The following is an 87,197-nucleotide window of genomic DNA, read 5'->3' on the forward strand; positions in this document are numbered from 1 at the left end:
TGGTTTCTCTGTTTTCACTGGCTTATCTGGCTCTACTGGCTTATCTGGCTCTACTGGTTTGTCTGGCTCTACTGGCTTATCTGGTTCTACTGGCTTATCTGGCTCTACTGGTTTATCTGGTTCTACTGGTTTATCTGGTTCTACTGGTTTATCAGATTTATATTTTACATGTATTACCTCAATTTGTTTTCCGCTTTCATCTAATTTGTGAAATGTAATCCACCCATTACTCCCCTCATTGTTACTTATTTGTTTTATATTATTTGCATTACAATAAGCTAACCATTCTTCTTTATTTGCATCTGTTATTTTATGTTCATTACTTTGTCCTTTATCATGATGTTCACTATCTCCTTCACCTTGCCAACTTTCTATTTGGCAAGTATCATTACCATTTCCTGGTTTGTTTGGCGCGGCATTTGCTACAGTATTAGTTATCATTGCACAAAATATCAATGTTACTGCAAATACTTTTTTCCCATTTCCAACTTTCTTTTTTGTCTTTCCTCTCATTTATATTCCCCCCAACAAATTTTTTCAATTTGTCAAGTTATATGAATATTGATTTTCTCAACTTATAGATAGAATAAAAATTTTATAAATATTAATTACTTAAATTTTATTTATAAAAAACTTAAAGAACATTCCACATTATTAATTATCTTTTCATTAACCCAAAATATTCTTTAACTATTTAATAATTATTAATATTATTTACCCTTATCATTAAATCTCAATTAAATAAGATAAAGAAGAGAAAAAATAGCACAACTAAACTAAAATACAGGTTATATTTACATATAAAAGTAATTTTATGAATAATTAAACCATTTTCATATAAACTTAACAAATTAAATAGAAATAGTCGGTTGCACCACTGTTTCAACACATTCCAGGTACCCACATACAGAATGTATATCAAAAACTCTATTTCACCGGTTAACTTTTTGTTAATATTTACCATTAAATTTTATACTTTTTATTGATTTTTTTCAATAAAATTCCTTTTATTTTTTTAGACATGATATTACAATTTTTATTTTAATAACTTCTATATGAATTCTTAATGTAAATTTAAACGAAAAAAAGACTTTACACTTAAGTAAAGTCTTTAAAAAACACCTAGTAATTTCTTTTTCTTAACTCTTCTTTTACTTGATTCTATAATTTCATCATTAACCAAATGATTTAAATTACTAATTAATTTTTCTCTTATTTTATTATCCCTCTTAATCTTATTATTTAACATATCTTCTGATACATGATTTTTTATTATGAAGCTATATATATTTTTCTCAAGCAACTGCTTAGCTGTATTTTTTATACTTCTTCCGTAATCACCTTCAAGACTTTTTGCATCAAGAATAAAAAGACATCCAGCATCTAAAAATTTATTTATTTCCTCAATATTATTATATATATCAGTTAATTTTTCTGGATACATTATTATAATAATATGTCCAAGCAACTGTAAATCATATATTTCTTTAAAGATATAATCAGAATAATCTTGATCAATAAGTAATACTTTATATCTGTCTGATTTATTCCTGTATTTATTTTCATTTAATAAATTTGCTCCATAAAATTCATTTAAATTTATTGTATAAACTGGTTTTATATCTATAATGCTTGACATTTCATTCTCCTATTTGTAATATTTATATTAATTTTTTGTTAATATATTATTAATTATATACCTTAAAAATATTTTTTCAAATTTTTTCTTTTTAATATAAAACATATCATTTATAAAATTTAATTACTTTTTATAATTATATTATAAAAAATTATTTGGACATTATTTGTCCATTTAAACTTTTTTGTATTTCATTAAATTATTTGTTAAAAACTTGATTAATTGTTTATTTTTTGTTTGAAATAATGATAATATTTAAACTTAAATAAAAGAAACTATAATTAATGAAAAATCATTAATTATAGTTTTCTTTCATTTTATTTACTTCATCTTTAATTTTTAAAACCATTTCCTCTGGTTCAATAACTGTAATTTTTCTACCTTGACTTAAAAACCACATTATTATACCATCACCAAAAACTTCAACATCAACTAAATAAGTATTACTACCATTATCTTTTATTCTAGCTCCTGGCAATCTATCTTTAACTGATTCAATATCTTCACCTTTAAATAAAAATTTAATTCTTTTCTTTATTCCAGAATACATAAATTGCATTTTTTTCTTAAGTTCACTTTCTTGCACTCTAGTTGAATAATTAACTTTATACTTTTCATCAGTTCCCTCAAAGTCAATAACTCTATCAACTCTTAATACTGCATTAGTATCACTATCTTTATATTTACCAATCATATAAAAATAAAATTCTGAAAAAACTATTCCAAATGGAGAAAATTTATCTTTTATAATATTTCCATTATTCTTTTTATATTTTATGAAAATTATTTCTTGTTTATCTATATACTCTGTTAATTCCCATATTTTATTTATTAATTTACTTTTATGCTCAACTTCAAAATAATTATAACGTTCATTACTTATAAGCTTTTTAATTAACTTTTTATTTCTAATACTTACTTTTTCAATAAAAGATTCTAAAATTAAGTCTTTTTCTTCTTTATTAAATGCTCTGCTATTTAACAATATTTTTGATATTAAAAACACGCTCTTATCAAAACTTTCTATTTTTTCATCTTCTAAGACATAATCACATCCTTTTATTTTTAATACAAATCTATCATCATTTTGTAATTTTAAATATTTATTTATATCACTTATATCTCTTCTTATGCTTCTTTCATCAACATTAAATTCTTCAGCTAAACTATCTTTACTTATAATTTCTCCTTTTTGAAGCATGTCATAAATTTTCAGTGTTCTGTTTACCTTACTGTTTGACATAAATGCTTCCCCCTACAATTTAAACAATTTATATATAAATACGAAAAAGAAACCCTACTAACAAAACTTATGTTAATAGAATTTCTTTTATTTTAATTAAAATTTTATTGTAAATTCACTATTGCCATAACATTCTTTTCAAATTCTTTAATCTTTTCTTCTGAATCTTCAAGTGACTTACCAGCAACAGCTAAGTAAATTTTTATTTTTGGTTCAGTTCCTGAAGGTCTTACAACAAACCATGAACCATCTTCAAGTACATACTTAAGTACATTTGATTTTGGAAGTTTAATTTCCTTAACTTCTCTTGTCTTTAAGTTCATTTCTGTTGACTCTTTATAATCAAAGAAAGTTTCAACCATAACTCCATTAACATCCATTACTGGATTTTTTCTTAAGTTATCAAGACATTCTTTAATTTTTTCTTGTCCTTCCTTACCTTTTAAAGTTACTGACACTAAATGCTCTTTATAGAATCCATACTTTTTACAAAGTTCTATAAATGCTTCATAAAGGCTTAACCCTTCTGTCTTATAGTAAAGAGTCATTTCAGCAATAAGTTCTGATGCAACTACAGCATCCTTATCTCTTGCATGATCTCCAAAAAGACATCCATAACTTTCTTCAAATCCAAATAAGAACTTATGACTACCTGTTTTTTCAAAGTTAGTCATCATCTCTCCAATATACTTAAATCCAGTAAGTACATCAAATAATTCTACATTATATTTCTTACAAATATTTCTTACCATTTCTGTAGTAACTATTGTCTTAATTACTGCACCATTTTCAGGTAATTCATTTAAATCTGAATATGATTCAATAATATAGTTTGTAAGTAATACTCCCATTTGATTTCCTGTAAGTATTTTATATTCACCTTTTGAATCTTTAACGATAGCACCAATTCTATCTGCATCTGGATCAGTACCAAATATTATATCTGGATTAATTTCTTTTGCCATTTGAAGTGCAAGTTCAAATACCTTTGGATCTTCTGGATTTGGATATGGAGCTGTTGGGAAGTTTCCATCTGGCTTCTCTTGCTCTTTTACAACATGTAAGTTTTCATATCCAAGCTCATTTAATATTCTAGTAACTGGCATTAAACCTGTACCATGAATTGGAGTATAAATTATTTTTAAATCTTTTGCATGCTTTTTAACTAAATCTTTTCTTATAGTGTAAGATTTTAATTTATCGATGAACTTTCTATCAACTTCTTCACCAATTATATTAAGTAAGCCTGAATTTAAAGCTTCTTCTTTAGAAACTTTCTTTATATCTTTATAATCAACATTATTTATTTCTGTAATAATTGCATTTGCAGCTTCATCTGTAATTTGGCAACCATCATTTCCATAAACTTTATATCCATTATATTCTTTTGGATTGTGTGATGCTGTTAATACAATACCTGCATTTGCTTTAAGTTCTCTTACTGAGAATGATAATTCAGGTGTTGGTCTAAGACTTTCAAAAAGATTTGCCTTTATTCCATGTCCAGCAAGTACAAGAGCAGCTTCTAAGGCAAACTCTGGTGACATATTTCTTGAATCATATGCTATGCATACTGATATATTTTCTTTATACTTACTAACTAAGTATCTTGCAAGCCCTTCTGTAGCTCTACCAACAGTATAGAAGTTTAATCTATTTGAACCAGCGCCAATTACTCCTCTAAGTCCACCAGTACCAAATTCTAAATCTTTATAAAATCTATCCTCAATTTCCTTTTCATCATTTATAGCTTTAAGCTCAGCTTTTGTCTCTTCATCAAAAATTTCTGAAGTTAGCCACTGATTATATTTCTCTTTATAGTTCATTCTTAATCCCCCTCTGAATTCTTTGTATATATTTACACATCCTATTATAACTAATTTTTCCAAATAAAAAAACTCTTAATTTTAGTATCAATATTATAATTCTATTACTTTTCCACTCGTTGTGACAAGTACAGTAAATGCAACTCCATTACCACCTTGCTTCATGAGTTCCTTGGATTTAACTTGAACTAAATAACCTTTTTCTCCATTTACATCTTTTATATTTTCACTACATGAATAAATAGTATCTGAATCTTTACCATATTTTTTTTCACATATACTTATTGCATCCTTTGATGTCATTTTACTTATTGATGTTTTTGATTCTTCTTTCTTCTTAGTTATTTGATTTTCTGATTTAATATTTTTATTTTCTTCTTTAGCTGTAACAACTTTTTTCTCTTCTTCACTTTTGATTTCTTTATTACTTTCTTTACTTGTATCTTTATTTGTATTTATATTTTTAGTTTCTCCATTTTGCTTATCATTATTTGAGTTTTCTTTAACTTTAGTTTCTGTATTCTTTGCTTGTTCACTTGTTTGAGTATCTGTTTGTTTATTTCCACAGCCTACAAAAATATACATTGGTGATAAAATTAAAACACCAGCAACAAATAAACTTAATAAAATATTTTTTTTATTTTTCATCTTACTTCCTCTCTTATAATGAATATTCATACATATTTATAGCATCTTCGTTTTCTCTTATATATCTGTTTGCAACAGCCCTTTGAACTGCCTTTGAGCAATTTGGGAAATGAACTAATCCACCCTCTGAATTTTTACGTCCTCTTTCTTTATATACAGCAGTTATAAAGTCTTCTACATTTTTAATATTTTTAAGAGGCTCTATAATTCTATAAGCTCCATATCCTCCATGTTGTACCGCAGTTGACCAAAGTACATTTCTAACTGCAAAGCTATTTAACATCTTATCAAAGTTTCCATCTTTTTGTAATCTATTTACTAAATCATTATAAAAAGTTATTTTTGTATAACTATGTTGTAAATTATAAAATTCATTATAGTGTTCCTTTGCAATTTTCTTCCAAGCAGCATCAAAGTGCTTTCCACAATTTGATCCATTATCTAATTTTCTTGCATCAGTTAATTCTTTATAAAATCTAGAATTTTGACCTAATAGCCAATTAACAAAACTATCTAAAGAACCTAATTTTGAAGATAATTGCCATGCTCCATAAGACTTACCACCATAATCTCCTTCTCCTGAAGATACACAACCCGGGTCTCCATTTGATTCGTACTTCTCAGACAATACTCCTAAATAATCATTTTCATAATTATCATCATATACTTGTACAGCAGTATCTCCACCTAAATAAATACTTATATATCCATAATATGTTTTTCCACCATCATTATATTTAACATGATAATAAGTAAGGTCTCCCTTTTCTCTACCAAGTATTTCTACATTTGAATTTGGTTTAACTGTTGTTAAAACTTCTGAATCAAGGCTTGGACTCCTTCTAAGATTCATTGTATAATCAGTAAGTTTTCCTTTTCCATATTCCTGATTTTTCATTGAACCATCACTATTAAATTCATAAGATTTATTACCTAAATCTATTCTATCAGTTCTCATATCACCATTTTTATTTAAATAATACCATTTATCATCAAGCTTAAGCCATCCTGTTTGCATCTCGCCATCTTTATTCATATAGTACCATTTATCTCTTACTTTCTTCCAGCCTGTTGCCATATCTCCATCATCATTTAAATAGTACCACTTATCATTAAGTTTAAGCCATCCTGTCTGCCTTTCTCCATCTTTATTCATGTAATACCATTTATTATTTATTTTTTTCCAACCCTTTGCTAAAGTTCCATCTTCATTTTTATAATACCATTTACCATTCTTTTTAATCCATTCAGCTTTTCTTATCTTTAAAGTTCCATCATTATTGAACTCATATTCTTTATTATCTATTTTTATTTTTCCTGTTGCTCTTTCACCTGAAGCTTTTAAATAATACTTTTTATCTCCAAGCTTAAGCCACCCTGTTTGCATTTCTCCATCTGAGTTCATATAATACCACTTATCTTTTATTTGCTTCCAGCCTGTTGCCATATCTCCATTTTCATTTAAGTAGTACCATATTCCTTTTAGCTTTACCCAGCCTTTTTGCATTTCTCCGTCTGAATTCATATAATACCATTTATCTTTTACTTTCTTCCAGCCTGTTGCCATATCTCCATTTTCATTTAAGTAGTACCATATTCCTTTTAATTTTACCCATCCAGTTTGCATCTTTCCCTTATTATCCATGTAGTACCATTTGTTGCTTATCTTCTTCCAACCCTTTACTAAAGAGCCATTGTTATCTTTATAGTACCAAGTACCATTATTTTTTATCCAACCTCTTTCTACACTTCTATTAATTTTTCCAACATTATTTTTATGCACTGTTGCTGCATTACTTTCTAAAGTTGGAGTAAAACTTAATAAAAGACCCGATAATATTAATATTTTTATTAAATTTTCTTTTTTCATTTGTTTTTCATTCCCCCAATATTAATTTTCATTTTTTAGATATTACCCCTATTAAAATTAATAATATCCTATACTTAATATAATAATATTATATCTAAATACTTAATTAAAAAAATATTTAAATTATACTGTTTATATTAAGTTTATATTTAAACAGAAAAATACCTCAAATATATAATCAAAAACTTAACTTGATAATACACTTGAGGTAATAAAGTAATTATTCTTTATCTTGTTCTTTTTCTGCTAAACCTTTTAAGTATTCCATAAATCCATCTTTTAAGTCTTCTCTTCTTAATGCATATTCAACTGTTGCTTCAAGGAATCCTTGCTTATCTCCAACATCATATCTTCTTCCTTCAAAATTATATGCATACATTGCCTCTTCTTTTATAAGATCAAGTAATGCATCTGTAAGTTGGATTTCTCCACCTTTACCTGGCTTTGTCTTTTCTAAAATTTCAAATATTTTAGGTGTAACAATATATCTTCCAAGTATTGCAACATTTGATGGTGCTTCTTCAATGCTTGGCTTTTCAACTAATCCTTTAACTTTACATACTCTATCTTCTATTAATATTCCATCAACTATACCGTATTTATTTACTTTATCTTCTGGTACAGTTTGTACTCCAAGTACTGATGTATTGTATTCATTATAACAATCAATAAGTTGCTTTAAACATGGCTTTTCATCATTATATACAACATCATCTCCAAGTAATATTGCAAATGGTTCATTTCCAACGAAAGTTTTTGCACAACTTATAGCATGACCAAGTCCCTTTGGCTCTTTTTGTCTTATATAATATATATCTGCCATATTTGATATATCTTGAACCATTTCAAGCATTTCTTTCTTACCTGACTTTTCAAGTTCTAACTCAAGTTCTACTGATCTATCAAAATGATCTTCTATACACTTTTTACTTCTTCCTGTTATTATAAGTATTTCTTCTATTCCTGAAGCTATTGCTTCTTCTATAATATACTGAATTGTTGGCTTATCAACTATTGGAAGCATTTCCTTTGGTTGTGCCTTTGTTGCAGGTAAAAATCTTGTTCCAAGTCCTGCTGCTGGTATTATTGCTTTTCTTATCTTTTTATTCATGTAAATATCTCCTTCCATATATTAATTATTAAATTAATATACTTCGTTATGTTAACGTTTATATAAGTTACTAATTGTTCTACAAAAGAATTATATCATATTATAGAGTACAAAATAAAAAACACTTTATAAGCTTTATTTCAAAATACTTTGTTATATCTCATAAAGTGTTTAATTTACTCAATTTTAAGTATTATCATTACTATGTTTTGGTAATGGTTTATCATCATATATATAACTTTGTATTTGATCTAATGTATCGTTTTTATTAAATACTAAATACCATACTCCATCCATCATCTTTCCTTCACAATATCCATTAAGAGGAAATCTTGCTGTTTCAAGCTTACTCTTCATTAATGGCATTGCATCAGTTGCAAGTCCCATCATATCAGTTGAAGACATATTAGTTTTTATATATGGTAAAAATGTATCAATAAGTGATGGATATTCACTCTTTGGAGTGTTATGCATCTTATTAAATATTGCTTCAAGAACAACTCTTTGTCTTTCTGTTCTTTGATAATCTCCACCAGTTGCATGTCTTATTCTTGAATAAGCTAAAGCCTCAGCTCCATTTAATGTTTGAAGTCCAGCATGAGTAATTCCTGGTATATGTTGTACTTCTTCCCTTGTTACATTAATTTTGACTCCACCTAACTTATCAATAATTTCAGGCATTGATGTAAAGTTAACTGCCATAAAATCTTCAATATTAAGCTTAAAATTTTCATTTAATGTTTTTATTGCAAGTTCAGGACCACCATATGCATAAGCATGAGTAAGTTTTGTATTTCCATGACCTGGTACATCAACATAAGAATCTCTCATAATTGAAGTTAATTTAAGTTTATTATGTAATCTATCTATAGTTAAAATCATTACTGCATCAGAACGTCCAACTTGCCCCTTTGGAGCATCAATTCCAAATAAAGCTATATTTTTTATTTCTGACTTTTCTTTATCATCCTCTATACTTTTATCTATTGATAGATTATCTTTATTTATTTCAACCTTTTGAACTTTATTAAGTTTTGAATTTACATATAAAAATCCGCCACCTATTGTTATAATAATTATTCCTATTATAACTAATATAGTAATCTTAAGTTTACTCCTCTTCTTTCCCAAAGTTTATCTTCCTCTCTTAAAATTATATTTTTCATATTTATCCCTTTTATTATACGAAATAATTGGTAAAATTTATACACTTAATATAGATTATGTTTACATTTAGATAAATTTAATAAAAAATATTAGAGCAGTAAAAAGTACTACTCTAATATTTATAACTATAATATTTTTCTTAAATACTTATTATAAATTATATAACCAAAACCAGCTCCAAATGTATTAAGTATTATATCATTAGTTTCAAAAAATCTTCCAACTGAAGGTATAATAATTGACTCTAAATATTGAAGAAATTCTATACTTAATGATACAAAGAAACAAATTATCAATATTCTTTTTAAACTATCAACTTTATCTTTAAAGAAATAAATTAAGAATACTGGTAATGGCATTAGTAATATAAAGTTTCCTGCAATATTATATATAATTCCATACAAAGTATTTGATTTAATTATGTATTTAATACTATCGATAGGATTAATAAAAACTGTTGGATTTACATTTAATCCTTTTACAATTAATATAGGAAAAAATACTAATGATACAACTTTAATAATATATATTCCAAATAATATTAATACTAATTCATTAACTTTATTCCTTTGTTTACTATTAATAATTCTCTTATACATAAAGTATAAATAAAAGATTAATGTTATATAGAAGAATCCTTCTCCAGTTACATTTATATTCATAAAATTACCCTTCTTTATGATAAAGTTTTCATCTTAAAACATTTACATATTAAATAATATTTTTCTATTTATTAATTTTAAGTTTATCTAATTATAAAATTAGTCTTATCTATTCCATGATAAATTATATCCATAATGAATACATTACTTATTTTTTTGATATACTTTTCAATTAATAAATTCTCACAATATGGACGGTCAATTGCATAAGTTTTGCAATCTCCCAATTTCTTTATATATCCATTTAATTTGTTCTCTTTACTCTAATTATTTTTAATTAATCTCATTTAACAAAATTCCTTTATTAATCAAAATAAAGACTTTACTTATATCTTATAAATACTATTATTTTTTAGAAAATAATGAAATTTTAGATTGTGATATAAATAGATTAGAGTATATTAAGAGAATAATACTTGAACATTCTAGTTTTAATTTACTAAAAAATAAAGTTTTATTTATCATTAAACTTCAATAATATCTAAAATACTTGACAACATATATACATTTTAAATTTTGTACACTTCACAAAAAACTCTTATATTTCCTATATAAGTATTAAATCCTCTTACAATAGTATTCAAATTTATTTTTTCTTCAATAAAAAATACCTCCAAAATATTAGTTTTCTTAATTTTACTAATATTTTAGAGATTTATGTGTATGCAGATTCTTTTAATCTAGCAATACTAATAAACTAGTTTGTTTTATATACGCAAATACCATTTTTTATTTAAGCTTTCACAAATAAACATAATTATAGAAAATATCCATGTAAACAATAATGTTGTATCTGAAGCCGCTGGAAACATTATTGTATATATCATAGATACATTGGTAATTATTAATAACAAACTTGAGAAAAAACTTCTTCTTATTTTATAAGCCTTATAAATTTTAGAACTAACAATTCCAATTATAAAAGATATTATTAAGGTAAAAATTTTTCCAAAATCAACGATAAAAAATGAAAATACCGTTTTCCAACCAGCAGGCATTACGCCAATACTTTCCATATATGAACTAACATAATTCATTATATATTCAACAGAATATTTATTCAACCCAATAGAATATAACCTTCTAGCAATAAATGGTGTAGAATACATTCCATAAAAATGTGTTGTTTGTGGAATATCCCAAAACATTGCAAATTCAGGTATTTCATGAGTATAATATACTATCATTTCTGTCACTCCAGCTCTTAATGGATCTGGTAAAGTATTTAACATTGTTTCTGCAACAGGATTTAATTTGTATTTAAAGTAATATTGCAAAACTTGAGTTTTATCGGTTGATATATTCCCATCATTTCTACTATTTGACAATAACAAACCATATGTCATTATTAAACTAATTATCAAACATATTAAAATTTTATACTTTAATGTTTTTTTCCCTTTTTTATTAATTTCTCCACTTATTGTAGCATTATTTTTTTTTATGGCAATTGCTGCTATTATTACTACTATTATCTGAAATGCTGCTTGTCTTCCAGAAGATAAAATTGAAAATAATATAAATAAACACGGTGAAATAATCCATATGCATTTATGTTTAAAATTAATATCTTTCCATAAAATTATGACAGATGAAAGACTAATTAATGAACCAAATGCTAAAATACTAGCTATTTTTGAAAAGCCAGTGGCTTCACTAGTTGAAAATATCTCTCTAGTTTGTGCTGCATTCATAATATTTATATGCTTTATAAATATCATCTCATATGTAAATAATAAACTTGCAATTATTCCTAAAATAGCAACAAAATTTATTAATGAGATTACATTTAAGTTATTCCTGTTCAAATATTTCATTCTCAAATCATATTTCTTTTTATATTTTTCCATTTTATATTTAGATAAAGTAATTTTGTTATCTAAATAAAATCCAGCTAAAATAAGAATAATTGCAAAAAATAAATATATAATCGGAATTAAACTATTTGGTTTTTGTAAATATGTTATTAAATCAGAAAAATACATCAAAAACATAAATCCCCACGGAATTAAAAGATAGTATATCGGAGATGCCAAGTTCCCCCTTGATTTCAAAATAAAAACTATTAGTATGATATATGGTATTATTAGTAATAATTTAAAATAAACAAAACATATTAATAACATTGCAATTATAATTTGTAATACTATTATATTTTTTAAGTTTGTTTTATTATTAATAACCAATACAATCACATCCTAACATAACAAATTCTAACCTATAATTTGATAAACATTTAAAGATATTTGTGATAATAATTTAGCATATATTTTTAATCTTCAATTGATTTTATTATCTTATTTATCTGTTTATTCCAATCAAAACTAATAGCCTTAATTCTGTTTATTTCATAATATTTTTTTAATATTTTATTATAATTATTTATTGCATAATTTATTGTAATGCTTAATTCATTCTCTGAATTTCCACTAAAAATTATATTATCTTTAAATTTCTCATACCCAGGAAATTTTGTAGAAATAATAACTCTTCCTGATGCAATATATTCCATTATTTTAGATGGAAAATTATTTTTATTTTGTGGCATATCCATATTTCTTGGATTAATTAAAATATGTGATTTATTTAATAAATTTAAATACTCATCTCTTTCAATAAATCCTAAATATTTAATTCTTTTATCTTTTTTTTCATATTCTTCTACTAATTGTTGTAATTCACCTTTACCAGTAAACCAAAACTCTATGTTTGACATATCATTTTTTTTAATTGCATTTAATAATCTATCTACACCAGTAACTTGTGATAATAAACCAGAATAAAGTAAAATTATACTTTCATTAGAAACTGGCACTGGTAATACTATATTTTCAAATTCATTAATATTAATTCCACCTTCAATTACAATTGTATTTTTTCCTTCTTTTTTCATTCTAGACGCCATCTTACTAGACAAACATATTATTTCATCAAATTTTTTCATAGAAGTTAACATTAATTTAGCATAAATTTTTTTTATAATATTGTTATATTCTATACTTTCAGTATAATCAGCCAATATAAGATATGCCTTTTTATTAAATAAATGTGCTATTATTGGAATATATATATTTGCATATGAAATATTATATTGAATTGATATATCACAATTTTTAATAAATTTTAATGATGAATGAAAATTTAAATACATTGACTTAAGAAAACCTTTTTGCTTAAAAAAAGAAGTTATTTTTAATTTTTTACATAATTTCTCAATTTGCAAAATTTTAGTTGTTCTATAACCAAGATAACTCAATAACTCTACATTATTATTCTTTTTTAATTGTTCAATAACATTCCATTGAAAATTATTGCCAGCTTCTGAATTATGTTCTATTTGATAACTAATTTCTTTTGGAATCATAGAACCTATAAATAAAATATTCATTTATTCCTCCTTCATTATCTTAAACCAATCAAAATATTAAAATATTTAGTTTTTTTTATATTACTAACCAATTTATTGTAAATACGAATTAAAATTATCATAATTAATAAAATTATTACAAATTTTATTGCCCCAATAAATGGCACATATTTATTAACAATCCTATTTACTATGGATGCTATTGGTAAATGTAATAAATATATAGTAAAAGAATACTTACCAGCATCTTTTAGAATATTAAAAATAAAATTTTTAGAATTTATATACTTTGAAACTATTTTTATTGATACCCATAATGCTATTAAAGATCCCGTCATTTCTATGGGAATAGAAAATATTTTAAAATATGACATCCCTATTCCATCAATTTTTATTCCTAAAAAAATAAATAATATTGCTAAAATTACTATTATTAATATTTTTTTTTCTGTATAATTTTTTATATTTTCTAATTTGTTATTGGCTTTTATCCACATTCCTAGTATAAAAAAACCAATCCAATTTAAAATATTTAAATAAGCATAGTTTTGAACAAAAAATATATTTGAAAAATCAGTGAATAATATAGAAATAATTGTAATAATCAAAATTACCATCACTTTACTTTTTCTTATATTATTTCTATATGGGTAAAGGATGAAAATAAGTAAAATATATATAGTCATATAATAATATATACTTCCTGAACCCAAAATAAACTTTATCCATTTAAATAAATTTAAATTACCCTTATTTCCTCCAAAGATACAACTTATAACAAAAACAATACTACTACAAAAAAACCATGGAATAATAACACTTTTTATTTTTTTTATTGCAAAAATTTTTATATTTTCTTTTTTCCCATAATACAAATATCCACCAATAATTAAAAATAATATAACACCTATTGTCCCTATTTTATCATAAACTTCATTTAAGACTTGTCCACCTATATTAGTATATTTTATTGGTGAATGAGCGATTATAACACTACAAATCGCTAATCCTTTTATTAAAGAAATAATTCTACTATTAATCTCTTCCATTTTTTTCTCCTATGAATTCAGAAAAAATTTCGTAATGTACTTTTGCCATTCTTTCTATTGTATAATATTTAATTTTATCAAGATTTTTCTTCTGAATATCTTTATTTAATACATCATTACATAGAATATTCTCTATTTTCTCTGCTAATACTATTTCATTATCTACTGGTACAATAAAACCATTTTCATTATCTTTTATAAGTTCTATACCTGCAACACACTTATCTGTTGTTATTATTGGTAATCCATAAGCCATAGCTTCATTTATAACCAATCCCCAAATATCTTCTCTAGTTGGCAAAACAAACACATCACTTGCCATATAGTATTCTTTTAATTCATTTTTAGATTTAAACCCTATAAATTTTACATTACTCAAATTTAACTTATCTCTTAATTCTATATATTCCTTAGGTGGATTACCTCCAATTATATATACACCATATTCATTTGAAATTTTAGCACATGATTTAATCAATATATCGAATCCTTTTCTATATATAAATTGACCTATTGCTAAAACAACCTTTTTTTCCTTAATATTAAGTTTATTTTTTAAATTAAGTTTTACTTTCTGAGGGATAATTTTCTCCAATATATCTTGATTTTCTAAAGATGTGAAAGGATATGTAAATATTTTATCTTTTTTAGCTCCATAATAGATTAAATAATCATTAGTTGTTTTTCCTGTGCTTATCCACAATGATGCACTACTAATAAAATGTTTTTTTATCTTGTATTTCAATGTACTATCATTTTTTCTCATACCACCATCTGCATTTAATATAAATGGAATATTTTTAATTTTCAAATATTTTATTGCTAACATCTGTGTGGGTGTTGAATAGACTCCTATTACAATAACGTCATTTTTAAATTTTTTTAAATATTTTATAATATCAAATGAAAAAGATGCGTCTGTTCCTAATTCTTTTCCTTTTAAAAAAATAGATTTAAAATTTAATGTTTTCTTTAATAACCATGAATCTTCTCTATCTTTAGCATTATCTCTTTCAAATATAACAGTTAAATCACAATAATTGCTTAATTCATTAAAAAACTCTACTCTATAAGGTGATGGTATATTAGTTATATATAATACTCTCATATTCACTCCTAAATTTTATTATATAATTTTACATATTCATTTAACTTATTTTTTTCATCAAACATACATCTTACTCTTTCAATACAATTATCACGTTCCAATAAATTTACATTATTTTTAATATTTTTAATTGTATTTAATAACATATTAATATCTTCCTTTTTAACAATAAAACCTGTTTTTTCATCCACGACCTCCACACACGCTGTAGAATCATATACAATTGATGGTGTGCCACATGCTAACGCTTCTGCTATAACCAAACCAAATGTTTCTTCTACAGATGCATTAACAAATATATCAGCTTCTGTATAAATTTCAGCTAATTCTGTTACATTATTTGTTTTTCGTATTCCTATAATATTTTTAGGTAATAAATTTAATTGTTTTTTACTTAATCCAACCAAAACTATTCTCGTATTATCATCTATCATTTTAGATAATTGTAAAAATGTATTAAACCCTTTTCTATTCTCCCAAACATTGGCTACCCCTAGAATAACAAATTTATTATTTAAATTGTATCTTTCTCTAAAGTTACTTTTAGTTTCTTTAAATATATTTAAATCAATTCCATTATTTATAACTTGAATATTATATTCCGAAAAAAAAGATTGTCTTACTAAATCAGCTAACCATTTTGATGGTGTTACAATAGTCATATCTTCTACCCCAGTAAACAATTCTTTTTTCTTTAAATAATTCATTTTTGAATTATCTTTTAAAAATGACTTTGGATATTGATTTTTTTGCTCACAATTATCACATCCTGTTTTCCACTTACCACATCCTATATAATCAAAATATGAACAATGTCCTGTAAATGACCAACAATCATGCAAAGTCCAAATAACTTTTTTCTTACTCTTTTTTAAGTAATCAAATAATATTTCAATATTTATATAATATCCATGAATATTATGCAAATGAATGACATCTGGATTATATTCTTCAACTTTTTTAATAAATTCTTTTGTAGCTTTAACTGAACCAAATCCATGCTCATCAAATAATCTTGTTTTTGCTACATGACTGTAAACATCCAAGTCTGTTCCAATTTTTATCGTCTTTATTCCTTCTGGTGCATTTCCTCTTCCATATGCAATAACACATTTATTTCCGTTTAACTCTAACGCTTTATATAAATCAGTAGCTATTCTTCCTGTGCTTCCAGTTCCACACACTGTATTTATTTGTAATACTTTCAACAATGTCACCTACTTTTTAGCTATATCATAGTTATCCAAAAACCAACTATATGCTAATTCTACACCATCTTTTAAATCAACATTATACTTCCATCCAAGTCCATTTAACTTATCAACATTTGTAAGCTTTCTTGGTGTTCCATCTGGCATATTGGTATTAAATACAAGATATCCTTTAAATCCAACGACCTCTTTTATTGTTTCAGCAAGTTCTCTTATAGAAACTTCAACTCCTGTTCCTATATTTACATGTTGCTCTCCATTATAGTTTTCCATTAAGAATACACAGGCATCTGCCATATCATCTACATATAAAAATTCTCTAAGTGGAGTTCCTGTTCCCCATACTTCAACTGTTTCTACATTATTAATTTTTGCTTCATGAAATTTTCTTATAAGAGCTGGCATTACATGTGAGCTTTGAAGATCAAAATTATCATTTGGTCCATAAAGATTTGTTGGCATACAACTTATAAAATTATCTCTATATTGTCTTTTAAAGAATTTACACATCTCAAGTCCTGCAATTTTAGCTACTGCATAAGCCTCATTAGTTTCTTCTAATGATCCAGTTAAAAGATAATCTTCTTTAATTGGTTGAGGTGCCATCTTTGGATATATACATGTACTTCCTAAAAATAAAAGCTTAGTTACTTTAAAATCATGAGCTGCTTTTATTACATTGTTTTGTATCATTAAATTTTCATATATAAAATCAGCTGGATATACATTGTTTGCATTAATTCCACCAACTTTTGCTGCTGCTAAAAATACGTATTCAGGTCTTTCTGTTTCAAAGAAATTTCTTACTTCATCCTGATTTGTTAAGTCTAATTCTTTATGAGTTCTACAAATTATATTATTAAATCCTTTTTCTTTTAAATTTCTAACTATTGCTGATCCTACAAGTCCTCTATGACCTGCAACATAAATTTTGCTATCCTTTTTCATTATAAATTTCCTTCTTTCAAATCAAATAAGTTTTTTATATTTTTGTTAATCTATGTCTGTTATGTTTTCTCTTTTTCCCATAATTAATTTGCTTTTTATCTTTTTTTATTTATAAACTTTTCTATGTATGAAAACATAAACATTAAATTTTTATCTTTTGTAATAATCATAATTCCTATATATACGCTAACTCCAACCACAACTTGGATAGCAGTTGTGATTATACTAACTTTTAACACTTTCCCAAGTATAAATATTGGTATAAACATAATTAATGATGCTATAAAATATTTCGGTACTGATTTAAATAATTTTTTTATTTTTAGTATATCCTTTGTAAAATATACCATTATAAACATACCTAAAAACTCTGCCGCAACTGATGCTATTGTTGTCCCAATGCCTTGAAATTTTTTTATTAAAATAAAATTTAATATTACATTTAATATAGCTCCAGATACTACAGCTATTGTAAACATTTTTTCTCGTCTTATTGATATTAAAACCTGACTCCCAACTATACTTGACCACGATAAAGTTACCATCAACCATGCACCAATATAAAACATTGGCTTTATTTCTTCAAATCCTGGTCCAAAAAACCATCCTACAAAAGTTTCACTAACACCAATAAGTCCAAAAGCCATTGGTAAAGCTAAAAATGAAACAAAAGAAAATGATTTATATGCATTTTTAGCAAACTCTTCTATATTATCTTTTGCATATAAATTAGCCATCTTAGGTACCGTTACTGTTGCTAATGTCGTAACTATTGTTATTGAAAGTTTTATTATTCTCTGAGAATTATCATATAAGCCAACCTGTGCATCATTAGTCATAAGTCCAAGCATAACCTTGTCTAACATAGTATATACAGTTATTGCAATTTGAGGTATAAATAATCCAATTGAATTTTTTAAATGTTTAATCAAATTTTTATTAATTGGTTTTATAAATTTAATTTCTTTTGGTATATCAAACCACATAATAATTTGTCCAATTAATTGTGTTATTCCTAAAATAAATGCATATAGCACAACTTGATTACTTTTTTTAATAAGTAAAAATATTAAAATTACACCTATTGCTTTTACAACAGTATTTCTTATTGCAACTGTTTTAAAATCTTCTATCCCTACAAATAGCCATGATATATCAAATAAACAACTAAATAATATGGTTGATTGTACTATTAATAATAATCTGTTACTTGTCTTTATTACAAAACAAAACATTATTAAGTATATAACTATTGTAATTCCCATAGTAATAAATCTTAAAATGTTAAGTTCCCAAAAAGTTCTACTTAATTTATTTTTATCATCTCTAACATATGCTATTTCTCTACCACAATACATTGATAAACCTATCATACCAAATAACACAAAATATTGAGCATAAGTGCTAGTCAATGCATATTCACCTAACCCACTTGGTCCCAATATTCTTGATACATATGGTATTGTTATAATAGGCAAAATAATACTTATGATTTGATACATTAAATTATATAAATAATTTTTTACTACCATCTATATCCCCTAACTATTTTCTTATTTAATTAATTTTTACAACTAATACACTTTATTTTAATTAAACATATGTAATATTTTATTTACAATTATTTGATCACAATTATCCGACTCATTTACATCATAACTTGGACTAAACTTTTTTAATCTTTCTAAAGTATCTTTTATATTTAAATTATTACTTTCAATTTTTATTGCTAAATTTCTATTTACTAATTTATCTATTGTATTTTTATCTTCAGCAACACCATCTCTTGAAAGTAATGCTATCTTTTTATTCGCTATTAAACATTCTGCAACTGTTCCCCATCCAGCTTTTGTAATTACATAATCACTTGCTTTTATATACTCATGTGTATTATTTGTTGAAACAGGTAAATAAGTTACATTATCACCTTTTAAATTTATTCCTTCAGTAACTATAAAGTTATAATTTAAACTGCTAACATCAATAACTTTATCTACTTCAACAGACCTTCCAATACTTACAAAAACTATTGGCTTTTTATATTTGCTTTTTATTTCTTTAACTTTTTCTAAATTAAATTTTCTACAAATTAATCCTACTTCATCATAATTTGTAATATATTTTTTCATAGAATCCATATATAAATCATACAAAAAAGTTTTATCAACTAATTCATAACATTCTTTAAACTTGTTACATATTTCTTTATTTAAATATTCCTCATATATATCAACCCAAGTAAAATTTGATATTAATAAACTTTTTATTTTAAGTTCATTTGTAACCTTTAATATCCAAGGAACTATATCACATATTACTGAATTAATATTGTTTTTTATTAAAAACTCTTTTTCTTTCTTCCTCTTATCATCCCATGAATCTATATACTCTGTAACTTTTTTATTTAATTTATATACATCTATATCAAGACTATTTTTTTTTAAAACTAATCCAATATCAACATTAAATAAATCAAATATTACATTATTTGATCTATTTAAATCCATTAATGAATCTTTTATAAATTCACCTTGTTTAATTCCTGTTTTTATATATATTCTTATATCATTTCTTTCTTCAAGAATATACCTAATTATAGGTATATTTCTTGAAGCATGTCCAAATCCATGATCTGAAATGTAAAATGCTATTTTTTTCATATTATTATTTCGTTATAGCCGCTTCTTGATTAGATAAAAATTCATCTATACTTGCACCAGCTATTTCCTTCATATCTTCATCAACCATCATTTTAACTAATCCCTTAAAATCAACTTTTCTCTTCCATCCAAGTTCTTTTTCTGCTTTTGTACAATCTCCCCATAAAAGTTCAACCTCTGCTGGTCTAAAGTATCTTGGATTAACATCTACAAGCACTTTTCCTGTAGCTTTATCAATTCCCTTTTCATCTACTCCTGTTCCTTGCCATTCTATCTCTATTCCAACTTCTGCAAAAGCTAATTCAACAAACTCTCTTACTGTGTGAGTTTCATTTGTTGCTAATACATAATCTTGTGGCTCTTCTTGTTGTAATATTCTCCACATTCCTTCAACATAATCTCCAGCAAATCCCCAGTCTCTCTTTGCATCCATATTTCCAAGAGATAACTTTTCTTGCTTTCCTGCCATTATATTGGCAACTGCCATAGTAATCTTTCTAGTTACAAAAGTTTCTCCTCTTCTTGGTGATTCATGATTAAAAAGAATTCCATTACACGCAAATAAGTTATATGACTCTCTATAGTTTACAGTTATCCAATATGAATAAAGTTTTGCACATCCATAAGGACTCTTTGGATATAATGGTGTTTTTTCTGATTGTGGTGCTGTATCTGGAAGCCCTCCAAAAAGTTCTGATGTTGATGCTTGATAAAACTTACAATTTAATCCTGCTTCTCTTATTGCATCTAATAATCTTAAAGTACCAACTCCTGTTACTTCAGCAGTATATTCTGGAACTTCAAATGATACTGCAACATGACTTTGTGCTGCTAAGTTATATATTTCATTTGGTCTAATTTTTTCTATTAATCTATTTAAATTACTTGAATCTGTTAAATCTCCATAATGTAAGAATAATTTCTTATTTCCTACTTCAGGATTTTCAAATAAATGATCTATTCTACTTGTGCTTATGCTTGAGTGTCTTCTTATTATTCCATGAACTTCATATCCCTTTTCTAATAATAATTCTGTAAGATATGAACCATCTTGTCCTGTTATTCCTGTTATTAATGCTACTTTTTTCATTATATATTCCTCCCAAAACTTATTCTATCTTTATATTTAATACTTTTACAAAACTTCCTTATAATCTCTTAAGTTATCCATATAATCCTTATTTACTATAAATATTGCTTCTTCTGTTTCAACAGTCATAGTATCTTCTATTCCTATCATTACAATTTTCTTTTCATTATTTATAGCCATATTAGATTTTGATTCAATAACTCTAACATTATCAGTTACAATATTATTATCTGTATCTTTTTCTTTATATCTTTCAACTGACTTCCAAGTACCAATATCATCCCAACTTATATCACTTGGAATTACATATATATCATTTGATTTCTCAAGTATTGCATAGTCTACTGAAATTGCTTCAGTACCTCTATAATTTTTATTTATAATTTTTTGAAGATTTTCTTCACTTACAGTCTCTATTTCTTTTAATGCTTCATATGTACTTGAAGTAAATTCTCTTATTTGAGTAAGTATATTATCTACAGTCCATATGAACATTCCACCATTCCAAAGATATGAACCATCACTTAAATATTTTTTCGCAACTTCTAAACTTGGCTTTTCAACAAACTTTTCAACCTTTACTACTTCATTATCATTTACATTAACTCTATTATTAGTAAACTTAATATATCCGTATCCTGTTTCAGGTCTGTTTGGTGTCATACCAAGAGTAAGTATTGCTTTATCATTTTCCTTTAAATACTCTTTACCATCTAATATAATTTCTCTAAACTTATCTTCATTCTTTATCAAATGATCTGACGGTAATACAACCATTGTTGCATCTTTATAATATCTTTTTATAACTAATGCCGATAAAGCTATACAAGGAGCTGTGTTCCTTCCTTCTGGTTCAATTATTATATTTCTTTCTGGAAGATCAGGTAACTGCTCTTTTACTAAATCAACATATCTTTCACCAGTACAAATAAATATCATATCAATTGGTATTATTGGTTTTATTCTATTAATTGTCATTTGTATCATAGTATTATCACCAATAAGATTTAAAAATTGTTTTGGTCTTTCTTCAGTTGATAAAGGCCAAAACCTTGTCCCTTTACCACCTGCCATAATTAAAGCACATAACATTATTTCTCCCCCCTTGAGCAAAAATATAATTTCTAAACATACATAGTTTTATTTTAAGAATTTTTACTATTTATAAAATAATTAAGCTAATATATATTTTGCAAGCTCTATTAAAAACGTATCTATATAATATATTGGACTATATCCATTGTTTTTATATATTTTGCATCTTGTTTTTATACTGTTCATTGTCCTTTTTATATTTTTTTCATTACTCATACCACCAAAATTAAAATTTGATAATATTTCGTTGATTACTACAACTTTTAATTTGTTTTTTCTAATCTTTAACATTAAATCAAGGTCATCATGCATAGATTCAACTTTGTATTTATATTTATTATAAGTTTCATTTGTTATAAATGTTGTAGGATGATTCCAATATCTTGTTGAAACAAATTTTTTAAGTTTAGCTTTTTTTATCATAGTTCCTGTTGGCTTATTTATTCTTAAATCTCCATAGAGCATATCGAAATGAGACTTTTTATACTCATTAGCAACTTTTTCAACTGTATCAACTTCATACCAATCATCACTATTTACATTTCCAATAACTTCACCTGTTGATATATCTATACCTTTATTTATTGCATCATACATTCCATTATCTTTTTGAGATATTATATTAAATTTAATGTTCTTTTTTTCAAAGCTATTTCTGTAGCTTTCCGCAACTTTAACAGTATTATCAGTTGATAAACCATCAATTATTGAGTATTCATATACAGGATATGTTTGATTTAATACTGATTCTATAGTTTTTTTTAGTGTCTTCTCACTATTATATGTTACCGTAATAATGCTGACATTTACTTTATCTATAATAAACACCTCTCATAATAAATTATTCAATTATACTATTTCAGTAGCTTTTACAGCTTCATTTAAACTCTTTACTCTATAATCAATTTTATATTGACTAACACTTTTATCATAAACCAAATTTCCAAAAGCCTTATCTACTGTTCCAGTAAATCTTGCCATAAATTTAAGTACCAGATTAAACATTTTTGTTAACTTAATATTTTTATTATGTGCCTTAGCTATAAGCTTGACTAATTCACTTGTTTTTACATACTCTTTATTTTGTGGAAGGAATATTCCACTTTCACTATTAACAACCATTAATCTAATAAATTCACAAAGATTATCTATATAAAGCATACTTCTTTCATTTTTAATATCTGGAAATACAGGTAAATTTCGAGCGATTTTTGAAAGCTTTTGATAATTTCCTTTTGAGCCTTTCCCAAATATCATTGGTGGTCTTATAACGACTACTTTAAAATTTTTATCTTCAAGTTGAAATATTCCTTCTTCTGCTTCTAACTTACTTTTTCCATAAAAATTACTTGGAGTTGGTATTGTATTTTTATAAATAACACGTTTTTTATTAATATGACTACTATCCCCATAAACTATTATGCTACTCATAAATATAAATTGTTTTACTCCATCTTTTTTTGCTTTTTTTGCAGTTTCTATAGTTAAATCTCTATTTACCTTATAATATAAATCTTCCATTTTAGGGTCAGTTGAAACATGAGCAATTCCAGCAACATGGAATACTGTATCATATTTTGAAAAATCTTTATTTTTCCAAGTTTCATCTATCATATCAACAGTATCAACACTATATTCATCTTTAAAATTTTTCAAGTAACTTTCAAAACTTGTCCCTACATAACTATTAGCACCTGTAATAAGTATGTTTTTCATTTTTTCACCTTCTTTTTAATGCTTTCCTTCTTGAACCCCATCACTTTTTAAAACACTAAATACAGTCATAAATATTATTTTTATATCAAATATAAAATTTTCTTTATCTAAGTATTCTTTATCTAAAGCAACCTTATCCTTTAATTCAAGTTCATCTCTTCCATTTATTTGAGCCCATCCTGTAAGACCTGGTATCAATTTGTGAACACCGACTTCAGTTCTCATATCCTTTAAATCATATTGGTTATAAAGAGCTGGTCTTGGTCCAACAATACTCATATCCCCTTTTATAATATTTATAAGTTGTGGCAATTCATCAAGACTTGTCTTTCTTAAAAACTTACCAATTGATGTTATCCATTGATCTGGATTTTCTAAAAGGTGAGTCGCCACATTTGGTGTATCAATTCTCATTGTTCTAAACTTAAGTATATTAAACTCTTTATTATCTTTTCCAATACGTCTTTGTTTAAAAAACACTGGTCCAGGAGATGTTAATTTTATAATTAAACATATAATCAATATTATTGGTAAAAAAACTATAAATGCTAATAAACTCATTATAAAATCAAATATTCTCTTCATCTTACCTCCTTAAACTACTGTTGATGCTACTTCTTTTTCTGCATTAGCTTCTTCTGGCTCCTTAAATGTTGGAACAACTTCCTTCATCTTTTCCTTTAAAGCTTCCTTATCTTCATTTAATGCAACAAAAAGTAATTCATCAATGTTTTTCTTTACTTCATTTATTTCAAAATCTGAAGGTACTCCAATAAATATTTTATTATTTTCTGTTTCTGTTAAACCTTCTTCATTCATTAAAAGCTCTTCATAAAGTTTTTCTCCAGGTCTAAGTCCTGTAACTTCTATTTTTATATCTTTCTCTGGTTCAAAACCTGATAATTTTATAAGTTTTTTTGCTAAATCATATATCTTAACAGGTTCTCCCATATCAAGAATAAAAATTTCTCCACCTTTTGCAAAAGCTCCTGCCTGTAATACAAGCTGTGCTGCTTCTGGTATAAGCATAAAGTATCTTATTATTTCTTTATGAGTTAATGTAACTGGTCCCCCATTTTTAATTTGATTTTTAAATAATGGAATTACTGAACCATTACTTCCAAGTACATTTCCAAATCTTACTGCAACATAATCTGTTTTACTCTTTTTATTCATAGCTTGTACTATCATTTCACACATTCTCTTTGTAGCACCCATTATATTTGTTGGATTTACTGCCTTATCTGTTGAAATAAGTACAAATTTTTCTGCATTAAATTCATCAGCACATTCTGCAACATTTAAAGTACCAACAACATTATTTTTAATTGCTTCCTCTGAATTATCTTCCATAAGAGGTACATGCTTATGTGCTGCTGCATGGAATACAACATCTGGCTTAAACTCTTTAAATACTTTTCTAAGTCTTCTTTTATCTCTAACTGATGCAATTATTGTAAATTGATCAAGCTCTGGCATATTTCTCTTTAATTCATTTTGTATGTCATAAGCATTATTTTCATAAATATCAAGTATTAAAAGTTTCTTTGGCTTAAATGATGCAATTTGCCTACAAAGTTCTGAACCAATAGAACCTCCTCCACCAGTTACAAGAACTACTTTATCTTTTAAGTAATTTGAAACCCCAACTTTATCAAGTTCAATTTCATCTCTACCAAGTAAGTCTTTAATATCAACATCTCTCATTTTTGTAAGAGATAACTTCCCTTCCATTATTTCATAAACACCAGGGATTATCTTGATTTCAGCATTCGTTTGTTGACATATTTCTATTATTTCTTTTTTCTTTCTTGGACTAATCTTTGAAATTGCTATAATTATTGTATCTATATTAAGATCTTCAACAATATTTGGAATATCATTTCTATTTCCAAGAACCTTTACTCCAAGAAGAAATGTTCCAATTTTATTTTTGTCATCATCAATAACGCCAACTGGAACCATTTTTACATCTTCCTTATTTTTATACATCTCGGAAATAACCATATGTCCACATGATCCAGCACCAACAACAAGAACTCTCTTCTTTTCTGACTTTAAATCAAGTTTTCCATATACAATTATTCTTCTATATATTCTATATGAAAGTCTTATTCCAACTACCATAACATATATAAGTATTCCGCTTAATATAACAATACTATTTGGTAATATTCTTCCATCTATATTGTTATATATAAGACTTATTCCACAACCAATAATACATGCAAATAATCCTTTTATAAATTCATCTATACTTGCATTACTCCATAAACTTTTATACATTTTAAATAAAGCTAATGGAACAATGTATACTAAAAGTATTACTGGAAGCATTTTTATATAATTTTGCATATATTCCCTTGGAATATCAAAATCAAATCTAACAACAAAACTAAATAAATATGCTATATTTATAAAAATTATATCTGCTATTAATAATAACGGTACTCTCCATTTTTTTATTTTATTCATACAATTACTTCCCCTATTTTTTGATAACTTTTAGAAAAAGATAAACCTTTTATTTTTTAATTTATTTCCTCTATATTTTATCTCTTCATTATTAATTAACTTAACTTCATTTTCTAAAAACACACTTTTTAAAAGTATATTTTTATTAAACACTTCTTCTAATTCTTCAACTATTCCAGTATTTCTATTTTGATTATTATGAGCATCACTTCCAATAAAAGAATATGCTCCAGCCTTTGTAAGCTTTTCCGCTGTTTTCTTAACCGTTTTACCAAAATCCCCTCTTATGCTTCCAGCATTAAGCTGTAAAAGGCATCCTTCATCAATAAATTGGTTTAAAACTTCAATATTTTCTATAACATCTGAATATCTTTCAGGATGAGCTATAATAGGAGTAATTCCTCGAAGCTTAAGTTCATACATATAATCTAATGCTTCCTTTGGTATCCTTCTCATTGAAAATTCAACAAGCATGTATTTACCATCATTTATAGTTCCAATTACTCCACTTTCAAAATCATCAATAATTTTTTCTGAAAAATATACTTCCTGTCCTGAAATTATATTAATAGTTAATCCTTCACTTTTTATAAAATCATTTAAATTTTTTACTATTTCTGTAATTTCTGAGTAAGGCATGTCAAAGCAACCCCTCCTAAAATGAGGAGTGGCTACAATGTTCATAATCCCTTCTGCTTCTGCCTTTTTCAGCATCTCAAGTGTCATCTTTATGCTCTTTGATCCATCATCAATTCCTGGTAATATATGTGAATGTATATCAATCATAATAATCACCTAATTATTCTGCATAATAATAGTAGTACTTATCTCTTGTTCTTTCTCCACCATTTAAGACAACACCAATTATATTTGCTTTAACTTTTTGAAGAGATTCCTTTGCAAGCTTTACTGAATCTTTTTTTGTTCTCTCTGCTCTTACTACAAGTATTACACCATCAACCTTTGTTGAAAGTATTTGAGAATCTGTAACAGCTTGTACCGGTGGAGTATCAATAATTATTATGTCATATTCTTTTTGAAGTTCATCAAGTAAATTTCCCATTGCCTTTGAACCTAAAAGTTCTGAAGGATTTGGTGGTATTTTACCTGAAGGCAAAATATCAAGATACTCATTATGCTTATTTATTGCTTTTTTTAGCTTTGAATTATCCATAACAACATCAGAAAGTCCAATATTATTTGATATTCTAAATTGCTTATGAACACTTGGCTTTCTAAGGTCACAATCTATAAGTAATACTTTCTTTTCATCTTGTGAAAAAGCAACAGCTAAGTTTGCTGCTGTTGTTGACTTACCTTCCCCTGGTTCTGCACTTGTTACTAATATTCTTTTTATTTCTTTATCAAAAGATGAATATTGAATATTAGTTCTAAGAGTTCTATAACTCTCTGCTGGTATTGACTTTGGTTGCTTTTCAACTATTAACATATATTCACCTTCCTTTTAATGTTTACCCTTTCTTTTACTTACGTTACCATCACCATCTAGTTCTGGTATTATTCCAATTACAGGTATATCCAAATAATTTTCTACATCTTCTTTTGACTTATATGTATTATCCATAAATTCCAAAAGTAATGCTAATCCAACACTTACAATAAGACCAAGTACAAATGCTATAAGTACATTAAGCTTCTTGTTTGGACTTACTGGTTTTTCTGGAACTTTTGCTTGTTCTATAATTTGAATATTTCCATTTGGAATAAGTTTCTTTGATTCTTTTATAAATACATCTGTTATATCTTTAACTGCAGCAACAGCTTGAAGCTTATCTGTTCCAGTATATGATATTTCAAGAATTTGAGTATCTGCTCTTGGAGTAACTTTAAGACTTTTCTTTACATCTTTAAGCTCAAGATTTAAGTGACCTTTATTTAGTCCTTGTTGAATAAGATCATCTGTTTGAATTATTTCTGCATATGTTGTTAATAATTTTTGATACATCATAACATCATTATTATCATATTGTTCTTTTTGAGACTTATTTGCTTCTTTACCAATGAAAAGTTTTGTTGTAACCTCATACTTTGGTTTAATTACAAAGAAGCTTAAAACAATTGCAATTAGTGTAAATGCTAATGTAATTCCTATAATTAGTTTGTATCTCTTTTTAAGTGCTTCAAATATTTCGCTAATATTAATGTTTTCTTCCTTCATTACTGTCCCCCATATTAAATTCTAAAATATATTATTCCTTCTTTTTACAGCTACTATGTAAGTATACCATAAATGTTAAATTTTCTTCTTTTTTCACACCTGCATTTAATCTTTTTTTTACATTAAATACTTACTTTGTTCATATCTTTTCTTTTTACAATGTATATTGTACTATATTTATTAAATTTTGTTAATAATATTATAACATTCCTATATTATTATTTATTCCTATTTATACCTCTTTTTTAGAGTATTATTTTATAATAATAAAAACTTATATGAAATCACTTCCAAATAAACTATTTTGTAGATAATTTAATAAACTTTCCAAATATTTTTTATTCAAATACTAATTATTAATAATATTATTATGTATAATTAGGTCGAAAAGTTTTTATTAATTCGAATAAACTCTATTGTATAGTTTATTTTCTTTTTCATTAGTTTTATATAAAGTTTTTCATAACTAAAATCTTATATTTTAAAAAAACCTTTATTTCATTAAAAATAAATTTTACTGATTCAAACTATAAAACAAAAAAGTTGATTACAAATTTATACTCAACTTTTCTAAACTTAATTATATATACATTGTTATTAATTACTTATTTTTTAATTTCTTATTATTCTAAGAAAATTATTCATTATTTTTGCAAACTGTTAAGTTAAACTCTAAATTATAATTTCTAAATTTTAATATCCTCTCATAATCTTCTATATAATCAACTTCAGCCCAAAAAGCTCCATTAATGTTTTTAACATAGATGTTTTTTTTATTGATTAATCTATACAATGCATCTTCCCACCATGATGAATGGTTCTGATTTTCTATAATATTCTCTAAACTTTCTTTAAACTCTTTTATAAAGTCTTTATTTATCTTTGCCACACCTATATACTCACCTGTTATATCATCTCCTGATAAATCTTTACCATATTTTTTAAGTATATTATTCTCATAAAAAAGTTTATAATCCCCTTCTTCCTTTCTGCTTTCATCTGCAAATAATACAGGACTTGTTTCCTCCATTATTATATATTGAAGTAATGATCTTTCTATATATACATCCCCATTCATAATTATAATATCATCATCTTTTATAAAATCTTTTGCGAACCAAGCTGATGCTGAACTATTTGTAACATCATAAAACGGATTATAGTAAAATTTCACATCATAATCTTTTAAAATTCTTTTTATTTCTTTATTATTGTATCCAACTATTAATCCAATATCACTTATTCCTGATTCCTTTAGCTTTATTACAGTATTCTCTATAAGACTTATACCACCTATATCAACTGTACATTTTGGGTTTCCTGATAAATATCTACTTATTCTACTCCCCTTTCCTGCTGCCAATATCAAAGCTCTCATTAAAATATCCCCCTTTTATTCATATCATTAAAAGCATTTATCAATTTACTATTATCATCAACTGATATGTTACCTATATGTCCTACTCTAAAAACACTCTCTTTAAAATCACCACCATTTGGACAAACAAAAATATTATAATTATCTTTTAAATATTCAAATATATTATAAGCATTTATATCTTTGCTTACTTTTAATGTTGTAACTGCACTTGATGAGTTTTTATTTAATATTTCAAAAGGTAATTTTTTTATCTTCTTTCTAAAATCTTCTGCTATAATCTTAGTATTATTAATAATGTTTTGAACTCCTATTTTCTCTATCATTTTTAATCTTTTATTTAATTGAAATATTATACTTACTGCTGGTGTAAAGGGAGTTTGTCCTCTTTCTCCATCTTTTAAATAATCATTCAAATTAAAATACATACTTTTAATCGGATTATTTTTTATAGCTTTTATAGCTTTTTTATCTACCATTATTATTGATATTCCTGGAGGTAGGGCTAATGCTTTTTGTGATGATACTATAAGTACATTTATATTGTACTTTTTCATATTAATTTCATCTGCTAAAAAGGAACTTATTGCATCTACTATAAGCATACATTTCTTTAATTTACAAAATTCACTTATTAATTCCATATCATATAAAATTCCAGTTGATGTTTCGTGAACATTTACCAAAAATGCTGTTATATTTTCTTCTTTATAATTTTTTAAATGTTCATAAGTTAATTCCTCTCCAAAGCTTAACTTAACTTCTATATATGGTATTTCATAAATTGAACATAATTTAACAAATCTTTCTCCAAAACTCCCACCGTTTATTATTAATACTTTATCTTTTTTATTTAAAATATTCATTACTGAAGCTTCCATAGCTCCCGTACCTGATGACGTTAATAAAATTGCTCTTGTCTCTTCATCTGCTCTTAACATATTTTTCATTAGCCTTTCGTTTTCTAGCATAACTTTCGAAAACTCTTTCGTTCTAAAATAAGGTATTTGTTGTCGTCCTATTTCTAATATTTCTTGTTCCATAAGTACTGGACCTACAGAGAAGTTAAGAAATTCTTCATTAAAATTATTCATTATCCCCTCCAAAGCGTCTTTTTACTATATTTAATATTTCAGTAAATACTTTATCTTTACTTATATATAAAATTAAAAAATATATTAAAGCATTAATAAATACTGTAATTATTGATATTCTTATAATTCCTGTAACCATACTTTTTATAAATATAGTTATTGGAATAAATACAAGTGATATTATTAAATACTTTGTTTTATCTAAAGAAAATATTTTAAAATTAACTTTAAGTTTCTCTCTAGTATAATAATTTTGTAAAATTATTATTATTATATTTGCAACCATAGTTGTTAATATTGCTGTTACTGGTGTAAGTATATTTAAAAATACAAGAATATAATTACTTATTAAATTAAATATACCTCCAATAATATCTATTCTTACTAAACCTCTTTCTCTACCCTTAACATACATAATCTGATTTGCAAGTATTGATTCATATCCTAATGTAATTACATATATTGAAAATATAGCAAATACCGATGTTGCTCCTAAGTATGCATCTCCACCATAAAGTGCTATTATTTCTTTCGATAAAACAAACATTCCTATACATACTGGAAATAAAAATAAAAAGTATATTCCTGAAACTTTATTTAACAATTCTATATAATTATTCTCTTCATCATTTGATAAGTAATAATTTAATCTTGGGATTGTTACATTTATAAAAGTTTGCATAAGCCCACTTATTATTCTTGTTATTGATTGTGCTACTGAGTAAAAAGCAACAGCCTCCATATTAATATATTTACCAATAACTAGCTTATCAAGCTGAGTATATAAAACAGTTATATTCGATAATATAACTACAAAAAACATTCCTTTCAAATGCTTTTTCACTTCAAAATCTTTAAATTTGAACTTTATACGCCTTTTTACATAAATATAACTTACTATATTATTTAAAAATGTTGTAAAACATAATAAAAGCATATATTCATTTAAATTATCAGATCCCTCTACCATAATAAATAACAGTACTACATATACAATCCTTATTATTATTGTTTTTATGCTTATAAAGTTATAACTCTCTAATGATTCATTTACCCATTCTACGTAAAATATATTTGAGAAAAAATCAAATGACAATATCATACAAGGTACATATAAAATATCATCTGAGTACGCTCCATTTATAAATATCAAATATACTAAAAGTGCTAAAATATTTGTAATTACTGATATTAAAAATATGTTTGTAAACACTTTTCTATATTTTTCATTATCATTTCTATTGTTACTTAATTCTCTAACTCCGTACTGATATACACCAAAACTTGCAAATATAAAGAAATATCCAAATACAGCATTTGAATAATTAAAAACCCCCATATTTTCTGGTCCTAATGTTCTTGCCAAATATGGTCCTACTAATATTGGCACTACTATATTAAAAAGATTTAATATAAATTTATAAACAAAGTTTTTCGCTATTGATTTTTGCATTATAATCTCCTAATTGATATATCTATCTATTTTCTATATTCATAAATATATATTCCCTCATTGTGCCATACTCTATCTTCTTCATTTGGTAATTCCATGTAACTTTCTCCAAAAAATTGTTTTAAGCAATTATGATTATTATTTGGACACTTGACCTTTATATTTTCAAAACTTATTTCTTTTAATGGAAATATATCGTCTATAAATAAATACTCATTAAAGCATATTACTTCTACACCGTAAGTAATCTTATTATCTATTTCCGCTTCATCTATACTATTAACACTCTCTTTTAATTTGTTGTTTAAGTTTTCATAATCTTTATCACCTGTAATAAATCTATATGCTTTACCTAATAATATTTTTGAATTTCTATTTATATTGTTTAAATATGGTTTTGAAAATGCTTTATTTCCATAATCAATCATCTTATATCTTATCCTTAAGTTTTTCTTTTTCTTTATCATTTTATTATTTTTATCATTACAGTAATCATATGGAAATATATCAACAAAAATCCCACCGTGTTCTTCTAATTCTGGATATTCTATAAACACACTATTTTTATGCCTTATTTTGCTCCACTGATAATCTATGTTGCTTTTTTTATACATATTTTCTATTAACAAATCATCTGGAAGTTCCTTCTCTACTATTTTTATGAACTTATTATAATCATCTCTAAGCATACTTATATCAATGTCATCATCCCAGGGTATAAACCCTCCATGCCTTACCGCCCCAAGCAACGTCCCTGACTCTATCCAATAATCTATATTATTTTTTCTGCATATATTATCTATATCTCTTAAAATAGTGGTCATTAAATTTTGTGCTTCTCTTAAACACATAGTTTACCTCCATAAAAACTTACATTGCTTATATTTCTTAATAATTTTTATATAAAATCTTTCTTAAAAACTTTTAAGTATATTTTTAGACTTTGGAGTTAAATAATAAATTAAGTTCAAACTATATGCAATACTCTTATAATGCTACTCCTACCTCACTTAATTAACTTTTTCAAAATAATATATTAAAAAAAGGTTTATAAATTTTATATGGAAATATTCTATTCCAATCTGGTCTAAAATACTGAATACTTAAAGAATATAATAAAAATAGTACAATTATTAATATTATATAAATATATCTCCTCTCCCTAACTTTTATTAAATTTATTACATTTGGTAAATATATTATTGAGAAAATTTGAAAATATTCAGCAACTCTATCAAGAAGATTAAACTTTAAAGAAATTATACTTATTGATATACCTGTTATTAAAAACATAGTCATTATTCTTATATCATTATCTAACTTTACTTTATTTCTTTTTATTAATATAAGTCCAAACAATATAATACTTAATGAAATTAATATATTTATTATGGTTGCAAGTCTTACTTCTCCATTTAAATACACAGAATTTAAGTAATAACTATATTTTGCCATTTTGGATAATAAGCTTTTAAATATTGGTACAAATAATGTATATACTAATACAGTCATAGCCATAAAGCATACTATAACTTTTAAATTTACTTTTAACTTTGAAACTGGATATGCTATTAAAAATATTATGGCTGTATTGTGGAAAAGTGATGCCATAATAACTACAAGTATAAATTTCATAAATTTATTTTCTCTTATGTATTTATAAGAGAAAAACAATATTACTATTGCAAGTTGATGTCTTAATGTATTCATACTTGATCCAAAATACCCCAATAAGAAAAATAATATAGTACTTACATACACATTTTTTGAATACATTTTTATAAATCTACTGTAAGATGAAAGTATTATAATACTTGTGGTTACAAGTATACTTTGAGGATTTTTCGAAAATATTCCCACAAACTTATTTAAAAATAAGTATCCTATTTCGTATCTATCAGAATAATATTCTAATTTTATATTTTGAAGTTCAGTAAATAAATTCATATATACATGAGTATCATTCCCTATTGTTTTATCCCTAAGAGAAGCTAGTATAATTAATATGCTAAATACCATAAATAAATATATACCCTTTTTGTTTTTTAAGTTTATACTGTTTAAAAGTATAGCTATCGCAATAATATATACTATCAATGTGTAATATAGCCACATAACTTTCTATTCTCCCATTCTATATATTAAAGATTAATATAAAACTCTTCCAACTTTTTTACCTCATTATCTATGTTATATCCTTTTTTAGTTATTTCCTTGAAATTATCCTTTCTAATATATCCTTCTCCAAAATCCACCACTTCTTTTGCCCATACTTTTGCATTTTCATTTAAGCTAATATATTTACAATTTCCTAAGTTTAATTCTTCTGTAACTTCGTTAGATACAACACAAGGAAGTGCTGCTCCTTGAGCTTCTACTCCAGATACAGGCAATCCTTCATATAATGAAGGTAATAAAAATATATCTATTCCTTGCAACAATTCATGTACATCTTTTCTATTATTTAAAAACTTAACATCATTCTCTAAAGATAATTTACTTACTTTTTCTTTAATCTTATCTTTTAATTCTCCATTACCAATTAAAATCAATACTGAATTTTCTTTTATCTTCTTTATTTCTAAGAATATATCTATTAAGAAACTATGATTTTTTTGCTCAGTAAATCTACCTATATGTCCAACAACAAATTTATCATTTAAATTGAGGTTATTTCTTATTTCCCTTCTTAAGATTTTATTAAACCTAAACTTATTGCAGTCAATTGCATTATTCATAATGTATACTTTGCTATTATCTCCATAAAGAAACTTAGCAGCTGCATTTGAACAAGCAAAGTATACGTTAGCTTGTTTCTTTAATGGCATACATAAAATTTTATTTCTTATTGCCTTTAATTTATTATCTGAATACATAGTTGTATGACTATGAGCTATAATATTTTTTACATTATTCTCTCTGGCAATTGGCCCTACAATTAAATTAAGATAAACTTCATGAAGATGAATAGCCTTATATTCATTTTCATAAAGCAATTTACTTAATTCTCTATTAAATTTACTTATATTTAATACTGTTGGCTTTATGACTTTATACAAAGTCCCACCATTTTTTATTATTTCTTCTTTATATGTCTCTTTTTCTGTATACTCATAAAAATAAAGGAAGTCAAACTGTACTTTTAATTTATCAATTTTTCTGTACATATTCATAATTGTTGCCATTACTCCAGCTCCTGTACTTAAACTGGATACTATATGCAATATTCTAATACTCATATTCAACTCCATTCACCTTAACTTTTGAAGGATTATGATTTACTCTATTCTCCTCTTTTGGAACTTTCATATAATCACCATATAAACTACTTAAATACCAATGATAGTCTCTTGGGACACATACATAAATATTTTCAAATTTTCTATTTTCTAAAGTATTTATCCACTCTTTTTTCGTTATTTCATTTTCAGCAATAAAGCCTACTGTCTTTGTTTCAATGTCGTTATATCTTTTTACCTCTTTATCTAACTTATTAAATATTGTATTCTTATCTACATTTCTTAAAAGGAAATTTAATAACTTTCTAAAATTCCTTTTAAATTTACTTACAAAGTCATTTTTATTGGAGTTTATATTTACTAATGTTTTTGATATAAATAGATTATTTAAAAATTTTATCTTTATATAATGTATATTTCTTAATATTTTATTGTCTGGGATATTATCATAAGGAAATATATCAATAAATATTCCATGATTTATTGTTAAATCACTACAATATGGCTCTATAAATTCTGTGTCTTTATCTCGTACTTTTGTAAAATAAAAAGGTGTATCTTCTTCAGTTGAAAAATGCTGAAAAAATAAATTATTAGGTAGTTCAGTTTTTGCTATTTTAATAAATTTATTATAGTTTTCCCTAGTCATTCCTATATCAATATCATCATCCCACGGTATAAAACCTCTATGTCTTATAGCACCTAATGCTGTTCCCCCAATAGCAAAGTATTTTATGTCATACTTTTTACATAACTCAACTACTTCCTTTAAAATCTTAAGCTGAATATTATGAATATCATTTAGCTCTTCGCCGTAGAACAATGAAGATCACTTCCTTTTATATTATTAATATTTATATTCAATTCCTTCTATAATTACTTTACATGGCTTATGACACCTTATATCTTCTTCTTTTGGTGGCTTCATATAGTCTCCAAACCTATTAGTTAAATACTTATGATAATCTCCTGGTATATTTATTTTCAACCCTTCAAACTCTAATTGTTTAAACGGATATATATATTTACGTCTTATTACCTCATTTTCATTTACGCGGCCAATTCTTTTAGTTGATTTATTATTATATTTAGTGAACTCTTTTTCTAACATATAAAAAATTTTATTTTTATCAATATTTTTTAAAACCTTATTCATTGATCTTCGTATTAATCTTTTTACTTTGGATTTAACATTGTTATCATTTGAATTTATATCAGATATTGTTGCTGCAATAAATATATTGCTTATAAACTTTGATTTTGCATACTGTATTTTTTCTAAAATTTTATTATCAGGAATATTATCTATTGGAAATATATCTATAAAAATACCTTTATTTATATTCAAAGCATCATAATATTTCTCTACAAATTCAGTATTTTTTGCTCTAACTTTTGAATAGTAAAATGGTGTATCATACTCAGTATGAAAATTTTGAAGAAAGAACTTCTTAGGTAATTTTATTTTTGCTATTTCAATAAATTTATTATAATCTTCTCTAGTCATTCCTATATCAATATCATCATCCCAAGGTATAAACCCTTTATACTTTACAGCTCCTAATGCAGTCCCTACAATTGCAAAATACTCTAAATCATGCTTATCACATAATTCAATAAAGCTTTCAAGTATTTCTGTAGCAATATTATGAATATTTCTTAACTCATTCCCGTAAAACATTTGAAATCTCCTTATTATTTTTAAGCCAGAACGGCAAATTTATTATTCCAGTCACTGTGCCAAATCCGTAACTTAAATGTAATAATAATAAAATAAACGGAAGTAATATGACTTGCCAATAAAATTTATTATCTATTATTACTTTTACTGTTATCAATAGCATTACTGATATATAAGGAATCATTAAGCTCAAAAGTAATCTATTACTAAAATTTATACTTACTATAATTACTGCTATTAATGACAAAACAAAAATTAATGGAACAAAATGATATAATGAAAAACATTTTGGTTGTACACCTATAGTTAGTCCTATCCAGTAACCATTTAAAAATTTTTGTTTGCACATTTTTGAAAGCTTATTTCTTGCATTATGGTATGATATTACACTTGGATCTAACAAAAATTTATAACCAGCTTTTTTCATTCTGTAATGTATTTCATTATCTTCTGTTCTAGCTAATCTCTCATCATAATTACCTACAGTATCAAATACTTCTCTTGAATATGCTGCATGTGCTAGTGTGTTTACATATTCACTTTTTCTTTTTCTTCTATATTTAGCAATACCACTACCAAATATAGATGTCTCAGCTTGTAATAATAATCTTTGCCAATTACTTTTTTCATCTATTATACTAATCCTTTGTCCTCCAACTATTTTCTCCCCAACCTTTATGTTAATTACGTTTTTCTCTATAAAATCTTTTGGTAATCTTGAATGTGCATCAACTCTTAATATAATATCTCCTGTAGCTTCCTTTAAAGCAATATTCCAACCACAAGGCAATATTTTCTTATAATTATCTAATATTTTTATATTTTTAAATGTATTGTTTGAATGTAAAAATTTATTCATTATCTCTTTTGTATTATCTGTGGAATTGCTATCTACAAGTAAAATTTCTATCTTTTTATGAGGATAACTTTGATTTTTTAAATCTTCTAATAAAAAACTTAAGTTTTCTCCTCCATTATAAGTAACAATTATAAATGAAACCTTCACTTTTCCTCCCTTATTTAACAATCCATTTTATACTATTCCCTTATTACCTCTATTTACAAAAATTGATAGTGTCTTTATTATTATTTTTATATCATTAATGAATGTGAAATTTTCTATATACTTCAAATTATATTTCATCTTTAATGGCAATATCTCCTCTACATATACCTTGTCTACATTCTCACTATTTGAGAGAAGTTTTTCCTCATCCTTAAATTTTATACTTGCTAATGATGTTACGCCCCCTGGCATTAAAAGTGTTATTAACATTTCTTTTGTATACTTTTCTACATACTTTGGAACTTCTGGTCTTGTCCCAACAAAACTTAAATCTCCTCTAACTATATTTAATATTTGTGGAAGTTCATCAAGTCTATATTTTCTCAATATTTTCCCAACTCTAGTTATCCTTGGATCATTTTCTGTTGTAACTTGACTTCCAAATTTTTCTGCATCTATTATCATTGTTCTAAATTTATATATAAAAAATTTTTCACCATATTTTGTGATCCTAACTTGTTTAAATATACATGGTCCTTTTGAATCCATTTTTATTATTAAAGCTATTAAAATCATTATTGGTAATAATACTACTAGCCCAATTATTCCAATTATTAAATCAAATGCTCTTTTTATTATTAAGCTTTTTCTCTTTTTTAATAATTGATCATAAGCTATATTAACCTCTTTGCAATTCATAAATTGTGGAATATTACCTCTATTGCTACTTTCCATCCTCCATTTCCCCTATAAAATTGCTCATTTACACATAAACTTAACTATTTATATTTCTAACCCTTTATCGACATTTACTATAATTTCTTTTAAATTTTTAGCTACATATATAGCCTCTTCTTCTGTTATTATCGTATTTAACGGCAATGTTATTTCATTTTTATACATTTCATACGAATTTGGGTAATCTTCTATCTTAAAACCTAACCTCTTATAAGCTGTTAGCATAGGAAGCGGTTTGTAATGAACATTGGTTGCTATATCTTTCTCTGCCAAACTCTTTATTATTTCATTTCTGAATTTTTCATCTTTTTTATCTAGCCTCACCATATATAGATGACCACTCGACTTACCATATTCGGTAAAATGACTAAGTGTTTTAATACCACTTTCCATTAAACATTCATTATATACATTTATAATTTTTTCTCTATATTTTAAAATTTCATCATATCGGTTAAGTTGAGCTAAACCTATTGCAGCCATTATATCTGTCATATTATACTTATATCCTGGATAAACTATGTCATATTCCCAACTACCTTTTTTGTTTTTTACTAATGCGTCCTTTGTTTGTCCATGTAGTGATAGTTCATTGATTATTTTATACAGTTTTTCATTTTTAAGTTTATCTTTTGTAGTCCATGTTACTGCTCCACCTTCTGCTGTAGTTAAATTTTTTACTGCATGAAATGAAAAACTTGTAAAATCTGCTATATTACCTGATTTTTTTCCTTTATATGTTGCTCCAAAAGAATGAGCTGCATCTGCAATTATAGAAATTCTACCTATTTTTTTTTGAATATTATTTTTTGCATTAAATAAATTTCTTTTTCTTTTAACAATCTCAAATATTTTGTCATAATCACATATAACTCCAGCTAGGTCAACAGCTATAATCGCCTTAGTCCTTTCTGTTATTGCTTCTTCTAACTTTCTATAATCCATTTCATAACTATCTTTTTCTGTATCAATCAGTTCTATATTTGCTCCAACATGATGTATTACACTGGCCGATGCTGTATAAGTATATGCTGAAGTTATTACTTCATCCCCTTTTCCTATACCAAGCATTCTTAAAATAATTTCCATCCCAGCTGTCGCAGAATTTAAGCATATAGCTTTTTCTGTACCACAATACTCAGCAATTTTTTTTTCAAACTCCTTAGTTTTTGGTCCTGTAGTTATCCATCCTGATTTTAATACTTCAATAACATTATCTATTTCATCATCTCTTATATCTGGTGGTGAAAATGGTATTATCATAAAACCTCCATACTTTATAAGTTATACTTTTTATTTTTTGTAATTATATTAATTAATTTCTTTATTATTACTATTATTTTTTAGTAATTTATTCTTATATTTTCATCTTTGACTGTTTAGTTATATAAGTGGGTACAACTTCCATCATCTTTCGATCTAAAATTTCTTTATCCTCTCTACCTGCTATAAAAACAAGCTCACTTATATACTTTTTTATATCTTCTATATTAAAATTTCCTGGTTTTGCTACGAATATTTTTTTATTATTAGTTTCTCTTAAACCTTCTTCCTCCATTAATAACTCCTCATATAATTTTTCTCCAGGTCTTAATCCTATTTCTTTTATTTCAATATCTTTATTAGAATCAAACCCTGAAAGTTTTACAAGTTTTAATGCCAAATCATATATCTTTACAGGTTCTCCCATATCAAGCACAAATATTTCTCCTCCTTTTCCATAAGCTCCTGCTTGGATAACAAGTCTTACAGCTTCTGGAATTAACATAAAATATCTTGTTATTTTTTTATGAGTTAACGTTACTGGACCACCATTTTTTATTTGTTCCTTAAATAAAGGTATTACTGATCCATTGCTCCCTAATACATTTCCAAATCTCACCGCAACAAATTCTGTTTCTGAAATTTTATCCATAGCTTGAATAATCATCTCACAAAGCCTTTTACTAGCTCCCATTATATTTGTTGGGTTAACAGCTTTATCTGTTGATATAAGTACAAATTTATCTACTTTATAAAAACTTGATGCTTCTGCTACATTTAAAGTTCCAACAACATTATTATTAATTGCTTCTCCTGGATTAGTTTCCATTAAAGGAACATGTTTATGAGCTGCAGCATGAAACACCACATCTGGTTTATATTTCTTAAATATTTTATCTATTCTATCTCTATCTCTAACAGAAGCTATTATTGTTTTATGATTAAAATTTTTAAAGTTTCTTTTTAGTTCATTTTCTAAATCATAAGCATTATTCTCGTATATATCTAATATTAAAAGTTGCTTTGGTGAGAACTTAATTATTTGTCTACAAAGTTCTGAACCGATTGAGCCCCCTCCTCCTGTTACTAGTACAATCTTATTTTTTATATAACCTTCAACCCCCTCTTTATCTAGTTTTATTTCATCCCTTTCAAGTAAATCCTTAAGATCCACATCCCTCATTCTTTTTAAAGATATCTTTCCTCCAATAATTTCATATATACCTGGTACTATCTTTATACTTGCGGAAGTTTTTTGGCATATTTCAATTATTTCTTTTTTATCCTTTGCAGATATTTTTGAAATTGCAATAAGTATAGTATCTATATTTAAATTTTTTACTAATTCTTCTATATTTTCTCTTCCACCTAAAACTTTAATACCAGCAACTAAAGTACCTTTTTTTCTTTTATTATCATCAATTATTCCAATAGGCTTCATATTTATATTTTGATTTTTATACATTTCATCAATTACAATACGACCACATGACCCTGCCCCTATTACTAATACTCTATTCATTTCCCTTCCTGTTTTAAACTTACCATATGAAGCCATTCTCCTAAATATCCTATATGAAAGCCTAATACAAACTGTTCCCATGAATATCAATATAGAACTAGATATAATTAAACTATTTGGTATTAAAATATTTATTATGTTATTTAAAATTAAGGTTATACACCCAGCTGTAATACAAGCCATAAGTCCTCTTATAAGTTCATCAATACTTGCATTTTCCCAAATACTTTTATATATTTTAAATATTATAAATATGCCTATATAAATCACAATTATTACTGGAATAACCTTTATATAATTCTTTATATATATAGCTGGTATACTTATATCAAACCGTAAAATAAAGCTAAAAAAATATGAAAGATTAATAACTATAATATCTAAAAATATTAGTACTATCCCTTTATACTTAATAAATTTATGCAACTTAACCACCTCCCCCTATCTTTCTTTTACTAAGCTTTCTAAATATTTTGCTAAATTGCTTTCTGTACTCAATAATATCTCTTCTATAATAGGAAATACACCCAAATAATATAGAGCCTTTTTATAATTTTTCTCTATTGTTTTTAATATCTTTTTTATAATTCCCACATACATATATTTCATTTATCAATTTATTTTCACTTAATTTTTTCAATTAAATATTAGATAATTTTTACTATTTATTAAATAAAATTTTATTTCTAATTATAAATACTTCTTTTATGAAATTTACATAATAAAATATAACGTAACTTAATCATTAACTTTTTTTCTTCTAAATCATTATATTATACAAAAATAAAATTTATTCCATAATAAATATCCACTGACTAAGCCTTATGGATCTTCATAAAAAATAAAAAAGAGTCATGAAACTTTTAATTTCATAACTCTTTTTATACTTTATTTAAATTTATCTATATACTGAATTTATAATATTGGTTTTAATTATTTTTCTTTGAATGCAAAAAACTTCATACATATAAATGTAACTGGAACCCCTATTATTGCAGCCAATGCATAAGCAATGAGTTTATCAAATCCCATCATATTAAATACAATTAAAACTATAATATTTTGAATAATAAAGTTTGGTATATAAGATATTGCAAATTTTATAAACTTTTTAAATTCAAGTCTTTCTCTAAATGTAACATAACTATTTAGTATATATGAAATAACAAGTGAAGATATATAGCCAACTACAAATGCTACATTCTCATTTAAAAAGCTTGAATATATGTATGAAAATACAACTCCATTAAAAGTATTTATTACTCCTATTATTACAAATAATATAAATTCCTTATTAAAAAATATGTTTTTTATTTTTTTTATCAACGTTCCCATAATCATCCCCCTAAGCTTTATATATCTTTGATATTTTCTCTTTTCCCATCAATTAATGTATCTTTTATAATGAATCTTGGTCTTCTCTTTGTTTCCGTATAAATCTTTCCTATATATTCACCAATTACTCCAAGAGATAAAAGCTGGATACCACCAATCATCCATATTGAAGCAGTAAGTGAAGTCCAACCAGCCTGAGCATTCCCCATAAACTTCGAAACAAGTGAATATATTATTGCAATAAAACTTATTAAAAATATAAAGAATCCTAAGCTTGTTATTATTCTAATTGGTTTTACACTAAATGATGTAATTCCATCCCATGCAAATGTAAGCATTTTCTTTAAAGGATATTTTGATTCTCCTGCAAATCTCTCATGTCTTTCATATTCTACAACTGAAAATTTATATCCTATAAGGGGTACTATACCTCTTAAGAAAAGATTTGCTTCTTTAAATTCGCTAAGACCTTCAAGAGCTCTCTTGCTCATAAGTCTATAATCAGCATGATTATAAACTACATCAACGCCAAGTACATTCATAAATTTATAAAATCCAAGGGCTGTTGTTCTCTTAAAAAATGTATCTGTTTCTCTTGATGAACGAACACCATAAACTACATCTGAACCACTATAATATTCTTCAACAAACTTATCTATAACATCTATATCATCTTGAAGATCTGCATCTAATGATATAGTCATATCTGCATATTCTTTTGCAGTCATAAGTCCTGCAAGAAGTGCATTTTGGTGTCCTTTATTTCTTGAAAGATTAACTCCTGAAAACATATCATTCTGATTATTTAACTCTTCAATAATGCTCCAGGTCTTATCCCTTGAACCATCATTTACAAATAATATTTTACTTTCCTTATGTATTAATCCTTTTTCAATCATTGTATTCATTTTTGTTAATAGTCTACTGCTAGTTTCATGAAGAACTTCTTCTTCATTGTAACAAGGAATCACTAAATACAATTTATCCATTTATATTCCTCCGTATCTTAGTTTAATTATTTAAATCTTTTTTCCTAAATAATAAGTATTTATTTATTTTCCCCTCAAAAAATTGTTCCTTTTGTGATATTAACTCATATTTATCCCAAATATACTTTGATTTAATATCTTTTAATGTTTTGTTATGATTTATCTTAATTAAAACATAATCAGTTATACCTTCTTTTATATAACGATTTTGTTCATTTATATTTTCCGGGAATTTTTTGTATGGTATATTTTGAATTTCAAAATACTTAATATTAGGAGTTATTCCAGTAGTTAAATATAACCCATTATCCAAATTCCCATAATTTAACAATGTAGCATTAGGAGTTTCATTTATGATTTCTGCAAACTTATATTGAAATAAATCATTTTTATTCATTTTTAACATATAAGTATTATGGTTATATTTTAAAGTTATTGGAATTAATATAATAGTTAAAACTATTCCAATAAATATACACTTATATTTAGTCATATCTTTAATAAATGTTCTATTTAATAAACTTATACTGACTAGTATACCAAATATAACAAATGGAGCAAAAATAAAGAAATAATATTTATATCCTCTTCCCCCAATGTATACAAACACAATTGTAGTAAATATTATAACAACAAATGAAACTTTTCCTATTATACTTTTTATTAACTTATTTGAAATTAAAGTATATAGTCCTCCTATTATTGTTAATATACTATAAATAGGATTTTGAACCACTCCTTTGTATATACTTTTTAAAATAAACTTTATTTTTTTTAATAATCCATAATTCACTGTATAAGAATCTAAATTTATAAATATGTAAGCGTTAATCCAATCTCTTATCGCTCCATTTATTCCAAAGTATATAACCCATGGAATTGTTGCTAAAAACATTCCAATCAAAAATATAAAACATCCTTTTATACCCTCTATAAATTTCTTATTAATTATAGACGATATAAAAATCATCATCATCCATCCAAACCCAAACCCTAACAATGAATATTTTATCCAAAGTACACATCCAGCTAAAAATCCATTTAACAATATAATTTTACTATTCATTGGATTTGGATAATCATATTTAAAATATTTAAGTAAATAATATAAACTTATAATAATCATTGGAATAACAAATTCCTCTGCACTATCCCCATGCGAAAAATTTATCAAATTTAATACTATTGCTGATATTATAGGTAATACTATATATGAATATTTTTTATCATAATAAAGATTAATTATTTTGCTACAAAAAAATAAAAATATAGTGAAAAATATAACTTCAAATATATATACACCTAAAAATGTATCATTTGATATTAAATAAGCTAAACCATGTATAAAATATAAAAGCGGTCCTTTTTGCTCAAATAAATCTCTATATAACACTTTTCCATTCATCATACCTTTACCCATAGTAAAAAAAGCATTTGAATCTACCCAATCATTAATAGGATAAAGAGGGGATGATTTTGTACATATAAATAAAAATATAGCTGCTATACATAAACTATAAATAACCATAAATTTATTTTCATTTGTTTTACTCATTTAAGAATCTCCTTAACTTTATATACTTTATTTATTTATATATTGCCCATTTTTATCAAAATAAAGCATATTTTAGTTAATTATTCTTAGAATAAATTAAAACATGTTTTTATAATAGTTTAAAAATGATATGAGATACCATTTATCTCATATCATTTTTTGTACTTTATATTAAGTTACTTAGAAAAATGATTACTTATTATATCTAATATTTTTATACATGCCTTTCCATCTCCATATGGATTCTCTGCATGTGCCATTTCCTTGTAAGCTTCTTCATCAAGTAAAAGCTTCTTAGCTTCTTCATAAATTTTTTCTGTTTCGATTCCTGCAAGCTTAATTGTTCCTGCTTCAACGGCTTCTGGTCTTTCTGTTTCTGTTCTAAGAACCATTACTGGTTTACCAAGTGTTGGTGCTTCTTCTTGAATTCCACCTGAATCTGTCATTATAAGCTTAACTCTTGACATAAGATTTGCAAATTCAACATATTCAAGAGGTTCTATTAAGAATACTCTTCCTGCATATTTATCAAAATATTTATGAGCTAATTCCCTTATTGCAGGATTCTTATGCATTGGGAATATAACTTCTACTCTTTCATCTTCTTCAATAAGCTTAATCATTGCTTTGAAGATGTTCTCCATTGGCTCTCCCCAGTTTTCTCTTCTGTGAGTTGTAAGTAATATTACATTTTTATTTTTATAATCTATATCATTTAATATTTGTTGTTCAAACATTAATGTATCATCAATTACACTAAGTAATGCATCAATTACCGTATTTCCTGTAATGAATATTTTTTCCTCTGATACACCTTCTCTTAAAAGATTAGCTTTATTTGTCTTTGTTGGTGCAAAGTGAAGTGTTGTTATTGCACCTGTAAGCTTTCTGTTTGCTTCTTCTGGAAATGGTGAATATATGTCATATGTTCTAAGTCCAGCTTCTACGTGTCCTACTGGAACTTGATTGTAAAATGCAGCAAGTGCTCCATTTAAAGTTGTTGAAGTATCTCCGTGAACCAATACTATATCTGGCTGACATTTTTTAATTACTTCATCTACTCCTTTTAAAACTTTACTTGATATATCAACTATTGTTTGTCCATGCGCCATTATATCAAGATCATAATCTTGATGAACATCAAATATTTCAAGTACTGTATCAAGCATTTCTCTATGCTGCGCTGTTACACATACTATTGACTCAAATCTATCATCTTTTTCAAGTGCCTTAACTAATGGACACATTTTTATTCCTTCAGGTCTAGTTCCAAAAACTGATAATACCTTTATTTTTCTCATATTAACATACCATCCTTTAAAATGTAGCCTAAACTATTAATTAATATTAAAATTAATGCTTAAAATTGCTATTCTTCTCATTTATATTTTTAAAATTATATTTATTTAAATCATTTTTACTTTTCTTAATTATATTTATGTAACTTATAATTTATCTTTAGCTAATATGCTTAACTTAAGTATTTAAATATAAATCTCTAAGCTAAGCATTTACTTTTTAATTATTACCAACATTAAAAATTTCTAGTCTACTAATACCAACTATCAATTTCCAATAATAAACTACTATTTATCACTTACAATACATTATTGATTATTATATTACTAAATAAAATATTTTAATACGATTCTAATATTTCATTATTTATAAAGCAATATTTTAATTAAGTGCTTTTACTCCACTAAGTGAAACGAGCTTCAATCCTTTATAAAATATTATTTAATAAATAATAGAATTACTTACAATCCTGTATTCAAACTTCATCAAGTTAAATTTAGATTATATTTAAATTTTGCACTTAATAATATTTGAATGAAAAACTAATATTTCATCGTTTCTGTAATAAATATCAATAAAAATCTAAGATGCCGTAAATAAAACAAAATACGACTATTTTATTCAAAATCATACAATCACTTTACTATTTGAGCCTCAATCTTTGTCTACTATTTTATATATTAGTGAGATTATATATTCTTAAATTAGAATATTTCAATGAGATTCCATTCAAACTTACACTCTCACTCCGGTATTCGAGCCTAACCAAATTAAACTTAGATTATTTAGATTATATTTAAATTTTGCACTTAATAATATTTGAATGAAAAACTAGAATTTCATTGTTTCTGTAATAAATATTAATAAAAATCTAAGATGTCTGAGTGAAACGAGTTTCGAATATTTTATTAATATTTATGTAGGAAACAATAGAAATTCTATTTGATATTCAACGTTATTATAGCAAAATTTAAAATATAATCTTTTAAACTTCTAATTTAATACTATTCCTCAGATTTTCCTACATCAGATAGTACCACCCCAGGATTGTGCTCTAATGCCCAACTAATTCCCCAAGTGTTTTGGAATATAAGTAAGTTTCTATCTTTTAAGTCTTTTACTTTCTTTGTATCTGATGTTAAGTTTAACTTATCAACATCTATGTTAGCATCACTTTCAATCCATCTAACAAATCTGTATGGTAATCTTTCCATCTTTATATCAACATTATATTCATTCTTAAGTCTATATTCTAATACTTCAAATTGAAGCACACCAACAACCCCAACTATTATCTCTTCCATACCAATGTGAAGTTCTTTAAATACTTGGATTGCTCCTTCTTGTGCTATTTGAGTAACCCCTTTAATGAATTGCTTTCTCTTCATTGTATCAACTGGTCTAACTCTAGCATAATGTTCTGGTGCGAAAGCTGGTATTCCTTCAAATTTAAATTTCTTTGATGGGGTACAGATAGTATCTCCAATTGAGAACATACCTGGATCAAATACCCCTATAATATCTCCTGCATAAGCTTCTTCAACTATTTCTCTGTCTTGAGCCATAAATTGTTGTGGTTGAGTAAGTTTAATCTTTTTATTTTGTTGCATATGGAAATAATCTTTTCCTGCTTCAAACTTACCTGAACATATTCTCATAAATGCAATTCTATCTCTATGAGCTTTATTCATATTTGCTTGTATTTTAAATACGAAAGCTGAGAATTTATCATCAAATGGATCTACATCTCCAATACTTGATTTTCTTCCAATTGGTGATGTTGTCATTTCTAAGAAATGTTCTAAGAAAGGTTCAACCCCAAAGTTTGTAAGAGCTGATCCAAAAAATACTGGAGTAAGTTCTCCAGCTCTTACTTTCTCTACATCAAATTCATCTCCTGCTATATCAAGAAGCTCTATATCTTCCATTAGTTTTTCATGAAGTGCTTCTCCTAATATTTCTTTAAATTTAGGATCATCAACATCTCCATCTATTGCTTCAACTTCCTTTTGTCCGTGAGCTCCACCTGTAAATGCTATAATTCTCTTATTATCTCTTTCGTATACACCTTTAAATTCTTTACCTGAACCTATTGGCCAGTTCATTGGATATGTTTTAATTCCAAGTTCATTTTCAATGTCTTCTAATAATTGGAATGGATCTTGCGCTTCTCTATCCATCTTATTTACAAAAGTGAATATTGGCATTTCTCTTAATGCACAAACATGGAATAATTTTTTTGTTTGATCCTCTACCCCTTTAGCTGCGTCAACAACCATTACTGCTGAATCTGCTGCCATAAGAGTTCTATATGTATCCTCTGAGAAGTCTTGGTGACCTGGAGTATCTAATATGTTTATACAGTGTCCACCATAGTTAAATTGCATAACTGATGATGTTACAGAGATACCTCTTTGTTTTTCAATTTCCATCCAGTCAGATACTGCGTGTTTTGAAGCTTTTCTTGCTTTTACTGAACCTGCAAGTCTTATAGCTCCTCCGTATAATAAGAATTTTTCTGTTAATGTTGTCTTACCTGCATCTGGGTGAGAAATTATTGCAAAGGTTCTTCTTTTTTCTATTTCTTTTCTAAAATCAGCCAAGATATTTCCTCCTTATATATTAATAGTACTTTTTTATTTCTATATTAAAATTTATGTTATCTATATTATTACAATCTACCCTCGATTATAACATAGTTACAGGCTCAATGTACATAACTTAAAAACCCTTATTTAATTTTAATTTTTTCTCTAATTTATTGTAAATATACCAATTCTTTTAATTTTCCAATCTTTCATTTCTTTCATTAACAATTTTATTTATATGTTCCCTATTTAAACTAATTTTTATTTTTTTGAATTTAATGCAAGCTAATCAGTAATAAGTATTCTATTCTTATTTAAAATAATATCTTTAATACACTTTTTCTTAAAACTTAATGCATTTAAAAATCTACCATTTATAATTACTAATCTTGTAATCATAATAATGTCCTATTAATCATAATATTTATGGAATATATTATTGATTGGATGTGAATATTTTGTATTGTAAAAACTGTGGAGAAAAAATTGAAAATGAAAAAGCTGTAATTTGTGTAAAATGTGGAACAAAAGTTGGTGATTGCAAAAATTTTTGTGGTAACTGTGGAGAATCCGTATCTAGCGAAACACAAGAAGTTTGCTTAAAGTGTGGTTGTTCATTAAAAGATCCATTTACAAAAAAATTAAAAGATATGGCAAATGATACTGTTAATGGTCAAGGAAAATCTAAACTTGCTGCTGCCTTACTTGCATTTTTTCTTGGTAATCTTGGAATTCATAGATTTTATCTTGGATATACAACTTATGGAATTATATTTTTAGTATTATTTTTCTTAGGATTTTTTACTTTTGGAATTACAACCTTTGTAGTTTTTATATGGGCACTTATTGACTTTATAAGAATATTAGTTGGTAACCTAGAACCAGTTAATGGATTCTATTGTTAATGATTTTATAATTAATTTTTTAAGATTTAAATACTTAAAAACATATTTTTAAAACATAAAAGAGGCTTAAATTTTAAGCCCCTTTTATTGTTTATTTATTTTTTATTTTTAATTTAAGTATTATATATTTTTACTTTTCCTTTATAACTATTACAAGTAATAAATAAAATTTATTCTGTGTATAAACTTATGTCTGCTGCTGATGCAAATCCATTAACACCATTTACTACTTCTAATTTTACATATTTTGCTTTTGTTTGTTTAAAGTCTGCAAATTTAACTTCTCTATTTGATTGCCATGACCCTGATTTAACCTTTGTATAGTTTTCTCCATCTAAGCTTGTGTATATATTGTACTCTAATATATTTCCATTATAGTTTCCTGATTGTCTTGGCATATATGATAATTTTGTTATATCATATGCTTTATTAAGTTCTATTGTTATAAATGGTGTTTTATCACTTCTATCCCATTTTGTATGCCAAATAGTATTTTCATTGCCATCTATAGCCATATTAGCTGATTGGTCTGAATTATTTTGCTCACTTGAAAAAGCTTTTACTTTCATATTTTTATGTAATATTAATCCTTTTGGTGCTTCTTTATCTGTAAATTTAACTGTTGCTATACCACCACTTAATGTATCTCCAGTTGCTTTTTTACGAATTAATAATGTTACATTTTTACTTAAATCTCCTAAGTTAGTTCCATCATATTGAGTCCAAGTTTCTCCTTCATCTTTTGAGAACTCCATAGTTTTATCTAAACCAAATATTAAATTTTCATCATCATTAATTGATATATTTATATTTGATCCTTTTTTTATTTGAATTATGTTTGGAGTTTCTGTTCCTTTTACTCTTACTAATATACCATTTTCAGAAGTTAAACTACTTATCTCTTCTTTAGTTAACTTTTGTGAATCTTCATTAGCTAACTTATAAGTTTTTCCTCCATCAATACTATATTCATCAATGCCTTTCTTTAATCCAACAAGTTTTCCTGCATTATCACCATCAAAGTTAAATGTTGCTAAATATAATCCCTTTTGTTCCATTTCACTTAAGAGTTTATTTGCATATGGTTTTTCTCTGTAATCTGAAGCTTGTCTAAGTGCAGGTTCATATTCATTTACATAAGCTTGTACTTCTTTTCTATCACCATTTAACACTTTTTCTCTAATTTTAATAAGTAAGTTTTCCATAACTTGAGGATACTTTTTAAAGTTATTTATTATTTGTTTATTTAATTCTCTGTATTGTTCTAATGTTGTATTTTCATCTTTTAACATATTATTTATTTTATCTTCAAAAGCCATATAGTTTATTGGTTCAATTCTTATTGCTTCATTTAATAAGCTTTCTGCTTTTTCTTTAGAATTAGCATTTTTTGCTATCATTCTAAGTTGTTCTGATTTTATATATGAATCTTGATTTGCACTTAAATTTAACTCTTCATTTATTAACATATATGGAATTGCAGTATAATATCCACCTGATTTTTCCCATCCAAATACGTCATATCCTAATTGCCAATTATTTTTTGAATTTAAATGAAGAAATGCACAGTGTCCTGGTTGTCCTATAGGATATGCAGGTACCCCAAATACTTGACATGCAGCTGTACTAAATTTTGATATAGCACCACAAACTCCACCATATTCAACTACCTTTGAAATATTTGGATTTTCATCATAAAATCCTGAACCAAATACACTTTTACCATCTGGATTTTTCATTGTATATTGTAGTGTTGAACATATATTTGCTATTTTATCTTGGCTTAATAAATCTGGATTATGAACATGCTCATGTTGCCATTTAAATTTAGCATCTTCTTTTCCTACAGTTAAGTCTTTTACATATTGTCTAAGCCATATTATATCTTCATCTGTTATTTTTGCATTAACTACATTTCTTAAATCCTTTATACTTAAATCTTTAAAGCAAGGGAATAGTAATCCTTCTTTATTTGCATCTTTAAAGCTATTGTATCTTGAAATTGGATCTAATGGTTTATCTGTAAGCCATGTATTTACTGGACTTGCAAATTCTAATGCTGTTGCTATAGCAATCTTTAAGTTCATTCCATCTTTTGATTCATTATCTGAATTCCAAATTTTTGACCAAACTTCTAATGCACTTATTTCTTTTTCTTTATTTACCTTTGAATTATTATCATAGTGGTAAGCTCCCATTGAACCTTGAGTTGTTGTTGATGGTAGACCACCAGTTAAATAATATTCCATAGCTTCATTATTATTTAAAAGCCAATTAATAAAGTTCTTATGTGCTGCATCAATGTTTTTAAATCCATTTAAACTATCTATTCCTATTCTTGATATAAATTCTTTTTTGTTTACGTTTTTACTTAAATCTTCGTTGCTTAATACATTATTTATATCTGTTTTATTTATTTCTTCATTTATAGATGCATCTAACTTCTTTTCCTCATCTACCTTTAAAGTTACTTTTACTTGTCCACTAAACTTTCCTTGTAATAAATTTTGTGAGAACTTGTACGCTTCACTACTTTTATCTAAAGTTGTATTCCAATTTATAGTATTAGTATCTTCTTTATAAACACCTTTATTTGATATATGTGATATTATAATACTTTTATCACTTAATCCTTTAACTTTATTTTCAACTGAAAAATTATTATTAGAACCAGTTATATCTTCTAAAGCTACTGTTTGATTTTCTAATTTTATTGTCTTTAAATCTTTTAAATTATTTAGTACACTTATATCTTTAATGTTATTGTTATTTCCAATAATTGATTGTAATTTTGTTAATCCACTAATTGCACTTATATCTTTAACTTTTGCATTATTAAAACTTAAAAAATCTAAATTAGTTAATCCATTTACAGAATTTAAATCTTCTATATTTGTGTTATCAAAATCAAGCCAGTTTAAATTACTTAAATCTTTTAATTCACTTAAACTTGATACTTTATTATTTGCAATATTTAGCCACTTTAAATTTTTCAATCCTTTAAGCGGTGATAAGTCTGAAATATTATTACCATTTAAATCTATTTTATTTACATTAGTACAATATTGAAGCCCATCTATATCAGTTATATTTTTATAATATAACTCCAAACTTCCTTCTAATTTTGAAAGCTGTGATTTTGTTATAGGAGCATCTAAATCTTCTTCTCCTAATTTTTTATTTAATTCATGTTTTAAATTTATATCTTTTATTTTCACTTCATCTTTTATTTTTAATTTTCCATTACTATTAAAGCTATAATACACCCCATCTATTGGAATCCAATTATCAGTTGCCATAGCTCCAACAGGAGTTCCTGACCATTTTGCTTTTTGATTAGCTTCCCAGAAATAGTATCTGCCATCACCAATATTTTGCCATCCTGTTCTTAATCTACCGTCTTCTCCGAAATAAAATTTAGCATGTCCTATTGTTTGCAACCCTGTCTTTTTATTTCCTTCATTGTCAATGTAATATGTATAGTCTCCTATTTTATTCCAACCAGGTTTGTATATAATTTCTTTTTCATCTACAGTTTTCTTATCAACCTCACTTTTATTAATTGGATTTTCAGTGCTTGTATTATCTTTTTGCTTTGTAGTACTTTCCTTTGATTCATTATCCTTTAAATCAGTGCTAGATGTAGTTTTACTTTCACTTGTATCTTCAGCCACCGTTTTAGGATTTGATTTGTTACCTAATTCATCTGCAAATGCACTTGTTGCCGGCATAACTAAATTAACAGTCATTGCACTAGCTATAATGATTGCTTGAATCTTTTTATTTTTCATATTTTTTCCCCCTATAAAGCACAAAATCTACATTTAAGATATTGAAATCCTAAATGTAGATTTAATGTAATTGATTTCTATTAAATAATACAATCCTATCCAATTTGAGTAAATAATATATAATCTTTTTTAACTATTTATTAAACAATTATTCAATTTTTATCATTATATATGCAAAATGTTCAATTTTATAGTTATTAATTAACTTTTTATTTAACTGCTGCCTTTTTAACTTCTTCAGCAACTTTTATTTGTACATCTCTATCAAATGCTCTTGGCATAATATACTCTTCACATAACTCTTCATCTTTAACTGAATCTGCAATTGCATAAGCTGCTGCAAGTTTCATCTCTTCTGTTATCTTCTTTGCTCCTGCATCTAAAGCTCCCCTAAACATTCCTGGAAAAGCTAATACATTATTAATTTGGTTATTAAAGTCTGAACGTCCTGTTCCAACAATTCTTGCTCCACCTTTTATTGCATCTTCTGGAAATATTTCAGGAACTGGATTTGCCATTGCAAATACTATAGCATCTTTATTCATTGTTTCAACCATTTCAGTTGTTAATACATTTGGTGCTGAAACTCCTATAAATACATCTGCTCCTTTTATTACATCTTTAAGATGTCCTTTTTCGTTATATTTATTTGTAACTTCTGAAAGCTCTCTATGGATTTCACTTTCATGCTCCATATCTCTATGAATAACTCCATTAATATTAACCATAACAATATTTCCTGCTCCCCATGATAAAAGAAGTTTTGTTATAGCACAACCTGCTGCCCCTGCACCATTTACAATAATCTTTATATCTTTTTTATCTTTCTTAATAACTTTAAGTGCATTTATAAGAGCTGATAATACAACTATTGCTGTACCGTGCTGATCATCATGAAATACTGGAATATCAAGTTTTTCTTGAAGTCTTTTTTCTATTTCAAAACATCTTGGACCTGATATATCTTCTAAATTTATTCCTCCAAATGTTGGTGATATTCTAACTATTGTATCAACTATTTCATCAACATCTTTAGTATTTAAAACTATTGGAATTGCATCAACATCTGCAAATTCTTTAAATAATACACTTTTCCCTTCCATTACAGGAAGTGCTGCCTCTGGTCCAATATCCCCAAGACCTAAAACTGCTGTTCCATCAGAAACTACAGCTACTGTGTTCCACTTTCTTGTGTATGTATTTACTAACTCTTTATTTTCATGAATTTTTCTACAAGGCTCAGCAACACCTGGTGTATATGCTAAGCTTAAATCCTCTTTACTTTCAACTTTAACCCTTGATTTAATTTCAAGCTTTCCTCTAAGCTCTCCATGAAATTTTAATGCCTCTTCATATATGTTCATTTCTCTATCCCCTTTCAATTTATAAACTATATTTTTCAAATTATATTTTAAATGATCAACAATATTTCAAAACATAACTTTGGCTATTATAAAATAATAATATCACATTGTAATTAAAGTTCTATTATTGAGATTAAATTATTAATTCAATATAATTATTTAATTTTAAGGTTCTGCTTTATATAATTGTTGATTTTATCTAGTTTAAAGTAGAACCTAAATTAAGAAAATTTCTTAACCAACATCAACTAATACAGTAAAAACAAAAATTATCCACAGACTAAATTAATTAGTCACAGCTTTTGATAACATTTACATACTTTTTGTTTATAACTTTTCATAATTAATTTTTCTAAAAGTAATTTAACTCTCATTATAATTTCTTAATCTAATTTTGTTGGAATTATATAATTTCTAAGTATAATTTTAAAAATATATATTAGTATTTCATCTCTTTTATCAATTATCAATTACCCCAACAAATAATTTATGCTATTATATTACTACTATTTAGCTAAATTATATAAAGCATTGGTGAATATTTCTGTATTTAATAAAAGATCACTTATATCCATATACTCATCTTTATTGTGTGCTATTCCTTTCTGACCTGGAAATGATGGTCCAAATGCTACTATATTAGGAAATACTTTTGCATAAGTTCCTCCTGTTGTTGTAACTGGAGTTCCATCTTCTCCTGTAACATCTTCATATGCTTTTTGTAATTCTTTAAGAAGTATATGATCTTTATCAAAACATACGGAATCCATTCTTCTATTAATTTCAATTTCATACCCATCATTTTTTATACTATTTATAATTTCAATAATATCTTCGTATTTATAAGTTATTGGATACCTAAATACTACAGATAATCCAAGTCTTTCTCCTTTTTTACTTATACTATATGGATTTATAACAAGCTTTCCTGATATTTTATCTTCACATTTTATTCCTGATTTTTCTAATGAATGATTTTCATGAAAATTATTATGGACAAACTTAAAGAAGTCCCCAAGTTCACCTTTAAAGCTTCCAATTCCATTTAATGTTTTGCATAAAGTTGTAACTGCATTTACCCCAACTTCTGGTGCATTTCCTGGAGCTTGCTTACCTTTTGCACTTACTTTTTCTATTATATCTGTTTCCCAACTTGTACTTTCACCTTTTAAAAACTCATGCCTTTTAATATTTATTCCAGCAAAGTCTGGAACCATATTATTTCTAAAATCACCTATAATCTCTTCTACTTCATAATTTTTTATTTCATTACTCCATATTGTTACATCAAGTATCCCTCTTTCACCATATACAGCTGGATATTTACAATCTGGAGTAAACCCCATTACTGGTGGTTTTTCTGAATTTAAATAATAAGGTATATCTTTAAAACCTGTTTCTTCATTAGTTCCAAAAATAACTCTTATTTTCTTTGATAAATGTATATTTAAATCTTTTAATATTTTTGCACCATAAAGAACTGACATTATTGGTCCTTTATTATCTAATACTCCTCTACCATATATTTTGCCATTTAATTCTGTTACATCAAGAGGATTATAAGACCAACCTTCCCCTACTGGAACTATATCAACATGTCCAATTACACCAATATAATCATCACTACAATTTTCTCCTACACTTAATTCTGCATAGCCAATAGCATTATTTATATTTTTTGTTTCAAACCCTAATTCTTCTGCTATTTTTAAAGCTTCTCGTAATGCCATTTTAGGATTTTCACCAAATGGAGCATCTTCTCTTTCTTCCCCTTCAATACTATTTATTTTAACTAATCTTCTTATACTTTCTATAAGTTCATCTTTATAACTTAAAACTTTTTCTTTTATTTCTAAATTAACTCTCCCTTTAACCTCTTTCATAATCCAATCTCCTTTTAATATCTCTTATACTAAACAACAAAGATAAGTATTTATAATATTTTCTTATATATTATCCTTTGAATATATAGTTTTCCATATTCTAATATATACTCTCCATTTATATTTACTATATAAATTATTTATTTTACATACTAAACATAGTTAAAATTACATTTTAAAATAATTTTAACTATATTATTTAAGGTAGCTAATAATTAGCTACCTTAAAATATTATTAATCAAATGTTATTGGTGAATGTATTCTATCAAGATAAGCTTGTAACCACTCTTCTGAAGCCTTTTCATAAGTTGTTTTTCCGTCCTCTTGCTTATTACAAACATATACTGTTGGCTCTTCATCTTCTGAAACTACAGAAAATGAAAATCCTGCTATATTAGTAGCAACTCCCCATTCACCTTTATTATTAAGTGCAACTAATGAAAGATCTCCTGATTTTCCACGTTTTCTTGCTAACTTATCATTTAATTCCTGAACTGCTTTATCACAAGCTTCTTGTGGATGCATTCCTTCTTTCATTAATCTAACTATTTCATATGAAATACAACCCTTCATTAAATCTTCTCCAAGACCTGTAGCTGACGCTCCCCCAACTTCACTATCACAGTAGAAACCTGAACCTGATACTGGTGAATCTCCAACTCTTCCCTTTTTCTTCATAAAAAGTCCACTTGTTGAAGTTCCAGCTACCATTTTCCCTTCCTTATCTACAGCTATCATACCAACTGTATCATGACCGTCATATGGGCTTAAGCCTTTTTCTAGAGTTTCTTTTACTTTCTTCTTATAATGCTGTTTTGCTCTATCAGTTAACATATTTTTTCTTTCAAAACCTTCTTTGTGTGCATATTCTTCTGCACCAGCTCCAACTAAGAAACAATTAAATCTTTCTTGACTTAGTTTTCTTGCTATACTTATTGGATTGCTGTAGTCTTTCATTCCACCTACTGCTCCTATTGAAAGTGTATCTCCATCCATGTAAGCTGCATCAAGTTCTACTTCACAATGCTCATTTGGAAGTCCACCGTATCCAACTGATTTATAATAAGGAAAGTTCTCAACTGCCTTTATTGCTTTTTCTATTGCATCACCTGCAAATCCTCCATTTTTAAGATCCTCTGATGCTTCTGTAATCCCCTCAACTGCCATTCTCCATGTTGCTATCATAGCCCATTTCATAATTTTTCTCCTCCTTTTACCCCTACTACTCATTTAATCGTTTCATAGCTTCATCGCATATAATTTTTATAAATTCATCTAAATTAATCTCTCTTTTATTAGGTGTTCTAAATATAAATTTACTGTCATCAAAATATTCAAGAACTGGATTATCTGATGATATAACAGCAAAAGCTGGAATTTTAACAATACTATTAATTTTTTCTGCAATTCCAATAGCCATTTTACCAAAATCAAGATAATGTAAAGCTGGTCCACATATAACCATATCAGCTTCTAATTTTTCTACCATAGAAATAAATTTATTTTCTGCTTCAAGCTTATTCTCTAAGTAATATCTATCCCCACAATATAAAGTTGCAATTATTTTTGCTCCAATTTTTTTTAAATATGGTTCAAATAATTTACCTGGACCTATAACATCATCTCTTCCAGTTGGAGGTAAATCATCATTTTCTCTATTGCCTAACCCAGCTTGCGCATTATTCAATACTAAAACCACTCTTTTCATATTTGCTCCTTCCTTAAGCTAAGTACTATTTAAATAAAGCAATTATTATGCCAAACTTTTATAACATCTACTATTCCCCTTTTTTAGTACCTTTTTAAAAGCTATATTTTTATTTTCAATTGCTTTTAATATAAGTGTGCTTTAGAATAATACATAATAATATATTTTTTTACTTTTTTTACACACTAAAATAATCTTAAATAAATACTTTATACATGAAGAAATCAAAGAATATACATTAATCGGGGGATTGAGAATGGGAAAAATGAAACGAATTGATTTAATTTATGATACAGTAAAAAAATTAGATAAAGGAAATGGGGTTACAACTAACCAATTGTGTGAAGTTTTAAATATAGAACGCTCCAATATAAGTAAAAACCTTAATTTATTAATTAAAAATGGAGAATTGTTTAAAAACTCTAGCAGACCAGTTAAATATTATATAAAAGATACTTCTAATATTGATTTTACATATAAATCACCTCTTGATAATTTATCTTATTTATATCCATCACTTACAGAGGCAACTAAGTTAGCAAAAACAGCTATACTTTATCCACCAAATGGTATGAACTCATTAATTATAGGTGAAACAGGCTCCGGTAAATCAATGCTTGCAAAACTTATGCATGAATATGCAGTATCTTTCTTTAATAATAAAGATATTCCATTTATCCATTTTAATTGTTCTGATTATGCAAATAATGTCCAGCTTCTAAGCTCACATCTTTTTGGTGTTAAGAAAGGTACATTTACAGGTGCTAGTGAAGACAGGGCAGGACTTATTGAAAAAGCAAATGGTGGAATACTATTTTTAGATGAAATTCACAACCTTCCTAATGAAGGTCAAGAAATGCTATTTTTATTTATGGATACTGGATATTTTAGAAGATTTGGTGAAGTTTCAAAAAAAATCAAATCTGATGTTAGAATAATTTGTGCAACTAATGAAGATATAAATCAAAAATTACTTAGTACTTTCTTAAGACGTATATCTATAAAAATAAAAATACCAACTTTACGAGAAAGAAGCTTAGAAGAAAGACTTACTTTAATTGAAACCTTTTTAAAAGAAGAAAGTGCGAATTTAGATAAACCTGTTTATATTTCTTATAATGCAATGCTTTGTTTTTTATCATATGATTGTCCATATAATGTTGGACAACTTAGAAACGATGTTAAACTCGCAGTTGCAAATGCATATACTGAATACTTTATAAATAATAAAAAGCAAATTAAAATAAATAGCCCTGACTTACCAAAAGATATGCTTAAAAATATATCAAACCCTTTAGTAAAAGAGAATTCATTATTAAATAAGTTAAACTCAACAAACAGATATTTCGTATATGATAAAAATACAACTATTACTAGTTATTCTTATCAAAGGCAAAAACATTCTATGTTTTCATCTTATAAAAATTTATTAAATCAGGCTGAAATTATTGCATCAAATAAAAATTCATCAATTGAAGACTTTAATAAAATTTTATTTGATTATTTAGATTCAATACAAGATAATTGTGCTGATTATAAACATAATTTTTCATACTCAACATTTGATGAAATAAATTCTGAACTGTGTAATTTTAATAAATCAATTGAAAAACTATTTAAATATAAAATGTATGAATCATTATTCAATATTCATATAGATTTAATTTATGATAGAATGACATTTATAACTTTAGATACTATATCACTTCAAAATAAACTAAAATCTTTATTTCAAAGTGAATATAATCTAGCCTCAGAATATTTAGATATAATTGAAAACAACCTAAACTTATATTTATCTAATTCTGAATTTATTTTAATAATACTTATCTGTATTTATATTATGAACTAACAAAAGTCTACATCTTAATGATGTAGACTTTTATTTATAATTATCTATTTTTTATAATATTTAATAACTCTTTATCTAATCTTTTACAAAATTCTGCTATTGTTTTAACCGTTTGAACATAGTCTTTTCTGTGTATTACTAATCTGTGTGAATGCATATATCTAGTAGGAATAGATAATGTCATACTAATTATTCCATCCAATGATTTATGTATATTACCAGCATCTGTACCACCAGCAATCATACAATCATAATTTATATCTAAACCACATTCTCTACATATTTCTTCAATTTTATTTATAAGAATTTTATTTCCAATAGTAGATGCATCTAAAATACTTAATACAGCTCCACATCCAAGAGGTAATCCATCTTTATCCATAGGTGTATCTTTTGCTGTTGTAACATCTAATGCAAAAGCTATATCAGGTTTTATTTTGTGTGTTGCTGTTCTAGCTCCTCTTATTCCAACTTCTTCTTGAACAGTACCAACAGAATATATATTTGCTTCATGATCTACACCATTAAGTTCCTTAAGCACATCTATAGCAACAGCTACCCCTATTCTATCATCCCAAGCTTTTCCTAATAAATAATTTTCATTATTCATAACTTCAAACTTAGTATCTGGTGTAATCATATCACCAATTTTAACTCCAAGTTCAATAACCTCTTCTCTATTTTCTACTCCTAAATCTAAAAATAAATCCATAGGTTTTATTACTTTTTCCTTTTCAACAGCTGGCATTCCATGAGGAGCACGACTTCCAACGACTCCTTTTATTTTTTTACCATCCTTAGTTGTTATTCTCATAGTTTGTGATGGTAAAACATGTCCCCACCAACCACCAACAGGTAATAATTTAATATATCCTTGTTCATCTATAGCTCTAACAACGAATCCGACTTCATCCATATGTCCAGCTATCATAATTTTCGGTCCATCAATTTTTCCTTTTTTTAATCCTATAATTGATCCCAAATTATCATAAGAAACTTCATCAGCATATATATCAAAATATTTTTTTACAACTCTACTAACTTCTTTTTCAGCTCCTGAAATACCATCTGCTTCACTTAATTCCTTAAGCATTTTAATATCTACATCCCCATACGCAGCTTTATTAACCATAACTCTTCCTCCTAAGAAATTTAAATATCTTATCTATTTTCAGCTTTAAACATGTCTACTTTTTCTGAATTTAATGATTTTATAATTTCTAATACGGCACTCTTAGCTGCTAGATAATCATTTGAATCTATTATAGAACTATTTGTTTTCATATTTCTAGCACATATACATGCTTTCAATGTAGGACACCCTTCTAATAACTTATGTATCCATCCACCATCACCATCATCCATTGAGTAATAATGTTGATATTTTATACTATTTTCTTCGCAAATATCTATTAAATAATTAAGCAATAATCTATTTGGCATCATTGATTTATCATAAAAACTTGCTAAAATACCTTCTCCTAATTTTCCAGTATTCTCTTCATTACCATTTACATCATTTGAATATAAGCAATCCAATACTATTGCTAAATCTGGTTTTATTAGATTTGTTGATGTTATACATCCCCTTAAGCCTACTTCATTTTGCACAGTACAACCAACATATAAATCCACATCAAGTTCTACATCTTTTAGTGATTCTAATATTTCAATTCCAAGAATACATCCATATCTATCATCCCATGACTTTGAAGCTAATCTTTTGCCATTTAAAAGAGACTCAAATTTACCATCTACTACAATTGAATCTCCAATTCTTATTCCATTTTCAAATACTTCTTCTTTTGATTCAGCTCCTATATCTACTAATAATTTATCAAACTTTATATCCATTTTCTTTTCATCATTACTTAATGCTAATTGAGACTTTGAAACTATAACCCCAACTATTTCTTTTTCCTTTGAATTTAATATCCTAACTCTTTGACCTATAAGAGACTTTGAAAAAATATTTCCTATTGGTAATATTTTTATTAATCCATTTTCTTTTATTTCATGAACTATAAACCCAACTTCATCCATATGTGCACATATCATAATTTTTCTTGCATTTTCTTTTTTACTCTTCTTAAGTGCAAATACTGAACCTAAATTATCAAATACTATATCATCTGTATATTTTTTATAATGATTTTGTAAAGCAATAGAAATATTTTTTTCATATCCTGAAACACCTATTATTTGTGTTATTTCTTTCATTAAATTTAATGTGTTATCATTTAATACCATAAAATTCCCTCTCTTCTTATGAAACATATTTTTAGAAAAGGCAGCCTAATGTTTTAGGCTACCTTATTTTTAATAACAAACTTTTTTCTTGAATTCACTTAAATCTGCTGAATTATCAACTTTTTTCTTAGCTAATATACAAATATTATTTAAAGCTTCACTTAAACCTGTTCCACCTTTTTTAGGCATAATTACTATATCAACTATATCCTTAAATTTATTGATTGTTTCTTCATTTTCTTTTGACATAGCTGCTACAGTTGGTATTGATGATTTTTTTTCTATTTCATTTGCTAATTCTGCACACATCATTGCATATCCAGCATAATTATAAGCTGGTCCACAAACAACAACGTCTGGCTTTATTTTATTAACCATCGCAACCATTTTTGCTTTGACCATTGCTTCATTTTTTCTAAAGAATCCGTCTCCACAATAAAGGCATGCAACTATTTTACCATCAACTACTTTCATATCTTTTTCTAGCATGCTAGCTGAACCTATAGGCATAGTCTTTCCGCCTAATGCAAGGTCAGGGTTTTCTTTTCCTCCAAGGCCTGCTTGAACTTGATCAAATATCATTAAAACTTTCACTATTTAACCTCCTCAAACTCATCAACTTCTAAGTCATCAAATGATAAATCATCGAATGATAAATCATCTAGTGAATCTTCGTTTGATGCTGCTTCTTCATCTTTTAAGTATTGTTTATCTAACATTTTTATAAATGGATAGTATATTATACATCCTAATACTAATAATCCTATTTGCCATAATGATGCCATAAAGCTTCCAGTTGATAAATATCCTGAGAATCCTATTGGTGTAGTCCATGGTAATGATACACCAGTAGTATATGGTATTATCCCGGCCTTAGTAGCAAAGGTTGATAACACTAAATTCATTAAAGGAACACCTATAAATGGTACTATTAATATTGGATTTAATACTATTGGTAAACCAAATATAATTGGTTCATTTATTCCAAAAAATCCTGGAACTATTGATAATTTACCTAATTGTTTAATTCTCTTTGATTTACAGAATAATATCATAACTATAACTAGTGAAAGAGTACTTCCACCTCCACCATAGTTTGTAAAGAAATTTGAGAATGGATCTGTAAATATATTTGGTAATGGTAATCCAGCTTGGAATGCTTCTAAGTTTTCCATTGTTAATATTTTTGTAATTGGTGAAAAAACTGAGTTTGCAACAGCTGGTCCGTTAATACCAAAGAACCAGAAAGTTGTACATGCTAAACTATAAATAATTTGAGCAAATAAAGTATTTCCTACCCCTTGAAGTGGTGTTTGTAATACTTTGTATATGAAATTATGTGCTGTTTCAAATGGAGTAAATTCAAATCCTATACGTACAAAGAAGAATAATAATATAACTATTGCACTTGGAACTAATGCTGCAAATGAATCTGCAACTGCTGGTGGCACACCATTTGGCATTTTTATTGTCCACCCTTTTTTATAAACCCATGTAAATAATTTAACTGATAATAATGATATTATAAGTGCTAAGAATATACCATTAGATCCAACATATTCAAATGATATTCCACTCATTAAAGATGGACCTTCTGCACCTTCAAACGGAATTCTTGTTGGCATTAATATAAAGAAAGAAACTAAAGCAACCGCTGCTCCTTGTATTTTATCTCCCTTTAATTCTCTTGCATATGCATATCCTGTACCAACACAAGTAAGTAACGCAATTATATTAAATGTTGCTCTTGATACATTTGTAAACCATGTTGCCCAATTTGGTCCTAATATATTAGTCCAAAAATCTTCCCATCCTGGTATTGGGAAATTTGCAATAAGTAAGAATATTGATCCTACGATAAGTAATGGAGTTGTTATTAAGAATCCATCACGTATAGCTACTAATATTTTGTTACTACCTAATTTATCTGCTATAGGCATTAACACTTTTTCCATTTTTGAAAACATTCGTGCTCCCCCTCATTTACCCTTTATTTTTGTTTTTTTATTTTTTATTCTTTTTTATTAGCATTACTGCATATTTTAAAACTCTCTCACCATTCATCATTCCATAATCCTCTGAACTTATAACAGCAATTGGAGTATTTAAATCTTCAAGTTTTGTAACCGTCTCATTGTAAAGATATTTTACTTGAGGCCCTAATAATATACAATCTGGATGCTCTTCTCTAGCTATTTGCTCTATCTTTCCATGTGGAAAAGCCTTTACAACTACAGGTAACTTATGTTGGTTAGCTACATCCTGCATTTTACTTGCTAATAAACTTGTTGACATACCTTGGCTACAAAATAAATAAATTTTTTTCATAATTTCTCTCCCCTTATTACAGTTTTATTTATTTTATGAATTAATTTCTAAATCTTTTATTAGACTAATGAAATCAATTTCATTTTTAACTATATTTAATTTAAGCTTTTGAAAATTCTATAACTTTTGTCTTAGCTATATAATCATGTATCATTCTATTATCTTTACTTCTAAATAATAATATAATTGATACTCCAGTAACTATCGTTGCTATTAAAGATAATACAGAATAAACATTTATATTAGATAATAGTGCTAACATTTGTCTTATATACTCGCTACTACAAATAATTCCACCTTCAATTATTATTGCTCCTAATATTTCTCTGCTACATAAATTTTTTATGTTAACATTGCTTCCATCAATATTAGTTACCTTTATACCAACTAACCTCTTTCCTAATGTTTGTCCATTTTTCCAATAAATTGGAACTAAAACATAGTATGCTATTCCTAATAAAACAGCTAACACCCCTGAAATCAATCCCCATTTTAATGACATATACGATAATGATTTAGCTATATTAGGATCTCCACTCTCTATACTATATATTAGTAATACAGGTATACCTGCAATTACTGATGCCAAGTACCAATCCACTAAAGCTGCTATAAATCTTTTTAATTTTATTGAACTTTTTTTATCATTTTGTACTTTTCTTTTTTTACTTATCTTTTTCATAATACACCTACCTAAAAACCCCTATCATTCTATAATATGTAAGCTGAATTATATCATGTATTTTGTAGTTTTTACAACTATTTTGTAAATTTTGTAACTATTTTATTAATAATTAAATGTGAATGTACTTTTTTATTTTCTTGATATTATTTATAGCAACTATCATGCCAAATATATAAAACGTTGATTTTAAAGCATTTCTTATTTATATATGAATTAACTTATATTAAAAATTCATAATTTCTACTTAATATTACAGTATTTTTATACACTAACCACTAAATAACTTATAAATTATCACACAATATATTTTTTTATTTTTAAAATACACATTAATCATCTACACATTTATACAAATTTAGCCTTCTTATTATTAATTCTGATATAATTCTTGATGAATAATTAATAAAAAAAATAAGGAGCTTAAATGCTCCTTATTTTTCATCAAATTACAAAGTTAAAACTAAATAATTTAACCACTAATTCTAACCATTTTATCTATATTAAGTGTTTTCATTATTTCATCATCACTAAGTCCTAGTTCCTCTTTAATTACTTCTCTCACACTCTTATTAAGCTTAAGAGCTTTCTTTGCTATATCTGCTGATTTTTCATATCCTAAAGAAGGAGCTAAAGCTGTAACTATTCCTATACTCTTTTCAACTAAATCCTTACATCTAGTTTCATTTGCTTCAATTCCTTTTACACAATTTTCAGTAAATGTATGAACACCATTTTTTAAAATTCTAATTGATTGAAACACATTCAAAAGTATAATTGGATAAAAAGCATTAAGTTCTAATTGACCTGATTGAGTAGCCAAAGTTACTGTTGTATCATTACCCATAATTTGAAATGATATTTGTTTAAGTAACTCTGGCATTACAGGATTAACTTTTCCAGGCATTATTGATGAACCATTTTGCTTTGCTGGAAGATTAATTTCTGAAAATCCAGTTCTTGGCCCTGATGACATTAATATTAAATCACCAGCAATTTTACTTAAATTAATAGCGCAAACTTTTAAATCTGAAGAAAGTGCTGCTATTGTATCCGCATTCTGTGTACTATCTACTAGGTCTTCTGATTGTCTTATATTTAATCCACTTAATTTATTTAAATTTATACATACTTCTTTTATATAATTTTGATTAGCATTAATTCCTGTTCCTATAGCTGTTCCACCAAGATTAACTACTAAAAGTTCATCAAGCCTCTTTTCTAATCTCTTTATATCTCTATTTACAGCTCTTCCATATGCAGTAAACTCTGAACCTAAACTAATTGGTACTGCATCTTGCATTTCTGTTCTTCCCATTTTTATTACATGTTCAAATTCTTGTCCCTTTATTAAAAGTGCATTTTTAAACTCTTTTAATTCGTCTAAACATTCTTTTAATAATATATGGCAATTTATTAATCCCGTTGTTGGTATAGCATCATTTGTTGACTGTCCCATATTTACATGATCATTTGGATGTACTGGATACTGTAGCCCCTTATCGTAACCTAAATATTCATTTGCTATATTTGCTATAACTTCATTCATATTCATATTAGTTGAAGTTCCAGCTCCACCTTGAATTGGATCTAATATAAATTGATCTAAATATTTTCCTTCTAATAAATCATCACAAGCTTTTACTATAGCATCTTTTAAGTTATCCTTTAATTCCCCTACTTCACAGTTTGTAATAGCACAAGCTTTTTTTACTAAAGCCAAGCTTTTTATGAAAGATTCTTCTAAAGATAGTCCACTAATTCTAAAGTTCTCGTGCCCCCTTAAACTTTGTACCCCATAGTAAACATCTTTTGGCACCTTTTTACTTCCTATTGAATCTTTCTCAATTCTGAATTCCATCACTAAACCCTCCAATATGACTAATAATTATATGTACTTTTTGTACTTAAAATTCTTTATTATCATTTCTATGTTATATAATTTCAGCAACTATCGTGCCAAACTCTGTGTGAAATTCATAATTAAAGCTTTTATCTATATTATTTATATATTCCTTTTATATTTTTAAAATTCTTATACAGTATCCTTAAATTTCCACTTACATATACACACTTCTTTTATACCTGCTACCACACTAAAGTAATTATTTGAAAAAATATACTGTAATAATCACTAAATACTTTTTATTTGTATACTATAAAAATTTTTATTATCTACAAATTTCTGCTTTTATATTAAATAAAAAAAACTTATTGAAGTCATTTAACTAAATAACTTCAATAAGCTCTTATAAATTTATTATTTTTGTGGCATAGCAGCCTTTATTTCTATATCTTTTATTCCAACTATATCTAAAATCTTTTCTGATCTTTCTTTTGTTGAACCTGTTATAACTTCAAAATTAACATTTTCTGCTTCTAAGAAACTTAATATTGCTTTATCTATTGCACTTGCTAAATCTTCATCTTGCCATCTTACACCATCTTGTGTATAACCAAACTCTCTTGGCACAAAGAATATATGATCGTACTTTGGTAAGTCTCTTAAAGCTAGTATATATAAATCTTTTAATATTTCTATTTCTTTTTTTGTTCTCTTTTTATCCCCTAACATAAATCTTCCATATATATACGGAACAAATGTAGCATAATCTGTTATTGCATAATCAAACTCATTTAAACTTTCTTCTAATTGAGCTTGTCCTAAATATATACCATACTGTTCTGATATTGTTTCTATCATACCTTTATCTCTTAAGTAGTCAGTGCTATATTCTGTTGCAACCCCAACATTTAAATCTCTTATTTTTAAATCAACATATAGTTGCTGTATTAATGTTGTCTTTCCACATCTTGGACCACCTAGGATGGCTATTCTTACAGGCATATAATCTCTCTCCTTTAAATAATCACATTTTTATTTAAATTTCATCTAAATTTAACGAAAACATAATTATTATATCAGTTTAACTTATAAGTTTCAATTATTAAATAAATTTAACTTATAAGTTAACCTAAAAAAAATAAATATTTTTATTTTCAAATTATTTATTATGGAAAGAATTATATATTATTTATCTTGTACTTTTTTCTTATCTTTTATTGTAAAAAATACTATAACTAATCCTATAAAACTAAGTACTGCTGATACTGCAAAAGCAACATTCATACCATGAATAGTTGCAAGTTCTTTATTATGTATTCCTGAATTTGCTGTTGCATTACTCATTACTGTTACAAGTACAGCAGTTCCTATTGAACCTGCTACTTGTCTTAATGTATTATTAATAGCAGTACCATGTGCTAATTCTTTATTTTCTAATGAATTTAAGCCTAAAGTTGTAACTGGCATCATAAACATTGCCATACCAAATAAACGTATTGTATATAATATTGTTATATATTCTGGCTTTGTAGTTGATGTTAAAAATGCTAATCCTAATGTACCAATTCCTAAAAGAGTTACACCACTTAGTGCTAACTTTCTTGCTCCATATTTATCAAATATTTTACCTGTTATAGGACTTAAAATTCCCATTGTAATTGCACCTGGCATTAACATAAGCCCTGAATCAAAGGCTGAATACCCTCTTGCCATTTGTATATACATTGGAATTATAAGCTCTGCTGATACAAGACCTGCATAAACAATCATTACCACTATTGTTGAGTATGTAAATACTTTGCTTTTAAATACATTTAAATTAAGCATAGGATATTTACCTTTAAATTGTCTAATAGTAAATATACATAAACATAAAATCCCAGCCAAAATAGGCACAATTGTTCTATAATCTACCCATCCATAGTTTCCAGCATTACTAAATCCTAATAATAACCCACCAAATCCTACTGTTGATGTAATAAGTGATATAAAATCAAGTTTTTCATCTTTTCCACCAGTAACATTTTTAAGCACAAAAAATGCAAATATTAAATCAATAATACAAATTGGTGTTATAAAGTGAAATAAATATCTCCAAGGATAATTATCCACTACAAATCCTGCAAGAGTAGGTCCAATAGCTGGTGCAAATGCTACTATTATACCAACAACCCCCATTGCAACACCCCTTTTATTCTTAGGGAATATTATTAAATATACAGTTTGCATAAGTGGCATAATAATTCCAGCTCCAATTGCTTGTATTATTCTTGCAGCAAGTAACATTTCAAAACTAGTTGAAAATCCTGCAAGAATTGTCCCTATAGTAAAAAGTCCCATAGATCCAAAAAATAATTTTCTTGTTGAAAACTTATCTATTAAAAACGCTGTACATGGAATAACAATTCCTGTTACTAACATAAATGCTGTAGTAAGCCATTGACCTGTTACTGGATCTATTTTTAAATCCCTCATTATAGTTGGGAGTGCTGTTGTTATTAATGTTCCATTTAAAAAAGAAACAAATCCTCCAACTACAAATACAGCTGCTATTAGTATAGGATTAAATTTTTTTTGTAAAATTTTATCTTCCTCAGCCATTTTTTAACCTTCTTTCTTATATATCATCATAGTACTTTTAAACTATAACAATTATTTTTAATTTTTCTTTTAATTTAATTCGAGTAATTATAAGTGTTTTCAATTATTTTTTTATTAATTATAATTGATTTTTTAAAATAGATTATATTTTCAGATTATATTCTTAGAGATTATACTTAAAACTGAGATAGCTATGTATTTTTATTAGAAAATTTTAATAAAATATTTTAATAAAATATTTTTCTATATTTGTACTTAAATACTATTAATAATTCAAACAATTGCTTTAGTTTTTAAATAAATAAAACTACATAGTTTATTTTTAACCATGTAGTTTTATCATACAAATTATATTCTTCTTAATTTATAGAGTCAATTCTATATAGACATAATTAAAACTTAATTCATAAAGTTAATTTATAATTTAATCTAAAACTCTGCTAAGTTTACTTTTTCAATTGCATCTATAGCTTTTTTAAATTGTGGTAAATATTTTTTGTGTGCAATTAACATATCATTCAATATTTTTCTTCCTTTTATATCATCTGAAACTAAAGGATTTGTAACCATTGCAAGAAGCGCAGTATTATAATCTCCTGTATATGCTGCTTCTGCTGCTAATCTTTCAAATGCTTTTATTTGTGATGTTAATCCTTGAGCGGCCATTGGTAAATCTGTTACTGTTTCAACTGGTACTGGACCATCTTTTGTTATATAACAGCTTATTTCTACTGCTGAATTATTATCAAATTGCTTAAGCTTTCCATTATTTTTTGTATTTACAGCAACTATATTATGCTTATTATTATAGATACCATTTATTACATTACATGCTACATCTGAATAGTGTGCTCCACCTCTTTTTGAAAGTTCCTCTGGCTTAACATCTAAGTTTACATCTTTATAAAGTTCAAACAATTTTTCTTCAAGTTTCATTACTACTTCTGCTCTTGTCTTTCCTTCTGCAAATTCTCTTAATTCGTTGTCTAGCATATCTTTTTTCTTATAATAATATCTATGATATGGACAAGTTATTACTCCAAATGCTTTTATAAATGCTGGATCCCATCCTAAAGATACTATATTAGCAACTCCTTGAATTCCTTCTCCATGTATCATCTTATTTATAACTTCATCTGTAATATCTTTGCCATCTAAATAAACTCTTTCTCCATAAACCATATGGTTTAATCCTGCAAAATCAATTGTTACTCTATCTTTTTCTACTCCTAAAAGTTCAGCTATTCCAAATTCCATTCCTATTGGAACATTACAAACACCAATTACTTTCTTATGAACTCCATATCTTAAAAGTGCTTCCGTTACTATTCCTGCTGGATTTGTAAAATTAATAAGCCATGCATTAGGACAAAGTTCACTTATATCTTTTGCTATATCAAGAATAACTGGAACTGTTCTAAGTGCTTTAAAAAGACCACCTGCTCCATTTGTTTCTTGTCCTAAGTAGCCATAACTTAATGGAATTCTTTCATCTTTAGCTCTTGCCTTTAAAAGTCCTACTCTTAATTGAGTTGTAACAAAATCTGCATCTTTTAATGCTTCTCTTCTATCTAGAGTTAAATGTATTTCCATTGGAACTCCAGCTTTTTCAACCATTCTTTTTGCAAGATTTCCTACTATTTCAAGTTTTTCTTTTCCTTCTTCAATATCAACTAGCCAATATTCTGAAACTGGCATTTCATCATATCTTTTTATAATACCTTCAACTAATTCTGGAGTATAACTTGATCCTCCCCCTATAGTAACTATCTTTAATCCTTTTTTACTCATAATAAAACCTCCCAAAGTTTAACCTTAATAAATTTATATTAATTTTTATAATTCTTCCCCATTTGTTTCTATAACATTTTTATACCAATAAAAACTATCTTTCTTGTATCTTTTCAATTCTTTTTCATTATCTTCTTCTCTATCTACATAAACAAATCCATATCTCTTTTGATAACCATTAAGCCAACTTAAAAGATCAGTAAATGACCATGTACAATATCCTATTAATTCAACTCCATCATTTATTGCTTCTTTACATGCTTTTATATGTTTACTTAAATAATCTATTCTGTATTTATCATGGATTTTTCCGCTTTCTAATTTATCGAATTCACCAAGTCCATTTTCTGTTATAAGTATAGGTAAATCATATCTACTTGTTATTCTTCTCATTCCAATTCTTAATCCTTCTGGATCTATAGTCCAATCCCAGTTTGTTGCTTCAAGATTTGGATTTTTTACAGTTTTATATGCACCAGGTACTCCAGTAGATTTTGCTGTTCCCTTTTTACCTGTTGTATTAAACTCTCCATTTTCTGTAACTCCATTCAATGGATTCATTTCAACTGTTGTTGTTTGATAATAATTAACTCCTATAAAGTCAGGCTTACCTTCTTTTAAAAGTCCAATATCACCCTCCTCTATAATTGGTTCTACTCCAAGTCTTTCGAAATGTCTAAATGCTATCTTTTGATATTCTCCCTTGCAATAAACATCAAGCCACCAATTAACATTCATTTCTTCTGCATTTTCCATAGCAAGAACATCTTCAGGTTTACTTGTATAAGCATAATTAGGTGATAATGCAAAGCTTGGACCTATTTTTCCATTTGGAACATACTTTCTAAATGACTTTATTGCCTTTGCATTTGCAAGATTTGCTATATGATTTGCTTGAAGCATTCTTTTTAAATTACTTACCTTTGGTGGATGAAGAGCTAATTTATATCCAAGTCCTATAAATATATTTTGTTCATTTAGTGTAACCCAATACTTAACTCTATCTCCGAATCTTTTATACAAAGTAATGCAATAATTATTAAAATCATCAATTATTTCTCTTGATTCCCACCCTTTATATAAAGCTTGTAATTCTTGAGGTAAATCCCAATGATATATTGTAACTATAGGTTCTATGTTATGTTTTATTAATTCATTTATTAAATTATCATAAAACTCTAATCCTTTTTCATTTACTTCTCCTTTGCCTTTTGGAAAAATTCTACTCCATGCTATTGAAAATCTATAAGCTTTAAGTCCCATTTCTGACATAAGCTTAACATCTTCTTTATATCTATTGTAATGATCAACTGCTACATTTCCATTTGTATTTTTAAATGTATTACCAGGAATTTTAACATATTCATCCCATATTGAAGGTCCTTTACCATCCTTATCATGTGCTCCTTCAACTTGATATGCTGCTGATGCTGACCCCCATAAAAAATCATCTTTAAATCCATCTAACTTCTCATAAATCATATTATTCTCTCCTTGAGCAATACTTTTTTTAATTAACTTATTTTTATACTTTTTTCTCTCTTGCCCTAATTATATTTACTTTAAAATATTTGGTAAATAGATTTAACATAATAAAAAACAGCTACCACCTTTAAGTAATTTGTTATATAAAAAAAACATCTTGTTATAAGATGTTTTTTAACTTTATATTCATATTAAATAGATGAAAATATTATGTTAACCATAAAATTTATTTTTAATAATAACTAAACACTATAATGTATTCATCCTTTTTCCCAAATCTTCCACTATATAAAGTACTGGTATTTGTGTTGTTGCTTCGTTTGTTCCACGCTTCTCTTGTGGTACATAATAAGCAAGTTTTATATCTGCTAAGTTAGCCATAGTACAATTTTTACTATTTGTTATTGATATAATTTTTCCACCTGCACTTTTCATTCTATTTGTATGTGTTATTGATGCATTTGATTCACCTGATACTGAAAAAGCAAGTGTTACGCTACCTTCCACATAAACACTTTCTGTTGGATAATATGGGTCTGTTATTGGTAATGAAAATTTTCCAAGACCTGCAAAATATCTTGAGGCATAGTTTGCCATGGCACCTGAACTACCAAATCCTATGCAAAATATATACTTAGCCTCTTTAAGTGCTATTGCCGCCTTTTCTAAATCTTTTTTGAAATTATCCCCATCTGCCCTATTTAAAAATTCAACTATAATACTTTTATCATTTTTCATATCAAAATTTTCTTCATTTTCCAAATACATTTTTAATTTAATTTTAAATTCTGAAAAACCGTCACAACCAAGCTTTTTGCAAAATCTTAGAACTGTAGTTGTTGATACATGTGCTTCATCTGCAAGTTCTCTTATTCTCATATATACTACTGTATTTTTATTTTTCATCACATAATCATAAACACTAAATTCCAAATCATTAAAACTTTTAATAGCTTCTAAATCAAACATATTCTCATCCCCACTTTATCTCAAATCTATCCAATATTTCAAATAAACTTTTTCTATAATATACTCTCTTTAATAATAAAACTTTTAAATTATATTATTAATACTACTATAATAAAACTATAAAACTAATATACTTAAATATTATTAGTCTTTTAATGCTATTCTTCGTATTTTTATCTATATATTTAAATCCACAATATTTTAAAATCATAATCTTATTTTAACCTAAACTTTTCCATAAACTTAGCCTTAATCCTTCTTTAATTAATACTTTATCACATAAAATATAACTATTACTAGAATTTAATATATTCAGTTTAATTTTCATATTAAAAATTTTTATAAAATTTTGAAAATCATACCTATAAATAACCTTAATATATTTTTTCTTTATGGAGAAACTAACTAAGAGGAGGGATTAATTATGAAAAAAAATAATTCAAACAACATTGAAAACAAAACTAAAAGTTATGATTATTTGCCCAAAGAAAGAGATTACTATTATGAAAGTAATGAAAAGATATCAAGTGAAGCTCCAAATGGTGATGTTACTATGATTCCAAATCCAGCAACAGACCCTATAGTAACAAATAACATAGCTTGGATGGAATTTGATTACACAGATAGTATGGCAGACAGATTAAATGAATATGAAGAGATTGAACATATAAATAAAAACCTTACAAAACATAAAAAATAATAAATATAAACTAAAATAACCAAAAGATTTTGCGTCAAAAAAGAGATATTCAATTATTTGAATATCTCTTTTTTATGTATGTCTATTATTATGTTTTTAATTAATATTATCTTGTTTCTAAGAATGCTACTAAGTTATTTACTGTAGCCATATCTGATCTTTCTAAATCAGTTGGTTGTAACTTAATTCCAAGCTTTTCTTCAATTTGTAATAATACTTCTATTATTGCAAGTGAATCTAAAAGACCAGCTTCAAATAAATCTAATTCTAAATCATCTCTTATTTCATCACAACCTGTTACTTCTTCAAAAATCTCTATTACTTTTTCTTGCATGTTTAAATTCCCCTTTGCTTTTAAATTTCTTTTTATAAAATTTTATTTTACTAGGTCTACTAACCTTTAAAACTTCCTTTTTAACATATAACCTTATTTTAATACTAAATTATATATTTCTCTATTAATTTTATATTAAGTTTATATAAAAATTAATTAATTTTTATTTTACTATTGCAAAATAACCTGAGAATATTAATAAACCAAATCCTGCTATATGCCATGTAATGAATATTTGTAAATATTGAAACCACTTTTCTTTTTTATGAGCTTTATAAAATTTTGATTTCTTTTGATATATATCTGTAAGAACTAAAACTAATCCTTCATATATACCGTAAACTATATAATACCAAGTTAATCCATGCCAAAATCCCATTGTTATCATTGTTATCATTTGTGCAACATGAGATGCTGTAGCTCTTTTTTTAAATCTTTTTTTTCTCATAGAACTTATTACAAATCTTGAGAATATATAATCTCCAAACCATCTTGAAAGAGATATATGCCATCTTGTCCAGAATTCTTTCATATCTTTACTAATAAATGGTTTGTTAAAGTTATCTGGTGCTTTTATACCAAATATATAACTTGTACCTATAGCAAATAAACTATATCCTGCAAAGTCAAAAAATAGGTATAAAGTATAAGCTATCATATATTGATATGCATGCCCAAATGCTAAATGATTTGTTGGTATTTTTGTAAACCACATTGTATTTATTAAAAATGCTATTACAAATTTATATAAAACACCAAAAAATATTTTTGTTATACCAGGTACTAAATAATCATTTATATACTCTGATTTTGAAATTTCTTTATCTAAATCTTTTTCAAATCTTCTTGATCTATCTATTGGTCCTGAACTTAATGTTGGGAAGAATAAAACAAAGTATAAAAATGTAGATAATTTAACTTCTTTTATTGCCCCGTCATATATTTCAACAACCATTTGTATAACCCTAAAGTTTAAGTATGATATACCTATAAACCCTATTATTGTTATTTTTGCGTTTGGAACTATTAAATCAAAATGTGGTGAAATCTTATTAAGTATTACAGGTAACATTGAGGCAAATAAGAAAATTCTATATACTATAGCACTTTCTGTTTTTTTCCTAACAAATAAATACCCATATACTATTATTAGTTCCCATATTATAAATGCACATAAAAATTCAAACTGCACATTTAATCCAACTATAATAAATATCATAAATATAGTTACAATCATTCCATATATTTTTATCTTTTTACCACATAAACCTAAAACTATAGCAGGAATGGCAGTTAACAATAATATGTATAGATATAAATAATCTCCATATTGTGAAAAAGTCATTACATTGCCTCCATAAGTTTCTTTCTATCTATTTTTCCATTTGTATTTATTGGGAATTCCTCAACTATTTTTATACTTCTTGGAACCATATATGATTGTATTAATTTTTCCAATTCCTTTTTAATCATCATTCCATTTTTTAAATTGCTTAAGTTATTCTTTTCTTTTAATTCAACAACACCTTGAAGATATGCAATTTTTTCATCTTTATATACAGGTAATACTACTGCATTTCTTACATTAGGAACCTTACAAAGATTGTTTTCAATATCCTCTATTTCTATTCTGAATCCATTAAGCTTTATTTGGAAATCTTTTCTACCACAATAATATATTTTACCATCTATTCTATATCCTATATCTCCAGCTCTATAAGCTCTTTGCTTTTCGCCATTAACATCTTCATAGTAGAAAACTTCTTTTGTTTTTTCTTCATTCTTGAAATAACCTTTTGATACTGATTTTCCAATCATTATTATTTCGCCTTTTTCTCCATCAGCTACTTCTTTTCCATCCTTATCAATGATTCTAATCTCTATTCCATCCATAGCATATCCTATTGGAATACTTTTATCATCATTTATTATTTCATCAGTAACATCTATAGCTGTTACTGCAACAGTTGCTTCTGTAGGACCATATCCATTCATTAATCTAAGATTCGGAAATCTCTCTAAAACTTCTTTTGATAAATTCTTTGATAAAACTTCACCAAGAACTATCATTGAATTAAGCTTTGGCATCATCTTACTATTAAAGCTATCTTCATTTAAACAGATTCCGACAAATGATGGTGTTGATACCCAAAGATTTATATTTGATTCTGCAAATTGTTTAAATAACTCTTTATAATTTCCCATAGTCTTCTTTGATAGTGAAAATAATGTTGCACCATTTATAAGTCCTCCATATAAAGCTATAACTGATACATCAAATGAATATGAAACCTGGTTCATAATTACCATTCCACTATTATCTATTTTTAAATAATCAATAATCCACTTAGTAAAATTATCTAAGTTATTACTACTTATTTGTACTCCCTTTGGTTTTCCAGTACTTCCTGAAGTAAATAGCATATATGCATTTTCATCTTCTTTTACCCATGCTTTTTCATCAATAACCTCATCTCTATAATCTTCCAAGATTCTATTTATATCTTCTTTATCTAATACTGTAACCTTTGAACCAAATTCTTCTTTTGGTGATTCAGTAAAGTTAAATACTATCTTAGGCTCTACTTCTTCTGCTACTGTTAAAACTCTTTCTACAGGAAATGTTACATCTAGTGGTATATAAGCTCTTCCTGATTTTAATGCTCCTATCATACAAGGAACTATTAAATTATCTTTATTACCATATATTATAATTGGTGTGTCATCATTATGTATTTCCCTTAAATAAGCTCCTATACTTTCTGAAAATCTATCTAAATCTTTATATGATAATTCTTCACCATCACATTTTAAAGCTATTCTATCTGTATTCGCATATTTTTTAATCCCTTTGATTATCTCCATATTAATATCCTCCTTAGATTAAAACTCATTATAAATAAATGGTATTTGTTTAAATGGTGTAAATGTTACTATTAATATAGCTGCTATTATAATTAATGTAATTATTATACTAATTATTAAATACTTGCTCTTCATTGTATTGTTCGTAGAGTTTTTTGCTGACATCTAACCATCCTCTCGTTCCTAAATGCATAACATCTCTTAAATAATAATCTTCTTTTTCTTTATCTCTTAAATCCATAACTTTAAATCCATCTTTTTTAGCTAAGTTGCCAATAACATCATAGAATTCAAATCTTTCCTTTTGAGATACACCTGCATAGTCATAATACCAAGGATAACATGGCATTAATACTACAGTTAAATCTACACCCATTTCTTTACATACACTTAAGAAATATTTATAATCATCCATTTCTTTAGATTTTAATAAGTTGACATTTGCATATTTATTCTTTAATTTACTTAAATGTGGTTTTAAAGTTTTATAATAATAATCTTTATCTAGCTTCTGTGGAGCATTTCCAACTCTTTTCTTAGCATCCTTAATAGCTAGAGCTTCTTCTGATTTCCAATTGAAAGGCTTTCCTAATTCTTCATCTTTTTCTGTTTTATTTTTAAGTGTTTTTAACTTTTTATATAAAAGCCCTTTTTCTTTTAAAGTAACTTCTTTTTCTCTTAATTTAAAATAAGGATATAATAATACTTTTTCAACTTTACCTATAAATGAATTATCATCATATAAAATTGAATAAAGTCTTTCACTTTTATATTCATCATTACCCTTTAAAAGTCTTGCTGTCTTTTTTGTTAATTCAATTTTATTTTCCTTAGAAATCTTAGGATTATTTAAAAAAGTATAAAATTGAACTGGTGAAAATCTTCCTTGGAAGTCTTGAGGTGCAACTCCCTTTGGATGAACAAACCATTGTAAAGATTCAAGCAATACTACCTTTTTACCTTTTATATTTGGATCTGTACTTCCTAATGTAATTGCATCTTGTAATTCTTGAGTAAAAGGTCTACCTATTGTAAAAACCTTATTTTTACTTCTATTAGTATTAAAATAACGTGTTGGATGCTGTCTTGTTGCATGTCTTAAATCTGAAGCACCAAGCATCATTATTGCATCTTGATTCAAGAATTCATTATTTATAATTACACCTTTTCCTTTTATATCTGTTGCATATTCTCCCATAAGAGGTACTAAATTTTTTTCTTGCATTAATTTATTATTTGCATTATCTAAAAGCTTGTCTAATCCAAAAGCAAATAATACCCCTATTATTAATGGTATTATAAAATATAATAATTTTTTCATACCTTGCTCCTCTCTTAAAGTTACATAAAGTCTCTGAAATAAATAAATTCCATTTGAAATATTATTACTATTTTTAATAATATTCAATTACATTAATTTAATTGTTTTTAACAAATTGTAAACAGTACCTTAAGTACTTCTTAAGGTACATTTATACAATAATAAAAATCCACCTTACAATGCCATTTTACAGCGTTCTTATATGTGTTTAAGTTATGCTATTTTACCAAATAATTAACTAACTATTCATTTTTAATATAGCACTTTATTTACAATTTTTTCAATTAAAATACTTTTATCTACTTTCCCTAATAATTATAAAATGTATAAATTTTATATACAATTACAAAACAAAGTCAAAATTATTACAATAATTAATAATGTAATTCACAAATTAAGGGCAATCTGAACTTTATTTCAAATTCAAATTGCCCTTAAGAGGTACGTTGTGTGATTAAATTTTATTTTTAATAAGCTATAATAGCTTCTTACCTACACAGCTTCTATGTTTCTACTAGCAACTACGTCTACACCTGTTCCTAGTACATCCTTAATAACTATATCTCCCATTTTCACTGGAGCCTTTATTGTTGTTTCATTTATAACCTTCATACATTCAAAATTTAAAGGTTTTGGAATTGCTCCATTTGTTTTTACTGGTATTACTGGAAGTTCTCCACCTTCTACCTTTACTGTTGAAGTTACAACTCTAACTGGATTTGTAACTTCATTTAATCCATATATTTCACCACGTTTACAAGTATTACCTGTAACTGTTTTTTTATCTGTATCTACTTTTAAATGACATCCCATTGGACAACTTATGCAAATTAATTCCCTAATCATCGATTTTCACCGTCCTATAATTTACTCTATTTTATTAATTCTCTTTAAACAATTAAATTTCCGTATCTTTCTGTACTTATTTATAAAGGTTGTTTTTCACTACTAATTTGGTTGTTTTTCATTGTACTTAAATTTTTAACATGTAACTTTTTTATTTTTAGGTTGTGATTTTTTATGAAAACTTTATCTAGAAGGAGATTTAAAAGCTCCCTCTAAATATACTTTTATACTATTCTAATGATATTGTAATATCACCTTTTACTCCTTCAAGAAGCTTCTTTGGTAATATTATTTTTTCCATTTCTGATGGAGCTAGATGTTTTCTCTTAAAGCTTGCTATTTCTCTATCTCCTTCTCTTACAACTAATGCTTTATCATGGTATATGTTATTTACTCTCATAAATACAGTCATACTTCCATCTATAGCGTCAGCATTAAATCTTTGAGGTACTGTATAATTTACATTTTGACCATTTATTATATTTATTGTTTCGCCTTTATTTAACTGATCTTTAATATATTTTGCAGCTGATTTACCTGCATGTTTTGATTCTTGAGTAACAAAATCAACTAAGTCATGAACGTGAACTACGTTACCACAAGCAAAGATTCCATCTATTGATGTTTCCATACTTTCTGATACTATAAGTCCATTTGTTCTCATATCTTTTGTAATACCTGCTTTTGTAGATAATTCATTTTCAGGAATTAATCCAACTGATAAAAGTAAAGTATCTACATCAAATTCTTTTTCTGTTCCTTTGATTGGTCTTCTATTTTTATCAACTTCAGCTATTATTACTTTTTCTAATCTTTCTTTACCAACAATATCAACAACAGTATGTGATAAGTATAGTGGTATATCATAGTCTTCTAAACATTGTACTATATTTCTGTTTAATCCATTTGAATATGGCATAAGTTCTACAACACCATAAACCTTAGCTCCTTCAAGAGTCATTCTTCTTGCCATTATAAGTCCAATATCACCTGATCCTAATATTAAAACTTTCTTTCCTGGCATATATCCTTCCATATTGATATATCTTTGAGCTGCTCCTGCAGTAAATACTCCAGATGGTCTATCTCCAGGTATATTTATAGCACCTCTAGTTCTCTCTCTACATCCCATTGCAAGAATTATAGCTTTTGCACTTAGTACTATATAACCTTCTTCTTCGTTTATAGCATGAACATTTTTATTTTCATCTATATCAAGAACCATTGTACCAAGCTTAACTTCAACATTTGTATCTTCTAGCATGTTTATAAATTTTTGTGCATATTCAGGGCCAGTTAATTCTTCTTTAAATGTATGAAGTCCAAAACCATTGTGTATACATTGATTTAATATTCCTCCAAGTTCTTTGTCTCTTTCTATAATTAAAATCTTCTTTACTCCATCATTGTATGCTTCATAAGCTGCTGCAAGTCCTGCAGGGCCTCCTCCAACTACTATTAAATCGTACATAACTACCCCTCCTATTTTGTTTTTCCTACTAATATATATGAACCATCTTTTTCTAGATTAATATCTTCTAATGCAATACCTAATTCTCTAGCTATAATTTCTTGAACTCTTGGTCCACAGAAACCACCTTGACATCTTCCCATTCCTGGTCTACATCTTCTCTTAACGCCATCTAATGTCATATTTTTATCAAAACATCTGTGTATAGCATCAACTATTTCACCTTCTGTTATGCTTTCACATCTACAAACTATTTTTCCGTATCTTGGATCTTTCTTAATTATTTCTGCTTTTTCTTCTGGTGATAATTCCATGAATCTTATTTCTTTTCTAACACCATTGAAATTTTTATTTTCTTCTAATTCTAATCCACAACCTTCTAATATTTTAACAACATCTTCAGCAATTGCTGGCGCTGATGAAAGTCCTGGTGATTTTATTCCGGCAACATCTATAAAGTTTTTCACATCTTCTGCTTCTTCCACTATAAAGTCTCCTCTATCTGGTGTTGCTCTAAGTCCTGCAAAGTTTCTAATTGATTCTCTAAAATTAACCTTTTTAGTTGTTCTCATTGATGTTTCTCTTATATAATCTAGTCTATCACCTTTTGTTTTTGTATCTTCTTTATCATCTAAATCTTCTGCATCTGGTCCAACTAATAGGTTTCCATGAACTGTTGGTGTTACTAATATTCCTTTACCAAGTTTTGATGGACATTGGAATATTGTATGGCTTACTATATTGCCTTGAGTTTTATCCATTACAAAGTATTCACCTTTTCTTGGAATTATTTTAAAGCTTTCTTTGCAGATTAAATTATGTATATCGTCTGCATGAATTCCTGCTGCATTAATTACATATTTAGCTTCGATTGTTTGTCCATTTTTTGTTGTTATTTTAAATATATCATTTTCTTTCTTTATGTCTGTTACTTCAGCTTTTAATATTAAGTCTCCTCCATTTGATACACCATTTTCCATAAGTGCTATTGTATATTCAAATGGTCCAACAATACCACCTGTTGGTGCATATAAAGCTCCAACAACTTCTTCACTTAAGTTTGGCTCTCTTTCTAGAAGCTCTTCTTTGTTTAAGATTTGTAGTCCTTTAACTCCAATTTTATTTCCATTTTCATATAATGCTTTTATAGTTTCCATATCTTCGTCTGAGAAACCAATTATTAATGAACCATTTCTTTTAAAAGGTACATCTAATTCCTTACAAAGATCTTCAAACATTTCATTTCCTTTTACATTATACTTTGCCATTAATGTCCCAACTTTTGGGTCATAACCTGCGTGAACAATTGCTGAATTCGCTTTTGATGTTCCCATTGATACGTCATTTTCTTTTTCTAATACTGCTACCTTTAAATTGTATTTTGTAAGTTCTCTGAATATTGAAGCTCCTATAACTCCTGCTCCTATAATTGCAACATCATACATAAATAAAACCTCCTAGAATGTGCTTTATAATTTTTTAAAAGCAAAAAAAGTCAAGCAAAAACTAAGGATTATTAATCCCTAATTTATGTGCTTGACTCTAATTCTCTTAACACTCATATTATATTATGGTTATATAATAGCATAGATTTTTGCTATTGTCAAACGTTTTCATTGATAATTTTCAAATAAAAACTACCTTTTATTTCTATTCTTTTTCCCATCCACTAACTCTTTTTACAGCTTTCTTCCATCCTAAATATAATTTCTCTATTTGTTCTTTTTCTGATTTTGGTTTAAAGTTTTCACTTGCATACCATGACTTAGCTATTTCTTCTTTATCTTTCCAAAATCCAACTGCAAGTCCTGCTAAATAAGCTGCTCCAAGTGCTGTTGTTTCTGTAATTATTGGTCTTGTTACTTCTGTTTCTAATATATCAGCTTGGAATTGCATTAAGAAATCATTTTTACTAGCTCCTCCATCAACCTTAAGAACATCTATTTTTATTCCTGCATCTTCTTCCATAGCATTTAATACATCTTTTGATTGATATGCTATTGATTCTAATGCCGCTCTTATTATGTGATTTCTATTTGATCCTCTTGTTAATCCAAATATAGCTCCTCTTGCATACATATCCCAATGAGGTGCTCCAAGTCCAACAAAGGCTGGAACTACATACACTCCTCCATTATCTTTGACCTTTTTTGCAAAATATTCTGTATCTTGAGCATCACTTACAAGCATTAACTCATCTCTTATCCATTGAATAACAGCTCCACCAACAAATACAGAACCTTCTAATGCATATTGAACTTTTCCATTTAATCCAATTGCTATTGTTGTTAAAAGTCCATTTTTACTTTCAACTTTTTCTTCTCCTGTATTCATAAGTAAAAAACATCCTGTTCCATAAGTATTTTTTGCTGATCCTTTTGTAAAACAAGCTTGTCCAAATAATGCTGCTTGTTGGTCTCCAGCAATTCCTGATATAGGAACTCTAACTCCACCTTTACCACCAAGGTTTGTGTATCCATATATTTCTGAACTATTTTTAACTTCTGGTAAAATTGATTTTGGAATATTTAATTCCTTTAATATTTTTTCATCCCATTGTAATGTATTTATATTAAATAACATTGTTCTTGATGCATTTGTATAATCTGTTATATGTGCTTTTCCATTAGTTAACTTCCATACAAGCCATGTATCTACAGTACCAAAAAGTAAATCTCCTTTTTCGGCCTTCTCTCTAGCACCTTCAACATTATCTAAAATCCATTTGATTTTTGTTCCTGAAAAATATGCATCAAGTATAAGTCCAGTTGATTCTTTTATATAATCTTTCATACCTATTTGTTCTAAACTATCGCAAATAGAAGCTGTTCTTCTACATTGCCAAACGATTGCATTATATATAGGCTCACCAGTGTTTTTATCCCATATTATAGTTGTTTCTCTTTGATTAGTAATTCCTATAGCTGCAACATCTTCTTGAGTTATATTAGTTTTTGCCATAACTTCTTGAAGCACACCATATTGTGTCGCCCAAATTTCCATTGGATTATGCTCAACCCATCCTTCTCTTGGATATATCTGAGTTATTTCCTTTTGACTTATTCCTAATATATTTTGCTCATTGTCAAAAACTATTGCTCTTGAACTTGTTGTTCCTTGATCTAAAGCTATAATATACTTTTCCTTCATCTCTACACCTCTTTTATAGTCTATATGTTTTGCTTTTTATATAATATATAGTATTTAAAAATTATAAATATATTTCTTTATTAACTATTAAATACTATATTTACATATCCCATATTTCTCTCTTAGTTGTTGAAACTGATGCTGCTCCTGAACTTAACGCCATCATTACTTCTTCTTTTTTTTCTACAAGTCCACCACAAATTACTGGTTTTTCAGAACCCTTTGTAACTTGATGAATAACCTTTGGTATAAGACCTGGCAATATTTCTACCGCATCAATATCTGCTAATAAATGATTTTTAACATTTTTAAGTGATATAGTATCAAATACAAAACTTCTTTGTATTGCTATAAAACCATTTTCTTTAGCAAATCTTATTGTTTGAGGTTTTGTACTAATAATTCCCTTGAATTTAGTTTCTTTCTTTAAAAATTTAATTGCCGCTTCCCTTTGATTTAATCCATCAATTAAATCAATGTGTACAATTCCAATTTTATTATTAGCTTCTATTATGTCACTTATTTCTTTTATATTGAGAACGTCACCAAAAAGAACAAATATAATTTCTATATTTGAATTTATAGCCACCTTTAAGTCCTCAAAATCTTTTACTGCTGCTATTACTGGATTATCTGCTAAAATTTCCTTAAAATTCATACTCTCGCCCCTATCACATTTGTAAATGTTTTCTACGTTTTTTATTATGTCATCTATTAAAATATATGTCAATTATGATAATTAATTAACATTTTTCTATTATTTTATTTAATTTATTTATAAACGGCTAAAAATCAATGGATTTTATTAATTTTAAAAATAAATAATTCAAATATATTTTTAAAATAAATT

General features: G+C 26.4%; 71 protein-coding genes, 1 pseudogene and 1 riboswitch. Of the genes and pseudogenes, 3 read left to right on the top strand and 69 right to left on the bottom strand.

Annotated elements, in window-relative coordinates; translation table 11 throughout:
• The 43 genes and pseudogenes from O212_RS16970 to O212_RS0113150 form a co-directional block, all read right to left on the bottom strand.
• Positions 1-513 (bottom strand): annotated as a pseudogene (locus O212_RS16970) (hypothetical protein); the annotation flags it as partial.
• Between the two features lie 341 nt (positions 514-854).
• Positions 855-938: riboswitch (cyclic di-GMP riboswitch) on the bottom strand.
• A 173-nt stretch (positions 939-1,111) separates the two neighbouring features.
• Positions 1,112-1,639, bottom strand: coding sequence for a CpsB/CapC family capsule biosynthesis tyrosine phosphatase (locus O212_RS0112940; protein ID WP_024615523.1), 528 nt, complete (start codon positions 1,637-1,639; stop codon positions 1,112-1,114).
• Between the two features lie 295 nt (positions 1,640-1,934).
• Positions 1,935-2,882: a WYL domain-containing transcriptional regulator gene (locus O212_RS0112945; protein ID WP_024615524.1), complete on the bottom strand. Its 948-nt coding sequence runs from the start codon at positions 2,880-2,882 to the stop codon at positions 1,935-1,937.
• Positions 2,883-2,986: 104 nt separating this feature from the next.
• Positions 2,987-4,708, bottom strand: a complete 1,722-nt coding sequence (locus O212_RS0112950) for a phospho-sugar mutase (protein WP_024615525.1) — start codon at positions 4,706-4,708, stop codon at positions 2,987-2,989.
• A gap of 93 nt (positions 4,709-4,801) precedes the next feature.
• Positions 4,802-5,356, bottom strand: a complete 555-nt coding sequence (locus tag O212_RS0112955) for a hypothetical protein (RefSeq protein WP_152524874.1) — start codon at positions 5,354-5,356, stop codon at positions 4,802-4,804.
• Between the two features lie 13 nt (positions 5,357-5,369).
• Positions 5,370-7,226, bottom strand: coding sequence for an SH3 domain-containing protein (locus O212_RS16295; RefSeq protein ID WP_024615527.1), 1,857 nt, complete (start codon positions 7,224-7,226; stop codon positions 5,370-5,372).
• 220 nt (positions 7,227-7,446) lie between these two features.
• Positions 7,447-8,337 (bottom strand): UTP--glucose-1-phosphate uridylyltransferase GalU, encoded by an 891-nt coding sequence (gene galU / locus O212_RS0112965; protein ID WP_024615528.1) that lies wholly within the window; start codon positions 8,335-8,337, stop codon positions 7,447-7,449.
• Positions 8,338-8,523: 186 nt separating this feature from the next.
• On the bottom strand, positions 8,524-9,468 hold the full coding sequence (locus O212_RS0112970; protein WP_024615529.1) for an LCP family protein: 945 nt from the start codon (positions 9,466-9,468) through the stop codon (positions 8,524-8,526).
• 161 nt (positions 9,469-9,629) lie between these two features.
• Positions 9,630-10,166, bottom strand: a complete 537-nt coding sequence (locus tag O212_RS0112975; protein ID WP_024615530.1) for a VanZ family protein — start codon at positions 10,164-10,166, stop codon at positions 9,630-9,632.
• 707 nt (positions 10,167-10,873) lie between these two features.
• Positions 10,874-12,154: a hypothetical protein gene (locus tag O212_RS0112980; RefSeq protein ID WP_152524875.1), complete on the bottom strand. Its 1,281-nt coding sequence runs from the start codon at positions 12,152-12,154 to the stop codon at positions 10,874-10,876.
• Between the two features lie 284 nt (positions 12,155-12,438).
• Positions 12,439-13,554, bottom strand: coding sequence for a glycosyltransferase (locus tag O212_RS0112985; protein WP_024615532.1), 1,116 nt, complete (start codon positions 13,552-13,554; stop codon positions 12,439-12,441).
• Positions 13,555-13,568: 14 nt separating this feature from the next.
• Positions 13,569-14,582, bottom strand: coding sequence for an acyltransferase (locus O212_RS0112990; protein WP_024615533.1), 1,014 nt, complete (start codon positions 14,580-14,582; stop codon positions 13,569-13,571).
• A complete protein-coding gene (locus O212_RS0112995) occupies positions 14,569-15,690 on the bottom strand; it encodes a glycosyltransferase family 4 protein (protein ID WP_024615534.1) in 1,122 nt (373 codons plus the stop codon). The genes O212_RS0112990 and O212_RS0112995 overlap by 14 nt, the downstream gene beginning before the upstream one ends.
• Positions 15,691-15,698: 8 nt before the next feature.
• Positions 15,699-16,898, bottom strand: coding sequence for a glycosyltransferase (locus O212_RS0113000; RefSeq protein WP_024615535.1), 1,200 nt, complete (start codon positions 16,896-16,898; stop codon positions 15,699-15,701).
• A gap of 9 nt (positions 16,899-16,907) precedes the next feature.
• Positions 16,908-17,849, bottom strand: coding sequence for a GDP-L-fucose synthase (locus tag O212_RS0113005; RefSeq protein ID WP_024615536.1), 942 nt, complete (start codon positions 17,847-17,849; stop codon positions 16,908-16,910).
• Between the two features lie 95 nt (positions 17,850-17,944).
• A complete protein-coding gene (locus tag O212_RS0113010; RefSeq protein ID WP_024615537.1) occupies positions 17,945-19,381 on the bottom strand; it encodes a flippase in 1,437 nt (478 codons plus the stop codon).
• A gap of 57 nt (positions 19,382-19,438) precedes the next feature.
• Positions 19,439-20,509, bottom strand: a complete 1,071-nt coding sequence (locus O212_RS0113015) for a glycosyltransferase (protein ID WP_024615538.1) — start codon at positions 20,507-20,509, stop codon at positions 19,439-19,441.
• A 4-nt stretch (positions 20,510-20,513) separates the two neighbouring features.
• Positions 20,514-21,599 carry a GDP-mannose 4,6-dehydratase gene (gene gmd, locus O212_RS0113020; protein WP_024615539.1) on the bottom strand — a complete coding sequence of 362 codons (1,086 nt, stop codon included), beginning with the start codon at positions 21,597-21,599 and terminating at the stop codon, positions 20,514-20,516.
• Between the two features lie 45 nt (positions 21,600-21,644).
• Positions 21,645-22,691, bottom strand: coding sequence for a mannose-1-phosphate guanylyltransferase (locus O212_RS0113025; protein WP_024615540.1), 1,047 nt, complete (start codon positions 22,689-22,691; stop codon positions 21,645-21,647).
• Between the two features lie 81 nt (positions 22,692-22,772).
• On the bottom strand, positions 22,773-23,522 hold the full coding sequence (locus tag O212_RS0113030) for a glycosyltransferase family 2 protein (protein WP_051373018.1): 750 nt from the start codon (positions 23,520-23,522) through the stop codon (positions 22,773-22,775).
• 21 nt (positions 23,523-23,543) lie between these two features.
• Positions 23,544-24,410, bottom strand: coding sequence for an NAD-dependent epimerase/dehydratase family protein (locus O212_RS0113035; RefSeq protein WP_024615542.1), 867 nt, complete (start codon positions 24,408-24,410; stop codon positions 23,544-23,546).
• A gap of 15 nt (positions 24,411-24,425) precedes the next feature.
• Entirely contained in the window at positions 24,426-24,995 is a 570-nt protein-coding gene (locus tag O212_RS0113040) for a sugar transferase (protein WP_024615543.1), read from the bottom strand.
• A gap of 9 nt (positions 24,996-25,004) precedes the next feature.
• A complete protein-coding gene (locus O212_RS0113045; protein WP_029699393.1) occupies positions 25,005-26,885 on the bottom strand; it encodes a nucleoside-diphosphate sugar epimerase/dehydratase in 1,881 nt (626 codons plus the stop codon).
• Between the two features lie 30 nt (positions 26,886-26,915).
• A complete protein-coding gene (locus tag O212_RS0113050) occupies positions 26,916-27,671 on the bottom strand; it encodes a CpsB/CapC family capsule biosynthesis tyrosine phosphatase (RefSeq protein ID WP_029699395.1) in 756 nt (251 codons plus the stop codon).
• A gap of 13 nt (positions 27,672-27,684) precedes the next feature.
• Positions 27,685-28,335, bottom strand: a complete 651-nt coding sequence (locus tag O212_RS16610; RefSeq protein ID WP_024615544.1) for a CpsD/CapB family tyrosine-protein kinase — start codon at positions 28,333-28,335, stop codon at positions 27,685-27,687.
• 15 nt (positions 28,336-28,350) lie between these two features.
• Entirely contained in the window at positions 28,351-29,064 is a 714-nt protein-coding gene (locus O212_RS16615; protein WP_024615545.1) for a Wzz/FepE/Etk N-terminal domain-containing protein, read from the bottom strand.
• A gap of 637 nt (positions 29,065-29,701) precedes the next feature.
• Positions 29,702-30,442: a phosphocholine cytidylyltransferase family protein gene (locus tag O212_RS0113065; protein ID WP_024615546.1), complete on the bottom strand. Its 741-nt coding sequence runs from the start codon at positions 30,440-30,442 to the stop codon at positions 29,702-29,704.
• On the bottom strand, positions 30,442-31,536 hold the full coding sequence (locus tag O212_RS0113070) for an aminotransferase class V-fold PLP-dependent enzyme (protein WP_024615547.1): 1,095 nt from the start codon (positions 31,534-31,536) through the stop codon (positions 30,442-30,444). The genes O212_RS0113065 and O212_RS0113070 overlap by 1 nt, the downstream gene beginning before the upstream one ends.
• Complete coding sequence (locus tag O212_RS0113075; protein ID WP_024615548.1) at positions 31,529-32,989, bottom strand: oligosaccharide flippase family protein; 1,461 nt, start codon at positions 32,987-32,989, stop codon at positions 31,529-31,531. Before O212_RS0113075 ends, O212_RS0113070 begins: the two co-directional genes overlap by 8 nt.
• A 26-nt stretch (positions 32,990-33,015) precedes the next feature.
• Positions 33,016-33,840: a LicD family protein gene (locus O212_RS0113080; RefSeq protein ID WP_024615549.1), complete on the bottom strand. Its 825-nt coding sequence runs from the start codon at positions 33,838-33,840 to the stop codon at positions 33,016-33,018.
• A 172-nt stretch (positions 33,841-34,012) separates the two neighbouring features.
• Positions 34,013-35,104 (bottom strand): EpsG family protein, encoded by a 1,092-nt coding sequence (locus O212_RS0113085; protein ID WP_024615550.1) that lies wholly within the window; start codon positions 35,102-35,104, stop codon positions 34,013-34,015.
• A 26-nt stretch (positions 35,105-35,130) separates the two neighbouring features.
• Entirely contained in the window at positions 35,131-36,228 is a 1,098-nt protein-coding gene (locus tag O212_RS0113090) for a glycosyltransferase family 1 protein (protein WP_035279545.1), read from the bottom strand.
• Complete coding sequence (locus O212_RS0113095; protein ID WP_024615552.1) at positions 36,218-37,051, bottom strand: LicD family protein; 834 nt, start codon at positions 37,049-37,051, stop codon at positions 36,218-36,220. The genes O212_RS0113090 and O212_RS0113095 overlap by 11 nt, the downstream gene beginning before the upstream one ends.
• A gap of 24 nt (positions 37,052-37,075) precedes the next feature.
• Positions 37,076-37,909 (bottom strand): LicD family protein, encoded by an 834-nt coding sequence (locus O212_RS0113100; RefSeq protein WP_024615553.1) that lies wholly within the window; start codon positions 37,907-37,909, stop codon positions 37,076-37,078.
• The gene (locus tag O212_RS0113105; protein ID WP_024615554.1) at positions 37,893-38,915 is read right to left on the bottom strand and encodes a glycosyltransferase family 2 protein; all 1,023 of its coding nucleotides are present in this window, start codon (positions 38,913-38,915) and stop codon (positions 37,893-37,895) included. The genes O212_RS0113100 and O212_RS0113105 overlap by 17 nt, the downstream gene beginning before the upstream one ends.
• A 27-nt stretch (positions 38,916-38,942) precedes the next feature.
• Positions 38,943-39,650 (bottom strand): sugar transferase, encoded by a 708-nt coding sequence (locus tag O212_RS0113110; RefSeq protein WP_024615555.1) that lies wholly within the window; start codon positions 39,648-39,650, stop codon positions 38,943-38,945.
• A gap of 48 nt (positions 39,651-39,698) precedes the next feature.
• Complete coding sequence (locus O212_RS0113115) at positions 39,699-40,916, bottom strand: DegT/DnrJ/EryC1/StrS family aminotransferase (protein WP_024615556.1); 1,218 nt, start codon at positions 40,914-40,916, stop codon at positions 39,699-39,701.
• Positions 40,917-41,010: 94 nt separating this feature from the next.
• Entirely contained in the window at positions 41,011-42,864 is a 1,854-nt protein-coding gene (locus O212_RS0113120) for a nucleoside-diphosphate sugar epimerase/dehydratase (protein WP_024615557.1), read from the bottom strand.
• Positions 42,865-43,371: 507 nt separating this feature from the next.
• The gene (locus O212_RS0113130; RefSeq protein WP_024615558.1) at positions 43,372-43,773 is read right to left on the bottom strand and encodes a GtrA family protein; all 402 of its coding nucleotides are present in this window, start codon (positions 43,771-43,773) and stop codon (positions 43,372-43,374) included.
• 17 nt (positions 43,774-43,790) lie between these two features.
• Entirely contained in the window at positions 43,791-44,762 is a 972-nt protein-coding gene (locus O212_RS0113135; RefSeq protein WP_024615559.1) for a glycosyltransferase family 2 protein, read from the bottom strand.
• Positions 44,763-44,784: 22 nt separating this feature from the next.
• Positions 44,785-46,317: a hypothetical protein gene (locus O212_RS0113140; protein ID WP_024615560.1), complete on the bottom strand. Its 1,533-nt coding sequence runs from the start codon at positions 46,315-46,317 to the stop codon at positions 44,785-44,787.
• A 176-nt stretch (positions 46,318-46,493) separates the two neighbouring features.
• Positions 46,494-47,618: a UDP-N-acetylglucosamine 2-epimerase (non-hydrolyzing) gene (gene wecB, locus O212_RS0113145; RefSeq protein ID WP_024615561.1), complete on the bottom strand. Its 1,125-nt coding sequence runs from the start codon at positions 47,616-47,618 to the stop codon at positions 46,494-46,496.
• A 1,002-nt stretch (positions 47,619-48,620) separates the two neighbouring features.
• Positions 48,621-50,219 carry a peptide chain release factor 3 gene (locus O212_RS0113150; RefSeq protein WP_024615562.1) on the bottom strand — a complete coding sequence of 533 codons (1,599 nt, stop codon included), beginning with the start codon at positions 50,217-50,219 and terminating at the stop codon, positions 48,621-48,623.
• 443 nt (positions 50,220-50,662) lie between these two features.
• Between O212_RS0113150 and O212_RS0113160 the strand changes: the two genes are divergently transcribed.
• Positions 50,663-51,109 (top strand): NINE protein, encoded by a 447-nt coding sequence (locus tag O212_RS0113160; RefSeq protein ID WP_024615563.1) that lies wholly within the window; start codon positions 50,663-50,665, stop codon positions 51,107-51,109.
• 170 nt (positions 51,110-51,279) lie between these two features.
• Here O212_RS0113160 and O212_RS16300 read toward each other — a convergent pair whose 3' ends face one another.
• The 5 genes from O212_RS16300 to O212_RS0113185 all read right to left on the bottom strand — a co-directional run bounded on the left by O212_RS16300 (position 51,280) and on the right by O212_RS0113185 (position 59,856).
• Positions 51,280-54,900, bottom strand: a complete 3,621-nt coding sequence (locus tag O212_RS16300; protein WP_024615564.1) for a discoidin domain-containing protein — start codon at positions 54,898-54,900, stop codon at positions 51,280-51,282.
• Positions 54,901-55,109: 209 nt separating this feature from the next.
• Complete coding sequence (locus O212_RS0113170) at positions 55,110-56,264, bottom strand: NADP-dependent malic enzyme (protein WP_029699402.1); 1,155 nt, start codon at positions 56,262-56,264, stop codon at positions 55,110-55,112.
• A gap of 506 nt (positions 56,265-56,770) precedes the next feature.
• Positions 56,771-58,147 (bottom strand): Sapep family Mn(2+)-dependent dipeptidase, encoded by a 1,377-nt coding sequence (locus O212_RS0113175; RefSeq protein WP_024615565.1) that lies wholly within the window; start codon positions 58,145-58,147, stop codon positions 56,771-56,773.
• Between the two features lie 235 nt (positions 58,148-58,382).
• Positions 58,383-59,345 carry a N(4)-(beta-N-acetylglucosaminyl)-L-asparaginase gene (locus tag O212_RS0113180; protein WP_024615566.1) on the bottom strand — a complete coding sequence of 321 codons (963 nt, stop codon included), beginning with the start codon at positions 59,343-59,345 and terminating at the stop codon, positions 58,383-58,385.
• A 25-nt stretch (positions 59,346-59,370) separates the two neighbouring features.
• Entirely contained in the window at positions 59,371-59,856 is a 486-nt protein-coding gene (locus O212_RS0113185; protein WP_024615567.1) for a glycine/sarcosine/betaine reductase selenoprotein B family protein, read from the bottom strand.
• Positions 59,857-60,112: 256 nt separating this feature from the next.
• Here O212_RS0113185 and O212_RS0113190 point away from each other — a divergent pair, with 256 nt between their 5' ends.
• Positions 60,113-61,708 (top strand): sigma-54-dependent transcriptional regulator, encoded by a 1,596-nt coding sequence (locus O212_RS0113190; protein ID WP_242829577.1) that lies wholly within the window; start codon positions 60,113-60,115, stop codon positions 61,706-61,708.
• Between the two features lie 40 nt (positions 61,709-61,748).
• Here the strand turns inward: O212_RS0113190 and O212_RS0113195 are convergent, their stop codons facing one another.
• The 12 genes from O212_RS0113195 to O212_RS0113250 all read right to left on the bottom strand — a co-directional run bounded on the left by O212_RS0113195 (position 61,749) and on the right by O212_RS0113250 (position 75,660).
• Positions 61,749-62,840 carry a M42 family metallopeptidase gene (locus O212_RS0113195; RefSeq protein ID WP_024615569.1) on the bottom strand — a complete coding sequence of 364 codons (1,092 nt, stop codon included), beginning with the start codon at positions 62,838-62,840 and terminating at the stop codon, positions 61,749-61,751.
• 29 nt (positions 62,841-62,869) lie between these two features.
• Positions 62,870-63,958, bottom strand: coding sequence for a M42 family peptidase (locus O212_RS0113200; RefSeq protein WP_024615570.1), 1,089 nt, complete (start codon positions 63,956-63,958; stop codon positions 62,870-62,872).
• A 69-nt stretch (positions 63,959-64,027) separates the two neighbouring features.
• Positions 64,028-64,552, bottom strand: coding sequence for a GrdB-related putative oxidoreductase (locus O212_RS0113205; protein WP_024615571.1), 525 nt, complete (start codon positions 64,550-64,552; stop codon positions 64,028-64,030).
• Entirely contained in the window at positions 64,552-65,925 is a 1,374-nt protein-coding gene (locus tag O212_RS0113210) for a PTS sugar transporter subunit IIC (protein WP_024615572.1), read from the bottom strand. Before O212_RS0113210 ends, O212_RS0113205 begins: the two co-directional genes overlap by 1 nt.
• Before the next feature lie 37 nt (positions 65,926-65,962).
• Entirely contained in the window at positions 65,963-66,286 is a 324-nt protein-coding gene (locus O212_RS0113215; RefSeq protein ID WP_024615573.1) for a PTS sugar transporter subunit IIB, read from the bottom strand.
• A 100-nt stretch (positions 66,287-66,386) separates the two neighbouring features.
• Positions 66,387-66,968 (bottom strand): RDD family protein, encoded by a 582-nt coding sequence (locus tag O212_RS0113220; RefSeq protein ID WP_024615574.1) that lies wholly within the window; start codon positions 66,966-66,968, stop codon positions 66,387-66,389.
• A gap of 472 nt (positions 66,969-67,440) precedes the next feature.
• Entirely contained in the window at positions 67,441-68,829 is a 1,389-nt protein-coding gene (locus O212_RS0113225; RefSeq protein ID WP_024615575.1) for an aspartate ammonia-lyase, read from the bottom strand.
• A 399-nt stretch (positions 68,830-69,228) separates the two neighbouring features.
• Positions 69,229-69,816 carry an ATP-binding protein gene (locus O212_RS0113230; protein ID WP_024615576.1) on the bottom strand — a complete coding sequence of 196 codons (588 nt, stop codon included), beginning with the start codon at positions 69,814-69,816 and terminating at the stop codon, positions 69,229-69,231.
• A 183-nt stretch (positions 69,817-69,999) separates the two neighbouring features.
• Positions 70,000-71,415, bottom strand: coding sequence for an MDR family MFS transporter (locus tag O212_RS0113235; protein WP_024615577.1), 1,416 nt, complete (start codon positions 71,413-71,415; stop codon positions 70,000-70,002).
• 429 nt (positions 71,416-71,844) lie between these two features.
• Entirely contained in the window at positions 71,845-73,206 is a 1,362-nt protein-coding gene (locus O212_RS0113240) for a 6-phospho-beta-glucosidase (RefSeq protein ID WP_024615578.1), read from the bottom strand.
• A 45-nt stretch (positions 73,207-73,251) separates the two neighbouring features.
• On the bottom strand, positions 73,252-74,688 hold the full coding sequence (locus O212_RS0113245; protein WP_024615579.1) for a glycoside hydrolase family 1 protein: 1,437 nt from the start codon (positions 74,686-74,688) through the stop codon (positions 73,252-73,254).
• A 252-nt stretch (positions 74,689-74,940) separates the two neighbouring features.
• Entirely contained in the window at positions 74,941-75,660 is a 720-nt protein-coding gene (locus O212_RS0113250) for a MurR/RpiR family transcriptional regulator (protein ID WP_024615580.1), read from the bottom strand.
• A 424-nt stretch (positions 75,661-76,084) separates the two neighbouring features.
• Here O212_RS0113250 and O212_RS0113255 point away from each other — a divergent pair, with 424 nt between their 5' ends.
• A complete protein-coding gene (locus tag O212_RS0113255) occupies positions 76,085-76,360 on the top strand; it encodes a hypothetical protein (RefSeq protein WP_024615581.1) in 276 nt (91 codons plus the stop codon).
• 106 nt (positions 76,361-76,466) lie between these two features.
• On the opposite strand, the gene dltC is transcribed toward O212_RS0113255, so the two are convergent.
• The 9 genes from dltC to O212_RS0113300 form a co-directional block, all read right to left on the bottom strand.
• A complete protein-coding gene (gene dltC / locus O212_RS0113260; RefSeq protein ID WP_024615582.1) occupies positions 76,467-76,694 on the bottom strand; it encodes a D-alanine--poly(phosphoribitol) ligase subunit DltC in 228 nt (75 codons plus the stop codon).
• Positions 76,695-76,857: 163 nt separating this feature from the next.
• Positions 76,858-78,039, bottom strand: a complete 1,182-nt coding sequence (gene dltB / locus O212_RS0113265; protein ID WP_024615583.1) for a D-alanyl-lipoteichoic acid biosynthesis protein DltB — start codon at positions 78,037-78,039, stop codon at positions 76,858-76,860.
• Positions 78,039-79,559: a D-alanine--poly(phosphoribitol) ligase subunit DltA gene (dltA, locus tag O212_RS0113270; protein ID WP_024615584.1), complete on the bottom strand. Its 1,521-nt coding sequence runs from the start codon at positions 79,557-79,559 to the stop codon at positions 78,039-78,041. The genes dltB and dltA overlap by 1 nt, the downstream gene beginning before the upstream one ends.
• A gap of 109 nt (positions 79,560-79,668) precedes the next feature.
• Positions 79,669-80,880, bottom strand: a complete 1,212-nt coding sequence (gene dltD / locus O212_RS0113275) for a D-alanyl-lipoteichoic acid biosynthesis protein DltD (RefSeq protein WP_024615585.1) — start codon at positions 80,878-80,880, stop codon at positions 79,669-79,671.
• Between the two features lie 492 nt (positions 80,881-81,372).
• Entirely contained in the window at positions 81,373-81,726 is a 354-nt protein-coding gene (locus tag O212_RS0113280; protein ID WP_024615586.1) for a DUF1667 domain-containing protein, read from the bottom strand.
• A 229-nt stretch (positions 81,727-81,955) separates the two neighbouring features.
• Complete coding sequence (locus tag O212_RS0113285) at positions 81,956-83,197, bottom strand: FAD/NAD(P)-binding oxidoreductase (protein ID WP_024615587.1); 1,242 nt, start codon at positions 83,195-83,197, stop codon at positions 81,956-81,958.
• 11 nt (positions 83,198-83,208) lie between these two features.
• Positions 83,209-84,642 (bottom strand): NAD(P)/FAD-dependent oxidoreductase, encoded by a 1,434-nt coding sequence (locus O212_RS0113290; protein ID WP_024615588.1) that lies wholly within the window; start codon positions 84,640-84,642, stop codon positions 83,209-83,211.
• Positions 84,643-84,847: 205 nt separating this feature from the next.
• Entirely contained in the window at positions 84,848-86,347 is a 1,500-nt protein-coding gene (gene glpK / locus O212_RS0113295) for a glycerol kinase GlpK (RefSeq protein ID WP_024615589.1), read from the bottom strand.
• Positions 86,348-86,447: 100 nt separating this feature from the next.
• On the bottom strand, positions 86,448-87,005 hold the full coding sequence (locus tag O212_RS0113300; protein ID WP_024615590.1) for a glycerol-3-phosphate responsive antiterminator: 558 nt from the start codon (positions 87,003-87,005) through the stop codon (positions 86,448-86,450).
• Positions 87,006-87,197 lie beyond the last annotated feature (192 nt).

Source organism: Clostridium sp. Ade.TY, from assembly GCF_000498355.1.
GTDB lineage: Bacteria > Bacillota > Clostridia > Clostridiales > Clostridiaceae > Clostridium.

What these genes read in the sequence shown, in the direction of transcription:
- O212_RS0112940 (WP_024615523.1), bottom strand. Translation starts at nt 1,639, where the DNA reads ATGTCAAGCATTATAGATATAAAACCAGTTTATACAATAAATTTAAAT.
- O212_RS0112945 (WP_024615524.1), bottom strand. Translation starts at nt 2,882, where the DNA reads ATGTCAAACAGTAAGGTAAACAGAACACTGAAAATTTATGACATGCTT.
- O212_RS0112950 (WP_024615525.1), bottom strand. Translation starts at nt 4,708, where the DNA reads ATGAACTATAAAGAGAAATATAATCAGTGGCTAACTTCAGAAATTTTT.
- O212_RS0112955 (WP_152524874.1), bottom strand. Translation starts at nt 5,356, where the DNA reads ATGAAAAATAAAAAAAATATTTTATTAAGTTTATTTGTTGCTGGTGTT.
- O212_RS16295 (WP_024615527.1), bottom strand. Translation starts at nt 7,226, where the DNA reads ATGAAAAAAGAAAATTTAATAAAAATATTAATATTATCGGGTCTTTTA.
- galU (WP_024615528.1), bottom strand. Translation starts at nt 8,337, where the DNA reads ATGAATAAAAAGATAAGAAAAGCAATAATACCAGCAGCAGGACTTGGA.
- O212_RS0112975 (WP_024615530.1), bottom strand. Translation starts at nt 10,166, where the DNA reads ATGAATATAAATGTAACTGGAGAAGGATTCTTCTATATAACATTAATC.
- O212_RS0112985 (WP_024615532.1), bottom strand. Translation starts at nt 13,554, where the DNA reads ATGAATATTTTATTTATAGGTTCTATGATTCCAAAAGAAATTAGTTAT.
- O212_RS0112990 (WP_024615533.1), bottom strand. Translation starts at nt 14,582, where the DNA reads ATGGAAGAGATTAATAGTAGAATTATTTCTTTAATAAAAGGATTAGCG.
- O212_RS0112995 (WP_024615534.1), bottom strand. Translation starts at nt 15,690, where the DNA reads ATGAGAGTATTATATATAACTAATATACCATCACCTTATAGAGTAGAG.
- O212_RS0113005 (WP_024615536.1), bottom strand. Translation starts at nt 17,849, where the DNA reads ATGAAAAAGGATAGCAAAATTTATGTTGCAGGTCATAGAGGACTTGTA.
- O212_RS0113010 (WP_024615537.1), bottom strand. Translation starts at nt 19,381, where the DNA reads ATGGTAGTAAAAAATTATTTATATAATTTAATGTATCAAATCATAAGT.
- O212_RS0113015 (WP_024615538.1), bottom strand. Translation starts at nt 20,509, where the DNA reads ATGAAAAAAATAGCATTTTACATTTCAGATCATGGATTTGGACATGCT.
- gmd (WP_024615539.1), bottom strand. Translation starts at nt 21,599, where the DNA reads ATGAAAAAAGTAGCATTAATAACAGGAATAACAGGACAAGATGGTTCA.
- O212_RS0113025 (WP_024615540.1), bottom strand. Translation starts at nt 22,691, where the DNA reads ATGTTATGTGCTTTAATTATGGCAGGTGGTAAAGGGACAAGGTTTTGG.
- O212_RS0113035 (WP_024615542.1), bottom strand. Translation starts at nt 24,410, where the DNA reads ATGAAAAACATACTTATTACAGGTGCTAATAGTTATGTAGGGACAAGT.
- O212_RS0113040 (WP_024615543.1), bottom strand. Translation starts at nt 24,995, where the DNA reads ATGAAGAGAATATTTGATTTTATAATGAGTTTATTAGCATTTATAGTT.
- O212_RS0113045 (WP_029699393.1), bottom strand. Translation starts at nt 26,885, where the DNA reads ATGAATAAAATAAAAAAATGGAGAGTACCGTTATTATTAATAGCAGAT.
- O212_RS0113050 (WP_029699395.1), bottom strand. Translation starts at nt 27,671, where the DNA reads ATGATTGATATACATTCACATATATTACCAGGAATTGATGATGGATCA.
- O212_RS16610 (WP_024615544.1), bottom strand. Translation starts at nt 28,335, where the DNA reads ATGTTAATAGTTGAAAAGCAACCAAAGTCAATACCAGCAGAGAGTTAT.
- O212_RS16615 (WP_024615545.1), bottom strand. Translation starts at nt 29,064, where the DNA reads ATGAAGGAAGAAAACATTAATATTAGCGAAATATTTGAAGCACTTAAA.
- O212_RS0113065 (WP_024615546.1), bottom strand. Translation starts at nt 30,442, where the DNA reads ATGAGAGCTTTGATATTGGCAGCAGGAAAGGGGAGTAGAATAAGTAGA.
- O212_RS0113070 (WP_024615547.1), bottom strand. Translation starts at nt 31,536, where the DNA reads ATGAATAATTTTAATGAAGAATTTCTTAACTTCTCTGTAGGTCCAGTA.
- O212_RS0113075 (WP_024615548.1), bottom strand. Translation starts at nt 32,989, where the DNA reads ATGCAAAAATCAATAGCGAAAAACTTTGTTTATAAATTTATATTAAAT.
- O212_RS0113080 (WP_024615549.1), bottom strand. Translation starts at nt 33,840, where the DNA reads ATGTGTTTAAGAGAAGCACAAAATTTAATGACCACTATTTTAAGAGAT.
- O212_RS0113085 (WP_024615550.1), bottom strand. Translation starts at nt 35,104, where the DNA reads ATGTGGCTATATTACACATTGATAGTATATATTATTGCGATAGCTATA.
- O212_RS0113090 (WP_035279545.1), bottom strand. Translation starts at nt 36,228, where the DNA reads ATGAGTATTAGAATATTGCATATAGTATCCAGTTTAAGTACAGGAGCT.
- O212_RS0113100 (WP_024615553.1), bottom strand. Translation starts at nt 37,909, where the DNA reads ATGTTTTACGGGAATGAGTTAAGAAATATTCATAATATTGCTACAGAA.
- O212_RS0113110 (WP_024615555.1), bottom strand. Translation starts at nt 39,650, where the DNA reads ATGGAAAGTAGCAATAGAGGTAATATTCCACAATTTATGAATTGCAAA.
- O212_RS0113115 (WP_024615556.1), bottom strand. Translation starts at nt 40,916, where the DNA reads ATGATAATACCATTTTCACCACCAGATATAAGAGATGATGAAATAGAT.
- O212_RS0113130 (WP_024615558.1), bottom strand. Translation starts at nt 43,773, where the DNA reads ATGGGAACGTTGATAAAAAAAATAAAAAACATATTTTTTAATAAGGAA.
- O212_RS0113135 (WP_024615559.1), bottom strand. Translation starts at nt 44,762, where the DNA reads ATGGATAAATTGTATTTAGTGATTCCTTGTTACAATGAAGAAGAAGTT.
- O212_RS0113140 (WP_024615560.1), bottom strand. Translation starts at nt 46,317, where the DNA reads ATGAGTAAAACAAATGAAAATAAATTTATGGTTATTTATAGTTTATGT.
- wecB (WP_024615561.1), bottom strand. Translation starts at nt 47,618, where the DNA reads ATGAGAAAAATAAAGGTATTATCAGTTTTTGGAACTAGACCTGAAGGA.
- O212_RS16300 (WP_024615564.1), bottom strand. Translation starts at nt 54,900, where the DNA reads ATGAAAAATAAAAAGATTCAAGCAATCATTATAGCTAGTGCAATGACT.
- O212_RS0113170 (WP_029699402.1), bottom strand. Translation starts at nt 56,264, where the DNA reads ATGAACATATATGAAGAGGCATTAAAATTTCATGGAGAGCTTAGAGGA.
- O212_RS0113175 (WP_024615565.1), bottom strand. Translation starts at nt 58,147, where the DNA reads ATGAAAGAGGTTAAAGGGAGAGTTAATTTAGAAATAAAAGAAAAAGTT.
- O212_RS0113180 (WP_024615566.1), bottom strand. Translation starts at nt 59,345, where the DNA reads ATGAAATGGGCTATGATAGCAACATGGAGAATGGCAGTTGAGGGGATT.
- O212_RS0113185 (WP_024615567.1), bottom strand. Translation starts at nt 59,856, where the DNA reads ATGAAAAGAGTGGTTTTAGTATTGAATAATGCGCAAGCTGGGTTAGGC.
- O212_RS0113190 (WP_242829577.1), top strand. Translation starts at nt 60,113, where the DNA reads ATGGGAAAAATGAAACGAATTGATTTAATTTATGATACAGTAAAAAAA.
- O212_RS0113195 (WP_024615569.1), bottom strand. Translation starts at nt 62,840, where the DNA reads ATGGTTAATAAAGCTGCGTATGGGGATGTAGATATTAAAATGCTTAAG.
- O212_RS0113200 (WP_024615570.1), bottom strand. Translation starts at nt 63,958, where the DNA reads ATGGTATTAAATGATAACACATTAAATTTAATGAAAGAAATAACACAA.
- O212_RS0113210 (WP_024615572.1), bottom strand. Translation starts at nt 65,925, where the DNA reads ATGTTTTCAAAAATGGAAAAAGTGTTAATGCCTATAGCAGATAAATTA.
- O212_RS0113215 (WP_024615573.1), bottom strand. Translation starts at nt 66,286, where the DNA reads ATGAAAAAAATTTATTTATTTTGTAGCCAAGGTATGTCAACAAGTTTA.
- O212_RS0113220 (WP_024615574.1), bottom strand. Translation starts at nt 66,968, where the DNA reads ATGAAAAAGATAAGTAAAAAAAGAAAAGTACAAAATGATAAAAAAAGT.
- O212_RS0113225 (WP_024615575.1), bottom strand. Translation starts at nt 68,829, where the DNA reads ATGGAATTCAGAATTGAGAAAGATTCAATAGGAAGTAAAAAGGTGCCA.
- O212_RS0113230 (WP_024615576.1), bottom strand. Translation starts at nt 69,816, where the DNA reads ATGCCTGTAAGAATAGCCATCCTAGGTGGTCCAAGATGTGGAAAGACA.
- O212_RS0113235 (WP_024615577.1), bottom strand. Translation starts at nt 71,415, where the DNA reads ATGGCTGAGGAAGATAAAATTTTACAAAAAAAATTTAATCCTATACTA.
- O212_RS0113240 (WP_024615578.1), bottom strand. Translation starts at nt 73,206, where the DNA reads ATGAGTAAAAAAGGATTAAAGATAGTTACTATAGGGGGAGGATCAAGT.
- O212_RS0113245 (WP_024615579.1), bottom strand. Translation starts at nt 74,688, where the DNA reads ATGATTTATGAGAAGTTAGATGGATTTAAAGATGATTTTTTATGGGGG.
- O212_RS0113250 (WP_024615580.1), bottom strand. Translation starts at nt 75,660, where the DNA reads ATGTTTGATTTAGAAGCTATTAAAAGTTTTAATGATTTGGAATTTAGT.
- O212_RS0113255 (WP_024615581.1), top strand. Translation starts at nt 76,085, where the DNA reads ATGAAAAAAAATAATTCAAACAACATTGAAAACAAAACTAAAAGTTAT.
- dltC (WP_024615582.1), bottom strand. Translation starts at nt 76,694, where the DNA reads ATGCAAGAAAAAGTAATAGAGATTTTTGAAGAAGTAACAGGTTGTGAT.
- dltB (WP_024615583.1), bottom strand. Translation starts at nt 78,039, where the DNA reads ATGACTTTTTCACAATATGGAGATTATTTATATCTATACATATTATTG.
- dltA (WP_024615584.1), bottom strand. Translation starts at nt 79,559, where the DNA reads ATGGAGATAATCAAAGGGATTAAAAAATATGCGAATACAGATAGAATA.
- dltD (WP_024615585.1), bottom strand. Translation starts at nt 80,880, where the DNA reads ATGAAAAAATTATTATATTTTATAATACCATTAATAATAGGGGTATTA.
- O212_RS0113280 (WP_024615586.1), bottom strand. Translation starts at nt 81,726, where the DNA reads ATGATTAGGGAATTAATTTGCATAAGTTGTCCAATGGGATGTCATTTA.
- O212_RS0113285 (WP_024615587.1), bottom strand. Translation starts at nt 83,197, where the DNA reads ATGTACGATTTAATAGTAGTTGGAGGAGGCCCTGCAGGACTTGCAGCA.
- O212_RS0113290 (WP_024615588.1), bottom strand. Translation starts at nt 84,642, where the DNA reads ATGTATGATGTTGCAATTATAGGAGCAGGAGTTATAGGAGCTTCAATA.
- glpK (WP_024615589.1), bottom strand. Translation starts at nt 86,347, where the DNA reads ATGAAGGAAAAGTATATTATAGCTTTAGATCAAGGAACAACAAGTTCA.
- O212_RS0113300 (WP_024615590.1), bottom strand. Translation starts at nt 87,005, where the DNA reads ATGAATTTTAAGGAAATTTTAGCAGATAATCCAGTAATAGCAGCAGTA.